Source organism: Rhizobium sp. P1_B8 (assembly GCF_056406515.1).
Window position 1 is genome coordinate 1 of sequence record NZ_JBFTZZ010000016.1, and the last position, 112,654, is coordinate 112,654.

General features: G+C 61.1%; 105 protein-coding genes and 1 pseudogene (1 of these 106 cut by a window edge). 64 read left to right on the top strand and 42 right to left on the bottom strand.

Annotated elements, in window-relative coordinates:
* Window positions 1–227: 227 nt before the first annotated feature.
* Together AC1D2N_RS19390 and AC1D2N_RS19395 are read right to left on the bottom strand one after the other, a co-directional pair.
* A complete protein-coding gene (locus AC1D2N_RS19390) occupies window positions 228–1,049 on the bottom strand; it encodes an SDR family oxidoreductase (protein WP_130653103.1) in 822 nt (273 codons plus the stop codon).
* A gap of 92 nt (window positions 1,050–1,141) precedes the next feature.
* Entirely contained in the window at window positions 1,142–2,329 is a 1,188-nt protein-coding gene (locus AC1D2N_RS19395; protein WP_130653102.1) for a phytanoyl-CoA dioxygenase family protein, read from the bottom strand.
* A 95-nt stretch (window positions 2,330–2,424) separates the two neighbouring features.
* Between AC1D2N_RS19395 and AC1D2N_RS19400 the strand changes: the two genes are divergently transcribed.
* Window positions 2,425–3,450: a LacI family DNA-binding transcriptional regulator gene (locus AC1D2N_RS19400; protein ID WP_130653101.1), complete on the top strand. Its 1,026-nt coding sequence runs from the start codon at window positions 2,425–2,427 to the stop codon at window positions 3,448–3,450.
* 63 nt (window positions 3,451–3,513) lie between these two features.
* The gene (locus tag AC1D2N_RS19405) at window positions 3,514–4,731 is read left to right on the top strand and encodes an adenylate/guanylate cyclase domain-containing protein (protein WP_018447041.1); all 1,218 of its coding nucleotides are present in this window, start codon (window positions 3,514–3,516) and stop codon (window positions 4,729–4,731) included.
* Between the two features lie 16 nt (window positions 4,732–4,747).
* Here the strand turns inward: AC1D2N_RS19405 and AC1D2N_RS19410 are convergent, their stop codons facing one another.
* The 4 genes from AC1D2N_RS19410 to AC1D2N_RS19425 form a co-directional block, all read right to left on the bottom strand.
* Window positions 4,748–5,527 (bottom strand): SDR family oxidoreductase, encoded by a 780-nt coding sequence (locus tag AC1D2N_RS19410; protein ID WP_130653100.1) that lies wholly within the window; start codon window positions 5,525–5,527, stop codon window positions 4,748–4,750.
* A gap of 82 nt (window positions 5,528–5,609) precedes the next feature.
* Window positions 5,610–6,005 (bottom strand): DoxX family protein, encoded by a 396-nt coding sequence (locus AC1D2N_RS19415; RefSeq protein ID WP_130653099.1) that lies wholly within the window; start codon window positions 6,003–6,005, stop codon window positions 5,610–5,612.
* A 153-nt stretch (window positions 6,006–6,158) separates the two neighbouring features.
* Window positions 6,159–7,307 carry a galactonate dehydratase gene (gene dgoD / locus AC1D2N_RS19420; protein WP_130653098.1) on the bottom strand — a complete coding sequence of 383 codons (1,149 nt, stop codon included), beginning with the start codon at window positions 7,305–7,307 and terminating at the stop codon, window positions 6,159–6,161.
* Between the two features lie 66 nt (window positions 7,308–7,373).
* Entirely contained in the window at window positions 7,374–8,129 is a 756-nt protein-coding gene (locus AC1D2N_RS19425) for a FadR/GntR family transcriptional regulator (protein WP_003543153.1), read from the bottom strand.
* A gap of 213 nt (window positions 8,130–8,342) precedes the next feature.
* Here AC1D2N_RS19425 and AC1D2N_RS19430 point away from each other — a divergent pair, with 213 nt between their 5' ends.
* The 10 genes from AC1D2N_RS19430 (at window position 8,343) to AC1D2N_RS19475 (ending at window position 21,592) form a co-directional block, all read left to right on the top strand.
* Window positions 8,343–9,326: an arabinose ABC transporter substrate-binding protein gene (locus tag AC1D2N_RS19430; protein ID WP_130653097.1), complete on the top strand. Its 984-nt coding sequence runs from the start codon at window positions 8,343–8,345 to the stop codon at window positions 9,324–9,326.
* Window positions 9,327–9,395: 69 nt separating this feature from the next.
* A complete protein-coding gene (gene araG / locus AC1D2N_RS19435; protein ID WP_130653096.1) occupies window positions 9,396–10,901 on the top strand; it encodes an L-arabinose ABC transporter ATP-binding protein AraG in 1,506 nt (501 codons plus the stop codon).
* Between the two features lie 121 nt (window positions 10,902–11,022).
* Complete coding sequence (gene araH / locus AC1D2N_RS19440) at window positions 11,023–11,973, top strand: L-arabinose ABC transporter permease AraH (RefSeq protein WP_018243671.1); 951 nt, start codon at window positions 11,023–11,025, stop codon at window positions 11,971–11,973.
* Complete coding sequence (locus tag AC1D2N_RS19445; RefSeq protein ID WP_130653094.1) at window positions 11,970–12,857, top strand: aldose 1-epimerase; 888 nt, start codon at window positions 11,970–11,972, stop codon at window positions 12,855–12,857. Before araH ends, AC1D2N_RS19445 begins: the two co-directional genes overlap by 4 nt.
* Window positions 12,858–12,860: 3 nt before the next feature.
* Window positions 12,861–13,640, top strand: a complete 780-nt coding sequence (locus tag AC1D2N_RS19450; RefSeq protein ID WP_018243669.1) for an SDR family oxidoreductase — start codon at window positions 12,861–12,863, stop codon at window positions 13,638–13,640.
* Between the two features lie 147 nt (window positions 13,641–13,787).
* Window positions 13,788–14,219 (top strand): OsmC family protein, encoded by a 432-nt coding sequence (locus tag AC1D2N_RS19455; protein WP_017967997.1) that lies wholly within the window; start codon window positions 13,788–13,790, stop codon window positions 14,217–14,219.
* Window positions 14,220–14,476: 257 nt separating this feature from the next.
* Window positions 14,477–15,085 (top strand): TetR/AcrR family transcriptional regulator, encoded by a 609-nt coding sequence (locus AC1D2N_RS19460; RefSeq protein ID WP_018243668.1) that lies wholly within the window; start codon window positions 14,477–14,479, stop codon window positions 15,083–15,085.
* Between the two features lie 49 nt (window positions 15,086–15,134).
* Complete coding sequence (locus tag AC1D2N_RS19465) at window positions 15,135–16,274, top strand: efflux RND transporter periplasmic adaptor subunit (RefSeq protein WP_130653093.1); 1,140 nt, start codon at window positions 15,135–15,137, stop codon at window positions 16,272–16,274.
* Window positions 16,275–16,300: 26 nt separating this feature from the next.
* Window positions 16,301–19,447 carry an efflux RND transporter permease subunit gene (locus tag AC1D2N_RS19470; RefSeq protein ID WP_130717952.1) on the top strand — a complete coding sequence of 1,049 codons (3,147 nt, stop codon included), beginning with the start codon at window positions 16,301–16,303 and terminating at the stop codon, window positions 19,445–19,447.
* Between the two features lie 234 nt (window positions 19,448–19,681).
* Window positions 19,682–21,592 carry a beta-N-acetylhexosaminidase gene (locus tag AC1D2N_RS19475; protein ID WP_130759056.1) on the top strand — a complete coding sequence of 637 codons (1,911 nt, stop codon included), beginning with the start codon at window positions 19,682–19,684 and terminating at the stop codon, window positions 21,590–21,592.
* A 51-nt stretch (window positions 21,593–21,643) separates the two neighbouring features.
* On the opposite strand, the gene AC1D2N_RS19480 is transcribed toward AC1D2N_RS19475, so the two are convergent.
* Entirely contained in the window at window positions 21,644–22,555 is a 912-nt protein-coding gene (locus tag AC1D2N_RS19480; RefSeq protein WP_130759055.1) for an ROK family protein, read from the bottom strand.
* Between the two features lie 393 nt (window positions 22,556–22,948).
* On the opposite strand from AC1D2N_RS19480, the gene AC1D2N_RS19485 reads away from it, so the two are divergent.
* The 9 genes from AC1D2N_RS19485 (at window position 22,949) to AC1D2N_RS19525 (ending at window position 32,885) form a co-directional block, all read left to right on the top strand.
* Entirely contained in the window at window positions 22,949–23,527 is a 579-nt protein-coding gene (locus AC1D2N_RS19485) for an exopolysaccharide biosynthesis protein (protein WP_026230768.1), read from the top strand.
* A 151-nt stretch (window positions 23,528–23,678) separates the two neighbouring features.
* Window positions 23,679–24,632, top strand: a complete 954-nt coding sequence (locus tag AC1D2N_RS19490; RefSeq protein WP_018072680.1) for a sugar-binding transcriptional regulator — start codon at window positions 23,679–23,681, stop codon at window positions 24,630–24,632.
* Window positions 24,633–24,778: 146 nt separating this feature from the next.
* Window positions 24,779–26,089, top strand: coding sequence for an ABC transporter substrate-binding protein (locus AC1D2N_RS19495; RefSeq protein WP_477981798.1), 1,311 nt, complete (start codon window positions 24,779–24,781; stop codon window positions 26,087–26,089).
* A 138-nt stretch (window positions 26,090–26,227) separates the two neighbouring features.
* Window positions 26,228–27,100 (top strand): carbohydrate ABC transporter permease, encoded by an 873-nt coding sequence (locus AC1D2N_RS19500; RefSeq protein WP_018243661.1) that lies wholly within the window; start codon window positions 26,228–26,230, stop codon window positions 27,098–27,100.
* 1 nt (window position 27,101) lies between these two features.
* Entirely contained in the window at window positions 27,102–27,932 is an 831-nt protein-coding gene (locus tag AC1D2N_RS19505) for a carbohydrate ABC transporter permease (RefSeq protein ID WP_018072683.1), read from the top strand.
* Between the two features lie 18 nt (window positions 27,933–27,950).
* On the top strand, window positions 27,951–28,949 hold the full coding sequence (locus AC1D2N_RS19510; RefSeq protein ID WP_018445985.1) for an ABC transporter ATP-binding protein: 999 nt from the start codon (window positions 27,951–27,953) through the stop codon (window positions 28,947–28,949).
* 84 nt (window positions 28,950–29,033) lie between these two features.
* Window positions 29,034–30,515, top strand: coding sequence for a mannitol dehydrogenase family protein (locus tag AC1D2N_RS19515; protein WP_130759053.1), 1,482 nt, complete (start codon window positions 29,034–29,036; stop codon window positions 30,513–30,515).
* Between the two features lie 97 nt (window positions 30,516–30,612).
* Entirely contained in the window at window positions 30,613–31,302 is a 690-nt protein-coding gene (locus AC1D2N_RS19520; protein WP_018243658.1) for an HAD family hydrolase, read from the top strand.
* On the top strand, window positions 31,302–32,885 hold the full coding sequence (locus AC1D2N_RS19525) for an FGGY-family carbohydrate kinase (RefSeq protein ID WP_018445987.1): 1,584 nt from the start codon (window positions 31,302–31,304) through the stop codon (window positions 32,883–32,885). The genes AC1D2N_RS19520 and AC1D2N_RS19525 overlap by 1 nt, the downstream gene beginning before the upstream one ends.
* A 27-nt stretch (window positions 32,886–32,912) precedes the next feature.
* Here AC1D2N_RS19525 and AC1D2N_RS19530 read toward each other — a convergent pair whose 3' ends face one another.
* Window positions 32,913–33,767, bottom strand: a complete 855-nt coding sequence (locus tag AC1D2N_RS19530) for a MurR/RpiR family transcriptional regulator (RefSeq protein WP_018243656.1) — start codon at window positions 33,765–33,767, stop codon at window positions 32,913–32,915.
* A gap of 237 nt (window positions 33,768–34,004) precedes the next feature.
* On the opposite strand from AC1D2N_RS19530, the gene AC1D2N_RS19535 reads away from it, so the two are divergent.
* Complete coding sequence (locus AC1D2N_RS19535) at window positions 34,005–34,718, top strand: sulfate transporter family protein (protein ID WP_130759052.1); 714 nt, start codon at window positions 34,005–34,007, stop codon at window positions 34,716–34,718.
* Window positions 34,719–34,991: 273 nt separating this feature from the next.
* On the opposite strand, the gene AC1D2N_RS19540 is transcribed toward AC1D2N_RS19535, so the two are convergent.
* Window positions 34,992–35,417 (bottom strand): VOC family protein, encoded by a 426-nt coding sequence (locus AC1D2N_RS19540; protein WP_130759051.1) that lies wholly within the window; start codon window positions 35,415–35,417, stop codon window positions 34,992–34,994.
* Between the two features lie 83 nt (window positions 35,418–35,500).
* Between AC1D2N_RS19540 and AC1D2N_RS19545 the strand changes: the two genes are divergently transcribed.
* The gene (locus AC1D2N_RS19545; protein WP_130759050.1) at window positions 35,501–36,079 is read left to right on the top strand and encodes a TetR/AcrR family transcriptional regulator; all 579 of its coding nucleotides are present in this window, start codon (window positions 35,501–35,503) and stop codon (window positions 36,077–36,079) included.
* Here AC1D2N_RS19545 and nth read toward each other — a convergent pair.
* Window positions 36,044–36,850, bottom strand: a complete 807-nt coding sequence (gene nth / locus AC1D2N_RS19550; RefSeq protein WP_197728322.1) for an endonuclease III — start codon at window positions 36,848–36,850, stop codon at window positions 36,044–36,046. The two genes, AC1D2N_RS19545 and nth, sit on opposite strands and share 36 nt — an antisense overlap.
* On the opposite strand from nth, the gene AC1D2N_RS19555 reads away from it, so the two are divergent.
* The gene (locus tag AC1D2N_RS19555; RefSeq protein ID WP_018243651.1) at window positions 36,849–37,346 is read left to right on the top strand and encodes a DUF2244 domain-containing protein; all 498 of its coding nucleotides are present in this window, start codon (window positions 36,849–36,851) and stop codon (window positions 37,344–37,346) included. The two genes, nth and AC1D2N_RS19555, sit on opposite strands and share 2 nt — an antisense overlap.
* A 179-nt stretch (window positions 37,347–37,525) precedes the next feature.
* Window positions 37,526–38,398: a methylated-DNA--[protein]-cysteine S-methyltransferase gene (locus AC1D2N_RS19560; RefSeq protein WP_028733924.1), complete on the top strand. Its 873-nt coding sequence runs from the start codon at window positions 37,526–37,528 to the stop codon at window positions 38,396–38,398.
* 35 nt (window positions 38,399–38,433) lie between these two features.
* On the opposite strand, the gene AC1D2N_RS19565 is transcribed toward AC1D2N_RS19560, so the two are convergent.
* Window positions 38,434–39,459 carry a sugar-binding transcriptional regulator gene (locus AC1D2N_RS19565; protein ID WP_065278088.1) on the bottom strand — a complete coding sequence of 342 codons (1,026 nt, stop codon included), beginning with the start codon at window positions 39,457–39,459 and terminating at the stop codon, window positions 38,434–38,436.
* 405 nt (window positions 39,460–39,864) lie between these two features.
* Between AC1D2N_RS19565 and tal the strand changes: the two genes are divergently transcribed.
* Both tal and AC1D2N_RS19575 read left to right on the top strand, forming a co-directional pair.
* Window positions 39,865–40,830 carry a transaldolase gene (tal, locus tag AC1D2N_RS19570; RefSeq protein WP_018445996.1) on the top strand — a complete coding sequence of 322 codons (966 nt, stop codon included), beginning with the start codon at window positions 39,865–39,867 and terminating at the stop codon, window positions 40,828–40,830.
* Window positions 40,831–40,923: 93 nt separating this feature from the next.
* Window positions 40,924–41,592: a DUF1345 domain-containing protein gene (locus AC1D2N_RS19575; RefSeq protein ID WP_018445997.1), complete on the top strand. Its 669-nt coding sequence runs from the start codon at window positions 40,924–40,926 to the stop codon at window positions 41,590–41,592.
* A 53-nt stretch (window positions 41,593–41,645) separates the two neighbouring features.
* On the opposite strand, the gene AC1D2N_RS19580 is transcribed toward AC1D2N_RS19575, so the two are convergent.
* Both AC1D2N_RS19580 and AC1D2N_RS19585 read right to left on the bottom strand, forming a co-directional pair.
* On the bottom strand, window positions 41,646–42,446 hold the full coding sequence (locus tag AC1D2N_RS19580; RefSeq protein WP_130759048.1) for an anti-sigma factor family protein: 801 nt from the start codon (window positions 42,444–42,446) through the stop codon (window positions 41,646–41,648).
* Window positions 42,443–43,198: a sigma-70 family RNA polymerase sigma factor gene (locus tag AC1D2N_RS19585; RefSeq protein ID WP_130759047.1), complete on the bottom strand. Its 756-nt coding sequence runs from the start codon at window positions 43,196–43,198 to the stop codon at window positions 42,443–42,445. Before AC1D2N_RS19585 ends, AC1D2N_RS19580 begins: the two co-directional genes overlap by 4 nt.
* A 300-nt stretch (window positions 43,199–43,498) precedes the next feature.
* On the opposite strand from AC1D2N_RS19585, the gene AC1D2N_RS19590 reads away from it, so the two are divergent.
* The 8 genes from AC1D2N_RS19590 to AC1D2N_RS19625 all read left to right on the top strand — a co-directional run bounded on the left by AC1D2N_RS19590 (window position 43,499) and on the right by AC1D2N_RS19625 (window position 49,724).
* Entirely contained in the window at window positions 43,499–44,473 is a 975-nt protein-coding gene (locus AC1D2N_RS19590) for an MBL fold metallo-hydrolase (RefSeq protein WP_130759046.1), read from the top strand.
* 20 nt (window positions 44,474–44,493) lie between these two features.
* The gene (locus AC1D2N_RS19595; protein WP_018243643.1) at window positions 44,494–44,958 is read left to right on the top strand and encodes a tetratricopeptide repeat protein; all 465 of its coding nucleotides are present in this window, start codon (window positions 44,494–44,496) and stop codon (window positions 44,956–44,958) included.
* A 57-nt stretch (window positions 44,959–45,015) separates the two neighbouring features.
* Window positions 45,016–45,465: a DoxX family protein gene (locus AC1D2N_RS19600; RefSeq protein WP_166480776.1), complete on the top strand. Its 450-nt coding sequence runs from the start codon at window positions 45,016–45,018 to the stop codon at window positions 45,463–45,465.
* Between the two features lie 123 nt (window positions 45,466–45,588).
* Entirely contained in the window at window positions 45,589–46,080 is a 492-nt protein-coding gene (locus AC1D2N_RS19605) for a hypothetical protein (protein WP_130759044.1), read from the top strand.
* A gap of 194 nt (window positions 46,081–46,274) precedes the next feature.
* The gene (locus tag AC1D2N_RS19610) at window positions 46,275–46,553 is read left to right on the top strand and encodes a hypothetical protein (protein WP_018243640.1); all 279 of its coding nucleotides are present in this window, start codon (window positions 46,275–46,277) and stop codon (window positions 46,551–46,553) included.
* A gap of 231 nt (window positions 46,554–46,784) precedes the next feature.
* Window positions 46,785–47,525 carry a response regulator gene (locus AC1D2N_RS19615; protein WP_130759043.1) on the top strand — a complete coding sequence of 247 codons (741 nt, stop codon included), beginning with the start codon at window positions 46,785–46,787 and terminating at the stop codon, window positions 47,523–47,525.
* Complete coding sequence (locus AC1D2N_RS19620; protein WP_130759042.1) at window positions 47,522–48,898, top strand: sensor histidine kinase; 1,377 nt, start codon at window positions 47,522–47,524, stop codon at window positions 48,896–48,898. Before AC1D2N_RS19615 ends, AC1D2N_RS19620 begins: the two co-directional genes overlap by 4 nt.
* 166 nt (window positions 48,899–49,064) lie before the next feature.
* Entirely contained in the window at window positions 49,065–49,724 is a 660-nt protein-coding gene (locus AC1D2N_RS19625; RefSeq protein WP_081295729.1) for a DUF3313 domain-containing protein, read from the top strand.
* A 129-nt stretch (window positions 49,725–49,853) separates the two neighbouring features.
* On the opposite strand, the gene AC1D2N_RS19630 is transcribed toward AC1D2N_RS19625, so the two are convergent.
* From AC1D2N_RS19630 to AC1D2N_RS19660, 7 genes are all read right to left on the bottom strand, one after another.
* On the bottom strand, window positions 49,854–50,027 hold the full coding sequence (locus AC1D2N_RS19630; protein ID WP_003552965.1) for a DUF1328 domain-containing protein: 174 nt from the start codon (window positions 50,025–50,027) through the stop codon (window positions 49,854–49,856).
* Window positions 50,028–50,177: 150 nt separating this feature from the next.
* Window positions 50,178–51,605 (bottom strand): gamma-aminobutyraldehyde dehydrogenase, encoded by a 1,428-nt coding sequence (locus AC1D2N_RS19635; protein ID WP_018446006.1) that lies wholly within the window; start codon window positions 51,603–51,605, stop codon window positions 50,178–50,180.
* A gap of 13 nt (window positions 51,606–51,618) precedes the next feature.
* Window positions 51,619–52,431, bottom strand: coding sequence for an ABC transporter permease (locus tag AC1D2N_RS19640; RefSeq protein ID WP_018446007.1), 813 nt, complete (start codon window positions 52,429–52,431; stop codon window positions 51,619–51,621).
* Window positions 52,421–53,383, bottom strand: a complete 963-nt coding sequence (locus tag AC1D2N_RS19645) for an ABC transporter permease (RefSeq protein WP_018446008.1) — start codon at window positions 53,381–53,383, stop codon at window positions 52,421–52,423. The genes AC1D2N_RS19640 and AC1D2N_RS19645 overlap by 11 nt, the downstream gene beginning before the upstream one ends.
* The gene (locus AC1D2N_RS19650) at window positions 53,380–54,366 is read right to left on the bottom strand and encodes an ABC transporter ATP-binding protein (protein WP_018446009.1); all 987 of its coding nucleotides are present in this window, start codon (window positions 54,364–54,366) and stop codon (window positions 53,380–53,382) included. Before AC1D2N_RS19650 ends, AC1D2N_RS19645 begins: the two co-directional genes overlap by 4 nt.
* Before the next feature lie 232 nt (window positions 54,367–54,598).
* Complete coding sequence (locus tag AC1D2N_RS19655; protein WP_018446010.1) at window positions 54,599–55,759, bottom strand: ABC transporter substrate-binding protein; 1,161 nt, start codon at window positions 55,757–55,759, stop codon at window positions 54,599–54,601.
* Between the two features lie 117 nt (window positions 55,760–55,876).
* The gene (locus AC1D2N_RS19660; RefSeq protein ID WP_018446011.1) at window positions 55,877–56,785 is read right to left on the bottom strand and encodes a LysR family transcriptional regulator; all 909 of its coding nucleotides are present in this window, start codon (window positions 56,783–56,785) and stop codon (window positions 55,877–55,879) included.
* Between the two features lie 179 nt (window positions 56,786–56,964).
* Between AC1D2N_RS19660 and AC1D2N_RS19665 the strand changes: the two genes are divergently transcribed.
* Window positions 56,965–57,714, top strand: a complete 750-nt coding sequence (locus AC1D2N_RS19665; protein ID WP_018243631.1) for a hypothetical protein — start codon at window positions 56,965–56,967, stop codon at window positions 57,712–57,714.
* Window positions 57,715–57,882: 168 nt separating this feature from the next.
* On the opposite strand, the gene lysS is transcribed toward AC1D2N_RS19665, so the two are convergent.
* The 5 genes from lysS to AC1D2N_RS19690 form a co-directional block, all read right to left on the bottom strand.
* Window positions 57,883–59,379 carry a lysine--tRNA ligase gene (lysS, locus tag AC1D2N_RS19670; RefSeq protein WP_018446013.1) on the bottom strand — a complete coding sequence of 499 codons (1,497 nt, stop codon included), beginning with the start codon at window positions 59,377–59,379 and terminating at the stop codon, window positions 57,883–57,885.
* Between the two features lie 22 nt (window positions 59,380–59,401).
* On the bottom strand, window positions 59,402–60,868 hold the full coding sequence (gene gltX / locus AC1D2N_RS19675; RefSeq protein WP_130759041.1) for a glutamate--tRNA ligase: 1,467 nt from the start codon (window positions 60,866–60,868) through the stop codon (window positions 59,402–59,404).
* Window positions 60,869–61,113: 245 nt separating this feature from the next.
* Window positions 61,114–61,863 (bottom strand): TerC family protein, encoded by a 750-nt coding sequence (locus AC1D2N_RS19680; RefSeq protein ID WP_130759040.1) that lies wholly within the window; start codon window positions 61,861–61,863, stop codon window positions 61,114–61,116.
* A gap of 215 nt (window positions 61,864–62,078) precedes the next feature.
* A complete protein-coding gene (locus AC1D2N_RS19685; protein WP_018446016.1) occupies window positions 62,079–62,918 on the bottom strand; it encodes an AraC family transcriptional regulator in 840 nt (279 codons plus the stop codon).
* A gap of 204 nt (window positions 62,919–63,122) precedes the next feature.
* A complete protein-coding gene (locus tag AC1D2N_RS19690; RefSeq protein WP_018446017.1) occupies window positions 63,123–63,803 on the bottom strand; it encodes a TetR/AcrR family transcriptional regulator in 681 nt (226 codons plus the stop codon).
* A 151-nt stretch (window positions 63,804–63,954) separates the two neighbouring features.
* Between AC1D2N_RS19690 and AC1D2N_RS19695 the strand changes: the two genes are divergently transcribed.
* The 5 genes from AC1D2N_RS19695 to xylA all read left to right on the top strand — a co-directional run bounded on the left by AC1D2N_RS19695 (window position 63,955) and on the right by xylA (window position 71,074).
* Entirely contained in the window at window positions 63,955–65,172 is a 1,218-nt protein-coding gene (locus tag AC1D2N_RS19695; protein WP_130759039.1) for an HlyD family secretion protein, read from the top strand.
* A 129-nt stretch (window positions 65,173–65,301) separates the two neighbouring features.
* Entirely contained in the window at window positions 65,302–66,900 is a 1,599-nt protein-coding gene (locus tag AC1D2N_RS19700) for a DHA2 family efflux MFS transporter permease subunit (protein WP_130759038.1), read from the top strand.
* 207 nt (window positions 66,901–67,107) lie between these two features.
* Window positions 67,108–68,133, top strand: coding sequence for a LacI family DNA-binding transcriptional regulator (locus AC1D2N_RS19705; RefSeq protein ID WP_018446020.1), 1,026 nt, complete (start codon window positions 67,108–67,110; stop codon window positions 68,131–68,133).
* Window positions 68,134–68,154: 21 nt separating this feature from the next.
* A complete protein-coding gene (gene xylB / locus AC1D2N_RS19710; RefSeq protein WP_130717904.1) occupies window positions 68,155–69,609 on the top strand; it encodes a xylulokinase in 1,455 nt (484 codons plus the stop codon).
* Between the two features lie 154 nt (window positions 69,610–69,763).
* Window positions 69,764–71,074 carry a xylose isomerase gene (gene xylA / locus AC1D2N_RS19715; RefSeq protein WP_028733941.1) on the top strand — a complete coding sequence of 437 codons (1,311 nt, stop codon included), beginning with the start codon at window positions 69,764–69,766 and terminating at the stop codon, window positions 71,072–71,074.
* A gap of 27 nt (window positions 71,075–71,101) precedes the next feature.
* On the opposite strand, the gene AC1D2N_RS19720 is transcribed toward xylA, so the two are convergent.
* Entirely contained in the window at window positions 71,102–72,133 is a 1,032-nt protein-coding gene (locus AC1D2N_RS19720) for a LacI family DNA-binding transcriptional regulator (RefSeq protein ID WP_130759037.1), read from the bottom strand.
* 170 nt (window positions 72,134–72,303) lie between these two features.
* Between AC1D2N_RS19720 and AC1D2N_RS19725 the strand changes: the two genes are divergently transcribed.
* The 5 genes from AC1D2N_RS19725 to AC1D2N_RS19745 all read left to right on the top strand — a co-directional run bounded on the left by AC1D2N_RS19725 (window position 72,304) and on the right by AC1D2N_RS19745 (window position 78,677).
* On the top strand, window positions 72,304–73,830 hold the full coding sequence (locus AC1D2N_RS19725; RefSeq protein WP_018446022.1) for a sugar ABC transporter ATP-binding protein: 1,527 nt from the start codon (window positions 72,304–72,306) through the stop codon (window positions 73,828–73,830).
* Window positions 73,831–73,908: 78 nt separating this feature from the next.
* Entirely contained in the window at window positions 73,909–74,913 is a 1,005-nt protein-coding gene (locus AC1D2N_RS19730) for an ABC transporter permease (RefSeq protein WP_130759036.1), read from the top strand.
* A gap of 100 nt (window positions 74,914–75,013) precedes the next feature.
* Complete coding sequence (locus tag AC1D2N_RS19735; RefSeq protein WP_018072728.1) at window positions 75,014–75,961, top strand: substrate-binding domain-containing protein; 948 nt, start codon at window positions 75,014–75,016, stop codon at window positions 75,959–75,961.
* A gap of 252 nt (window positions 75,962–76,213) precedes the next feature.
* Entirely contained in the window at window positions 76,214–77,266 is a 1,053-nt protein-coding gene (locus AC1D2N_RS19740) for a sugar phosphate isomerase/epimerase family protein (RefSeq protein WP_012759029.1), read from the top strand.
* Window positions 77,267–77,489: 223 nt separating this feature from the next.
* Complete coding sequence (locus AC1D2N_RS19745) at window positions 77,490–78,677, top strand: Gfo/Idh/MocA family protein (protein WP_018243617.1); 1,188 nt, start codon at window positions 77,490–77,492, stop codon at window positions 78,675–78,677.
* A 76-nt stretch (window positions 78,678–78,753) separates the two neighbouring features.
* Here the strand turns inward: AC1D2N_RS19745 and AC1D2N_RS19750 are convergent, their stop codons facing one another.
* A complete protein-coding gene (locus tag AC1D2N_RS19750; RefSeq protein ID WP_018243616.1) occupies window positions 78,754–79,158 on the bottom strand; it encodes a DoxX family protein in 405 nt (134 codons plus the stop codon).
* 246 nt (window positions 79,159–79,404) lie between these two features.
* On the opposite strand from AC1D2N_RS19750, the gene AC1D2N_RS19755 reads away from it, so the two are divergent.
* Entirely contained in the window at window positions 79,405–80,778 is a 1,374-nt protein-coding gene (locus AC1D2N_RS19755) for a GH1 family beta-glucosidase (RefSeq protein WP_130759035.1), read from the top strand.
* A 113-nt stretch (window positions 80,779–80,891) separates the two neighbouring features.
* Window positions 80,892–83,105: a putative bifunctional diguanylate cyclase/phosphodiesterase gene (locus tag AC1D2N_RS19760; RefSeq protein ID WP_130759034.1), complete on the top strand. Its 2,214-nt coding sequence runs from the start codon at window positions 80,892–80,894 to the stop codon at window positions 83,103–83,105.
* Window positions 83,106–83,156: 51 nt separating this feature from the next.
* Here the strand turns inward: AC1D2N_RS19760 and trhO are convergent, their stop codons facing one another.
* From trhO to AC1D2N_RS19780, 4 genes are all read right to left on the bottom strand, one after another.
* The gene (gene trhO / locus AC1D2N_RS19765) at window positions 83,157–84,086 is read right to left on the bottom strand and encodes an oxygen-dependent tRNA uridine(34) hydroxylase TrhO (protein ID WP_026188529.1); all 930 of its coding nucleotides are present in this window, start codon (window positions 84,084–84,086) and stop codon (window positions 83,157–83,159) included.
* A gap of 71 nt (window positions 84,087–84,157) precedes the next feature.
* A complete protein-coding gene (locus tag AC1D2N_RS19770) occupies window positions 84,158–84,631 on the bottom strand; it encodes a VOC family protein (protein WP_477981816.1) in 474 nt (157 codons plus the stop codon).
* A 138-nt stretch (window positions 84,632–84,769) separates the two neighbouring features.
* Window positions 84,770–85,678, bottom strand: coding sequence for a CHAD domain-containing protein (locus AC1D2N_RS19775; protein WP_130653067.1), 909 nt, complete (start codon window positions 85,676–85,678; stop codon window positions 84,770–84,772).
* Complete coding sequence (locus AC1D2N_RS19780; RefSeq protein ID WP_018243610.1) at window positions 85,656–86,144, bottom strand: CYTH domain-containing protein; 489 nt, start codon at window positions 86,142–86,144, stop codon at window positions 85,656–85,658. The genes AC1D2N_RS19775 and AC1D2N_RS19780 overlap by 23 nt, the downstream gene beginning before the upstream one ends.
* Before the next feature lie 154 nt (window positions 86,145–86,298).
* On the opposite strand from AC1D2N_RS19780, the gene AC1D2N_RS19785 reads away from it, so the two are divergent.
* The 4 genes from AC1D2N_RS19785 (at window position 86,299) to AC1D2N_RS19800 (ending at window position 88,813) form a co-directional block, all read left to right on the top strand.
* The gene (locus tag AC1D2N_RS19785; RefSeq protein WP_018243609.1) at window positions 86,299–86,937 is read left to right on the top strand and encodes a 2-dehydro-3-deoxy-phosphogluconate aldolase; all 639 of its coding nucleotides are present in this window, start codon (window positions 86,299–86,301) and stop codon (window positions 86,935–86,937) included.
* A 112-nt stretch (window positions 86,938–87,049) separates the two neighbouring features.
* Complete coding sequence (locus AC1D2N_RS19790) at window positions 87,050–87,769, top strand: tellurite resistance TerB family protein (protein WP_130759032.1); 720 nt, start codon at window positions 87,050–87,052, stop codon at window positions 87,767–87,769.
* A gap of 145 nt (window positions 87,770–87,914) precedes the next feature.
* On the top strand, window positions 87,915–88,610 hold the full coding sequence (locus tag AC1D2N_RS19795; RefSeq protein WP_130759031.1) for a GNAT family N-acetyltransferase: 696 nt from the start codon (window positions 87,915–87,917) through the stop codon (window positions 88,608–88,610).
* Window positions 88,607–88,813, top strand: coding sequence for a hypothetical protein (locus AC1D2N_RS19800; RefSeq protein WP_130653064.1), 207 nt, complete (start codon window positions 88,607–88,609; stop codon window positions 88,811–88,813). Before AC1D2N_RS19795 ends, AC1D2N_RS19800 begins: the two co-directional genes overlap by 4 nt.
* Window positions 88,814–88,872: 59 nt before the next feature.
* Here the strand turns inward: AC1D2N_RS19800 and AC1D2N_RS19805 are convergent, their stop codons facing one another.
* The 3 genes from AC1D2N_RS19805 to AC1D2N_RS19815 form a co-directional block, all read right to left on the bottom strand.
* Window positions 88,873–89,949: a nickel/cobalt transporter gene (locus AC1D2N_RS19805; protein WP_018243605.1), complete on the bottom strand. Its 1,077-nt coding sequence runs from the start codon at window positions 89,947–89,949 to the stop codon at window positions 88,873–88,875.
* Entirely contained in the window at window positions 89,943–90,584 is a 642-nt protein-coding gene (locus tag AC1D2N_RS19810; protein WP_018446031.1) for a DUF1007 family protein, read from the bottom strand. The genes AC1D2N_RS19805 and AC1D2N_RS19810 overlap by 7 nt, the downstream gene beginning before the upstream one ends.
* A 242-nt stretch (window positions 90,585–90,826) precedes the next feature.
* The gene (locus tag AC1D2N_RS19815; RefSeq protein WP_018446032.1) at window positions 90,827–91,720 is read right to left on the bottom strand and encodes a LysR family transcriptional regulator; all 894 of its coding nucleotides are present in this window, start codon (window positions 91,718–91,720) and stop codon (window positions 90,827–90,829) included.
* A 527-nt stretch (window positions 91,721–92,247) separates the two neighbouring features.
* Here AC1D2N_RS19815 and odc2 point away from each other — a divergent pair.
* From odc2 to AC1D2N_RS19835, 4 genes are all read left to right on the top strand, one after another.
* Entirely contained in the window at window positions 92,248–93,381 is a 1,134-nt protein-coding gene (gene odc2, locus AC1D2N_RS19820; protein ID WP_018517632.1) for an ornithine/lysine decarboxylase, read from the top strand.
* A gap of 94 nt (window positions 93,382–93,475) precedes the next feature.
* Complete coding sequence (locus tag AC1D2N_RS19825) at window positions 93,476–94,066, top strand: GNAT family N-acetyltransferase (RefSeq protein ID WP_130759029.1); 591 nt, start codon at window positions 93,476–93,478, stop codon at window positions 94,064–94,066.
* Window positions 94,067–94,294: 228 nt separating this feature from the next.
* A complete protein-coding gene (locus AC1D2N_RS19830) occupies window positions 94,295–95,323 on the top strand; it encodes a serine hydrolase domain-containing protein (protein WP_165403386.1) in 1,029 nt (342 codons plus the stop codon).
* A gap of 163 nt (window positions 95,324–95,486) precedes the next feature.
* A complete protein-coding gene (locus AC1D2N_RS19835; protein WP_130759027.1) occupies window positions 95,487–96,644 on the top strand; it encodes a GGDEF domain-containing protein in 1,158 nt (385 codons plus the stop codon).
* Window positions 96,645–96,740: 96 nt separating this feature from the next.
* Here AC1D2N_RS19835 and cysE read toward each other — a convergent pair whose 3' ends face one another.
* The 5 genes and pseudogenes from cysE to AC1D2N_RS19860 form a co-directional block, all read right to left on the bottom strand.
* On the bottom strand, window positions 96,741–97,556 hold the full coding sequence (gene cysE, locus AC1D2N_RS19840) for a serine O-acetyltransferase (RefSeq protein ID WP_130759026.1): 816 nt from the start codon (window positions 97,554–97,556) through the stop codon (window positions 96,741–96,743).
* A gap of 96 nt (window positions 97,557–97,652) precedes the next feature.
* Window positions 97,653–98,149, bottom strand: a pseudogene (locus AC1D2N_RS19845) (N-acetyltransferase family protein).
* A 15-nt stretch (window positions 98,150–98,164) separates the two neighbouring features.
* The gene (locus AC1D2N_RS19850) at window positions 98,165–99,154 is read right to left on the bottom strand and encodes a WD40 repeat domain-containing protein (protein WP_130759025.1); all 990 of its coding nucleotides are present in this window, start codon (window positions 99,152–99,154) and stop codon (window positions 98,165–98,167) included.
* Entirely contained in the window at window positions 99,154–100,266 is a 1,113-nt protein-coding gene (locus tag AC1D2N_RS19855; RefSeq protein ID WP_446970990.1) for a CobW family GTP-binding protein, read from the bottom strand. Before AC1D2N_RS19855 ends, AC1D2N_RS19850 begins: the two co-directional genes overlap by 1 nt.
* A 148-nt stretch (window positions 100,267–100,414) precedes the next feature.
* The gene (locus tag AC1D2N_RS19860; RefSeq protein ID WP_028733957.1) at window positions 100,415–101,203 is read right to left on the bottom strand and encodes a creatininase family protein; all 789 of its coding nucleotides are present in this window, start codon (window positions 101,201–101,203) and stop codon (window positions 100,415–100,417) included.
* 85 nt (window positions 101,204–101,288) lie between these two features.
* Between AC1D2N_RS19860 and AC1D2N_RS19865 the strand changes: the two genes are divergently transcribed.
* The 3 genes from AC1D2N_RS19865 to AC1D2N_RS19875 all read left to right on the top strand — a co-directional run bounded on the left by AC1D2N_RS19865 (window position 101,289) and on the right by AC1D2N_RS19875 (window position 103,927).
* On the top strand, window positions 101,289–101,801 hold the full coding sequence (locus AC1D2N_RS19865; protein ID WP_028733958.1) for a MarR family winged helix-turn-helix transcriptional regulator: 513 nt from the start codon (window positions 101,289–101,291) through the stop codon (window positions 101,799–101,801).
* A 117-nt stretch (window positions 101,802–101,918) separates the two neighbouring features.
* Window positions 101,919–102,941: a LacI family DNA-binding transcriptional regulator gene (locus AC1D2N_RS19870; protein ID WP_003542973.1), complete on the top strand. Its 1,023-nt coding sequence runs from the start codon at window positions 101,919–101,921 to the stop codon at window positions 102,939–102,941.
* A 29-nt stretch (window positions 102,942–102,970) separates the two neighbouring features.
* Window positions 102,971–103,927 carry a 2-hydroxyacid dehydrogenase gene (locus AC1D2N_RS19875; RefSeq protein ID WP_028733959.1) on the top strand — a complete coding sequence of 319 codons (957 nt, stop codon included), beginning with the start codon at window positions 102,971–102,973 and terminating at the stop codon, window positions 103,925–103,927.
* 69 nt (window positions 103,928–103,996) lie between these two features.
* Here the strand turns inward: AC1D2N_RS19875 and AC1D2N_RS19880 are convergent, their stop codons facing one another.
* Window positions 103,997–104,776 carry a gamma-glutamyl-gamma-aminobutyrate hydrolase family protein gene (locus AC1D2N_RS19880; protein WP_018243591.1) on the bottom strand — a complete coding sequence of 260 codons (780 nt, stop codon included), beginning with the start codon at window positions 104,774–104,776 and terminating at the stop codon, window positions 103,997–103,999.
* Window positions 104,777–105,069: 293 nt separating this feature from the next.
* On the opposite strand from AC1D2N_RS19880, the gene AC1D2N_RS19885 reads away from it, so the two are divergent.
* Complete coding sequence (locus AC1D2N_RS19885) at window positions 105,070–106,176, top strand: TRAP transporter substrate-binding protein (RefSeq protein ID WP_018243590.1); 1,107 nt, start codon at window positions 105,070–105,072, stop codon at window positions 106,174–106,176.
* A gap of 84 nt (window positions 106,177–106,260) precedes the next feature.
* Here the strand turns inward: AC1D2N_RS19885 and AC1D2N_RS19890 are convergent, their stop codons facing one another.
* Window positions 106,261–107,754, bottom strand: coding sequence for a TRAP transporter large permease (locus AC1D2N_RS19890; RefSeq protein WP_477981822.1), 1,494 nt, complete (start codon window positions 107,752–107,754; stop codon window positions 106,261–106,263).
* A gap of 21 nt (window positions 107,755–107,775) precedes the next feature.
* Window positions 107,776–108,315: a TRAP transporter small permease subunit gene (locus AC1D2N_RS19895; RefSeq protein ID WP_018446042.1), complete on the bottom strand. Its 540-nt coding sequence runs from the start codon at window positions 108,313–108,315 to the stop codon at window positions 107,776–107,778.
* 328 nt (window positions 108,316–108,643) lie between these two features.
* Between AC1D2N_RS19895 and AC1D2N_RS19900 the strand changes: the two genes are divergently transcribed.
* From AC1D2N_RS19900 to AC1D2N_RS19915, 4 genes are all read left to right on the top strand, one after another.
* The gene (locus tag AC1D2N_RS19900; RefSeq protein WP_026230607.1) at window positions 108,644–110,947 is read left to right on the top strand and encodes a putative bifunctional diguanylate cyclase/phosphodiesterase; all 2,304 of its coding nucleotides are present in this window, start codon (window positions 108,644–108,646) and stop codon (window positions 110,945–110,947) included.
* Window positions 110,948–111,089: 142 nt separating this feature from the next.
* Window positions 111,090–111,842: an N-acyl amino acid synthase FeeM domain-containing protein gene (locus AC1D2N_RS19905; protein ID WP_003542957.1), complete on the top strand. Its 753-nt coding sequence runs from the start codon at window positions 111,090–111,092 to the stop codon at window positions 111,840–111,842.
* A 244-nt stretch (window positions 111,843–112,086) separates the two neighbouring features.
* Complete coding sequence (locus tag AC1D2N_RS19910) at window positions 112,087–112,311, top strand: aa3-type cytochrome c oxidase subunit IV (protein ID WP_018243586.1); 225 nt, start codon at window positions 112,087–112,089, stop codon at window positions 112,309–112,311.
* Between the two features lie 152 nt (window positions 112,312–112,463).
* Window positions 112,464–112,654 carry the start of a Re/Si-specific NAD(P)(+) transhydrogenase subunit alpha gene (locus tag AC1D2N_RS19915; protein WP_130759022.1) on the top strand. Its footprint extends 958 nt past the window's final position, so only the first 191 of its 1,149 coding nucleotides appear in the window; its start codon is at window positions 112,464–112,466; the stop codon falls past the right edge of the window.

Genomic DNA, 112,654 nt, shown 5'->3' on the forward strand with positions numbered 1-112,654 from the left:
CGGAGTCGGATGGTCGACCGGCCGGCGCGCGTCGTAGCCCGGCTCTACGGCCAAGCCGGCCGGTCGATCAGCCGGCCCGTTTCAGCCAACCCGAAGGGCCGGGCATCTTTCCGCCAGGATCAAAGGCGATCGGCTCGGACGTACCTTGGAGTATGCCCGTCGCCAATCGCCTTTGCCCTGACGAAAACCTGCTCCGGCAGAATGCTGCAAGCTGACCAGGAAAGGCTCTAGAGGGCCGCGACCGGATGCGGCGAGCCGTCATAAGCGCCCCAGATCGACTGGTCGAAGCAGATGACTGAGCCGGTCATCAGGCCGGATTCGGAAGACGAGAGGTAAGCGCAGGCGCGCGCCACCTCGTGCGGATCGACGAGGCGGCCGAAGGGTTGGCTTGCCGCCGCCTTCTCCAGCCAGTCGGCAGGTGCGCCGTGATATTCGCGCTGGATCCGGTCTTCGCCTTCGGAGGCCATCCAGCCGATGTTCAGACCGTTGACGCGGATGCGGTTGCGCAGGAGCGCATAGGCAGTGTTCTTCGTCAGCGTTTCCAGCGCGCCCTTGGAGGCGCAATAGGCGGCGATGAAGGGCTGGCCTGCTTTGGCCGACATCGAGCCGATATTGACGATCGTGCCCTCGATCTTTTCACGGCGCATGACCTTCACAGCTTCCTGCATCAGGAAAAACGGCGCGCGCACATTGACGGCGAACATGGCGTCGAAGAGCTCGGGGCTGGTGTCGAGGATAGTGCCGCGATCGGTGATGGCGGCGGCATTGACCAGCGCATCGACACGGCCGAAGGTCTCGTCACAGGCGCGCACGACATGCTGTGCATCCTCGACCTTGCTGAGGTCGGCTTTGACGTAGACGATCCGGGCGCCGGTCGCGGCCGAAATCTCCGCCGCCTTTGCCTTGCCCTTGGCTTCGTTGCGGCCGCAGATGACGATGCCTTCGGCGCCGCGTTCGGCGAAGAGACGGGCGATGGTCGCGCCCAATCCTTGCGTGCCGCCGGTGACGATGGCGATCTTGCCGTTGAGGCGGCCGTGGTCTGTGCTCATGTGGTTCTTCCATTGTGATGATGTGCGAATAGCCTCCCGCGTGTGCGGGAGGCTTTTATCTCAGTGCGGATGCAAGAGGCTCGAGCTCCAAATCAGCTCAACTTTCTGTGCGCCTGCTCGGCGAGTGCTGCCGTAAAGACTTCATCGCTCCAGCCTTCCTTCAGCGCCTCATGCATCAGCTGCGCCTGTGTCTTCGGCGCCAGTCCGCCAAGCGGCGGGTCGCGGTCGAGATTGGTCGGGAAGGAGTAGCCCTCGGCGCAGGCGGCGACGGCGTTGGCGATTTCGTCAGGCGAGAGTCTGCCCTGCAAAGTCTTCAACGCGGGAAACAGCCTGGCGCTCATCCGCTCGCGATTGACTGTTTCCATTGCCCGGCCGAAGGCGGAGGAGACTTGCAGGAGGTTGGCGACGCGCTTGATGTCGGCCGAGCGGTTGGTGCCGGCGGCATGGAAGAGGGCGGGATTGAAGAAGACGACGTCGCCTTTTTCGAGTGGCAGCTGGACATGGTTCCTCTCGAAATAATCCCGGAACTCCTGCCGCTTCAGCGCGAGATAGCCCGGCACATAGGTCTGGCTGTACGGCAGGAAGAGTGTCGGACCGCTTTCGAGCGGCATGTCGCAATGGGCGACCGCACCCTGTAGCGTCAGCACCGGCGAGAGCCGGTGTACATGCGCCGGGAACTGTTCGATCACCTTTGAGGACTGAAAGCCGAGATGGTAATCGCGGTGCGCCGACTGCGCCGCACCACCCGGATTGACGCGGTTGACCTGCGCCGTCATCTGGTAGCTCGGACCGAGCCAGGCTTCGCTGGCCAGCGCGATTATGGTGTTGCCGTAATATTCGGCGAAATTTGCCGGATCGGCGAGACAATGTTTTTCCAGCGAATTCCAGATGCGGTCGTTGGCGCCGGGCTTGGCGAAGTGATCGCCGCCGCCGCTCGCGGTGCGGTGCTGTTCCTCGATGATCGCGTCGAAGATCGTGCTGGCGCGGTCGATGACGGCGGTGTCTTCGTAAGCATGCTTGAACACGACGACACCAGGACCCTCGCCGAAAGCTTCGCAGATTTCGGCCAACACGGCGCGTCGGCCTTCTGCCGTTGCGGCCGCTGCCATCACCTTGCGGCTGTTATAGATCAGCACGTTTTTTTCGACCGCAGACGCCGAGGGGTAATCGGCAAGTACAATCGCCTTTTCCGCAAGGCTGCGGAAATCATCGAGATCGCAGGCCTCTTCGCTCAGCCAGACGCGGTCGGCGCGCAGTTTCTGCTGGTTGTCGGTTTTCATAGCGGGCTCCTCCCTCTTTCCGATGGGGGCACTATACGCCGCAGTGCGCGGTGATATAGATCAGAAATCCATCAAAAAACCATCAGGCCAATCGCATGGCACATCTCTTTCTCGTCAAGGACATCGCCTTCCAGGCCGGACTCAGCACCGCCACCGTCGACCGGGTGCTGAACGGCAGACCGGGCGTGCGCCGGCAGACTGAAATGCGGGTGAAGGCGGCGATCGCGGAGCTGGAGAAACAGCAGGCCGGGGCGATCGGCAGCGGCCGCGTGCTGGCGATCGATATCGTCATGGAGACGCCGCAGCGTTTCAGCGACGCGGTGCGCGCCGCCTTCGAGGCGGAGATGGCGACCTTCCTGCCCGGCGTCTTCCGCTGCAGGTTCCATTTCGCCGAGGTGATGAGGCCGGCCGAACTGGTGCAGCTTCTCGACCGCATCCGGCTGCGCGGCACGCACGGCATCGTGCTGAAGGCGCCTGACGTCGCCGAGGTGGCTGCCGCTGTGGCGCGGGCGGATGCCGCCGGCATTCCCGTGGTGACGCTGGTGACCGACTTGCCGAATTCGGCCCGCATCGCCTATGCCGGCGCCGACAACCGGGCGGCAGGAGAGACGGCCGCCTATCTGATCGGTGAATTTCTCGGGACTGATGGCGGCAAGGTGCTGGTAACGCTGTCGAGCGGACGGTTCCGCGGCGAGGAGGAGCGCGAAATCGGCTTCCGCCGGGTCATCCGCGCTCGTTATCCCGCCATCGGCATCACCGAAATCAGCGAGGGGCACGGCACCGATGCCGCGACGGGAACGCTTGCCGCGGCAGCGCTTGCGGCCGACCCCGCCATCAACGCCGTCTATTCGATCGGCGGCGGCAACCGGGCGGTGCTTACGGCCTTCGACGCGGCCAAACGTCCCGTCCGCGTTTTCGTTGCCCATGATCTCGATGCGGACAACCGCGCCTTGCTTGCGGCGCGCCGGATCGGCTTCGTGCTGCACCACGATCTCAGGACTGATGCGCGCTCGGCCTTCAGGGCGATCATGAGCCGCGCGACTGCATTGCCGCGAACGGTTCCGCCCTCGCTTTCATCAGTCGAGATCGTCACGCCTTACAATATGCCTGCGGGCGACTGAGCCAATTGGCTTTCCTTCCATGCCGAATTCGGGCTACAGATTTGGCACGGGTGAAGGTGGAACATGGATTACAGCGACGTCAGCACGATTGCAGCCTGGATCACGGAGCAGGGACTGAAGGGCGCTTCGGAAGCCGAGCTGATGACCGGCTTCTGCTCGGCTTGCCGGGATGCCGGCCTGCCGCTCGACCGCGGTCTGGCGCTGATGGATACGCTGCATCCGGTGCATGAGGGCCGAGCCTTCCGATGGGACAGCGTCGAGGAGATCCAGACCGAGTTCGAATATGGTCCGACGATCTCGGGGGAAGCGGCGTCGAACTGGCAGCGTTCGGCCTTCTATCATCTTTGGTCTCGCAACGAGCGGGAGATCCGCCGGCGTCTCGGTTTCGGCGATCCGATCGATTTCTCTATGCTCGATACGATCGCTGAAGCCGGCCACACGGATTTCGTGGCGATGATGCATCGTTTTTCCGAGGCTGGCACGATCGGCGAGATGGATTGCTTCTTCTCGCATTTCGCGACGAAACATCCTGAGGGCTTTTCCGATCACGACCTCGCCATCCTGCGCAAGCTGGTGCCGGTGTTGGGGCTGGCGATCAAATGCATCGCGCTTGGACGTATCGCCCGCACCATCGCCGAGGTCTATCTCGGCGAGGACGCCGCGCGCCAGGTGATGGAAGGCAAGATCAGCCGCGGCAAATCGGAGCGGATTTCCGCGGCACTCTGGTTTTCCGATCTGCTGAACTACACCAAGATCTCCGACAGCGTGCCGCCGGAGGAGATCATCCCGCTGCTCAACGACTATAGCGAGGCGGTGATCACAGCGGTCCACGAGTCCGGCGGCAACGTGCTGAAGCTGATCGGCGACGGTGTGCTCGCCATCTTTAAGGGCGAGGTGCCGGCGGAGACGTGTCGTGCGGCGCTGAGCGCCGAATCGTTGCTGCGGGAAAAGCTCACCACGCTGAATGCCGCGCGTGCGGCCGACGGCCGGGCGACGACCGACGTCTATATCGGCCTGCATATCGGCGATGTCTTCTACGGCAACATCGGCAGCCAGGACCGGTTGGACTTCACCGTCATCGGACCCGCCGTCAACGAGGTCAGCCGCATCGCCTCGATGTGTCGTTCCGTCGATCTCAACCTGTTGATCTCCTCCGATTTCGCCGCGGCGATACCGGAGCAGCAGCGTACCGCACTCGCCTGCGTCGGACGCTATGCGTTGCGCGGCGTGCAGCGCGCGCAGGAACTGTATACTCTCGACAGCGCCCGGCTGAACAGCTGAGTTCCTGACTGCAAGGCTATCGCAACAGGCCCTGGCCGCCGTCGATCCAGATCGGCGTACCGGTGATGTGTCGAGCGCGGTCGGATGCAAGGAAGAGGATTGTTTCGGCGACGTCCTCGCTCTTGCCTGCCTTGCCGCCGGCAATCGGGATATCCCCCTGCGGCCAGATGACGGGAACCTCCGTCTCTTCGCGATGACGATTGTCGGTATTGGCCCTGATATTGGTCTCGATCTCGCCGGGGCAGACGGCATTGACGCGGATGCCATGTCGACCGAGTTCGAGGGCGAGCTGCTGGACCATGGCGACCTGGCCCGCCTTGGTTGCGGTGTAGGCGGTGGCGCCCGGCGTGGTGAAGGTGCGGGTGCCGTTGATCGAGGAGACGACGATGATCGAACCGCCGTGGCGCTTCAGATGCGGAACCGTCAGATGCAGGGTCAGATAGGTGCCGCGCAGATTGACGGCGATCGTCTTGTCCCATTCTTCCGGTTTCAGATCGTCGATAGGCGCCCAGACACCGTTGATCCCCGCATTGGCGACAACGATGGCGAGGCCGTCGAAGGTGTTGGTCAGTTGCTCCACGGCGCCCCGCATTTGAGCTTCGTCGCTGGTATCTGCCGTCAACGCGATCGACTGGCCGCCGGCGGCCTTTATCTCGGCGCAGGTCTTTTCGACCTCTTCGGCGGTGCGGCTCAACGCTGCGACCCTTGCTCCCTCGGCAGCAAGCCGTAAGGCGGCCGCCTTGCCGATGCCCGAACCGGCGCCTGTCACCAATGCGATTTTTCCCTTCAGCTCCATGGGCGGGCTCTCCTTGCCGTTTTGCCGACATGCCAACTCTTCGGCGCGGCAGTTGGTTCCGGAAGGAGGCGGGTCGTCGCAGTTATCTTAGAAGCGTTTGCTTCAACGCCCATTTCTCCGGCCCGTGGACCGCCGCAAAGAGCAGTCCGGCGAGGAAGGTAAAGTGATCGATGAAGAAACCGAACTCGGCCTGGTTCTGCTGCCAATGGGATGGGCCGTGGAAGGCGAAAGCGAGGAAGATCACATAGATGCCTGCGAGCAGGCTGGCCTCGGTGAAGAAGGCTCCTAATATAAATGCGAGCGCCAGTGCGATCTCGAAGAAGGCGGCGATCCAGGTAAGGAACGTCGCCATCGGAAAGCCGGCGGCGGTGATATAGCCTGCCGTCGCGCCGATATCGGCGAACTTGAAGCCGGCCGCCATGAAAAAGATGAAACTGAAGATGATGCGGGCGACGATGATTGCAATTGCTCTGGCCATTCTGAAATCTCCTCTTTGAGCTTCCACTATGACGGACAGGACACGTGATATCCTACACGGGGAATGAAAAAGGGCCGCTTGCGCGACCCTGTCACTTTGAATTGCGCATAATCCTTTCCGAAAGTCGGTTCCGATTTTCGGGGCTATGCGCTCTCACCATTCGGCAAAGCTGCCGTCGGCATGCCGCCAGATCGGGTTGCGCCAGCGGTGACCTTCCTTGGCGCGCTCGATGACATAGGCCTCGTCGACCTGGATGCCAAGACCCGGACCCTGCGGGATCGAGACGAAACCATCGGCATAGTGGAACACCTCCTTGTTGGAGATGTAGTCGAGGATGTCGTTGCCCTTGTTGTAGTGGATGCCGAGGCTCTGTTCCTGGATGAAGGCGTTATAGCTGACGGCATCGACCTGCAGGCAGGCGGCGAGCGCGATCGGGCCCAGCGGGCAATGCGGCGCCAGCGCCACGTCATAGGCTTCGGCCATCGCCGCGATCTTGCGGCATTCGGTGATGCCGCCGGCATGGGAGAGATCCGGCTGGATGATGTCGACATAGCCGTCGGACAGAACCTGCTTGAAGTCCCAGCGCGAAAAGAGCCGTTCACCGAGCGCGATCGGCGTCGAGGTATGGTTGACGATATCGCGCAGCGCTTCCTTGTTTTCGGAAAGCACCGGCTCTTCGATGAACATCAGCTTGTAAGGGTCGAGCTCCCTCGCGAGAACCTTCGCCATCGGCTTGTGCACGCGGCCGTGGAAATCGACGCCGATGCCGATATGTGGGCCGATCGCCTCGCGGATGGCGGCGATGGTCTCGACCGCCTTCTCCACCTTTTCGTTGGTGTCGACGATCTGCATTTCCTCGCAGCCATTGAGCTTGATCGCCTTGAAGCCACGGGCAACCACCTCCTTGGCATTGTTGGCGACATCCGAAGGACGGTCGCCGCCAATCCAGGAATAGACCTTGATACGGTCGCGGAGCTGGCCACCGAGCAGGGAGTGGATCGGCTGGCCGAGCGCTTTGCCCTTGATGTCCCACAGCGCCTGGTCGATGCCCGAGATCGCGCTCATGTGGACGGCGCCGCCGCGATAGAAGCCGCCGCGATACATCACGGTCCAGTGGTCTTCGATGAGGAAAGGATCCTTGCCGATCAGGTAGTCTTCCAGCTCATGGACGGCGGCCTGAACGGTGAGCGCACGGCCTTCGACGACCGGTTCGCCCCAGCCAATGATGCCCTCGTCGGTCTCGACCTTCAAAAACAACCAGCGCGGGGGAACGATATAGGTGGTGAGTTTGGTGATCTTCATCGCTGTTCTTTCAGTCTCTTCCCGGGTTTGCGATCGACGGCGCGTTCGCAGATTTGTGGTGATCCGTCATTTCGTTCTGCCGATCGCTTTTTCGGCGGCGGCTAGATCGCGCACCGCAAGATCGAGCATGCGGTTGGCGCATTCACGGGCTCCCGCCTTGTCGCGCATGCGCAGGGCCTCGACCAACTGACCGTGAACGAGCACCGCATCCTCGCGATTCTCGACGCCGATATTGGAGGCATGCAGCGCATATTTCAGCGCCGCGTGAATGGCGCTCGACAGGCGGCGGAAGACCTGATTGTGGCTGGCGGTGAGCAGCACCGTGTGGAACATGACGTCGGCATCGGTGAAGCTTTCCGGGTCGCGGGCGCTGTCGCGCATCTGCCGCCAGGCATTGTCGAGATCGGCGATCTCCTGGGCGCTGGCGCGCTCGGCGGCATATTCGGCGGCTGCCGGCTCGATGGTGCGGCGGGCTTCGAGAATGCAGCCGAGCAGGTCGAAGTCCTTGATATAGGGACCCATCCATTCAAGCACGTCAGCGTCGAGGATATTCCAGTCGTCCTTATCGCAGACGGTGGTTCCGATGCGTGGCTTGCCACGGACAAGGCCTTTGGATTCCAGCACTTTCAGCGATTCGCGAATGACGGTGCGGCTGACGCCGTAGAGCTCGCAGAGATCGTTTTCGCGGGGCAGCGGCGAGCCCGCGGGATAGCGGTCCGCACAGATATCCTGAGCGATCGCCGCCGTGACGTTGCGGCGTACGCGCGGGCGGCGCTCGATGCGGCGGCTTTCGGCCCCGCTCTGTCGCTCGATTGTTTCCAACTCACCTCTCCGCTCTGTCTCGCGTGCTAGGCAATCGAACCTGATTATCCGAATTCGATCCGCTTTGCGACGCTTCCTCCCGGCATCTCGTCAATAATCCTATTATTCCAATCATCATACATTGGCAATTGACTGGTATGATGATTTGTCATAATTCATTGGACGTTGCCTGGGAGGCAGCTGCTCGGTTTTTGAGAGTTTAGGGAGAGAGACATGCGCTTGTTCAAAGCAGCCATTCTGGCTGGCACTTTCGCCATTCTGGCAGCCGGCTCGGCATTTTCCGCGGACGTCAAGATAGGGTTCATCGTCAAGCAGCCTGAGGAGCCGTGGTTCCAGGACGAATGGAAATTCGCCGACCAGGCCGCCAAGGAAAAAGGCTTCACCGTCGTCAAGATCGGCGCCGAAGACGGCGAGAAGGTCCAATCGGCGATCGACAATCTCGGCGCTCAGGGTGCGCAGGGCTTCATCATCTGCACGCCCGACGTCAAGCTCGGCCCCGGCATCGTCGCCAAGGCCGAAGCCAACCAGCTGAAGCTGATGACGGTCGACGACCGCCTCGTCAGCGCCGACGGCAAGCCGCTGGAAGACGTGCCGCATATGGGCATTTCAGCCACCAAGATTGGCGAGACCGTCGGCCAGGCAATCGTCGACGAAATCAAGAAGCGCGGTTGGGAGATGAAGAATGTCGGCGCCGTGCGGGTTTCCTATGACCAGCTGCCCACCGCCGTTGACCGCGTCGAAGGTGCGATCTCGGTGCTGAAGTCCGCCGGTTTCCCGGCCGAAAACATCTATGATGCGCCACAGGCGAAGACGGATACGGAAGCGGCGCTCAACGCGGCGACCACCGTTCTCAACAAGAATGCCGACGTGAAATACTGGGTCGCCTTCGGCCTCAACGACGAAGCCGTCCTCGGCGCCGTCCGTGCGTCCGAATCGGTCGGCATTCCGGCCGCCAACGTCATCGGTGTCGGCATCGGCGGTGCGGAATCGGCGATCAATGAATTCAAGAAGCCGGCGGCAACGGGCTTCTTCGGCACCGTCATCATCTCGCCGAAGCGTCACGGCTACGAGACGGCGCTCAACATGTACGACTGGATCGCCAACGACAAGGAGCCGGCAAAGCTGACGCTGACCTCGGGTTCCCTGGCGCTGCGCGACGATTACGAAAAGGTCCGCAAGGATCTTGGCATCGAGTGATCGTCCTTCCAAGATGATATCGTCCGGCGGTCGCCCAGCGTGCCGCCGGTCTTTCTCGACGGAGCGATGATGGCTTTCCTCGAATTCAGCAATATCTCCAAGGGTTATCCCGGCGTGCAGGCGCTGGCGAATGTTTCCTTCACGGTCGAGAAAGGCGCCGTCCACGGCCTGATGGGCGAAAACGGTGCCGGCAAATCGACGCTGATCCGCGTACTGTCAGGCGATCAGGCCGCCGATGGCGGCAACATCCTCATCGACGGCGAGGAGCAGAAATACGGCTCCGTCCGCGACGCCTTCCATGCCGGCGTCATCGTCATCCATCAGGAACTGCAACTCGTTCCGGAGTTGACGGTCGCCGAAAATCTCTGGCTCGGACGCTTTCCGGCCAAGGGCGGCGTCATCCATTCGAAGGCGCTGATCGAGACGGTGCGGTCGAAACTCGAGGAGATCGGCATCGATGTCGATCCGTCGGCCAAGGTCGCCTCGCTTTCGATCGGTGCGCGGCAGATGGTCGAGATCGCCAAGGCCGTCATGCTCGATGCGCGGGTGATTGCGCTCGACGAGCCGACCTCCTCGCTTTCCTCCCGCGAAAGCGAAATCCTGTTTTCGCTCATCGACAGGCTGAAGGCGAAGGGAACGGTCATTCTCTACGTCTCGCATCGCCTCGACGAGATCTTCCGCCTCTGCGATAGCCTGACGGTGCTGCGCGACGGCAAACTTGCCGCCCACCATCCTCAGATCGCCGAAACCACGCGCGAGCAGATCATCTCGGAAATGGTCGGACGCGAGATCAGCAATGTCTGGGGATGGCGCGAACGCGCGCTCGGCGACGTACGGTTGGAGGCCAAGGGCCTGTCGGGGCCAAGGCTGCGTCATCCGATCAGCTTTTCCGTCCGCCAGGGCGAAATTCTCGGTTTCTTCGGCCTGATCGGCGCCGGCCGCAGCGAGATGGCGCGGCTGCTTTACGGCGCCGACACCAGACATCAGGGCCAGGTCACGATCGACGGCGTAGCCGTTGCGCCGAACAATCCGAAAGCGGCGATCAATGCCGGCATGGTGCTTTGCCCCGAGGACCGCAAGTTCGACGGCATCGTCCAAGGGCGATCGATCGAGGAGAATATCGCGATCTCGTCGCGCCGGCATTTTTCGCCTTTCGGCATTCTGAGCCCGAGACAAGAGGCGGCGCTGGCGGATCGGTTCATCGCCAAGCTTCGGGTGCGGACGCCCTCGCGCAAGCAGGACATCATCAACCTCTCGGGCGGCAACCAGCAGAAGGTCATTCTCGGCCGCTGGTTGTCCGAGCAGGGCATCAAGGTCCTGGTCATCGACGAGCCGACACGCGGCATCGATGTCGGGGCGAAATCGGAAATCTACGAAATCCTCTACGAGCTTGCGGCCGGCGGCATGGCGATCGTGGTGATATCAAGCGAGTTGCCTGAAGTCATGGGCATTTCCGATCGCATCATGGTGATGTGCCAGGGCAGGGTGGCGGCCAATGTCACCCGCCAGGATTTCGACGAGCGCAACATCCTAACGTCAGCACTTCCCGACAAGAACGCCGCAGGCACCATTTAGAGCGGTTCAGCTTTTCATGGAAACGCAGAACCGCTCTAACTTTTTGTTTTTACGCAATTCCGGACGGAAAACCGCTTCGCACTTTTCCTGAACTTGCTCTAGGACCAGGAATATACGGACGATGAATTCGTTGAAAAAAATCCTTCTCGGCGAACAGGGGCTGGTGGTGATCTTCGCTGCCGCCTTCGTGATCGTCTCGCTCTTCGTTCCGAACTTCCTGACCGAGCGAAACATGCTGGGGCTGCTGCAATCGGTCGTCACGATCGGCATCGTCGCCTGTACGATGATGTTCTGCCTGGCATCCCGCGATTTCGACCTTTCGGTCGGATCGATCGTCGCCTTCTCCGGCATGATCGCGGTGATGGTCTCGAATGCGACAGGCTCCATTCCCGTCGGGCTGCTCGCCGCCCTGCTTTGCGGCGCCGTCGTCGGCCTCGTCAATGGTATCGTCATTGCGCGTTTTCGGGTCAATGCACTGATCACCACGCTTGCGACAATGCAGATCGTGCGCGGGCTGGCGCTGATCGCGTCCGATGGCCGCGCCGTCGGCATCAACGATCCCGATTTCTACCAGCTTGCTCTGTCGCGCTTCCTGACCGTGCCGACGCCGATCTGGATCATGCTGATCCTTTTCATCCTCTTCGGGTTCGTGCTCAACCGCACCGTCTTCGGCAAGAACACGCTGGCGATCGGTGGCAATCCGGAAGCCTCGCGGCTTGCCGGCGTCAACGTCGTCAACATGCGCATCTGGATCTTTGCGCTGCAGGGGCTCGTCTGCGGCATTGCCGGCATCCTGCTTGCCTCGCGCATCACTTCCGGCCAGCCGAATGCGGCGACAGGGCTTGAGCTTTCGGTGATTTCGGCCTGCGTTCTCGGCGGTGTTTCGCTGGCCGGCGGCCGAGCGGCGATGAGCGGTGTCATCGTCGGCGTGCTGATCATGGGCATTGCCGAAAACGTCATGAACCTCTTGAATATCCAGGCGTTCTATCAGTATGTCGTACGCGGGCTGATCCTGCTGATCGCAGTGCTGCTCGACAATTTGAGGTCTTCGGCTGCGGGGCGACGTGGATGAACCAAGGACGAGCCGGGGACGACATCGAACTGAGGCAAGGCGATCTCTCCGTCCGGGTCAGCCGTCGGGGTGCCGCCGTCACCGCCGCGACTTATCGCGGCATGCCCTTTCTCGTGGCGGCCGGCGGGCCGGAGGGAGCGATGGCGAATTTCGCGATGGTGCCGTTCGGCAATCGCGTGGAAGGCAACACCATGTCCTTTGCCGGACGCGACTATGGCTTCCAACCGAATGCTTCCGATCCGCTCTATCTCCACGGTGACGGCTGGCTCAGCCTCTGGCAGCTTGAAGACGCCAGCGCGGAGCATGCGCAGTTCTGCTTTTCCCGCAGCGCCGACAGGGTTTCACCTTATGCCTATTTTACGCGGCAAGAGATCCGTCTCGCCGGCGATGCACTGGTGCTGAGGCTTTCCGTGGAAAACCGCGGCGATACGGCTCTTCCCTTCGGGCTCGGTCAACATCCCTTCTTCGCGCGCACGCCAAAGACACGACTGGCGATTGCTGCCGATCGCTATTGGAGCGAGCGGCCGGACCATCTGCCAGAGATGCCCGGCCCTGTGCCTGGTTATTTCGATTTCAGATCTGAGACGCTTTTACCGCAGAGATGGATGAACAATGCCTTCGAGGGTTGGAATGGGCGGGCTGTTATCACCTGGCCGGAACTTGGAATCCGGGCGGCGTTGGAAGCCGACGGTGCGCTCGATCGCTTCATGCTGTATATGCCGGTCAACCGGAGCGATTTCTTCTGCCTCGAGCCGATGAGCCATCTGCCGAACGGGCATCACCTTCCTGATTTCGGTGGGCTCACGCCGCTTGCGCCAGGTGAGGCGCTTGCCGGCACAGTGACGATCCTGATGTCGACGCTGCCGGTTCAACCGAAGGGGTGATAGATGAGCAGCCGTCTGCAGGGCAAGAACATCCTGATAACCGGTGCTGCGCAGGGTATCGGCCTTGCGATGGCGAAGGCTTTCATGCGGGAGGATGCCGCCGTCTTTCTCGTCGATCGCGATGGGGCGCTGCTGGCGCAGGCGGCGAAAGAGCTCCAGCGCAGCGGCGGCCGGCTCGGTTATCTGCCGGCCGATATTACCGATGCCGGAACGATCACGACGTTGGTGGCTCAGGCGAATGAAGAGATCGGACAGCTGAACGCGCTCGTCAACAATGCCGGGGTCAATGTCTTTGCCGAACCGCTCGCGACGACGGACGAGGAATGGAACCGCTGCTTCGACATCAATCTGAAGGGCGCATGGAACTGCTGCAAGGCGGTGCTGCCGGGCCTCATCGAACAGGGTGGCGGCGTCATCCTCAACATCGCCTCAACGCATGCCTTCACGATCATCCCGCACACATTTCCCTATCCGCTGGCAAAACACGCGCTGCTCGGGATGACAAAATCCCTGGGGCTCGAATATGCGGCCCGCAATATCCGGGTGAACGCGCTGGCGCCGGGCTATGTCTCGACGCAGAAGGTGATCGATTACTGGAACAGCTTTCCCGATCCGGAGGCGGCAAGGGCCGAGACGATGAAACTGCATCCCGGCGGGCGCATCGCGACGCCGGAGGAGATTGCCATGGCGGCCGTGTTCATGATCTCAGACGAGTGCCCGTTCATCAATGCCACCTGCCTGACGATCGACGGCGGCCTCAGCGTGCTGCAGCATCCCGCTTGAAGGGCTTCGATCCCGCTATTTTTACAAGCCTGTCGTCTTCTCGGGATAGAGCATTATATTGCCCATCGGGAAGGCTATCTGATCTCCCGCAGGCACGGAGCGGCCCCTGCCGCTTTCTGAAAGCACAATCGAAAACAGGAGGACGGCATGCAGATCAATCGTACGGCTTCGGCTCATTGGACCGGTGGCCTCAAGGACGGAAAAGGCCTGATCTCGACGCAGAGCGGCGCCCTGAAGGATTATCCCTACGGCTTTGCGAGCCGCTTCGAAGGCGTCGCCGGCACCAACCCGGAAGAACTGATCGGTGCCGCCCATGCCGGCTGCTTCACCATGGCGCTGTCGTTGATCCTCGGTGAAGCCGGCTTTACCGCCGAGCATATGGAAACCTCTGCCAAAGTAACGCTCGAAAGCGTCGAGGGCGGCTTTGCTATCACCGCCATTCATCTTTCGCTCTCCGGCCGTATTCCCGGTGCCGATGAGGCGACCTTCACCGAACTCGCCAACAAGGCAAAGGCCGGCTGCCCGGTTTCCAAGGCGCTTGCCTCGGTTCCGATCACACTCGACGTCAAGATCGTCTGATTTCCCTGCTGCCGGCGATGAGGTGCCGCGCGCGTTCGCGTCGCGGCACTTCTCAATTGCGTTCGATGCCCATCGTTCAGCCGCTCCAAATCCTCACATCCAATGAATTCGTGGTGCGCCGACCGGCGCTAGCCGCTCGAACGAACACAGCCGACCCGAACCTGTACTGCGCTCCGGGATGTTGACAAGTGACGCCTGATATTTTACGACTGACGAAATTCAAAATTCGTCAGTCGTTATTCGAGGCATCGAAAGTCATGGACGAGATCGCGGAAAACACGCTCGACATCACCCGGCAGGAGAATGTCACACGCATTCTCGACGCGGCCGAACGGCTGTTTCGGCACTATGGCTACAGCAAGACGACGGTGGCCGACATTGCCCGCGATCTCGGCATGTCGCCCGCCAATATTTATCGTTTCTTCGCCTCCAAGGTGGAAATCCACCAGGCGCTCTGCGGGCGCATGCTCGCCACCGCTTATCAAATCGCCTACGACATCCGCCATCAGCCTATCAGCGCCAGCGAGCGGCTGCGCCGCTATGTCGAGACCCAGCATCAGTTGACGCTCGATCTGATGCTCGACGAGATGAAGGTGCACGAGATGATCATCGTCGCGATCGAGCGCGACTGGCATGTCATCGAAAAGCATATCGACCGTGTTCATGATCTCATTGCCGAAATCATCGCCGAAGGCATTGCAGCCGGGGAATTCGCCGAGCAGGACCCGGTCGTTGCCTCGCGCTGCTTCGGTGCGGCGACGATCAATCTCTGCCATCCGCAGATGGTGGCGCAATGTCTTGCCAAAACGAACCGCGCAAGCGTCGACGAACTGATCGACTACGTGATCAGGGCGCTGAAGAAATAATGGACGGCAGCCGCCGTCGGAACCCCGAAACGATCCAGGAGTGCGGAAGATGTTTTCGCTCAAGACCCTCAGCCATCGCATGCCGTCCGTCGCCAGTCTCGTGCTCGTCGGCGCCATCGGCATCGGCGTTTCCGCGTGCTCGGAAGAGAAGGCTGAGGTCAAGGAAGTCATCCGGCCGGTGAAGGTCGTCGAGATCGCCAAGGCCGGCGACACCCGCAAGCTCGACTATTCCGGCTCGGTCAAGGCGCGTACGGAGATGAACCTCGGCTTTCGCGTTGCTGGCAAGATCACCGAACGCCTCGTCGATATCGGCGACAAGGTGAAACCGGGCGACGTGCTCGCTCGGATGGACTCCACCGATTACCAGCTGGCGGTCAAGACGGCGGAAGCCAATCTCGCAGCCGCTGAAAAAGGCGTCGAAACCGCCGATCTCGTGAACAAGCGCAATCAGCAGCTCTTCGACAAGAATGTTTCGCCGAAATCCCAGCTCGAGCAAGCCTCGCTCAGTTACGATCAGGCCGTTTCAAGCCGCGATGCCGCCGTCTCGGCACTCGATCAGGCGAAGAACCAGGTGAGTTATGCGGAGCTGAAGGCCGACCACAACGGGATTGTCACGACGATCAATGCCGATGTCGGCCAAGTCGTTGCGTCGGGCACTCCCGTCGTCGCCGTTGCCGTCGACGGCGAAAAGGAAGTGCAGATCGCCGTTCCGGAAAATGACATTGCGGAATTCAAGCCGGGCAAAACGGTCAAGGCAAGCTTCTGGGCCGACGACAGGCTGGTGCTCGACGGCAAGGTGCGGGAGGTTTCCGGAAGCGCCGACCAGCAGTCGCGCACCTTTGCGGTCCGGGTGAGCCTGCCGAACGATCCGCGCGTTTTGCTCGGCATGACGGCGACGATCGAGGCCGATGTCAGCAACAGCAACAGCTATGTCTCGATCCCGCTCAGTGCCCTGGCTGAAAAGGACGGCAAGCAGATGGTCTGGACCGTCGACCGCGACACGGCGACCGTGCATGGCCGCGACATCAAGGTCGCCGATTTCACCGGCGACGGCGTGCATGTGACCGAGGGTCTCGATACCGGCGATCTCGTCGTTTCGGCCGGCACGCAGTTCATGAGCGAAAACCTGAAGGTGAAGGTGCCGGACCAGCAGTCGGCCCTGGCTGCCACCGACCAGACCGTTCGCTGAACGCGCCATAAAGAGAGAACAGGACCATGGACGCCACCACCACCGAAAAGCGGCCCTTCAATCTGTCGCGCTGGGCGATCGGACATCCAAGCATCGCCCGCTTCCTCTTCGGGCTGATCATCATCACCGGCGTGCTCGGGCTGATGCGCATGGGCCAGCGCGAGGATCCCGAATTCACCTTCCGCGTCATGGTGGTTCAGGCGATCTGGCCGGGTGCTTCCATCCAGGAAATGGAAGATCAGGTCGTCAACAAGATCGAGCGCAAGCTGCAGGAAACGCCGCATATCGACTGGGTCAAGTCCTATACGCGGGCAGGCAGTGCGATCATCACATTGCAGGTCAAGGGCGACACGAATTCGCAAGAAGTGGCGGATGCCTTCTACCAGGTGCGCAAGAAGGTCGGCGACATCTCCAGCGAGCTGCCGCAGGGCCTGCTTGGCCCCTATTTCAACGACGAGTTCGGCGATACGTTCATCACGCTGCATTCGATCAGCGGCGACGGCTATTCCTATCCGGAACTGAAGAAATTCGCGATCCAGGCGCGCGACATGCTGCTGACGACGCCGGGCGTCGAAAAGGCCGTCATCATCGGCGACCAGCCTGAGAAGATCTATATCGACGTCTCGTCGAAGGCGCTCGCCGAGCGCGGCCTGACGATCCTCGATCTACAGAACGCCATCAAGGGCCAGAATAATGTTGATCCGGCCGGCTCGGTCGATACCGGCCTGCGCTCGGTGCGCATATCGGTCGAAGGCGACGTGAAGAAGGCGGCCGATATCCGCGAGTTGCGCCTTCGCGCCGGCGGCCAGGTCACGCGCCTCGGCGATATCGCCACCGTCAGTTCCGGGCTCGAAGATCCCTACCAGCGCAAGTACCGTTTCAACGGCCACGACAGCGTTCAGGTCGGCGTCGTGATGGCCAAGGGCTTTAACGTAACCGATGTCGGCAAGGGCGTGGAAGCGACCTATCAGCGTTTCGAAGAGGCGCTGCCCTACGGCGTCGCCGTCGATCAGATCGCCAACCAGCCGGACGTGGTGACCGATGCGGTCAGCGAATTCATGCATGCACTCGGCGAAGCTCTCATCATCGTGCTCGTCGTCTCGTTTGTGTCGATCGGCTGGCGATCGGGCCTCGTCATCGCCATTGCCATTCCGCTCGTGCTGGCGGCCACCTTTGCGCTGATGTACGAACTCGGCATCGACCTGCAGCGCATCTCGCTCGGCGCACTGATCATCGCGCTCGGCCTGCTTGTCGACGATGCAATGATCGTCGTCGAGATGATGGAGCGAAAGCTGGAGGAGGGGCTCGTCAAGATCGACGCGGCAAGCTTCGCTTATTCTTCAACCGCCTTCCCGATGCTGACCGGCACGCTGATCACCACGGCCGGCTTCATTCCGGTCGGCTTCGCCGCCTCGACGGCCGGCGAATATGTGCGCTCGCTGTTCTACGTCGTCGGCATCGCGCTTGTCACCTCGTGGTTCGTCGCGGTCTACTTCACGCCGTGGCTCGGCTATATGATCCTCAAGCAGCGCCATCACGCCGGCGAGCATCGCGACGCCTTCGACACCGGCTTCTATCGCCGGCTGCGCGGCACGGTCAGCTGGGCGGTGCGCCACCGCGTCATCGTGCTGCTGCTGACGCTCGGCACCTTCGTCACCAGCCTCTGGGCCTTCCAGTTCATTCCGCAGAATTTCTTCCCGCAATCCTCGCGGCCGGAAATCCTCGTCGATCTCTGGCTGCCCGAGGGCACCAGCATCAAGGAAGTCGAGGTGCAGGCAAAGGCGCTCGAAGCCAAGATGATGGATGATCCCGACAAGCGGTTCATTGCCACCTATATCGGCGAAGGCGCGCCGCGCTTCTTCCTGCCGCTCGACCAGCAGCTGCGCAATCCGAACTTCGCCCAGCTGCTCGTCATGGCCAATGACGAACCGGCGCGCGAGCGGCTGATCGTCAAGCTGCGGACGATCCTTGCGGAAGACTTCCCCGATATTCGCGGCAAGGTCGACCGCCTCTTCCTCGGTCCGCCGACCGGCTGGCCGGTGCAGATGCGCGTCATGGGGCCCGACCGCCAGGAAGTCAGGGAGATCGCCAACCAGGTAAAGGCGCGCTTCCAGGCCAATCCAATGCTCGGCGCCATCCATGACGACTGGCTGGAAGAGGTGCCGGCGATGAAGCTGGTGATCGACCAGGATCGCGCCCGGGCACTTGGCGTCTCCTCGCAGCGTGTCCGTCAGATGCTGCAGACCGCCATGTCAGGGGCTGCGCTCGACGATTTCCGCGACGGCGAGGAGACGGTTTCGATCGTCGCCCGCGAGCCGGATGCCAGCCGTTCGCTGCTGTCGGCGGTCAACTCGGTCTATGTCCCGACGGATTTCGGCGGCTTCGTGCCGGTCTCGCAGGTTGCCAAGGTCGTGCCCGTCATGGAGCAGGGCATCGAATGGCGGCGCGACAGGCTGCCGACGATCACCGTGCGCGCCACGTTGCCTGACGATGTGCAGCCGAACGACGTGGTGATGAAGATGTATGCCGACATGAAGGACCTGCGCGACAGCCTGCCAGCCGGCTACAAGGTCGAGATCCAGGGCGGCGCCGAGGATGCAGCGGAAAGCCAGATGTCGATCGCCGCCAAGGCGCCGATCATGCTCGCCGTCATCATCGTGCTGCTGATGGTGCAGCTGCAGCATTTCGGCAAGGCGATGCTGGTGCTCGCCACCGGACCGCTTGGAATCATCGGTGCGGCGGCCGCATTGCTGATCAGCGGCGCGCCCTTCGGCTTCGTGGCGATCCTCGGCGTCATCGCGCTGCTCGGTATCATCATGCGCAATTCGATCATCCTGGTCGACCAGATCGACCAGGATATCAAGGCCGGCATGCACCGGCAGGAGGCGATCGTCGGCGCGGCCGTGCGCCGTTTCCGGCCGATCATGCTGACGGCCCTGACCGCCGTGCTGGCGCTGATCCCGATCTCGCGCGGTGTCTTCTGGGGTCCGCTCGCCTACGCGATGATGGGCGGCATTCTGGTTGCGACCGTGCTTACCATTCTGGTTCTGCCCGCCGGTTACGCCCTTTTCTTCGGCCGAGAGCCGAAGGCAAAGGACGAGCCAGGCCGGCATGCCGACGCCATCCAGGAAGAGGCGGATGACAGACATCCGCCGGCGTTGGCAGCTGAGTGAGGACGGCGCGGCGAAGGCCGCGCCGTTTTCCTCTTCGGCCGTCGATTCCCATCAAAACAGGCCGCTGCTGAACCCGCGGGGCCCATCAGGCAGCCTTTGAACGGTTCTCATCGCTGCTCGCCCGCCCTGAGCCTGCGCGCCGATTCCATTGCCGCCCCGAAAAAGCTAAGCTGGGAATCATGCCGGGAGCCCAGTCGCGATCCCGGTCACTCATCGACAGGGCAAGGTACGATCATGGCCGATTACCATTTGGAAGCAAGCTGGAGCCCGATCGAAGGCAGCTTTGGGCGCCTGACCTTCACGCTGTTCAATCTTTCGGCCGAGCCACTGTCGACATTCTTGCTCGCCTATACATCAGAGACGCGGGTTGCCGACAAACATGTCTGCGATGGCGGCAGCCTCAAGCGGCGGATCGCGCATTTCCATGAATTCCTGCCGCCCGAAGACCTGAGCGTGCCGCCCGGCGGGCGCTGGCGGTTCACCGTCGAGGGGCTGACCAGGGAGCCGAAACATAGGACGGCCGGCGTCAAATCGGCCTATCTGACACTCGGTGACGGGCGCCACGTTCCTGTCGGTTTCGGCGATCTCATGCTCGAAGGCCGAGATGGCGGCGTGGCCTTGCCGCTTCTGCCGCCGGGCCGGGCCGAGGAACCTTACTCGCTGCTGCCCTGGCCGCTGGCGCTCGGGCTGAAGGCGGGAGAGCTGCCGGTTATCCTTTATCCGGCCGAGCGGATGCGGCCCGATGCGGTCAAGGCGCTCTCGCTGGTTCTCGCGCTCTATCAGCGGCTCTATCCGGCCGACAATGTGCCGTTTTCCCTCAGTGCCGTCGAAGGCGGGCGGGCCATTCGTTTCGTCACCGAATCGTCGATCGCCGCCTTTGCCTACGAATTGCGTTTTACGGCACATGAGATCGTGCTTTCGAGTGCGGATGTCGCCGGGCGGCATTACGGGCTGATCAGCCTGGTGCAACTGCTGCACGGCGCCCGCGCCGATCCCGAGCGCTTCAAATTCCCCAATTTCGGCACGATCGCCGACCAGCCGCGTTATGACTGGCGCGGCTGCCATCTCGATGTGTCCAGGCAGTTCTATCCGGTGGCGGACGTCATGCGGCTGATGGATATTCTCGCCTGGAACAAGCTCAACATCTTCCATTGGCACCTGACGGATGACGAAGCGTGGCGGCTGGAGATCAAGGCCTATCCCGCGCTGACGGAGATCGGCGCCCGGCGCGGGCCGGATGAAGTGCTCGTGCCGCAGCTCGGCGACGGGGCGCAAACGCGCTCCGGCCACTACACGCAGGAGGACGCCAGACGGATCGTTGCGCATGCAGCCTCGCTGCATATCGAGGTAGTGCCGGAAATCGATATTCCGGGCCACAGCATGGCGACGCTGTTCTCGCTGCCCGAACTCGTCGACGGGCAGGAGGCGCCGGACAGTTACCGCTCGGTGCAGGGTTATCCGAACAACGCGCTCAATCCGGCGGTGCAATTCACCTATAAATTTCTCGGCAAGGTGTTCGACGAGATGGTGGCGCTGTTCCCCGGCGAATATCTTCATATCGGCGGCGACGAGGTGGCGCATGGCTCCTGGCTGTCCTCGCCGCTCTGCAAGGCACTGATGGAGCGGGAGAAACTTGCCGGCACCGCCGAGCTGCAATCCTATTTCCTGAAACGTATCAAAGCCATGCTGTCGGAACGCGGCAGGAAACTTGCCGGCTGGAACGAGGTCTCGCATGGCGGCGGCGTCGACCGCGACGGCACGCTGCTGATGGCCTGGGAAAAGCCCGCCGTCGGCATCGAGCTGGCACAGGAAGGCTACGACGTGGTGATGACGCCAGGGCAGGCCTATTATCTCGACATGGCGCAGGCTGAGGCCTGGGCCGAGCCCGGCGCCGCCTGGGCGGGCTACGCGCCGCCGGAACACACCTATGCTTACGAGGCCGAGGGCGAGTTGCCGGAGGCGCTGCAGGATAAGATGCGCGGCATCCAGGCCTGCATCTGGACCGAGAACTTCATCTCGCGCGCCTATTTCAACCGGCTGGTTTTTCCGCGTCTCCCGGCGGTCGCCGAGGCTGCCTGGACGCCTTCTGTGCGTAAGGACTGGGATCGCTTCGCCGCGATCGTGCGGATGTGGCCGGTGCTTTAAGGAATCGCAATTCCGGATGGAAAATCGCTTCGCACTTTTCGTGGAATTGCTTCAGGCCGTCTCGGCCTTCAGCCCCAAAAGCGCTGCGCCGATCAGGCCGGGTTCGATGCGGCATTCGCTGCGCACCACCAGTGGGCGATCGAACTTGCGCAGGATGCGGGCGCGCACGGCGTGGTCGAGTTCGGCAAGCAGCGGCTCGACATTGGAAAGCCCGCCGCCGACCGGTACGATGGTCGCGCCGGTGATGTTGATCGTCAGCGCCAAGGGCGAGGCGACGAGATCGACATAGACGTCGATCGTCCGTGTCGCCCTCTCCTCTCCACGGCGCCACTGAGCGATGATCTCCTCGCTGGCAAGGTCGAGATCGTGCAGCGTCTTGTGCAGTCGCTCCAGGCCGCGGGCGCCGCCGACAGTGTCGACGCAGCCCTGCTGGCCGCAGCCGCAGGCATAGGCGGGAATGGCCACAGGCGGATTGCCGGCCGCGGATGCGATGATCGGCCCGTGGCCCCATTCGCCGGCAAAGCCGCCGGCCTCGTTGACGAGGCGCCCGTCGGCAACCAGGCCGCCACCGACGCCGGTGCCGAGGATAGCGCCGAAGACGATGCGGTGGCCGCGGCCGGCGCCGAGACCGGCTTCGGCAATAGCGAAACAGTCGGCATCGTTGGCGATCAGCACAGGCAGGCCGAGTTCGGCTTCGAGATCGGCCGCGAGCGTGCGGTCGTGGATACAGGGAATGTTGGCGCAGATCAGGCGCTGCGTATCGGGATCGACAACGCCGGCGATGGAGAGGGCGATGCCGTTCGGCTGTTCGCCGGTTTCGGCGATGATGTCGCGCAGGGTCTCGACGAAAGCGGCAAAATCATCCCTGGGTGTCGGGCGGCGGCCGAGGGGAACGATGTCTGTCTCGGAACGAGCGATGCCACCCTTGATGGCGGTGCCACCGATGTCGAATGAAATGATCATTGCCACTCTGCCGTTTCTCTGGTCTCCCAGCGTCTGCTTGCATTGTTGGCGGGGAATTTCAAGCGCTCATTCGGCGGGGTGTCGCCGGCTTTAGGGCGTGCCGTGTGCCATCCCCTCTGTTCTGCAGGACATCTCTCCCGCAGGTCGAATAGGCGGACGGTACTCCGTCTTCCATTCCGTCATGGCAAGACGTTGGAGAAATCTGGTGATCCCCAGCCCATCGGCTCCGATCGCAACGGTAATTTCTAACCCCGCAAGTCATTCAATTGGCATATTGCATCGCCAGAATCCGGCCCTACACTTTCATAAACTGTCGGACCCACGACAATCGATACGAGAGAAAACAGTACCATCCGAAGACCACGTCCCAAAGGCCGCCGCCTCTCATCCATTTTGCGGCAGATGGCCGCCGACCACAGCCGCGAACGGATCTCGATCGGCGATCTATTCGACACGATGGGTGACAGGGCGATCAGCGCGTTGATGCTGATCTTCGCGCTTCCGAACGCCTTTCCTACTCCGCCGGGCACCTCGGCCGTGCTCGGGGCGCCATTGATCTTCCTGGCAGCGCAACTGACCTTCGGGCTGAAACCCTGGCTACCGAAGGTGATTGCCAACCGTTCGATGCGCCGGGAGGATTTCGAGACCATTGTCGGCCGCATCCACCGCTGGCTCGCCTGGGCCGAACGCATGCTGAAACCGCGGCTGGCGATCTTCGCCGAACCGCCGGCGGAATATCTGGCCGGGGCGGCATGCCTGCTGCTGTCGATCGTGCTGTTGCTGCCGGTCCCGCTCGGCAATATTCTGCCGGCGATCACGATCTCGGTCTTCGCTTTCGGCATATTGGGCCGTGACGGTCTTTTCGCGCTCATCGGCTTCGTGATGACGGCAGTGTCGCTCGTTATTGCCGGCGGGGTGATTTACGGTCTCGTGAAGGCAGCGATCTATCTCGTCCTGCGATGGCTTGCCTAAGCGGGGGTTTGCCCGAGTGAAGGCGGTTATTTGGCTGGGCTCCCTGCAACAGGCTCGACATTTGCCGGAATTTTGTTTTGATCTGGCGCGATACAGACTCAAATCATGTTCGGCGACGGCGCGCCGGCTCACTTTGCGCGGTAGGCATTAGATGGTAAAAAGATCCGAGACCCCTGCACGGCTCGACGATGCGGCGCGTGCCGGCTGGCTCTACTACGTCGCCGGGCGCACGCAGGACGAAATCGCCGCTGCGATGGGCATCTCGCGGCAATCGGCGCAGCGGCTGGTGTCGCTGGCGGTCGCCGAGCGCCTGATCAAGGTGCGGCTCGATCATCCGATCGCAGCCTGCCTGGAGCTCGGAAGTCAGCTGCGCCGTAAATTCGGGCTGAAACATGTGGAGGTGGTGCCGAGCGATCCCGCGTCGTCGTCGACGACGGTCGGTATCGCCGAGGCAGCGGCGGCCGAGATCGAGCGGTGGCTGAAACGGCCGGAGCCCATCGTACTCGCCATCGGTACCGGCCGCACCTTGAAGGCGGCGGTCGACCAGCTTCCGGCGATCGAATGTCCCAATCACCGCATCGTTTCGCTGACCGGCAATATCGCACCGGACGGATCGGCGGCCTATTACAACGTCATCTTCAGCATGGCCGATGCGGTGAAGGCACGACACTATCCGATGCCGCTGCCGGTGCTCGTCACCTCGGCGGAGGAGCGCGAGTTGCTGCATGGCCAACAGCTGGTGCGCTCGACGCTTAATATGAGCGCCCAGGCCGATGTCACCTTCGTCGGCATCGGCGAGCTCGGCATCGATGGGCCGCTCTGCGTCGACGGTTTTCTCGAGAAGGACGAGATGATGGAGCTGATGCGGGGGGGCGCTGTCGGCGAAATCTGCGGTTGGATCTTTGATGTCGATGGCAGGTTGATCGACAACCCGATCAACGAGCGCGTCGCGTCCGCGCCGATCCCATCCCGCGATGCATCGATGGTCATTGGGCTGGCCAAGGGCAAGCGCAAGTTCAAGGCGATCAGGGCCGCCGTTGTCGGCCATCAAATCAACGCTCTGATCACCGACGAAGAGACTGCTGAGTTTTTGCTCAAGAACTGAGCAAAAAATATTATATTTAAATCAATGGGATGACTATTGCCTTCGGCACTGCAGCAACGATTGCCGATTGACATTCTTTGTTGTTTGTTGAGTAATTGCCCATGAGCGAAGCGAATGCTCACACCCCATCTTCTGGGAGGAAGATTATGACATTGAGAACTTTTCTGCTGGGCGCCTGCTCAGCACTGGCGTTTGCCGGCATGGCTTCGGCCGAAACGCTGACGATCGCGACCGTGAACAACGGCGACATGATCCGGATGCAGAAGCTGACGGATGACTTCAAGGCGAAGAATCCCGGCATCGACCTTGAATGGGTAACCCTCGAAGAAAACGTGCTGCGCCAGAAGGTCACGACCGACATCGCGACCAAGGGCGGCCAGTACGACGTTCTGACGATCGGCACCTATGAAGTTCCGATCTGGGCAAAACAGGACTGGTTGCTGCCGCTCGACAATCTCGGCGCCAACTACGACGTCGACGACCTGCTGCCGGCAATCCGCAGCGGCCTGACTGTAGACGGCAAGCTCTATGCTGCGCCGTTCTATGGTGAAAGCTCGATGGTCATGTACCGCAAGGACCTGTTCGACGCTGCCGGCCTGAAGATGCCCGACGCGCCGACCTGGGACTTCGTCGCCGACGCTGCCCGCAAGATCACCAACAAGGACAAGGAAATCTACGGCATCTGCCTGCGCGGCAAGGCCGGCTGGGGCGAGAACATGGCCTTCCTGACGGCCATGTCCAATTCCTTCGGCGCACGCTGGTTTGACGAGAAGTGGAAGCCGCAGTTCGATCAGCCGGAATGGAAGGACACGCTCGACTTCTACGTCAAGCTGATGAAGGATGCCGGCCCTCCGGGCGCCTCCTCCAACGGCTTCAACGAGAACCTGGCGCTGTTCCAGACCGGCAAGTGCGGCATGTGGATCGACGCAACGGTTGCCGCTTCCTTCGTCGCCGATCCGAAGCAGTCGCAGGTCGCCGACAAGGTCGGCTTCGCGCTCGCCCCGGACAAGGGCCTCGGCAAGCGCGGCAACTGGCTCTGGGCCTGGAGCCTGGCCATCCCGGCAGGTACCCAGAAGGCCGAAGCTGCTGAGAAGTTCGTCGCCTGGGCAACCAGCAAGGAATACAGCAACCTCGTCGCCGAGAAGGAAGGCTGGCTGAACGCACCTCCGGGCACCCGCAAATCGCTCTATGCGAATGCGGACTACCAGAAAGCGGCTTCGTTCGCCAAGATGACGCTCGACTCGATCAACTCGGCCGATCCGACCAAGCCGACCGTCAAGCCGGTCCCCTATGTCGGCGTCCAGTTCGTGGCGATCCCGGAATTCCAGGGCATCGGCACGGCAGTGGGCCAGCAGTTCTCCGCAGCTCTTGCCGGCCAGCTTTCGGTCGACCAGGCCCTGCAGAGCGCCCAGCAGCTGGCAACCCGCGAAATGACCAAAGCCGGCTACATTAAATAAAACCTCCTGAGCAAGAGGCGGATCCTTGACAATCCGCCCCTCTGGGTCGCCGATTGCCCGAACTGCATCGGCGGCCTCTTTTTTCAACCAAAGCTGCCTTGCGGCCGCTCCCCGCTTCCGTCCAGATCGGTGATTGCCATGGCAACGTTACATACCCGCTCCGCCGCGCGCCTGATGATTGCGCCCTCCGTGCTGCTGCTGTTTGCGTGGATGATCGTCCCGCTTGTGATGACGATCTATTTCTCGCTGCTGAACTACAATCTGCTCAGCCCCGGCATGGAGAGCTTCGTCGGCTTTCTGAACTACGAATACTTCCTGTCCGACCCGGCCTTCTTTGCGGCGCTGATCAATACGTTGTTGCTCGTCGCCGGTGTGTTGCTGATCACCGTCATCGGCGGCATCGCCTTTGCGCTGCTGCTCGACCAGCCGATGTACGGCCAGGGCATCGTGCGCATTCTGGTGATCGCGCCGTTCTTCGTCATGCCGACGGTGGCAGCACTGGTCTGGAAGAATATGTTCATGAACCCGGTCAACGGCCTGTTCGCGCATCTTGCCAAGGCGCTCGGCCTGCAGCCGATCGACTGGCTGGCGAACGCGCCGCTGTTTTCCGTCATTCTGATCGTCGCCTGGCAGTGGCTGCCCTTTGCTACCCTCATCATGCTGACCGCGCTGCAGTCGCTCGACGAGGAGCAGAAGGAAGCCTCCGAAATGGACGGCGCCGGGCCGATCTCGAAGTTCATCTACATCATCCTGCCGCATATGGCGCGTGCCATCACCGTGGTGATCCTGATCCAGACGATCTTCCTGCTTTCGGTCTTTGCCGAAATCCTCGTCACCACCAATGGCGGGCCGGGCACCGACAGCACCAACCTTACCTATCTCGTCTATGCCCAGGCGCTGCTGCAGTTCGATATCGGCGGGGCATCGGCCGGCGGTATCGTGGCTGTTATCCTCGCCAATATCGTCGCGATCTTCCTCGTGCGCCTCGTCGGCAAGAATCTGGAGGCTTGAGATGGCCAGAAAAGTCACAACGCAGCGCAAGCTCATCGTCACCGCGATCGCCTGGACGCTCGGCATCCTGATCTTCTTCCCGATTCTCTGGACGTTTCTGACCAGCTTCAAATCGGAAGCCGACGCCATCGCCTCGCCGCCGCAATTCCTGTTCTTCCACTGGACGACGGAAAACTACGCCGAGGTGCAGAGCCGGTCGAACTATCTCAGCCACTTCATGAACTCGGTGATCATCTCCTTCGGCTCGACGCTGATCGGCCTGATCATCGCTATTCCCGCCGCCTGGGCGATGGCGTTTTCGCCGACCAAGCGGACCAAGGACGTGCTGATGTGGATGCTGTCGACCAAGATGATGCCACCTGTGGGCGCGCTGATCCCGATCTACCTGCTGTTTCGCAATTCGGGTCTGCTCGACACGCGCACCGGCCTCGTCATCGTGCTGACGCTGATCAACCTGCCGATCATCGTCTGGATGCTCTATACCTACTTCAAGGAAATCCCCGGCGAGATCCTCGAAGCGGCGCGCATGGATGGGGCGTCGCTGATGAAGGAGATCGTCTACGTGCTGACGCCGATGGCGGTGCCCGGCATTGCCTCGACGCTGCTTTTGAACATCATCCTTGCCTGGAACGAGGCGTTCTGGACGCTCAACCTCACCGCCTCGAAGGCGGCGCCGCTGACGGCCTTCATCGCCTCCTATTCCAGCCCCGAGGGCCTGTTTTACGCCAAGCTGTCGGCGGCATCGACGATGGCGATCGCGCCGATCCTGATCCTTGGCTGGTTCAGCCAGAAACAACTCGTCCGCGGCCTGACCTTCGGCGCTGTGAAATAACATAAAAGGGAGAGAAACATGGGCAGCATTACCCTTCAGAAGGTTTCCAAGGTCTTCGGCGAAGCCAAGGTCATCCCTTCGATCGATCTCGACATCAAGGACGGCGAGTTCGTCGTCTTCGTCGGCCCGTCGGGCTGCGGCAAGTCCACGCTGCTCCGGCTGATCGCCGGGCTCGAGGATGTCTCCGGCGGTAAGATCGTCATCGACGGCAGGGACGCCACCGAAAAGGCGCCGTCTGAGCGCGGCCTTGCCATGGTGTTCCAGTCCTATGCGCTTTATCCGCATATGAGCGTGCGCAACAACATCGCCTTCCCGCTGAAGATGGCTGGCGTCGACAAGGCGGAGATCGACCGCAAGGTGAGCGATGCCGCCCGGGTGCTGAACCTCACCGATTATCTCGAACGCAAGCCGCGTCAGCTGTCCGGCGGCCAGCGCCAGCGCGTGGCGATCGGTCGCGCCATCGTGCGCCAGCCTTCGGCCTTCCTGTTCGACGAACCGCTGTCGAACCTCGATGCGGCGCTGCGTGTCAACATGCGCCTCGAAATCAGCGAGTTGCACCAGCAGCTGAAGACGACGATGGTCTATGTCACCCACGACCAGGTCGAGGCGATGACCATGGCCGACAAGATCGTCGTCTTGAACAGGGGCAATATCGAGCAGGTCGGCTCGCCGCTCGAACTCTACAGCCGCCCCCGCAACCTCTTCGTCGCCGGCTTCATCGGATCGCCGAAGATGAACTTCATCACAGGCCAACACGCCGCCGCGCTGAATGCACATACCATCGGCGTCCGGCCCGAACATGTGCTGTTGTCGATGGAGAGCGGCGATTGGAAGGGCAGGGTCGTGGTCGCCGAACATCTCGGTTCCGACACCTTCCTGCATATTGATGCCGATGGCATCGGCATGGTGACGGCGCGCGGTAGCGGCGACTTCCCGGCCAAAGCGGGAGACACGGTCTTCCTGACGCCGGACCGTTCGCGTATTCACAAATTCAACGAGGGCGGCCTTGCCATCTGAGGCAGGCGGCCGGGCTGGGGGCAGGCATGCGAGCCGGACGATGGCGCCCGGCCGTTTCCGGTAGACCTTCAAGAGGACTGAAACATGACGTGCAAATTATCGCTGGCAACACTTTCGGATGTGGCGCGCACTGCCGCCATCCCTGGATATGACAGGGCATCGCTGAAAGCCGGCATCGTGCACTTCGGCGTCGGCAATTTCCACCGTGCCCACCAGGCGATCTATCTCGACGATCTCTTCAACGCCGGCACGGATCACGACTGGGCGATCGTCGGTGCCGGTGTACTGCCGTCGGATGCCGCCATGCGCGAAAAGCTCGCGGCGCAGGATTTCCTGACGACAGTGGTCGAACAGGACAACAACAAGACGGCGGCGCGCGTCACGGCACCGATGATTGACATTCTGCCGGTCGGCGATGCCGCTGCGATCATCGCCAAGCTTGCCGATCCCGACATCCGCATCGTCTCGATGACGATCACCGAGGGCGGCTATTTCATCGACGCATCAGGCACATTCAATCCGACCCATCCGGCGATCGCCGCCGACGGACAAAATCCCCACGCGCCGAAGACAGTGTTCGGCCTGATCGTCGCCGGCCTGAAAGCGCGCAAGGACAGGGGCATCGGTCCCTTCACCGTCATGTCCTGCGACAACATTCCCCATAATGGCGTCGTCACCGCCAATGCCGTCGTCGGCACGGCGGCACTTTCGGACCCTGCCTTTGCCGACTGGATCCGGGCGAATGTCGCCTTCCCGAACGGCATGGTCGACCGCATCACGCCGGCGACCAGCCAGCGCGAGGTCGATTTCCTCCGGGACAATTTCCAGATCGAGGACAGTTGGCCGGTCTATTGCGAGGAATTCAAGCAATGGGTGCTCGAGGATAAGTTCACGGCTGGCCGGCCGGCGCTGGAAAAGGTCGGCGTCACCTTCGTCCCCGATGTCACGCCCTACGAGCACATGAAGATCCGCATCCTCAACGGCGGGCATGCCGCGATCGCCTATCCGGCGGCGTTGATGGACATTCATTTCGTTCATGATTCCATGGAAGACCCGCTGATCCGCGCCTTCCTTGCCAAGCTCGAGAAAGACGAGATCATCCCGATCGTGCCGCCGGTGCCGAACACGTCGCTGACGGATTATTTCGCCCTGATCGAACATCGCCTGCTCAATCCGAAGATTGCGGATACCATTCCGCGGCTGGCGCAGGACGGCTCCAACCGCCAGCCGAAATTCATCCTGCCGTCGACGCTCGACAATCTGCGTCAGGGCAGGGACGTCGTCGGCCTGGCGCTGGTTTCAGCTCTCTGGTGCCGCTATTTCGCCGGCAAGTCCGACAGCGGCAAGGATATCGTCTTCAACGATGCGAGCGCAGAGCGCCTGCATGCGGCGGCGCTGAAAGCCAAGGACGACCCGTCGGCCTTCCTCGTCTTCGACGATATTTTCGGCGAAGTGGCGAAATCCGAACTTTTCCGCAAGCGTTTCGCTTATGCTCTCAAAACCCTGTGGGAAAAGGGCACGCGGGAGACGCTGCAGCTCTATCTCGACGGCAAGCTCGCAGTGTAAGGAATCCGGATGGCGGTATCTGCTGCCGCCATTCGTCCGGCCTTGCGAGTGACGCGGGACGGTAACGCGTCCGAATTGAACTCAGGTTGGGTCTTCCATGGCTGATGCTGAAACACGGCTGGTCATCTTCGATTGCGATGGCGTACTCGTTGACAGCGAGCCGATCTCGATCAGCGTGCTCGTCGGGGCGATGAACGATCTCGGCGTCTCGATCACCGAGGACCAGGCTTATGAGCGTTTTCTCGGCCGCAGCCTGTCTACTCTCATCGATACGCTGGAAACCGAATTCAACGTTCATGCCGGCGAGGAATTCCTCGAGCGTATCCGCACCGATCTCTACGCCCGTTTTCGCACGGAACTGAAGCCGATCGAGGGTATCGCCGCGACGATCGACGGGCTTGGCCTTCCCTGTTGCGTTGCCTCGTCGAGCCAGATGGAGCGAATCCGGCTGTCGCTGTCGGTGACCGGACTTCTCGACAAACTGCCCGACATCTTCAGCGCGACGATGGTCAAGCGCGGCAAACCGGCGCCTGATCTCTTCCTGCATGCGGCGCGTGAAATGCAGGTCGAGCCTGCTCATTGCCTTGTCGTTGAAGACAGCCCGGCCGGCGTTGCCGCCGCCAAGGCGGCAGGCATGACGGTCTTCGCCTTCACCGGCGGATCACACGCCAACTTCGCCGGATACCGTGCCGAACTCGACCGCCTTTCGCCGGAAGTGGTGTTTGACGCCATGCCGGATTTGATACACCTTGTCCGCAACCATAAGCTGGACGGGACCAAGACTTGATGCGTGATCATGTGGTTGCGGTAGATATCGGCACGGGCAGTGCGCGCGCCGGCGTCTTCGATGCACGTGGCCGACTGCTCGCCAAGGCGGAGCATCCGATCGTGATGAACCGGCCGCGCGAAAACCATGCCGAGCACGATTCCGAAGATATCTGGTCGGCCGCCTGCATGGCAGTGCGCAGGGCGATGGAGCAATCCGGCATCGCCGCCGCCTCGGTCGGAGCGATCGGCTTCGACGCCACCTGTTCGCTCGTCGTCCGTGACGTCGAGGGCCGGCAGCTCAGCGTTTCCACAGGCGGGGAGAGGCGTTTCGACACGATCGTCTGGCTCGACCATCGGGCGCTGAAGGAAGCCGATTTCTGCACGGCGACGCAGCATAGAGTGCTCGAACATTCCGGCCACGTGATGTCGCCGGAAATGGAGATGCCGAAGCTGATGTGGCTGAAGAAGAAGCTGCCCGCCACATGGGAAAAGGCCGGCTACTTCTTCGATCTCGCCGATTTCATGACATGGAAATCGACCGGATCGCCCGCCCGCTCGCGCTGCACGCTGACGGCGAAATGGAACTATCTCGCCCATCTCGAAAAGGGCTGGCAGCAGGATTTCCTGGAACGGATCGGCCTTGAGGACCTTCAGGCGCGCGGCCACCTGCCGGATGAGACCACGCCTGTCGGAGACAACGTCGGCCGGCTGACGCAGGAAGCGGCGGAAGCGCTGGGGCTGACGACGGACTGCCATGTCGCTGCCGGGATGATCGACGCCTATGCCGGCGCACTCGGCGCGCTCGGCGGCTACGCCGCCGATCCTGTCAAACGCGAGCACCAGCTGGCGCTGATTGCCGGCACGTCGAGCTGCATCGTTACCTTCTCGCGGGAACGTAAGCCGAGCCATGGCATGTGGGGTCCCTATTACGAGGCTGTCTTCCCGCAGTCCTGGCTGGTGGAGGCCGGGCAATCGGCGACCGGCGCGTTGCTCGACCACATCGTGCGCATGCATGCGGCCGGTGGCGAGCCGACGGCAGCGCTGCATCAGAAGATCGTCGCGCGTATCGCGGAATTGCGGGCTGAGGAGGGCGATGACTTCGGTGCGCGGATCTTCGTGCTGCCGGATTTCCATGGCAACCGTTCGCCGCTCGCCGATCCGCACGCCGTCGGCGTCGTCAGCGGGCTGACCCTTGATACGTCCTTCGACGGGCTCTGCGCGCTCTATTGGCGGTCTGCGGTGGGGATTGCGCTCGGCATCCGCCATATCCTGGAAATGATGAAGGAATACGGCTACATGCCCGATACGCTGCATATTGCCGGCGGGCATGTGAAGAACCCGGTGCTGATGGAGCTTTATAGCGATGCGACTGGCTGCAAGGTCGTGGTGCCGAGGATGAACGAGGCGGTGCTGCTCGGCACCGCGATCGCAGCATCCGTCGCCTGCGGCTTGTACAAGGATCTGGCGGCGGCCGGCGAGGCGATGTATCCGGGCGGCGACGAACGGCTTCCCGACAAGGCCAAGCAGGCGCTTTACGACCGCGACTACCGCCGTCTTCTCGCCATGCACCGGCACCGCGCCGAACTGGAAACGATGCAATAGACGCCGCCTATGCACTGGCCTTTTAAATTAGTGGTTTGCCGTCTCGCCGAGGACTGTCGCGAATTCCATCATGCGGCGGCGGCGAAGCGCAGCCTCTTCTCCGACTTGGAGGATGACGGATTCCGACAGGCAATCGAGCAGCGCGATCAGCGGCGGAAGATTATCGAGATCGGGGGCGCGAGCGGGCGGCAAGGGCAGCATGACGTTCGACTGGTCCGCCATCCAGTCCGCTTGCTGCGGCGAAATGAGCACCACCTTATAACCGTAGCGCCGCGCCGTTCTGGCAAGCAGCCGTGCCTTGGCGAAGCGGCGGCAATCGATGATGACAAGCAGCGCGTCGTCGACCGCCAGCCGGGCGAAGAGTTCCGCAAAACGGTTGTCGGCGGCGTCGAGGGTGCGCACGCCGTCGCGGGCTTGCGTCAGCCGCTGACAGAAATGATTGGCCAGGCTTGAGAGCCGCGCATGCGTGGCGATCGACACTTCGCGGGCAGTGCTGATCAAGCCGACGGCCTCCGACCAGTGCGCCTGCGCCGTCAGATGATAGATATGATGGAGGGCCTGAATCTGTTCGGCGACCAGCACGGCGAGCGGTTTACCCTCCGCGGCGTCCGCATGCAGCTCGCTCATAGCGCTCTGCAATTGCGCCGGCGATGTCGTCACGGTCTCGCGAATCTCCACCTTGACGCTGTCCAGTCCCTGATAGCCGAGCGCGCGCAGAAAGCGCCCGACGGTCATCGGCGAAAGATCCAGCCTGTCGGCGACGGACGCAGCCGTCTCGAACGGCAGGTCGTTCAGGTGCTCGGTGAAATATTTCGCGATACGGCGTTCGGCCGGCGTGCCGGTTTTTGCGTATTGCCTGAGTTTGTGCACAAAGTCTTCCACATCAGCCTCCCCCGTCTTCCCTCAGAGGCGTTCCGGGGGTGCGCTGTTGCGCGCCCTTGTCTTTGCAACTATTCTCGGAAGCTGCTTCTCAGGCCCATGCGTATTTTAGATGCCTTACAATATTATATTAGCATTCAGTTTTCGACAAGTTTTCTATTACAGAATGCAATTTTATTCTCTCTTGTCGATGGCCTCCACCTTTCCTACATCTTCGGCGCAACCGGAGACGCCTGAGACATGATTCTTGACGCCGCTCGACTTTCGCTCGCCAATTTATTCGCATCGGAAACACGTTCTGTCTTCTGGAAGGTGCTCGGCCTGACGATTCTCGTGCTCGTCGGCCTCTGGTTCGCTTTGCGCGGGGCCTTCATGGCCTTGCTCTTTCCCTGGCTCACGGGCTTCTTTCCCGAGATGCCGGATTGGGCGGGGTGGCTCGCTTTCCTCTTCGCGATCCTTGCCGGTATCGGCCTTGCGCTGATGCTGGCGTTGCTGCTGTCGCCGGTGACGGCGCTGATCGCCGGCCTGTTTCTCGACGATGTCGCCGATGTCATCGAAAAGCGCGACTATCCCAAGGACGCGCCGGGCACCGCCATGCCGCTCGGTCCGGCGATGGCAAGCTCGATCAAGTTCCTCGGCGTGGTGATCCTCGGCAATATCGTGGCATTGTTGTTGCTGTTTATCCCCGGCGTCAATCTGGTCGCGTTCTTTCTGGTGAATGGCTATCTGCTCGGACGGGAGTTCTTCGAATTCGCCGCTATGCGCTCCCGTTCGCCTGATGCGGCACGGCTCTTCCGCGCCAAGCATGCCTCCACCGTCTTTCTCGGCGGGCTGGTGATCGCCCTCTTTCTGGCGATCCCGATCGTCAATCTTCTGACACCGCTTTTTGCCGCCGGCATGATGGTGCATCTGCACAAACTGGTTTCCGCACGGGATACCGGTTTGCGGACCTAGAGCCTTTCCGGGTTAGATTGAAGCATTCTGTTGGCTCAAACGGAGTCGGATGGTCGGCCGGCCGGCGCGCGTCGTAGCCCAGCTCTACGGCCAAGCCGGCCGGTCGATCAGCCGGCCCGTTTCAGCCAACCCGAAGGGCCGGGCATCTTTCCGTCAGGACAGAGGCGATCGGCTCGGACGTACCAAGAGGTATGCCCATCGCCAATCGCCTTTGCCCTGACGAAAACTTGCTCCGGAAGAATGCTTCAATCTAACCCGGAAAGGCTCTAAGGCTCAACCAAGCAGGGCGGAGACGTCGTACATCGCCGCAAATTCAGCGCTCGGCGGGATCGGCTTGATGATGTCGATCAGCACACCGTTCGGATCGGCAGTGATGAAGTGCCGCTGGCCGAAATCCTCGTCGCGGATTTCTCTCAGAATTGGCAGGCCGGCGCTCCGGCAGGCTGCATAGATTGCATCGACATCGGCGACCTCGAAATTGAGGAGCAGGCCAGACACCTTGCCGCGGGCTATAGTCGGGATGGTCTCGTGCCTGCCGTCAAGGATGGCAAGCGTGATGTGCTCATTCTCTGCCGATTGCAGGTGAACGTACCAGTCGCTCTCGAACAGAGCTTTGAAGCCGAAATGCGTGCAATAGAAGCTGGCGGTGCCGGTAACGTCGTCGGTCATGATGACAGGATAATAGCTCGTCGATTTCATCTCTTTTTCCTCCTTTGCATTTACATGCAATCTGTATGTTTTTTGCTATTAACATACATGCAGTTTGTATGTAAAGAGAGCGTATGAGTCGCAGCAATCGCGAGAGATCGGAACAGACGAGACAGGCGCTGATCGACGCCGGTCGGCGTCTCTTCATCGAGAAAGGTTATGCCGAAACCGCGACGCCGGAGATCGTGGCGGCGGCGGGAGTGACGCGTGGCGCGCTCTATCATCATTTTGAAGACAAGAGGGCGCTTTTTCGCGCGGTTATCGAATGCGAGGCGAAAGCGGTGGGCGAGGCGATCGAGGCGCGCTCGGCGTCTTACGACGCGCCGCGTGCCACGCTGATCGCCGGTGCCTCGGCCTATTTCGATGCGATGAGGGCGGAAGGGCGCACGCGGCTGCTGCTGATCGAGGCACCTGCCGTTCTCGGCTTGTCGGCGACCGCGGCGATCGATGCAGAGAATTCGGAAGCGACGCTGCGGGCAGGGCTTGCAGCCATGCTTCCGGAGGCCGGCGCTATGCTCGAACCGCTGACGTCGCTGCTATCGGCGGCCTTCGATCGCGCGGCGATCGCGATCGAGGCGGGCGCTGAGAGGCGGCATTACGAACAGGCAATCGCTGTTCTACTCGACGGCCTCGCCGATCACCTGCGGCGGTAGCTCGGCCAGCGGCGCCGGCACATCCCAACTCTTCTCCGCCGATTTGCAGAGATCGGCGATGATACAGCGCTCGCATTCAGGCCGGCGCGCCTTGCAGGTGTAGCGGCCATGCAGGATCAGCCAGTGATGGGCGTGATAGAGGTAATGCTTCGGGATCACCTTCATCAGCCGCGCCTCGACCTCGTCTGGCGTCTTACCGGGGGCAAGCCTGATGCGATTGGCGATGCGGAAGATGTGCGTATCGACGGCCATCGTCGCCTGGCCGAAGGCCATGGAAAGCACGACATTGGCGGTCTTGCGGCCGACGCCCGGCAATCTTACCAGTTCGTCGCGCGTCTCCGGCACCCTGCCGCCGAATTGGTCGACCAGCATCTGTGAGAGCGCGATAACGTTTTTCGCCTTGTTGCGGAAGAGGCCGATCGTCCTGATGTAATCGCGCAGCCGCTCCTCGCCGAGATCGAGCATCTTTTCCGGCGTATCGGCAACCTTGAAGAGCGCGCGCGTCGCCTTATTGACGCCGACATCGGTCGCTTGCGCCGAAAGCGCGACGGCGACGACGAGCGTGAAGGGGTTGGTGTGCTCGAGCTCGCCCCTCGGTTCCGGCCGCTGCACCGAGAAGCGACGGAAGATTTCCTCTCGCTCGGCCAGTGAATAGGCGGTGCGCACCGCTGCCGCCGATTTGCGGCTGACGATCACTTTCGTATCCTGAGGCGTCTTGGTAACGGATTTGAGTTTCGGATTTGCCATGGAAACTCTATACTCAGCAGCCATGATGGAAAGCAACGCCGACAGCTCCAACGAGCAGCCTGTTTTCGCTGCCGAGCTCTTTCCCCACCGGTCACTTGGCCGCCGGGGCTTCAAGGTGCTGCTTGCCCTGTCCGGTGCGGTCTGCTTCCTCTACGGCATGTTCTTCATCGCGACAGGCGCCTGGCCGATAGGCTTCTTCTTCGGACTGGATTTCGTGCTTCTCTACGGCGCCTTCTGGCTGAATTACCGCTCCGGAAAAGCGCGCGAACAGGTGACGGTGTCGCGTATGGACGTGTCGGTGCGCAAGTTTACGCCATCGGGACGGATGGTAGAGCATCATTTCAATCCGTTCTGGGCACGCTTCCTCGTTCGCCGGCACCAGGAGATCGGCATTCTTTCCATGCATATCTTCGGTGAGGGCCGGCGCACGGATATCGGCTCCTTCCTCAATCCCGACGATCGCGAAAGCTTCGCCAAGGCCTTCAAGGGAGCACTGGCGACGGTCAAGCAGCGGATCTGAGCTAGAGCGGTTCAGCTTTTCACGGAAGCGCAGAACCGCTCTAGCTTTTGCTTTTACGCAATTCCGGACGGAAAACCGCTTCGCACTTTTCCTGGAATTGCTCTATCCAGCGGCTACGCAAGAATCGGGTGGTTTGCTCACCCCCTATTGACTATCTCCTTGTGACAAGGAGAAAGACGATGAATATGATTGCCAACCTGCAGACAGACATCACGCCTGACGGCCCTGATTATGACATTGTCCGTCGGGTAATCGAACTCATCACCGAGGATTACCGCGACCAGCCTTCGCTGGAGGCGATCGCGGCACGGCTCAACCAGTCGCCGACCCAGCTGCAGAAGACCTTCACCCGGTGGGCCGGCCTGTCGCCCAAGGGCTTCCTGCAGGCGGTGACGCTCGACCACGCCAAGCGATTGCTGCGTGGGGAAGACATGCCGTTGCTCGAGACCTCGATTGAGGTCGGTCTCTCCGGGCCGAGCCGCCTGCACGACCTCTTCGTCACGCATGAGGCGATGTCGCCCGGAGAATGGAAGGCGAAGGGCGGTGGTCTCACCATCCGCTACGGCTTCCACATCTGCCCCTTCGGCGTGGCGTTGATCATGGTGACCGACCGCGGCCTTGCCGGCCTTGCCTTCAGCGATTCCGGCGACGAGCGGGCCTGCCTCGAGGATATGACTTGCCGCTGGCCGAATGCCGAATATGTCGAAGACCTGCAGGCGACGGTTCCCTATGCCGCCCGCATCTTCGAGCCCGGCAAATGGTCCTCGGACCAGCCGCTGCGTGTCGTGTTGATCGGCACGGACTTCCAGGTGCGCGTCTGGCAGAGCCTGTTGAAAATCCCGTTCGGCAAGGCGGTCACCTATTCCGATATCGCCAACGATATCGGCCGGCCGACGGCGCAACGCGCCGTTGGTGCGGCGGTCGGGGCAAACCCGATCTCCTTCGTGGTGCCCTGCCATCGGGCGCTCGGCAAGAATGGCGCGCTGACGGGCTACCATTGGGGCCTCACCCGCAAACGGGCGATGCTCGGCTGGGAATCGGCGCACGCCTGAGCGGGTTTCCTGGGCAGAGGCGGGTCGTTCGCCGCTTATCGCTCCGGCAGTTCTCCCTGCTGGGGAGAAGTGGCAGACGGTGATGTCTCGGCCAGTTCCAGCAATGCCCGGGCAGCACTTTCGTCGGTGATCAGCGTGTTGCAGCCGATGCGCTTGATCGTCGCACGGATTGCCACGGCCCGATGGGCGCCGCCGGAGGAGAGCACGATGTGCTTGGCCTCCTTCAGCGTGTCGAGATCGACGGACATGACGCGCCGATTGATCGAATGGTCAACCGAATTGCCGTCCTTGTCGAGGAAGTTGAACATCGTGTCGCAGACGCAGCCGGCATCGATCAATTGCTGCAACTCGGCCTTTGATATCCAGCCCTCCGACAGCGAGGTCGAATGCGGGCCGATATCGCCGCAGCTGACGATCGCCAGATCGAGGTTCTCGGCAAGGCGATAGATCGTGTCCAGCCCGCATTTCTCGATCAGATTCCGCTTGGTCTCGATGGAATCGACGAGAAGCGGCGCCAGGAACATGTAGCATTCGGCGCCGAGCTGGTTTGCCAGCCGCCATGTGTAATCGATCGGGTTCGTCTGGTGCACGGCGACGATGCCGCCGAGCAGCGAGACGACCTTGCAATTGGCGCGGCGCGGCGGCCGGAAGCTCGACAGCGAGGCGGTCATGGTGCGGCCCCAGCCGACGCCGATGGTATAGTCGTCGGGGATGGCTTCGGAGAGGAACTGGCCAAGCGCCAGGCCGACATTTTTAGCCAGCGAATTGACGTCACCATTGACCGGCGCGGGGACGACAATCGCCTCGTCGAGGCCATAGGCACGCTCCAGCTTCACCGAAAGTTCAACGCAGTCCCCGATCGAATCGTTGATCCAGATCTGGACTTCGCTGCGCTTCATCGCCTCGTCGAGCAGGCGGATCACCGTCGTGCGGCTGATGCCGAGCTGTTCGGCGACGTCCTTCTGGGTCAGGCCCTCGTTGTAATAGAGCCATGCCGCCCTTAGCCGCAGCGAGGATGCCTCCGAATAGGCCGTGTGCGTGCCGCGTTTGAGCTTGACCACATCTCCTCCGCACGATTTCCTGCCCTAGATCCCTCATGGGATGAAAGGCCTTAGCGACGCTTTTGTTGCCGGGGATAATGACGGGTGTGACACTTATGTCAATTGAAATGCACAAATGTCCTTGACTTTTCGTTAGGCGAATGGCGATAGTCCGGGTGACACACGTCGTTCTTGTCCGTCCGAGGAGGACATAGTGCGGGCATGCCGAAAGTCACGACCGGCCTTCCAGCCGCAAGCGGCATCGCTTGCGTTCGGGAACACGGCTACCGTCCTTCACGTTTGTGAATCATCCGTGACGGATGCGCGCATTTTCGCCTGCAGCATGCAAACAACCTGTCGGTAGATCACCTTTGCCCGGCGGAACTCGCGCCGGTCGCAGCCCAAGTTCAACAAGGATTATTGACCATGACATCCAAGCTTGACCAACTCCGCGAGATTACCACCGTTGTCGCCGATACCGGCGACATCGAAGCCGTCGCACGCCTGAAGCCTGTGGATTGCACGACGAACCCGAGCATCGTGCTCAAGGCTCTCGGCACGCCGATGTTTGCTGACGCCATCAAGGAAGCCGTCGCCTGGGGCAAGAAACAGGGCGGCAATCCCGAAGCCGTTTCATCAGCCGTCGCCGATCGTCTCGCCATCTCCGTCGGCGCAGCCCTGGTGAAGCTCGTACCAGGCCGCGTCTCGACCGAAGTCGACGCCGATCTTTCCTTCGATACCGAGGCTTCGCTTGCCAAGGCGCGCGCAATCATCGCCGCCTACAAGGATCGCGGCATCGGCCAGGACCGCATCCTCATCAAGCTCGCTTCCACCTGGGAAGGCATCCGCGCCGCGGAAGTCCTGCAGAAGGAGGGCATTGACTGCAACCTGACGCTTCTTTTCAGCAAGGCCCAGGCGATCGCTTGCGCCGACGCCAAAGTGTTCCTGATCTCGCCCTTCGTCGGCCGCATCCTCGACTGGTACAAGAAGTCGACCGGCAAGGACTACACTGCCGAGGAAGATCCGGGCGTCATCTCCGTCCGTGAAATCTACAACTACTACAAGGCGAACGACATCAAGACGATCGTCATGGGCGCCTCCTTCCGCAGCGCCGGCGAAATCGAAGCCCTTGCCGGCTGCGACCGCCTGACCATCAGCCCGAACCTGCTCGACGAGCTGGCCAAGGATGAAGGCAAGCTGGAGCGCAAGCTCTCGCCGGACAGCCGCAAGCCGGATCCGAAGGTCTCGGTCGACGAGAAGACCTTCCGCTGGATGATGAACGAAGATGCGATGGCGACGGAAAAACTCGCCGAAGGCATCCGCGCCTTCGCCAAGGATCTGGGAACGCTGCGCACCATGGTGCAGAAGGAACTGCAGCTCGCCGCCGCCTGATAAGGCGCGGCATGCATTCGGAGGCGCGGCTGCCGGCTGGCAGGCGCGCCTTTTTCGTGGTGTTATCAAGCGCATATGCTGTCGGAGACCGATATGGCGGATGAGGAACGAGCAAATTCGCTGGCGGCATTTGCCTACAAGCATGCGAGCTTCATCATCGCCGCCCTTGCCGGACTGGTGGTCTTCCTGCTTCTGACGTCGCGCGAAGTCAGCGCCGGCAACATCCTGTTCGGCTGGAATGTCAGCGCTGGCGTTTTTGTCGCTCTCAGCTGGCGCAAGATGCTGCGGGCGACGGTCGAAAGCATCCGGAAACGCTCCGCGGATCTCGACTTCTCCGACACCGTCCTCTTGGCTCTTTCGATCGGTGCGGCACTTGCCAGCATCGCCGGCATCGGCTTGGAGCTCCACTCGATCAAGGAGGCGGCACCTGACGTCGCGCTGGCGCGGGCAGGTGCCGCGGTTCTGACGATCCTGATCTCCTGGATCTTCCTGCATACGCTCTTCACCATCCACTATGCCCATTATTTCTATGGCGGGGCGGACGAGGAGGGCGGGCTCAAGTTTCCCGACGGGATTGAAGAGCCCGGTTACTGGGATTTCCTCTATTTCTCCTTCACCATCGGCGTTGCCGCACAAACGGCGGATGTCGCGGTCAGTTCGACCAGCATGCGCAAGCTGACGCTGTTGCATGCCGTGCTATCGTTTCTGTTCAATACGACGATCCTGGCGCTGGCGATCAATGTCGGGGCGAGCCTGCTTTAGACATCAAAAAGCAGAACACGATGCCATGCGAAAACCGCTCACACTTTTAGGCATCATGCTCTCGCCGCCGCCCTGAAGAAGGACTCGAACTCGGCCAGGTCGCCGGCGGCGACATCCGAAATCGCCCAGAACACGAGCCCGCCATCCGACCATTGCGTCATGTTGTAGCCGTCATGCACCGTCGTCGTCTGCGCGGCCGATGCCGCCGGCCAGATGAACAGGTTGATGACATGGCCATGGCGCCGGTAGACGAGGGCCGCAACGGCGCGATCGCCGATATAGTCGACACGTCCGCCGACCAGCGGAAAGCCATCCTTGGCGAGATCGCTGACCGGCGGCGAAAAATCGATCTTGCCGTTGAACCAAGGTTTTACTGTATGCTGATCCGAGGTTAGCACGTCGGTCAGATGATCGGCCATCATCGACCTGACATGGCTTGCCATGATCTGGTCCTGCAAAAGCACGGTCTGCGACGGCGCGTTGACAAATAGGATGGCGCTTGCCGCCAGGACGGCAAGCGAAGGCACGAAGCTCCATTGCCGAATGAAATCCAAGGCACGGCGCCAGACAGGCGCCTGGCGCGGCGGGGACAGGCTGGACGCCGCCGCTGCCTGTTCGAATGACAACATCGACAGGACCTGCGAACGCAGTGCCTCCGGCGGTCGCCACTTGACGCCATCCTGATCGATGATCTCTCCCACGGCACGGACGCTTTCCATCTCCGCGCTGCAATGCGCGCAGGTGGCAAGATGATCCTCGAATTGCGCTGCATGGGCGGAATCCAGCTGGCCATCGACAAAGCCGTGCAGCATGACGCGCCATTCCGGGCAGCTTTTCCGTTGGGCTTCACTCATCCTGCGGTCTCGCTCTTGTTGCATGCATCCCAGGCTTCGCCAAAGTCACGCCGCGCCCTGGCAAGTCGCGACATGACAGTGCCAATCGGCGCATCGATGATCTCGGCGATCTGCCGGTAGGAGAGATCCTCAAGCTCGCGCAAGACAAGAATTTCCCGCATCGCCTCCGGCAGCCGGCTGATAACAGCGCGCACGCGCTGCTGCTCGCTTCGCCGGATCGTTTCAGTCTCCGGCGAATCCTCCCCCGAGGCGATCTGGTACTCGCCACCCTCATCAGGGTCAGCGTAGCCGTCATTGCCCATAGGCTGCTCGAACCGCGCCTTGCGGCGATCCTGCTGGCGCCAGACATGGCAGCAGTTCCTCACGATGGCAAAGAGCCACGCGCGCGGATCGCCGCCACGATAGGTTTCGAAATTGCGGTAGGCGCGCAAGAACGCTTCCTGCACAATATCCTGTGCGGCATCTGCGTCGCGGCTGAGGAAGCGGGCAAAATTATAGGCCGCATCAAGATGCGGAACGATCATGTCCTGAAAGCGCTGCATGAACTCGTGCTGCATGGTCGCATCCGCCGTCGAAGCGATCGGATCGCTGCTCGATTTTTCCGAGACCATGAGGTGCAATAGGCGGCCCACGCCGCCGAGAAACTCCGCTAGCGTTGATGGCCGAATGCGGGTTCTTGACGCGTGCCGGGCCAACAGCAGCGTCCAATCGGTCGATCCGACGGGACAGGTGATCTGAGCGTTTGTCATCATCCTCCCTGCCTCAACAGCAGCCGAATTTAGGCGTGAGACCGGCAGGCATGCAATGCGGTCCCTTGCCGTCTAGACCGATCGGCACGCGGTTTTATTCCACGCCGGCGCCGATTTTTCTGCACGCAGCGGGATACCGGTCGCGCGCGATAGAAATTACGTTTGTTTTTCAATCACTTGAAGAAATAGCGCTGGAGATCGGGAATAAGCGTTCCTTGCCGGCGATCTAGTTCGTCAGCGAGGACATATGAGCAATAGCCGTCTTCGCCACCAGAAATGCCATCAACAAGAGGAGGCATATTCATGTTTACCATGTCACGTCGCGCCGTCCTGGGGTCGGCTGCTGCGGCTGCTGCATTCGGGCTGTCGTCGAAGCTTGAATTCGTCATGCCGGCATTTGCTGCAACACCGCTGGAGCCGACGGTCGGCTTCTATAAATACAAGGTCGGCGATATCGAGATCACGGCAATCTACGACGGCATCTGGAGAAAGCCGCATGACCCGGCCTTCATCAAGAATGCCTCGATCGAGGACACCAAGGAGGCGCTATCGAAAGCCGGGCTTACCACCGAGTTCATGCCGATCCCGCTGACTGTCGTGGTCCTGAAGCTCGGTAACCGCCTGATCATGATGGATGCCGGCTCGGGCGTCGGCCAGTGGCAGGAAAATGCCACCCATCTGCCGGCGAACATGGCCGCGGCGGGGATTGACTACAAGAAGATCGATACGATCATGATCTCGCATTTCCATCCCGACCATGTCTGGGGACTGATGGAAAAGGGCACCAACAATCCCGTCTTCCCGAATGCCGAACTCATCGTCAATGCCGACGAATACAATTGGTGGACCGCGCCCGGCCGCGTCGAAAAGCTCGCCGAAGGCCGCAAGCCGGCAGGCAAGCGCATCGCCGAGGTCTTTCCGAAGTGGAAGAACTGGAAGCTCGTCGCCGATGGCGCCGAAGTCGCACCCGGCGTGCAGCTTGTCGCCGCGCCCGGTCACACGCCCGGCCATTCGACCTATCTTGTCGCCTCCGGCAGCAAGCAACTGCTCGTCTCGGCCGATATCATGTATGTGCCGGCGCTGCTCGCACCCCATCCTGAATGGCAGGGCAGCTACGACCAGGATGGGCCGACGGCCATCGACACGCGCCGCCGTCTTATCGACCGCATCATTGCCGACAATATCGCGATTTGCGGCTCACATTTCCCATTCCCTGGCTCCGGCACCTTTGTCAAGGACGGAAGCGCCTATGGCTTCACGCCGACAATCCAGGCCTGAAAGGCCGAAAGGAGATCACCATGACGAAATATGCAATTCTCGGATACATCTGGCTTTGCGCTATATCCGCAGGCTTCTCCGCGGTGACGGCGCTTCCCGCCTTTGCCGTCGACAACATGCAATCGACAGACGCTCCCGACCTGACCTCGGTGCGGGCCAAGATCGATGCCAAGGACTATGCTGGTGCGTTGGCAGAGCTTCGCGGCCTTGCAGAAGACAACCAGCAGGCGGATGTCTATAATCTGATGGGATATACGCTGCGCAAGACGGGCGACTACAGAACGTCGCTGACCTACTACACCAAGGCGCTAGAGCTGCAGCCAGATCACAGGGCAGCGCGTGAATATCTCGGCGAACTCTATGTCGAGACGGGCGAGATGGCGAAGGCGGAGGAGCAGGTGTCATCGCTGAAGCAACTTTGTCCGAGCGGCTGCGAGGAACTCGAAGACCTGCAAGAGGTCATCGCGGCCAAGGGCGGCAATTGACCCGCATATGAACGCAAGAACAGGCGGGAGAGCCGCCTGCTCTTCTAACTGGAGGGTATGATGGAAAACGCGTCAAGCCGGCCCCGACTGGCTGATCTTATTCTTCTCCTGGGCAGGCTTCTGCTGTCACTGATCTTCCTGCACGAAGGTTGGTCACTCGCGGCAGATGTCACCGCGACCATCGACACTTTCGCGAAACTGGGGCTGTCGGCACCGGTCGCGCTTGCTACCATTGCCCTTCAGATCGGCGCCGGCCTTTCCGTTGCGACAGGGCTCCTCAGCCGGCTTGGCGCACTGGCGCTGGCGCTCTTCTGCCTGGCTACCGCCTTGCTCTTTCACACGAATTTTGAGAGCCAGAACGAGCTGCTGCATTTCGAGAAGGACCTGGCGATTGCCGGCGGTATGTTCGTCCTGGTAGTTTCGGGTGCGGGATCGATATCGATCGACAAGCTGCTGAGAACGCAGACAAACAGAATGCCTCCTTGGCTCAGGACGGTGTTGTCGTGAATGCGCACCGAAATCCGAAGGCCTGATGAATTTCACGAGCCCTCAGTGGCGCAATAAAACCGAATAAAACCGAACAAACAGAAGCGTCGATGCGGGCTACACTTTTGGCGACAAGTCAGGAGTGTGCCAGTGATGTCTTCCGCGCAAAACAATCAGCAAAAGCCAATTCTCGTCTTTCTCGCAAAAGACGCTGCCTGCGACATCGTCTCGAAATTGAATGAGAACGGATATGTCGCGGCGGCTGTGTCCTCGGTGCCGGAACTGTTCGACGCCTTGCGTTCGGACCGATATTTCCTGGCTGTAACGATGCGATCGGATATCGATATGGTCCGCAACATCAAGCCGATACCGGTCATCAATCTGGAGGTGTTTTTCCATACTATCCAGTCGACGACAAAGTCCGTTCACTCCTCGAAGGAGTTCGACAGCGACGCATTTCTAAGAAGGATCGCGGCCCTCACGGAGTCAAGGACAGGCAGGGTTAGTGCAGTCCGAAGAGATCCGGCCGCAAACGAGACAGTGATTGCAAGCACGGCGAAGGCATCCCGGTGGCGGGCCGCCACATCTCTTCTGTTAAGTCGCCGCGCCGCGCCCAGCGCAGAACGAGCCGATTAGACGTGGGCGCATTCTCATCGCCGACAGACCGGTCTTCGCTCGATTCAGATCCCGATGACCCGGCGCGCGCGCTCTGGCCGGCCACGCTGGGCCACGTTGCCGACGGATCCTATGGGCATCTTTCTACCGGGTTTCGCCGGCTTGAAAGCGTCATTCCGAAACCAGAACTTCTGACTTGGTGCGGGTGTCTTCTCATGTTTCAGTTGCTCGGGGCAGCGTCAGCGAGCGGATATATCATCACGGCACTGTTCGTGCTCGTGGCGATCGGTCGTCTCGCCAGAAACGTTCTCCATAAGCTCACCGCACGGCTTCCGAAGCGCTCAGCGTTGAAGCATTACACGACGGCGATCGTCTCTCTGGTGTTCTTTTGCCTGCTGGTCGTTCGGATGTGTTTCATCGCCACCGTCATCATCGATAGCGCAATCCGAGGTGACCATGTGGAAGTCAGTGGCGACCCCGAAAGGCAGTTTTGACGGCGGACTCCGGGTCAGAAATCACGCAACATATCTCAACATTATCGAATATAGCATTGCACGATACTTGATATCCTAAAGGCGAAGCCGTGTCGGTGCGGCGACAGATCGCGTGGTGTCTGATGTCCGGGAGATTAACCACTGCGGTTGACAGTGGCCGAGGCCGCCTGATGTAGACACGGTGAAACGTGGTAATTTCGCGCCGAGAGACATCTCCCGGCAAGAGAACGAATGACGATGGCATATGAAATGGCGGTTCCCAATCAGGCTCATATCCTCATCGTCGAAGACGATCCCGCAATCGCAGATATGCTGGTGGACCTAGTTCGAACCAGCGGCTTCGAGGCCTCGTCGGTGGAGAGCGGCGCGGCTATGGATCGAATGATGGCGCAACAGCAATTCGATCTCATCGTCCTCGATGCGATGTTGCCGGGCGAGGACGGCTTCAGCATCTGCAGGCGGCTTCGTGCGTCGTGCTCGGTGCCAATCCTGATGCTGACGGCACTCCAGGAGGATATCGACCGCATTCTCGGCCTGGAGCTCGGAGCCGATGACTATGTCACGAAACCATTCAACTCCCGCGAGCTGCTGGCCCGGATCAAGAGTATTCTCCGCAGAGCGTCATATGCTCATCATCAGGAGGAAGCACTTGGACCGATGATGTTCTCGGGATGGCGCATCGATCCAAAAAGCCGTCAACTCCACGACGCCGATGGAGCGCAGGTTTCCATGACAACCGCGGAGTTCGATATCCTCCTGGCCTTCTGCTGCAATCCCAACAAGGTTTTGACTCGCGAACAGCTCTTGTCGATGACACATGCCGGATCAGCGGGGCCGGTCGAGCGCAGCATCGACGCCCACATCAGCCGGGTCAGGCAAAAGATAGAGCCAAATCTGAAAGATCCGTCGTTCATAAAGACGGTGCGGCTGGGCGGTTATCTTTTCGCATCCAAGGTAGAGCGTCTCTCTTGAGAAATTTCCGGCGGGCTTCGATCCAAAGCCAGATCCTCATATTGGCGACCTTCCTTGTCGTGCTCGTTTCCGTGGTGGCGACCGCCATGGAGCCCTATATCTACGGCCGTCATGATCGCGGCTTTCAAAACGGCCTGTTTGCTGCCAGAGCGGCGATGGTCGCGGAGCAATTTGCCCAGGCAAATTCAGCGCAAGACGAAGTCGCCGTTCTCACGAGAGCAGCAGCGCTCGGCGTTGGGGTCGAAAAATTGTCGCTAGACCGGCCGCTCGCCGGCAAACAGCAGATGGTATCTCCAGGCGAGCTGGTGGCGCGTATCAACACAATGCTCGCCGACAATATTTTCGCGGCATTTCATCGCTTCGCCATCGGTCAATCACACCCTGATGTCCTGACTGTCGGAATTGATGATAAGCGCGCCCTTGTCTTTCAACTGCCAGTTTTTCCCAGCTATGTGTGGTTTGTTCCAGCCGCGGCGAGCGGATTTTTAAAAATCGTCATCCCATTGGTGCTGCTCGCATATTTCAGCAGCCGGCTCATCACCGAACCTCTGAGGCACTTTGCCGCCGCTGCAAAACGAGCGAGCATGGAGGGCAGCTGGGAAAAGCCTTTCGAGCCGGACGGCGCATCCGAGATTCGAAGTCTGGCGGAATCGCTGAACGTTATGAGCGATCGAATCCAGAGCATGGCAGAGGATCGAACAAGAATGCTGAGTGGCGTGGGTCATGATCTCAGGACACCGCTGACGAGATTGCGGATGCGTGCCGAGCGTTCCGGCGAGCCCGAGCTTCGCAGCCTGATGCTGACCGATATCGCCACCTTGAGTTTCATGATCGACGAGTGCTTGGCCTATTTCAAAGACGCATCCACTGCGGAGGCTGATCGAAAGGTCGATATCTCAAGCCTGCTGCAGACGATTGCGACAGACTTCTCCGACATGGGCATCGATGTGATCTTCACCGGTCCGCGGCGACTGGCGTTTATCTGCAAACCTCAGGCCCTTACTCGGGCAATTACCAATCTGGTCGACAATGCGTCTCGTTATGCAAAGCAAGTCGAAATCGATCTGCGAGAGAGCGACGATGGCGGGATCAAAATATCGGTGGGCGACAACGGCCCTGGTTTGACCGATGAGGCCAAGGCGAAAGTTCTGGAGCCGTTCTTCAAAGTGGATAAATCCCGCCAGATCAGTGCCAAAGGCGGTTCTGGGCTTGGGCTCGGCCTTCCGATCGCCAAAGGGATTGTCACCAAAGCGCACAATGGACAATTGACGTTGTTGGACAGGAAGCCAACCGGCTTGGTCGTCGTGATCGATCTTCCCGCCCCTCAGGGGATCCAGCCCGGAGGCTCGCCGTCGATCCCTTCATCACATTGACTTACTGCCCGTCGTGGCGTCGTCACGCGTCGCGCTGCCTTCGCAGCAAAAGATGGCTCGCGAACATTTCCGCATATCATAGCAAACACAGCAACATTCGAATTCCATAAAACCGGTGCCAGCAGATCCCATGCCATTCGGCATTTCCAAAGCTGGAGCCAAATCATTGATAAAAAATCTGAAAATCGGCGTTGCAGTGATGCTCGCCTGTTCGAGCGTTGCCGCATGTACGACCCCTGACCCCACGGTTTATTCCGGACTTGCTTCGGCATCACAGCTCCAGCCGAACACTGAGGATAAAACCGGCCGCGTGCCGTATCGCTATCGGACGAAAGTCAACTGGAGCCAATACAACCGGATCATCGTCGATCCCGTTACCGTCTATAGCGGTCCTGACAGTCAGTTTGGCAAGCTTGCGGAAAAAGACAGGATCTTCCTGGCCAATTACATGCAGGCTCAATTCACCGAAAAATTGAAGACGCGCTTTGCGATTGTCAGCACACCCGCTCCGGCAACGCTCAGATTGCATCTGACACTGACGGGGGCGAAGGCGACGACCGCGGTACTCGGAACGGTCACCCGCATCGATGTTGCAGGCGGATTGTACAACACCGTTCAGGCCGCTCGCGGCCGAGAAGGTTCGATGACCGGTTCGGTGAATTATGCCGTGGAGGTCTATGATGCTGCGAGCAATCGTCTCCTGTCTTCCTATGTCACCAAGCAATATCCCAATGCAATGAATATCGGCGCAAGCTTCACGGCGATGGACGCCTCCATGGTGGGCGTCCGCAAAGGTGCCGATGCTCTGCTTGCCGAGTTGAAATAGGCGACAGGAGCAAAAGACCTAGCCGTGTTCCATGCACGGCCGAACTAGCCGAGACGTTCGACAACAGAGAGGAAGGGCCGCATGCAGAAGTGGTGCGGCCCCGATGTCTTCAAACGGCTCTGCAACCGATCAGAGGATCGCCTGACCGGCCATCAGCGCAAGGACAAGGAAGATCAGGAAGATCACAAGCGCGATGCCGAAAAGAACGCGGGCGATCGTCGCGGTAGCTGCGGAGACGCCCGAGAAACCGAAGAAGCCGGCGATGATCGAAATCACGAAAAATATCAGAGCCCATTTCAGCATGACATCATCCTTTGCGTTTGCCTGGGAAAGACGCAGCAACCGGGAAAATGTTCCAGATCGCTTGAATGGAATGGCGATCTCTGTGAAGCACCTCCCGGTGCTACTGATGGGCATTGCGTCGAATTTCGTACCCTTGCTTTTCCCGCCGGTTCAGCCGTGATTGATCATCACGTGGCGTACGGCGGTGTAGTCCTCCAGTGCGTAGACCGACATGTCCTTGCCGTAGCCCGACTGTTTGAGGCCGCCATGCGGCATCTCGTTGACCAGCATGAAATGCGTGTTGATCCAGGTGCAGCCATATTGCAGGCGGGCGGCGGTTTTCATGCCGCGGCCGATATCCTTGGTCCAGACGGAGGAGGCCAGGCCGTAATCGCTGTCGTTTGCCCAGGCAACGGCATCATCGGCATCGGAGAAGCGGGTGACCGAGACGACCGGGCCGAAGACCTCGCGGCGGACGATTTCGTCGTCCTGCAGGGCGCCTGCAATGACGGTCGGCGTGAAGAAGAAGCCCTTGTCGCCGGAGACCTTGCCGCCGGCAGTGATCTCCATGTGCTTGTGCTCGGAAGCACGGGCGACGAAGCTCTCGACGCGGTCGCGCTGGCGCCTGGAGATCAGCGGGCCGATCTCGTTTTCGGTATCGTCGATCTGGTTGAAGCGGATGCTCGAGACGGCCGAGGAGAGGTCGGCGACGAAATTGTCGTAGACCTTGGCATCGGCATAGATGCGGCAGGCGGCCGTGCAATCCTGGCCAGCATTGTAATAGCCGAAGGTGCGGATGCCTGCGACAACGGCATCGATATCGGCATCGTCGAAGACGATGACCGGGGCCTTGCCGCCGAGTTCCAGATGGGTGCGCTTGACTGTCTTGGCGGCGGCCTGCAGCACCTTCTTGCCGGTTGCGACATCGCCGGTGATTGAGATCATGCCGATTTTGGCATGATTGATCAGGGCGTTGCCGACACTTTCGCCACGGCCGAGAATGACGTTGACGACGCCTTCGGGAAGGATTTCGGAGAGCAGCTTGGCCATCTTCAGCGCCGTCAGCGGCGTCTGCTCCGAAGGCTTGAAGACGACGGTATTGCCGCCGGCGATGGCCGGCGCCAGCTTCCAGGCCATCATCATCAGCGGATAGTTCCACGGCGCGATCGAGCCGACGATGCCGATCGGATCTCGGCGGATCATCGAGGTGTGGCCGGGCAGATATTCGCCGGCCGCCGGTGCGTGCAGGTTGCGCACGGCGCCGGCGAAGAAGCGATAACAATCGACGATCGCCGGGATTTCGTCGTTCAGCACGGCATTGATCGGCTTGCCGCAGTTCAAAGCCTCCAGTGTGGCGAAGCCGACGGCATCCTTCTCGATCGCGTCGGCGATCTTCAGCAGGTAGCCGGAACGCTCGCCAGGCGTCGTCTGCGACCAGCTTGTGAAGGCTTTTTCGGCGGCATCGACGGCGGCGTCGACCTGGGAGAGCGAGGCTTCCGGAAGGTCGATCACTGTCTCGCCCGTCTTCGGGTTCAGGATGTGCTCTTCCGTCTCCGTGCCTCTTTCGAAGCGGGAACCGATCAGCATTTGGATATCCATGATGTTCTCCCTGTTATTTGCCAGCGCCGGCGATCTGGTCGCCATCGCGGGTGAGGTAATAGGCTGCCAGGATTGGCAGGAAGGTGACGAGCACCACGACCATGGCGACCACATTGGTGACAGGGCGCTGGCGCGGGCGGATGAGTTCTTCGAGCATCCAGATCGGCAAGGTCGATTGCTGGCCGCCGGTGAAGGTGGTGACGATGACCTCGTCGAAAGACAGGGCGAAGGCAAGCATGCCGCCGGCAAGAAGAGCGGTGCCGATATTCGGCAGGATGACATGACGGAAGGTCTGGAAGCCGTCGGCGCCGAGATCCATCGAGGCCTCGATCAGCGAGCCGGATGTGCGCCGGAAGCGAGCGACCGCATTGTTGTAGACGACGACCACGCAGAAGGTGGCGTGGCCGAGCACGATGGTCCAGACCGAAAACGGGATGTCGAACAGGCTGAAGGCGGAGCGCAGGGCAATGCCGGTGATGATGCCGGGAAGGGCGATCGGCAGGATGACCAGCAGCGAGATCGCCTCGCGGCCGAAGAACTTCGTCTGGCTGACGGCTGCAGCGCAGAGCGTGCCGAGCACCAGCGCGATCGCGGTGGCGATGACGGCGACCTGCACGGAAAGGCCAAGCGCCGACCAGACGTCCGGCCGGTTCCAGGCGACGGCAAACCATTGCAGCGTCAGCCCGGGCGGCGGCCACTGATAGCTCTTCTCCTCGGTCGTGAAGGCATAGACGAAGATAAGCAGGATCGGCAGGTGCAGGAAGAGCAATCCGACGGCTGCGGCGATCTTCAAGGGCAGTGGCGATGTCCTGTGGTCAGAGCGCATCGAAAGCCCCCAATTTCCTGGCGAGCGACAGATAAAGCGCCATGATGACGATCGGCACGACGGAGAAGGCGGCGGCGAGCGGCACATTGCCGGCCGTTCCCTGCTGGGCATAGACCGCCTGGCCGATGAAGAGCCTGGACGAGCCGATGATCTGCGGGATGATGTAATCGCCCAATGTCAGCGAGAAGGTGAAGATCGAACCAGCGACGATGCCGGGGAGCGCTAACGGCAGGAGCACGGTGCGGAAGGTCTGGCGCGGCGTGGCGCCGAGATCCGCCGAGGCCTCGATCAGGTTGCCGGGCACCCGCTCGAGGGCCGCCTGCGTCGGCAGGATCATATAGGGGAGCCAGATATAGACGAAGACGATGAAGGTGCCGAGGTAGCTGACCGACAGTGAGTTTCCGCCGATGACGGGCAGGTTCAGGATGGCATCAAGCAGCCAGGAGAGATGGAGCTTTTCGAAGATCCAGGTGAGGATGCCCTCCTTGGCGAGGATTAGTTTCCAGGCGTAGATCTTGACGAGATAGCTCGACCAGAGCGGCAGCATGACGCCGAGATAGAAGAGCGCCTTCCATTTGCCTTGCGCATAACGCGCCGCATAATAGGCGATCGGGAAGCCGATCAGGGCGGCGGCGGCGGTGACCAGCGCCGACATCACCAGGGTGCGGATGATGATGTCGAAATTCGCAGGATTCAGCAGTTGCGCATAGGTCGAGAGGGTGAATTCAGTATTCACCAGCCCGGAGAAATCGTCGATCGAGAAGAAGCTCTGCAGAAGCAGGGCGATCAATGAGCCGATATAGATGATGCCGAGCCAGAGCAGCGGCGGCGTCAGCATCAGGAAGAGCAAGAGCTTCGGGTGCCGCCAGAAGGCATCCGACAGTTGGCCGAAGAAACCGCCACGCCCCGGAAGGATCGAAGTCTTGCCGCCTGTGATGGTGAGCGCCGTCATGCCGCATCATCCATGTAGTGGATATCGGCCGGTTGCCAGGCGAGGCGGATACCGGCGCCGAGATCCGGCACTGGCACGCCGGCCGGCAGCATGACATGCAGCCGGCTGCCCTTGAGGTCGACGCTGAGACGCGTCGCCGCGCCGAGGAAGCTTGCATTTTCGACTTTCGCCTCGACGCCATCGCTTGCCAGCCGGATCGCCTCGGGGCGGAGGCTCGCCCAGCGTTTCTCGCCGCCAAGCAAGGCCATCAAATCAGGTGCGATGACGTTCGACGAGCCGACGAAATCGGCGACGAAGCGGGTCCTCGGGCAGCGGTAGATATCCTGCGGCGTGCCTTGCTGGACGATGTTACCATCGTTGAAGACGGCGACGCGGTCGGCCATGGACAGCGCCTCGCCCTGATCGTGGGTGACGAAGACGAAGGTGATGCCGAGCGCGCGCTGCAGGCTCTTCAATTCTTCCTGCATCTGCTCGCGCAGCTTCAGGTCGAGCGCGCCGAGCGGCTCGTCAAGCAGAAGCACCTTCGGCTTGTTGACGAGCGCGCGGGCGAGCGCCACGCGCTGCCGCTGGCCGCCGGACAACTGACCGGGGCGGCGGGCGCCGTAGCCCGGCAGCTTGACGAGTTCGAGGGCATCGCCTGCCGCCTTCATCCGCTCCGCCTTGCCGACGCCCTTGACCATCAGCCCATAGGCAACATTGTCGAGGATGTTGAGATGCGGAAAGAGCGCATAGTCCTGGAACACGGTGTTGACGTTGCGGCGATAGGGTGGAACGCCGTCTGCCGTCTCGCCGAAGATCTGGATATGGCCCGCGGTCGGCTGCTCGAAGCCGGCGATCAATCTCAGGCACGTCGTCTTGCCGGAGCCGGATGGCCCGAGCATGGCGAAGAATTCGCCGGGCGCGATCTCGAGATCGACGCCGTCGACGGCGCGAACCTGGCCGAAATGGCGCGATACCTGTTGGAAACGGACGGCGGATGTCATGAGGGCTCCGGGTCTTGGGATGCACTGAACGGGTGAGATTCTTGCAGACGCAAAAACTCCTCCCCAACCCCTCCCCAGAAGGGGGAGGGACTTAACCTTCAGCACCCTCCGGATACAACCTTACTGCTGCATACAGCAGGGACGAGGCGGCGCCGCTGAAGCCCCTCCCCCTTGTGGGGAGGGGTTGGGAAGGGGTCTTACGCTACAACAGTCCCCTCAGTGAGAACGCAAGTTACCGTCCGCCGATCACGCCAATATAATCCGACACCCAGCGATGATAGGGCACGCATTCGCCCTGCGTCGTGCATTTGGCGACCGGGGTTTTCCAGAACTTGATCTTGTCGAAGTGATCGAAGCCGTTGGTGGCGCAGCCGCTATCCCCCATCAGTTCATTGCCCTTGCAGGCCGCAGGAACGGAGGGCACGGCGCCGAACCAGGCGGCGGCGTCGCCCTGGACCTTGGCCTTCAGCGAATGTTCCATCCACATATAGGCACAGTTCGGATGTTCGCTGTCGGCATGCAGCATGGTGGTGTCTGCCCAGCCGGTGACGCCTTCATCCGGGAAAGCAGAAGCAATCTTCTGCTTGTCGGCCTGCAGCAGGTTCACCTGGAAAGGCCAGGAGCCGGAGGCGACGACGCCTTCGTTCTTGAAGTCGTCGATCTGGATCATCGCGTCGTGCCAGTAGCGGGAGACGAGCTTGCGTTGGCCGCGCAACAGGTCGAGGGCGGCCTTGTACTGGTCCTCGTTCAGCTCGTATGGGTCCTTGATGCCGAGATCCGGCTTGTGGGCCATCAGGTAGATGGCGGCATCGGCGATGTAGATCGCGCCGTCATAGGCCTGGACGCGGCCCTTGTTGGACTTGCCGTCGGGCAGTGTCTGCTCCTCGAAGACGACGTTCCAGCTGGTCGGCGCCTTGTCCTTGAAGGCATCGGTATTGTACATCAGCACATTCGGTCCCCAGAGATAGGGCACGCCGTAATGCACGCCACCGACCGTATACCACGGTCCGTTCTGCAGGCGCTCGTCGACGGTCTTGAAGCTCGGGATCAGATCGGTGTTGATCGGCTGGACACGCTTGCCGGCGATGAGACGGAGCGAGGCGTCGCCCGATGCCGTGACAAGATCGAAGCCCCCTTCGTTCATCAGCGACACCATTTCATCCGAAGTGGCGGCGGTCTTGACGGAAACCTTGCAGCCGGTCTCCTTTTCGAAATCGGTGACCCAGTCGTAGTTCTTGTCGGTTTCGCCGCGTTCGATATAGCCGGCCCAGGCGACAATGCTGACCGCGCCTTCGCCCTTGCCCAAGGCCTTCAGCGGTTCGGCGGCGATCACCTGCGTCGCGAAGCTCAGGCAGGTGAGCGCCGCCGTGCAGGATTTCAACAGATTCGTCATCATCCGTCTCCCGGTTTGCCACTTTCTGTGGCGGTTTGTTCCCGGATGAAAAGGTGACGCGAAAAAGCCGCTTTCGCAAATTCATTTATCAGAAAGACGGTATCGGAAATTCCGATATCAGCGGATGCGGCCGGATCTTAAGGTTTCGGCGATACCGACGAAGTCGCGCGCCGCCTGCGGCAGGCTGGAGCCCTTGCGCCAGACCATGCCGACCTGGACGACCGGCAGCGAACCGGAGACGTCGCGGCTCTCGATGCGGTCGCCTTCCAGCGACCATGGACGGTACACGAGATCGGGAAGCAGGGCCACGCCGGCGCCTGTTGCAACCAGGCTGCGCACCGCCTCCACCGAACGGGTGCGGAAGGCGACATGCGGGCGGGCGCCGAGTGCTGAGAGCAGCTTGCCGGTATTCTCCTCGATTTCGTCGACCGTCAGCATGATCAGCGGTTCGCGGGCGATGTCGGCGACTGAGATGATGTCAGCCGATACCAAGGGATGGCCCATCGGCAGCCATAGTCGATAGGGCGAGGTTTCCAAGATCTCCGCCTGCAGCGCCATGCGGTCGCGCAAGTTTGATATCACCATGACGGCGACATCAAGTTCGCCGCCGACCAGGAGATGTTCGAGGTAACCACCATTGTCCTCGATGGCGCTGACCTCGATGCCCGGACAGGCGCGCCGATATCGCGCCAGCAGGTCGGAGAGGACGTAGCCGGCGACGAGCGAAGTGACGCCGATGTTCAGCGTGCCGGAGAGGGCGCTTTGCTGGCCGGAAAAGCTGGTCCTTGCATCGGAGACGGAGGCCAGGATCTTCGTCGCATGACGCAGGAACTGGTGGCCGTTATGGGTGATCGTCAGGCCGCGCGGATGGCGCTCGAAGAGTTCGACGCCGAGGTCGGTTTCGAGCTCCTTTAGTGCTTCCGTCACCGAGGATTGCGAGATCGAAAGGTTCTGTGCGGCTCGCGTCACCGAACCCTGTTCGGCGACGGCGACGAAATATTGAACCTGGCGAAGCGTGAAGGCCATGGGCGTTTAGAGCATGGCGGAATAGGCCGTGGCAAGCGACCCAAAAAAGCGGACCTTTTTTGGTGTTTTCTCAAAATGGCGCAGGCTTCACACGCCCACTTAAACTTTCGGAAACGTCATTTCTTTAGCGTTCTCAACACTTGTCCTGCGTTGGAGTTTCAGATGGCGGAGCAGTTGGCGTGAAGGCCTTACTGCGCATCTTCCGGCCTTCCCGGAAATTGGCAATCATCATCGGTGGAGTCGCTCTTCTGGCGGGCGTTTCCGGCGGTGCGGCGGTCTATGTCGGCAAGGACAGGCTGATCGGTGCAACTGGTGGTGGCTACGGGCTCGAATGCAGCGACGTCAACCTGGTGACGATCCGGAAGCAGGACCACGTCTGGGTGCGCAAATACATCAAAACCGAACCGACCGACGGGATGACGCGTGTCAAGACCGCGCTTCGTGTCGCCCAGGCCGTTTATGCCGCGCAGAAGCCGGATCTGGTCCAGGTGGTGGTGCTCGACGAGAACGGCCCGACCTTGCGTGCGGATATTCGCGGCCGGGCGATCGGCGCCGATGTCGTCTATATCCCGCATCCCGACAAGACCGTTCCCGGCCTCGACGACAAGTCCTATACGGCGCGCTACTACGACGGCAAGGCCAGTGAAAACGGGCTGTTCTTCGGCGAGCGGATTGAGATGCCACTCGACGAGATCGCCATGATCAGCGCTGGTTTCAAGGACCCCGAGGATTGCGTCGACCCGGTCGCGGTTGGCTCGACGAAGAACGGGGAAAAGGGCAAGGAAAAGAAGCCGGCAGGCGGCGCACATGGCGCAGCACCGGCAGCCGAAAGCGAAGCGGCGCCTGCCGAGAACGCGGGTGCCGATGTGGTGGCGGAAGCGCCGGCCGAAGAGCCGCCGGCGGAAACTGCACCATCTCAGGCCCATTGAACGAACAGCATGAAAAAAGCGGAGCGCCGGCTACAGCGCCGCGCGTCTTTTCGGACGCGCAAAGGACGCTGTAGCACTTTGAGTTGCTGCATAATTTGTCCTTAAATCGATCCCGATTTAAGGAATTATGCAGTTGCACCCCGCTTCGATTTTTTGCTTTTCTTCCGGTCAGTCGGCTTTGCTGCGGCGGGCCGGGAAGAGGATGACGTCGCGGATCGACGGCGCGTTGGTCAGAAGCATGATGAGACGGTCGACGCCGATGCCGAGGCCACCTGCCGGTGGCATGCCCTGGTCGATGGCGTCGAGGAACTCCTCGTCCAGCTGCTTTTCCTTTTCGCCGCGGGCATGCGCCTGTTCGAGCTGCTCGACCATGCGGCGGCGCTGCTCTTCGGGATCGTTGAGCTCCGAGAAGGCGTTGCCCAGTTCCCAGGCGTTGCAATAGGTCTCGAAGCGCTCGACCAGGCGCGGCTCGCCTGGCACTTCCTTGGCGAAGGGCGAAATGTCCTTCGGGAAATGCGTGACATGCGACGGCTGGATCAGGGTGGATTCGACCTTTTCCTCGAAGATGAAGGCGAGGCATTCGCCCCAGGTCCAATCTTTCTCGACCGCAAAACCGGCAGCCTTGGCGGCAGCGCGCGCCTCTTCATCGGTCTTGATGGCGAGGAAGTCGATGCCGGTCGCTTCCTTGACGGCATCGGGCATCGGCACGCGCTTGAACGGACCCTTGAAGGACATGGTCTTGTCGCCGAAGGGGAATTCCGTCGCGCCGTGGATGGAGAGCGCTAAGCTCTCGAACAACCGCTCGACGAGGTCCATGATGTCCTCGTAATCGGCATAGGCCCAGTAACACTCCATCATGGTGAATTCGGGATTGTGCCGGGTGGAGACGCCTTCGTTGCGGAAGTTCCGGTTGATCTCGAAGACCTTGTCGGTCAGCCCCGACACCAGCGTGCGCTTGAGGAACAGTTCCGGCGCGATGCGCAGGTACATGTCGAGTTTCAGCGTGTTGTGATGGGTCTTGAACGGCTCGGCGGTGGCGCCGCCATAGACCGAATGCAGCATCGGCGTCTCGACTTCCATGAAGCCGTCATTTTCCATGAAGCGGCGGATGCCAGAGAGGATCTTCGAGCGCTGCTGGAAGCGGAGCTTCGAATCCTCGTTGGTCATGATGTCGAGATGGCGCTTGCGATAACGCAGCTCGATGTCGGAGAGACCGTGCCACTTCTCGGGCATCGGCAGCAGCGACTTCGTCAGCATGGTGATCGTCTGCGCGTTGATTGTCAGCTCGCCACGCTTGGTGCGGCGCACGATGCCGGTGACGCCGATGATGTCGCCGATGTCGATCATCGGCAGCAGGGCGCGGGCTTCCTCGCCGGTGACATCCTTGTGCGAGAAGATCTGGATCTTGCCGGAGGCGTCATGGAGATCCATGAACATGCCGGAGTTGCGCGAGGAATAGACGCGGCCGGCGACGGTGACGATATCCTGCGTCTCGGTGTCCGGCTCCAGGCTCTCGTATTTCGCGGTAAGCTCGGCATTGCCCATCGTGCGGTGAAAATGCGCCGGATAGACCTCGCCGACCTGCTCGCGCAGCAGCTTCAGCTTCTGGGCGCGCACTTCCGTCGCGTCGGAGGAAAGGGTGTTTTCGGTCTTGTTGTCAGCCATTGTCGAAATCCTCTGACTGTTCTTACTTCGAGCCGACGAGGGCGGCGACCGCCTGCGAGGCGAGCTTCAGACGCTGACGCACGACGGACCGGCCGAGGATCGCCATGGAATCGAAAAGCGGCAGGGAACGCGATGAGCCGGATACGGCGACGAAGAGCGGCGAGACCACGACCTTCAGCTTCTTGCCCATGCGGTCGGCGATCGCGCGCAGCTCCGCCTCGATCGTCTCGACGTTCCATTCCAGGATCTTTTCGAGATCCGGCTGAACGGTGTTGAGGATCTCGAGGATCTCCTCCGGCGGTGACTTGATCTTGGCGAAGTCGGAAGGCTGCAGACCGAGATCGGACTTCAGCAGGAAGCCGGCGAGATCGGGCAGTTCGCCGAGCTTGGAAATGCGCGTCTGCGACAGGCGCAGACCTTCCTTCAGACGGTCGTTTTCCATCGCCCAGGTCAGCACACGCGCCTGGAACTCCTCTTCGGACAGCTTCTCGCGGATCCAGCGGCCGTTGAGCCAATCGAGCTTTTGAATGTCAAAGATCGCACCGGCCTTGGAGAGGTTTTCCGGGTCAAACTTTTCGGAGAGCTCGTCCATCGTCAGGAGCTCTTCGCCCTCGGCGATCTGGACGAAGAACAGACCGAGGAAGTTCATCAACGCTTCGGGAATGTAGCCAAGCGCGGAATAATAGGAGATCGAGGTCGGGTTCTTGCGCTTCGACAGCTTCGACTTGTCGGCATTGCGCATCAGCGACAAGTGCATGAAGACCGGCTGGTCCCAGTCGAAATAGCGATAGAGAAGGATGTGCTTCGGCACGGAGGCCAGCCATTCTTCGCCGCGTGCGACGTGAGTGATCTTCATCAGATGGTCGTCGATGACGTTGGCCATATGATAGGTCGGCATGCCGTCGGCCTTGATGAGGACCTGCATGTCGACCGAATCCCACGGAATGGAGACATCGCCGTAGACGCCGTCCGTGAAGTCGCAGGAGCCTTCGGCCGGAATCTTCATGCGGATGACGGTCGTCTCGCCGGCGGCCATGCGTGAGGTGACTTCCTCGGCCGTGAGGTTGAGGCAGAGACCATCGTACTTCGGCGGCTTGCCGGCGGCGCGCTGGGTTTCGCGCATCTGCTCCAGCCGCGCGGGTGTGCAGAAGCAGCGGAAGGCATGGCCCTTGTCCAGCAATTCCTTCCCGTAAGGCTGGTACATTTCCTTGCGGTCGGACTGGCGATAGGGGCCGTAAGGACCGCCGATATCAGGGCCTTCCTTCCATTCCAGCCCGCACCATTTCAGTGCGTCCAACACCTTCGTTTCGAATTCCGGGGTCGAGCGCGTCGCATCGGTATCCTCGATACGCAGGATGAACTCGCCGCCGTGCTTCTTGGCGAAAAGGTAGTTGAAGAGAGCGATGTAAGCGGTGCCGACATGCGGCTCGCCGGTCGGCGAGGGAGCGATGCGAACGCGGACGCCGGTAGCTGTCCCGGAAACTGTCATTGTGTGTGCCCGTCAATGATGCCGGACGGCTTTCATGGGGAAAGCGACGTTCGGCCGGAAGGATGCAGATATCTTCATCGGCAAACCGGCCGGAAAAGGGCATGCGCCCGCACTATCCGCCGATCGTCCGTTCGGCTGGCCTTAGGCCATATTCAACCGGGCGCGTCAAGAAAAACCACGCCTGCAAAGGCCTGATGGTGGTGCGTGAGGGCGCGTCGGTTCCGCCGCGCCCTCGTGCCCAAGCCTCAATGCGCGGCGTCGCGTTTTCGCTTGCGGGCGTTGCGTGCGATCATGTTCAGCACCTCGACCAGCGCCGAGAAGGCCATGGCGGCATAGACGTAGCCCTTCGGCACATGGAAGCCCATGCCTTCGGCGATCAGTGTCGTGCCGATCATCAGCAGGAAGGCGAGCGCCAGCATGACGATCGTCGGGTTCCTCTCGATGAAGTTGGCAAGCGGGGTTGCGGCAACCAGCATGGCGGTGACGGCGGCGATGACGGCGACCACCATGATCGGCAGATGCGGCGTCATGCCGACGGCGGTGATGATGCTGTCGACGGAGAAGACGAGGTCGAGCAACAGGATCTGGCCGATGGCCGATGCAAAGCCTGTCGTGGTCGACTTGGCGATGAAATCCTCTTCATGGTCCACGGGGTCGACGCTGTGGTGAATTTCCTTGGTGGCCTTCCAGACGAGGAACAGACCGCCGGCAATCAGGATCAGATCCTTCCAGGAGAAGCCGTGGCCGAAGGCTTCAAACAGCGGTTCGGTCAGCTGCACGATCCAGGCGATGGTGCCGAGCAGGACGAGACGCATGACGAGCGCAAGACCGATGCCGATCTTGCGGGCCTTCTCGCGGTGTTCGGGCGGCAGTTTGTTGGTGAGAATGGAAATGAAGATCAGGTTGTCGATCCCGAGAACGACTTCCATCACCACCAGCGTGATGAGCGCCACCCAGGCGGCCGGATCCTGAATGAGCGTCATGATTTCCTGCATCAGCGTATATCCCTTTCGCGTCACATGCGTGAATGACGCTCGCAATGTAATGTTGCCGGCCTGCCAAGCAAGCGCAGCAAGGGGTATACGAAACCGATGTGACTTTTATTCCCTAGAACAGGATTTAAGGCCGGGTCGGCCTTAAATTTGAATCCTGTTCTAAATTAAAGAGTTGGAGCATGACGTCGTCCGAAAACCGCTCGCACTTTTCGGCATCATGCTCTGATCGGCAACCAGATTTCGGTGACGCCCATGCCCGTATAGGGGTCGAAGCGCTCGTCATAGCGTTCGAACATGTCGGGTGTCTCGCCGTGCTCCAGGCCCGAGGTCGGCCACCATGCGCCAAAAATCCGGTTCATCGTCGCCGGAATGCCGGAGACGTGGCCGCGATGGGCAAAGACGACGTAGCGCTGGCCTGGAAGCTTGAGCGTTGCAAAATCTCCCGGCAGATCGTCGGCATCGGAGATTTCGACCGCGGCCATATAGCGGAATTTCTCCGCTTCGCCGTCGATATGCGTGCAGATGCCGTAGGCGACATTGCCTTTCTGACCGGAGATATGACCGAAATGGGCATTGAACTTCTGCCAGAGAGAGGGAATGGCGGCGTTGCCGCCATAGGGGTAAATCTCCTGCAAGCCGGCAAACAGCATCGGTTGGAGGGTTTCGAAGCGGGGCGGTTCGAGGTCGTTGAGGTGGGCAGGGTCCATTCTGATCGGCTCCAGCAAGACAAGGTTACGGGCGTGCCCCTGTCTGCGCACCGCATCCGGCGTCATGCCGAACTGGTCGCGGAAGGCACGGGTGAAGGCCTCGTGCGAGCCGTAGCCCGCGCAAAGCGCAACCTCGAGAATGGTGGATGAACCGCCGACCAGTGTGGGCACGGCGCGGCTGAGGCGCCGCCCTCTTATATAGCCGCTGATCGAGTGACCGGTGACGAGCCCGAAGACGCGCGACAGATGGTAGCGCGACAATCCGGCTGCTTCCGATATCTCTTCCAGCGATATATCGCTTTCGAAATGGCTCTCGATGAACCAGATCGCCCGTCCGACGGCGCTCATCCTCATTCTCCTACAGCGCCGCGCGTCTTTTTGAGAGGCGCAAAGGACGCTGTAACACTTTGAAGTGCTGCATAATTCCTTAAATCGATTCCGATTTAAGGAATTATGCAGTGTTGCAGCTTCTTCCTTAAAGAAAAGCCGGCAGCCGGATTTGATCGCTATTGCGGGATTTTGGCCGATGGAGTGCAGCGGTCTAGGGTGTGGTCAGGCGGTCTCGTGCCGGCGCACGCCATAGGCGGCCATGAAGACCCGGATGGCGCCGCGGATGACGCGCTCGATTTCGTCACGCGGCGGCGGCTCTTCCATGCTTCCAAACAGGCGGAGTTTGAAGAAACTACCGCTGGCGAGATCGAGAAACTGGCCGGCGGCGAGATCAATGTCGTCGATCTCCAGCCTGCCTTCGGCGATGTGCCGTTCCAGGAAGTCGCGCATGATGGTGCGCAGGTTTACCGGGCCCTTGAAGAAGCGTTGACAGAGCACCGGCATGCGGTCGCGAACGCCGAGAACGGTGCGCATCGCGTTGATGACCTTCTCATCGGTCATGTGGGTGACGAAGCTTATCCCGAATTCGTACAGGCCGGCTTCGGGATCGTCATGTTCGGCAAGTGCCGTGCGCACGGCCGCCACGAAGGCGGCGCGCTCGGTCTCGATCATCGCCGAAAACAGCTCTTCCTTGTTGGTGAAATAAACGTAGAGCGTTCCCTTGGAGACTCCGGCCTCGCGCGTCACGTCATTCATGCTGGCGGCGTCGAAACCCATCTTCATGAAGACGCGCTTGGCGCCGGCGAGAATCTGTTGGCGCTTGGCCGGATCTTCGCCTGCGGCAAATCGGCCTCCGGCAGCGGGAGGGCTGAATACAGCGGCGTGGTCGAGTTTCAGCGTCATGTCCTCTTAACCGTGTTTACGGTTTCGCATTTTCTTTAAAGAAATCGAACCGATTGGTTCTATACATCTTGATATGACGATAAAACAGGTTTAAGTCAACTGAACCGAACCGTTCAGTTCGATTATTTACTCCAAGATCGGTAAAGTGGTTATGTCGAGCAACCAGAAGAGCAACGTCGCGCGTATCGTCAGCGAAAACGCCGGGACCGAAGAGGTAAAGGCCGAGGTTGCGGCCGTTGCAGAAGCTCCGACGGCGGAAGCCCGCGAAGTACCTTCCGCTCCCGCGCAGTCGGCGCCGGCTTCGGTCGCCGCCGCACCTGCGGCAGCAAAGAAGCGCCGCAGCCCGGTGCTGCCGATCGTCGTGCTCGCCCTTCTCGCAGGCGGCGGCTGGTATGGTTACGAATGGTGGACGAACGGCCGCTTCATGGTGTCGACCGACGACGCCTATATCGAAGGCGATATCGCAACGATTTCGCCGAAGGTCACGGGCTACGTCGCGAAGGTGAACGTTGTCGCCAACCAGGAAGTCAAAGCGGGCGACGTGCTTGCCACGCTTGATAACGGCGACTATCAGAACGCCCTCGACTTGGCCCAGGCCCAGATCGTCACCGAAAAGCTTTCGCTGCAGCGTATCGACGCGCAGATCGAAGGCGCGAATGCGAGCCTCGTGCAGGCGCAGGCGCAGAAGGTGGCACTCGAAGCGGCCGTTCGCGGTGCCGAGATCACTCAGAAGCGCCAGAGCGACCTTCAGGCGAAGTCGGTCGGCACCGCCGCCGATCTCGACAACGCCAATATCGCCCTCGACCAGGCCAAGGCCAATCTTGCCGGCGGCGACGCCAACATCACCGCTGCACAGGCCAACATCACCATCCTCCAGGCCCAGCGCAAGGAAGCGGAAGGCTCGGTCCGTTCGCTGGAAATCTCGCGCGACAAGGCCGTCCGCGACCTTTCCTTCACCGTGCTCAAGGCGCCTTATGACGGCATTGTCGGCAATCGCTCCGTCCAGGAAGGCGACCTCGTCTCTCCCGGCCAGCGCCTGATGGCACTCGTTCCAGTGCGCCAGCTCTACATCGACGCCAATTTCAAGGAAACGCAGATCCAGCATCTGGTGCCGGGTTCGAAGGTCAACGTCCAGGTCGATGCCTATAGCGATCATCCTGTTGTCGGCACCGTCGAATCGATCTCACCGGCCTCCGGCTCGGTGTTTTCGATGCTGCCGCCCGAAAACGCCACGGGCAATTTCACCAAGGTGATCCAGCGGGTGCCAGTGCGCATCTCGCTGCCGCAGGATGCGCTCGACAGCGGGCGTCTGCGCGCGGGCCTGAGCGTCGTCGTCGACGTCGACACCCGTACGGCGCCGAGCAAGTAAGCCTTTAGAGCAATTCCTGCAAAAGTGTGCAGGCGGTTTTGCACCCGGAATTGCGTGAAAACAAAGAGATAGAGCAATTCCGTAATTCGAAGAAAAACGGAATTGGTCTGGAAAGGCGGAGGTGGTCTGATGGCCGGGAGCGCGACAGCAACAGCGGGGACGATTCCGGCAGCGCCTGCTCATGCCGACGAGCGCATGGACCCGAAGAAGCTCATCGCCTTCTTCGCGATGGTGCTCGGCATGTTCATGTCGATCCTCGACATCCAGATCGTTTCGGCCTCGCTTGCGGAGATCCAGGCTGGCCTTTCGGCCGGCAGCGACGAGATCGGCTGGGTGCAGACGTCCTATCTGATCGCGGAAGTGATCATGATCCCGTTGTCTGGCACGTTGGCGCGCATCATCTCGACGCGTTATCTCTTCGCGATCTCGGCCGCCGGCTTCACCATGGCGAGCGCGCTGGCGGCGACGGCGACGAATATCGACCAGATGATCGTCTATCGGGTCATCCAGGGCTTCATCGGCGGCGGCATGATCCCGTCGGTCTTCGCGGCCGCCTTCACCATCTTCCCGCCGTCGAAGCGTAGCATCGTCTCGCCGATCATCGGCCTGATCGCGACGCTGGCGCCGACTATCGGCCCGACGGTCGGCGGTTATCTCAGCCATGCCTTTTCCTGGCATTGGCTGTTCCTCGTCAATATCGTTCCCGGCATCATCGTCACGATCGTCACCTGGAACTTCATCGATTTCGACAAGCAGGAACTGTCGCTCTTCAAGAAGTTCGACTGGTGGGGGCTGATCTCGATGGGCGTGTTCCTCGGCGCGCTGGAATATGTGCTCGAAGAGGGCAATTCGAACGATTGGTTCAACGACAGTTCCATCACCATCGCAGCGGTTGCCTCCGGCGTTGCAGCCATCGTCTTCTTCTATCGCGCCTTCACGGTGGATTTTCCCGTCGTCGACCTGAAGGCTTTCGCGAACCGGAATTTTTCCTTCGGCTCGGTGTTTTCTTTCGTCATGGGCATCGGCCTCTATGGCCTCACCTATATCTATCCGGTCTATCTCGGGCGCATCCGTGGATATGACTCATTGATGATCGGCGAGACGATGTTCGTCTCCGGACTTGCGATGTTCTTCACCGCGCCGATCGCCGGCCGGCTGTCGACCAAGATGGACCTGCGCCTGATGATGGTGATCGGCTTCGTCAGTTTCGCTGCCGGCACTTTCATCATGATGCATCTGACGGCGGATTGGGATTTCTACGAACTGTTCATCCCGCAGATCCTGCGTGGCTTCGGGCTGATGATGTGCATGGTGCCGATCAACAACATCGCGCTCGGCACGATGCCGCCCTCGCGCATGCGCGGCGCGTCCGGCCTGTTCAATCTGACCAGAAACCTCGGCGGCGCCGTCGGCCTTGCCGTCATCAACACCGTGCTCACCAACCGGCAGGACGTGCATTATGAGCGGCTGCGGGAGAATATGGATTGGGGCAATCCGGCGGCGATCGACCAGATGAACAACATGGCCGCCAATTTCAACACCTATGGCATGGATGGCGCCTCGGTCGCGATCAAGCAGATGGTCGGGCTTGCCACCAAGCAGGCGATCATCCTCTCCTTCAGCGACGTGTTCCTGATCCTGACCGCACTCTTCCTCGCGATGATCCTCGGTGTTGCGATGATCAAGAAACCCGCGCCGCAAGGCGGGGGAGGCGGTGGCGGCCACTGACCTCCGGCCTGCCGCCCCTTGAAAAGGCCCTCTTCGGAGGGCCTTTTTGTTTGCCGTTTCTGGCCTCCGTGCCATCAGCCAGATAAGCGTTGGCCGGATCGGTGCGAAGCGGACCGCAATACCGGAAAACGAAGCGGAAATTGGCCTATTCGATTTTTTGATTTACGTACATCAAAAATGGCGCTAATGGTCTCGTCAGGAGGAATGATGAGGCCAACCGTTCACGATATCGCCGCTGCCGCCGGTGTCAGTCTCGCGACTGTCGACCGGGTTCTCAATCAGCGCCCCGGTGTGCGCCACGTCACGCGGGAAAAGGTCGAGACCGCGATCCGCGAGCTCGGTTATGTCAGAGACGTCGCCGCCGCCAATCTTGCCAAGGGGCGCACCTATCCGCTGGTCTTCATCCTGCCGGCCAGCGACAATTCCTTCATGTACGGGCTCAATGCCGAAATCCGGCAGGCCGCTCTCCGCTCGCCGGCCGAGCGTACCGATATCCGCACTATCGAGGTGCCGGCCTTCGATCCGGCCGCCCTCGTCTCCGTGCTCGAAGGGCTTTCCCAGGAAAAACCTTGTGGCATCGCACTGGTCGCGACCGATGCGCCTGAGGTGCGCGCCGCTGTCGACCGGCTGGTGCGCGAGCGCTTTCCCATCGTTACCCTGGTTTCCGATCTCACGGGCTCGCTGCGCCATCACTATGCCGGCGTCGACAATATCGCGGCCGGCCGTACAGCCGCCCGACTGCTCGGGCGATTTCTTGGGCGGCGAAAGGGCGAGATCGCTGTGCTCGCCGGCTCCATGCTGGTGCGCGACCATCGCGAGCGGCTGGAGGGTTTTAGCGCAGTCATGGCCGAGGAGTTTCCTGATCTGGCGATCCTGCCGGTTCTCGAAGGCCGCGACGACCCCGAGGTCGCCCATATGCTCGTTGCTGACGCGCTTTCGAGGAATGCCGGGATCATCGGCGTCTACAGCCTCGGCGCCGGCAATCGCGGCCTTATCCGGGCGCTGAAGGAGAAGGCCGTCGACCGCATACTGACCGTGATTGCCCACGAGCTGACCGCCCATACGCGGGCGGCACTCATCGACAACACGATCGATGCGATCCTCAACCAGGATGCCGGCCATGAGGTGCGCAGCGCAATCCGCGTGCTGAAAGCCAAGGCGGACGGGCTTGCCGTCATCGAAGCGCAGGAGCGCATCCGCCTCGACATATTCCTGAAAGACAATCTGCCGTAACGGCAAAGGGAGAAATACCACATGTATCTGGGTCTCGATCTCGGAACCTCCGGCGTCAAGGCGATGCTGATCGACGGTGATCAGAAGATCGTCGGCTCGGCCAATGGTTCGCTCGACGTCTCGCGTCCGCATTCCGGCTGGTCGGAGCAAGAGCCGGCCCACTGGGTGCGCGCCACGGAGGAGGCCGTCGCCGGCCTCAAGGCAAAACATCCTAGGGAGTTAGCTGCGGTCAAGGGCATCGGCCTTTCCGGCCAGATGCACGGCGCAACGCTCATCGATGCCTCCGACAAGGTCCTGCGCCCCTGCATCCTCTGGAACGACACCCGCAGCTACGTCGAGGCCGCGGCACTCGATGCCGATCCGCGCTTTCGCGCGCTCACCGGCAACATCGTTTTCCCCGGCTTCACGGCGCCGAAGCTCGCCTGGGTCGCAAAACATGAGCCCGATGTCTTCGGCAAGATCGCCAAGGTGCTCTTGCCGAAGGACTACCTGCGTCTTTGGCTGACTGGCGAATATATCTCGGAAATGTCGGATTCGGCCGGCACTTCCTGGCTCGACACCGGCAAACGCGCCTGGTCCTCCGAACTGCTCGCCGCCACCAAGCTTTCCGAGGAGCAGATGCCGGCGCTTGTCGAAGGCACCGAGCAGGCCGGCAAGCTCCGGTCCGAACTGGCGGCGCAATGGGGTATATCAGGTGATGTCGTCGTTGCCGGTGGTGCCGGCGACAATGCGGCTTCGGCCTGCGGCATGGGCACGGTCAGCGATGGCGCCGCCTTTGTCTCGCTCGGCACATCAGGCGTACTTTTTGCCGCGAACGGCTCGTATCTGCCGAAGCCGGAAAGCGCCGTGCATGCCTTCTGCCACGCGCTGCCGAACACCTGGCACCAGATGGGCGTCATCCTGTCGGCGACCGATGCACTGAACTGGCATTCCGGTGTGACCGGCAGATCGGCCGCCGATCTTACCGGCGAGGTCGGCGACACGCTGAAGGCGCCTACCGGTGTCACCTTCCTGCCTTATCTCTCCGGCGAGCGCACACCGCACAATGATGCCGTCATCCGCGGCGCCTTCATCGGCCTCGAACACGAAAGCAGCCGTATCGTTCTGACCCAGGCAGTGCTCGAAGGTGTCGCCTTCGCCATTCGCGACAATCTCGAAGCGCTGCGCTCGGCCGGCACCGGCATATCCCGGGTCACGGCAATCGGCGGCGGTTCGCGCTCGCGTTACTGGCTGGCGTCGATCGCGACCGCGCTCGGCGTTCCGGTCGACCTGCCGGCCGACGGCGATTTCGGCGCGGCCTTCGGCGCAGCCCGCCTCGGCCTGATCGCAGCAACGGGGGCAGATCCCATTGCCGTCTGCACGCCGCCGGTAACAGCCGGAACGATCGAGCCGGTGTCGGCACTGAGCGGCGCTTATGAGGATGCTTACAAGCGCTACCGCGCGCTCTACCCGGCGATCAAGTCGCTGGCGCATTGATATTTGGGCAGCCGCCGATCCGCCTGCCTGCACCCTCTCCCCAAGGGGAGGAGAGACCAGCAGCGGCGCCTCTTTCCCTCTCGCCAGCGGGGAGAGGGTAGGGTGAGGGGGCCCCACGGAACAACAGACAAGAGTGAACCCAAGGAGAACCAACATGAGCACCGGATTTTTCGGCGATATCCAGAAAGTAAAATACGAAGGCCCGGACAGCACCAATCCGCTGGCCTTCCGCTACTACCAGCCGGACGAGATCGTCATGGGCAAGCGCATGGAAGACCATCTGCGCTTTGCGGTGGCCTATTGGCACACCTTCACCTGGCCGGGCGGCGACCCGTTCGGTGGCCAGACCTTCCTGCGTCCGTGGTTCGAGGACACGATGAAGGCCGCCAAGCTCAAGGCCGACGTCGCCTTCGAATTCTTCTCGCTGCTCGGCTCGCCCTACTACTGCTTCCATGACGCCGACGTGCGTCCTGAGGGCAAGAACTTCGCCGAAAACACCAAGAACCTCAACGAGATCGTCGATTATTTCGCCGAGAAGCAGGCCGCAACCGGCACCAAGCTGCTCTGGGGCACGGCGAACCTCTTCTCCCACCGCCGCTATATGTCGGGCGCTGCGACCAATCCGGATCCTGACGTCTTTGCTTTCGCAGCTGCGACGGTAAAGACCTGCATCGATGCCACGCAGAAGCTCGGCGGCGAAAACTACGTGCTCTGGGGCGGCCGCGAAGGTTACGAGACGCTGCTCAACACCGATATCGGCCGCGAGCTCGACCAGCTCGGCCGCTTCCTCAACCTCGTGGTCGAATACAAGCACAAGATCGGCTACAAGGGCACGATCCTGATCGAGCCGAAGCCGCAGGAGCCGACCAAGCACCAGTATGATTACGACGTCGCGACCGTCTATGGCTTCCTCAAGAAGCACGGCCTTGAAAACGAGGTGAAGCTCAATATCGAGCAGGGCCACGCGATCCTTGCCGGCCACTCCTTCGAGCACGAGCTGGCGCTTGCCAATGCACTCGGCATCTTCGGCTCGATCGACATGAACCGCAACGACTACCAGTCCGGCTGGGATACCGACCAGTTCCCGAACAATGTTCCGGAAATGGCGCTCGCCTATTACCATGTTCTGGCAGGTGGCGGATTCAAGACCGGCGGCACCAACTTCGACTCGAAGCTTCGCCGTCAGTCTCTCGACCCGGCGGATCTGCTGATCGGCCATATCGGCGGCATGGATTGCTGCGCCCGCGGCCTGAAGGCCGCCGCCAAGATGATCGAGGACAAGGCTCTGTCGCAGCCGCTCGCCGATCGTTATGCCGGCTGGGAATCCGCCGAGGCGCAGAAGCTCTTCCGCGGCGAGTATTCGCTGGATGAGATCACCCACTATGTCGAAAGCCACGACGTGAACCCGCAGCCGAGATCCGGCAAGCAGGAACTGCTGGAGAACGTCGTCAACCGTTACGTTTGATGAAGCGCGCCGGCGGTCATCGACCGCCTACCGTTTCGACCGGTTGCGCGATGGGGCTGAGACGGAGTTTCGAACCACCAGATCCGGCCGCAGCAGGATTTCCGTTTCGGTCGGCCGGCCATCGGACAGGAGTTCGAGCAGCAGCGCCATCGCCTGCTTGCCGATTGCCGTTCTCGGCTGGCGGATCGTGGTCAGCGGCGGCGATATGAAGACCGCCTGCGGCACGTCGTCGAAACCGGTCACCGAGAAATCCCGCGGAATATCGTAGCCTCGCGCGCCGAGCCCGATCATGACGCCGATCGCCGTCTGGTCGTTGACGCACATGAAGGCGGTCGGAAGCGTGTCGCGCATGAAAAGCTGTTCGACCGCATGCCGCCCGCTTTCGATCGTGCCGTCACCTTCGAGCACGATCCTGGTGTCGGGCGGGATGCCGGCGGCGTCGAGACCGGCATCGTAACCCATGCGGCGCCTGGTATAGGCAAGCCGGGTGCGCGAATCGCCGATGAAGGCGATCTTGTGGTGCCCTTCGGCCAGCAGCAGGTCCACGGCTTTCCGAGCGCCCTCGGTATCGTCGACGCCCACATAGGGAATGCCGCCGTTGAAGACGGGCTCGAAAACACCGACGCTCGGCGGCAGCCGTGCGGTCATCGTCTGATGCCCGAACGGCAGGATACCGGTGAAGAGGATCAATCCGGCCGCCTGGTTGGAATTGAAGAATTTCAGATATTCCAGACCGCGCTGGGCATCGTTCTGCGTGTGGCCGATCAGGATGCCGTAGCCGTGCGCGCGCGCTTCGTTCTCCAGCCCGACGAGAATGTTGGAGAAATTGGGATCGCCGATATCGGGCGCCACGACAAGGATCATGTTGGAGCGGCCGAGCCTCAGGCTGCGCGCCATGGCATTGGTGGTATAGCCGGTGATGGCGATCGCCTGGTTGACCTTGAGGCGCGTGGAGTTGGCGACCTTCTCCGGCATGTGGATTGCCCGGGAAACCGTCGCGATAGAGACCTCGGCGATCCGGGCGACGTCTTCGATGGTTGCGGGCGTGGAATTCGACACTGAGCTCTGCCTTGGGCTGTCTTCGCCGCGACACTACACAGACTTGTCGAGAGGTCAAAGGCAGGCTTCAACTGATCTGTGTAAATCAACGATGTAAACCTTTACACGATGTATGTAAAGGTTTACATAAGGCTTCAGAGCGGACGGGGAGCCGCTTTGGGGAGGATCAGATGACCGTGGAGATCGCCGACACCGCACCCGTGGTGCTGTCCGCCAGGCGCATATGCAAATCCTTCAGTGGAGTGCAGGTCCTCTTCAGCGTGAACTTCGATCTCCGCGCCGGCGAAATCCATGCGCTCATGGGTGAAAATGGCGCTGGCAAATCCACGCTTGTCAAGGTTTTGTCCGGTTTCGAACAGCCGAGTTCCGGCGAGATCCTGCTCGACGGCAAGCCCGTCGTCCTGCCGCCCAATGGCGCCGCCGAGGCGCTCGGCATCGTCATCATTCACCAGGAATTCAACCTTGCCGAACATCTGACCGTGACGGAAAGCCTCTTTCTCGGGCGCGAAGTCACGCGTTTCGGCATGCTCGACCGCAAATATATGCGGTCGGAGACACGCAAGGTTCTCGACGTGCTCGGTTCGCATGTCGATGAGAATGCGCTGATCAGCACGCTTTCCATCGCCGACAAGCAGATGGTCGAAATCGCCAAGGCGATCAGCCGCGATGCGCGGGTGGTGTTCATGGACGAGCCGACCGCGGTGCTGTCGCGGGAAGAGACCAATATGCTGTTCAAGCAGGTTCGCAAGCTTCGCGACCAGGGTACCAGCTTCGTCTTCGTGTCCCACAAGCTCGACGAGGTGATGGAATTGACCGACCGCGTCACGGTGCTGCGCGACGGCCAGTGGATCAAGACTTCGGCGACGTCCATTCTGGACGGGGAATCGATCGCACAGCTTATGGTTGGCCGCGAACTCTCCAGCCTCTATCCCGCCAAGGTCGAGCCTGATGTCGACGAGGAGATTGTCCTCAGCGTCGCCTCGGTGTCGACGGGCTATGTAAAGGATGCGAGCTTCGAGGTGCGCAAGGGCGAGATCATCGGTTTTTCCGGCATGATCGGCTCGGGCCGCACCGAACTGATGGAAGCGATCGCCGGATTGCGGACCCGTCTCGAGGGCGAGGTGGTCATCAAGGGGGAAACTGTTCCCTCCGGTGACGTGCATGCCGCCAATCGCTGCGGGCTCGCCTACATGACCAAGGATCGCAAGTCGAAAGGCCTGCTGCTGCGCTCCGGCATGGTGACCAATCTGACACTGCAATCGCTCGGAAGGCACGCTCGTCACGGCTATCTGAGCCCGGGCAGCGAAGCGGCCGCGATGGCAAAGGCCAAGCGCCGCTTCGATATCAGGGTTCGCGACGGTAATATCGTCGCCGGCCGGATGTCGGGGGGGAACCAGCAGAAGCTGCTGCTGGCCAAGGTCATGGAGACCGAGCCTCAGATCATCATCATCGACGAGCCGACGCGCGGCATCGATGTCGGCACCAAACAGCAGATCTATCATTTCATCTCGGCGCTCGCCCGGGACGGCCGGTCGATCATCGTCGTGTCCTCGGAGATGCCGGAGGTCATCGGCCTCTGCACGAGAGTGGCGGTGATGCGCGAAGGGCGTATCGTCGGCGTGCTCGAAGGAGACGAGATTTCCGAGCAGGAGATCATGCGTTACGCCGCCGGGCTCAAGAAGAAGGCGGCCGCCTGAAGGCTGAAGCAGGGCTTTGCCGATCAGGAGGACACATAAGATGCCCAGAAAATATGGGACGGGAGGTTGGTTTTGGAAATGAGTGTCAACGAGGAGACCAGGGAAATCCGGCGCCGATCCTGGCGGGATGTCGACCTGCGTGCGGTCGCCCCCTTCGTCGCCCTGGCGCTGCTACTGATCGTCGGAGCCCTGGTCAATCCGAATTTCATCGGCATTACCAACCTTGCCAATGTCGCGACGCGCAGCGCTTTCATCGCCATCATCGCGGTCGGTGCGACCTTCGTGATATCAGCAGGGGATCTCGATCTGTCTGTCGGCTCGATGGTGGCCTTCGTCGCCAGCCTGATGATCCTGCTGATGAATTCGGGCGCCATCGAAAACCCGGCTTTGATGCTGACGGCCGCCGCCGTCTTCACCATCGTCGCCGGCGCGCTCTGCGGTCTGGCAAACGGCCTGATCACGACGGTCGGCAGGATCGAGCCCTTCATCGCGACGCTCGGCACGATGGGCATCTATCGCGGCCTGACGACATGGCTGTCGCAGGGTGGCGCGATCACGCTTCGCTCGGCCGATATCCAGACGCTCTATCGCCCTGCTTATTTCGGCAATGTCGCCGGCATACCGGTGCCGATCGTGGTGATCCTGGCAGTGACGGCGGTTGCGGCCTTCATCCTCTATCGCACCCGCTACGGGCGCCACGTCGTCGCTGTGGGATCAAACAGCGATGTCGCCCGCTATTCAGGTATCGCGGTCAATCGCGTCAGGACGATCGCCTTCGTCATCCAGGGACTGTGCGTCGCCATCGCCGTGCTGCTCTATGTTCCCCGTCTCGGCTCGACGTCGGCGACGACGGGCATCCTGTGGGAGTTGCAGGCGATCACGGCCGTCGTCGTCGGCGGCACGGCGCTCAAGGGCGGCGCGGGCAGGGTCTGGGGCACGATCTGCGGCGCCTTCATTCTCGAACTGGTCGGCAACATCATGTTGCTTTCGAATTTCATCAGCGAATATCTGATCGGCGCCATCCAGGGTGCGATCATCATCATCGCCATGTTCGTCCAGCGCTCGCTGGTGCGCAAATCATGAATTGACCGGGCTTGCAATTGGCCGGGGTTACAATTGATCGGGCTTACAGGGCGTCCGGTCCCGATATGGAAAAGTCCCTGAATTATTGGGAGGAAATAGCATGCGTAAATTGATGTTGGGCCTGGCGGTTGCGGCGGTGACCTTCGCCGGCGCCGCTCACGCCCAGGACAAGAAATTCACGATCGGCGTGTCCATTCCGGCCGCCGACCACGGCTGGACGTCGGGCGTGGTATTCCATGCCGAACGCGTTGCCAAGCTGCTGATGGCCGAACATCCCGGTCTCAACGTCATCGTCAAGACCTCGCCGGACGCCGCAAGCCAGGCCAACGCCGTGCAGGATCTCGATACGCAGGGCATCGACGCCCTCGTCATCCTGCCGTCGGATCCGGATCCGCTCGTCAACGCCATCAAGGAAGTCAAGGGCAAGGGCAAGTTCGTCGCCCTCGTCGACCGTGCGCCGAGCAACAACGACAATTCCGTGCGCGATCTCTATGTCGCCGGCAACAACCCAGCTCTCGGCGAAGTCGCCGGCAAGTACATCAAGGACACCACGCCGGATGCCGAAGTGGTCATCATCCGCGGTCTGCCGATCCCGATCGACCAGCAGCGCCAGGACGGCTTTGACAAGGGCATTGCCGGCTCGAACGTCAAGGTTCTTGACCGCCAGTACGGCAACTGGAACCGCGACGATGCCTTCAAGGTCATGCAGGACTACCTGACCAAGTACCAGAAGATCGACGTCGTATGGTGCCAGGACGACGACATGGCCGTCGGCGTTCTGCAGGCGATCGAGCAGGCCAAGCGCACCGACATCAAGTATGTCGTCGCCGGTGCCGGCTCAAAGGACATGGTCAAGAAGGTCATGGATGGCGACAAGCTGATCCCGGTCGACGTTCTCTATCCGCCGGCAATGGTCGGTACGGCGATGGAGCTGACGGCGGCGGCACTTTACGACCAGGTCCCGGTTCACGGCAGCTACATCCTCGACGCGACGCTCGTCACCAAGGACAATGCCAAGGACTTCTACTTCCCGGACTCTCCGTTCTGATCCATTCATTGGAGATGTGCGCCCATTCGAAAGGATGGGCGCATTTTTTATGCTTTCCATAGAGCGGGTGGCCGAAAATGCTGCACGTACCTCTTGCCCGCCAAAGCCCATCATGATTAGCTCGCCGCCATATCGCATCTGGCTTCGCGCCAAATCACGAGCCAAGGGCGAGGAGGCGCCTTGCTCCCGCCAAATTGCGTGCTACAACACTTTCAGAAACGTTTACGGTCGATATTCAGGGAGGAATCTGACATGAAGACGATCAAAGGCCCCGGCCTTTTCCTTGGCCAGTTCGCGGGCGATACTGCTCCTTTCAACTCGTGGGACGCGATCACCAAATGGGCGGCCGACATCGGTTACAAGGGCGTCCAGGTGCCGACCTGGGCCAGCCAATTGATCGATCTGAAGAAGGCTGCCACGTCCAAGGATTATTGCGACGAATTCGCCGGCAAGGCGCGCGAAAACGGCATCGAGATCACCGAACTCTCCACTCATCTGCAAGGACAGCTCGTCGCCGTTCACCCGGCCTATGACGAAGCCTTCGACGGGTTTGCTGCACCGGAGGTGCGGGGCAATCCGAAGGCGCGTCAGGAATGGGCTGTCGAGCAGGTCAAGATGGCACTGACGGCGTCCAAAAACCTCGGGCTCAAGGCGCATGCGACCTTCTCCGGCGCGCTTGCCTGGCCCTTCATCTATCCCTGGCCGCAGCGTCCTGCCGGTCTGGTCGAGACCGCCTTCGACGAACTCGCCCGCCGCTGGACGCCGATCCTCAACCATGCGGACGAGAACGGTATTGATGTCTGCTACGAGATCCACCCGGGCGAAGACCTCCATGACGGCATCACCTTCGAGATGTTCCTGGAGCGGGTGAAGAACCATCCGCGCGCCAACATGCTCTACGATCCCTCGCACTACGTCCTGCAGTGCCTCGATTATCTCGACAACATCGACATCTACAAAGACCGCATCAAGATGTTCCACGTCAAGGATGCTGAGTTCAATCCGACCGGACGTCAGGGCGTCTACGGTGGCTATCAGGGCTGGGTCGAACGCGCCGGCCGGTTCCGTTCGCTCGGCGACGGCCAGGTCGATTTCGGCGCGGTGTTCTCGAAGATGACGGCGAATAATTTCGACGGCTGGGCCGTGGTCGAATGGGAATGCGCGCTGAAGCATCCGGAGGACGGTGCCCGCGAAGGCGCCGAATTCGTTGCCGCCCATATCATCCGCGTCACCGAAAAAGCCTTCGACGATTTCGCCGGCAGCGGCACGGATCAGGCGGCGAACCGGCGGATGCTGGGGCTCTAAGCTTCTATTCCCTTCTCCCGAGTGGGGAGAAGATGCCCGTAAGGGCAGATGAGGGGGATGAGGAGCGATAGCGACGAATGCCTTGAGCGACAAGCGAAAGGCATATCTGTCGCCGGGCCCCCTCATCCGGCCCTCCGGGCCACCGACCGGGGCTGAGCCACGGGGCTCAACCCGTCCTTCGAACCCCCGAGGGGAGAAGGGAAGAAAAATTCAGGAGGAATCAATGGCAATCGAAGCATCATCCGAACAGACACGTGAGCCGCGCATCCGGCTCGGCATGGTGGGCGGCGGCGCGGGCGCGTTTATCGGCGCGGTGCACCGTATCGCGGCACGTATCGACGATCAGTACGATCTCATCGCCGGCGCGCTGTCGGCTTCGCCCGAAAAGGCGATCGCATCCGGCCGCGACCTCGGCCTCGATCCGTCGCGGACCTATTCCAGCTATCGCGAGATGGCGATCCGCGAAGCGAAGCTGAAGAATGGCATCGAGGCGGTGGCGATCGTCACGCCGAACCATGTTCACTACGATGCGGCCAAGGAATTCCTGAAGCGCGGCATTCATGTCATCTGCGACAAGCCGCTGACATCCAACCTTGCCGATGCGAAGAAGCTGAAGAAGATCGCCGACGAGAGCGGCGCGCTCTTCGTGCTGACGCATAATTACACCGGCTATCCGATGGTCCGCCAGGCGCGGGAGATGATTGCGAATGGCGAACTCGGCGACATCCGCGTCGTCCAGGCCGAATATCCGCAGGACTGGCTGACGGAAGCAGTCGAGCAAACCGGCCAGAAACAGGCCGCCTGGCGCACCGATCCGGCGCAGTCCGGCGTCGGCGGCTCGACCGGCGATATCGGCACGCATGCCTACAATCTCGCCGCTTTCATCACTGGCCTGGAGCTCGACAGCCTTGCCGCCGATCTCGACAGTTTCGTTCCGGGTCGCCGGCTGGACGATAATGCGCATGTCATGCTGCGCTTCAAGGCGAAGGGCTCGGAGAAGCCGGCCAAGGGCATGCTCTGGTGCAGCCAGGTTGCGCCCGGCCATGAAAACGGTCTGATGGTGCGTGTCTACGGCACCAAGGGCGGGCTGGAATGGACCCAGAAGGACCCGAATTACTTGTGGTACACGCCTTTCGGCGAGCCGAAGCGGCTGATCACTCGGGGCGGCGCCGGCTCAGGCGCTGCTGCCGGCCGTGTCACGCGCGTGCCATCAGGGCATCCGGAAGGTTATCTCGAAGCCTTTGCGACGATCTATACGGAAGCCGCGCATGCGATCAACGCCCGCAAGAAGGGCAAGGCCGTCGACAAGGCGGTGGTCTATCCCACAGTCGATGACGGCGTGAAGGGTGTGGCCTTCGTCGAAGCCTGTGTCGCGTCTTCGAAGAAGAACGGCGCCTGGATCAAGGTCTGAATTTACCGATCCGCGTGGCCCAATGAAAAACGCCGAGGCGATCTCAAGTCGCCTCGGCGTTTTATTTTATTTTCGGTCAGGCAGCAGCGGTGCGGCCACGCTTCAGTAGGTTATCGACGCTCAAGGGTCCGGCGCCTGCCGCCACCAGATAAAGAAACACGAAGCAGAACAGGATCGCCGCGACGCCGCCGTTCTGTGCGGGGTAGATGCCCTTCGAGGCATGCCCGATGAAATAGGCAAAGGCCATCAGGCCGGAGAGCACGAAGGCTGCGATACGGGTCTGGAATCCCACCAGGACCAGAAAGCCGAGGGTGAGTTCGAGCAGCCCGGCAATCCAGGAGAGCGAGCCCGCGGGCGGCACACTTGCCGCAGCCGGAAAATGCAGGATCTTCTGTGTTCCGTAGCTGAAAAGTACAAGTGACGAGACAATGCGCAACAGGCTCAGCAGATGAGGCTGCAGCGAATGGACCGAAGAGAGCATTGGATCCCTTTCATATTTGTGATGCCATTTCCCGTGTAAGGATCGCGGTCTCAACGGCCAAATCACGACTGCTGACATTGCCGTTATGAGAGCGGCAGCGCGGTGAGGGAGCGGCGGCTGCAACGGCGTTGCAGCTGTTCTGTTTTTCCTCCTGCAACGTTGCAGTTTTTCTTCCGGCCAGCCTGTACTTTGCCTTCAGGCTTGGCTAAATCCGGCGCAAACGGCTCAACCTGAGAGGATTTACAGATGATCGATCCGAAGAAACTCGCGGAGCGCTTTCCCGGCGACTTCACTTTCGGCGTTGCCACCGCTGCCTTCCAGATCGAAGGCGCCAGCAAAGCCGATGGCCGCAAGCCATCCATCTGGGATGCTTTCTGCAATATGCCCGGCCGCGTCCATAATCGCGATAACGGCGACGTTGCCTGCGATCACTATAACAGGCTGGAACAGGACCTCGATCTCATCAAGGAAATGGGTGTCGAAGCCTATCGGTTCTCGATTGCCTGGCCGCGCATTATCCCCGAAGGCACGGGTCCGGTGAACGAGGCCGGCCTCGATTTCTACGATCGGCTGGTCGACGGCTGCAAGGCGCGCGGCATCAAGACCTTCGCGACGCTCTACCACTGGGATCTGCCTCTGTTGCTCGCCGGCGAGGGCGGCTGGACGGCGCGCTCGACCGCCTATGCGTTTCAGCGCTATGCCAAGACGGTGATGAACCGCCTTGGCGATCGCCTCGACCGGGTCGCGACCTTCAACGAACCCTGGTGCATCGTCTGGCTCAGCCATCTCTATGGCATCCATGCTCCGGGCGAGCGCAACATGCAGGCCGCCCTTCACGCCATGCACTACATGAACCTTGCCCACGGTCTCGGCGTCGAGGCGATCCGCTCGGAAGCCCCAAATGTGCCCGTCGGGCTTGTGCTCAACGCCGCCTCGATCATCCCCGGCTCCGACAGCCCGGCCGATCTTGCCGCCGGCGAGCGTGCGCATCAGTTCCACAACGGCGCCTTCTTCGATCCCGTCTTCAAGGGCGAGTATCCGAAGGAATTCGTCGAGGCGCTCGGCGACCGCATGCCTGTCATCGAAGATGGCGACTTGAAGCTTATCAGCCAGAAACTCGACTGGTGGGGCCTGAACTACTACAAGCCCGAGCGGGTCACTGATGATGCCGAACGCAAAGGCGATTTCCCCTGGACGGTGGAAGCGCCGCCGGCAAGCGACGTCAAGACCGATATTGGCTGGGAAATCTATGCGCCGGGCCTGAGGCTCTCGGTCGAGGACCTCTACCGTCGCTATGAACTGCCGGAATGCTACATCACCGAGAACGGCGCCTGCGACAACACCGATGTCATCGGCGGCGAGGTCGACGACACGATGCGCCGCGACTATGTCAGCGATCACCTCGAAATCGTTGCCGGCCTCATCAAGGGCGGCTATCCCCTACGCGGCTATTTCGCCTGGAGCCTGATGGACAATTTCGAATGGGCGGAAGGCTACCGCATGCGCTTCGGTCTGGTCCATGTCGATTATGAGACCCAGGTGCGTACGGTAAAAAAGAGCGGCAAATGGTATCGCGAACTCGCGGCCAAATTCCCGAAGGGCAATCATAAGCCGGGTTAGGGGGTGCGTCCTCAGGCGGGGCACAAAAATAGCTCGTCAGATACCTGCAACAGCCGGTTGCTTAAACGTTTTTGAACCCTTGGCTGGCAAAGTCCGACGGTCAGGGAGTCGTAATGCAGACAGCCGGAAAGTCGCAGAGCAAAGGATCGGGAGTAAGCCGTCACATCACCGTCACCGGCGTGCTTTTCTCCTTCGCGGTCATCGTCGCGGTCGTCACCATCATGGTGCTGACGGCGCTCGAACGCGTGGCTGAAAATGCCAATCTCCTCGATGACGAGCGCTCGCGCGAAACGACGGTCGGCGCGCTGAAGACCTTCGAGGATCAGCTCGGCGCGACGCTCGACGATTACGCCGCCTGGGACGACGCCGCCGTCAACGTCTATGCGCCGGACGGCATGGCCTGGACGGTGAGCAATTACGGCGAGATGTCGGTCAACAGCTCGCTGTTCGACATGGCGATCGTCATCGATGGTGAGAAGAAGGCGATCATGGCCTATCGCGACGGCAAGCCGATGGAGGAGCCGCTCACGGATTTCTTCGCGCCGTCCCTCTGGAGCCTGCTCGACACGGTAAAGGCGGCCGGTCCGGCCGATCGTCCCCAGGCGATCGGTTTCGTCACCACCAAACGGGGCATTGCCGCCGTCGGCGTGGCATTGGTTCGGAAAAAGTCCGGTGCGCTTGATGTGCCCGCCGGCCAGCACCGCTACCTCGTTTTCGCCCGCCATCTCGATGACGACAGGGTGGCCGCTCTCGGCCAGACCTATGTCATCGGCGGGCTGAGGCTGGCGCCGCCGAGCTTTGCGGCCGACTATCGCGTACCGATCGTCGATCCGACGGGCGCAACGCTCGGCAAGCTCGTCTGGATCTCGCGTTCACCCGGCGATATCGCCTATGCACAGGTGCGGCCGATGGTCATCCAGGCGCTCGGCCTCGTCGGATTGTTTTTCGCAGTACTGCTGGCTATCGGCTGGCTTGCCGGCCGCCGCCTGAAGGCGGAGGAAGGCAGCGCCCGCGAGGAGGCGCTGCGCGACAGGCTGAGCGGCCTTTCCAATCGCGACGGTCTCGGGCTCGCCGTCGATCGTTTTGTCGTCGAGGCACGCCAGACCAAGCGCAATGTGCTGCTCCTCTATCTCGACCTCGATGGCTTCAAGGAAGTCAATGACAGCTATGGCCACGGCACCGGTGACCAGTTGATCCGCGCGGTCGCGGCCGGGCTCGACGTGCTCATTCCGCAAGGTGCGGTGCTTGCCCGTATTGGCGGCGATGAATTTGCGATCGCCTTTCTCTCCGACAGCGAGAATGCCGCCGCCCTGCAGCTTGCCGAGCAGATCCTCGATTTTCTCGTCGAGCCATTGGAGATCGGTCGCCGTGTCGTCGTGGTTGGGGCAAGCATTGGTATCGCCATGTCGCCTTTCGGGGCGATTGGGCGTGAGGAGCTGGTGCGCCGTTCCGACCTTGCCATGTACAAGGCGAAGGAGGCCGGCCGCGCGCGCATGACGCTCTACGACCCGTCGATGGACGCCGATCGAGAGCAGCGCAATGCGCTGGAGCTCGATCTGCGGATCGCCATCGAAAGCGGCGACCTGACGCTTGCCTACCAGCCGCTGATCGATGCGGCGACGCATGCCATGACCGGCGTCGAGGCGCTGGTGCGCTGGAACCGTCCGGGCTATGGCCCTGTGTCGCCCGAGCTGTTCATCCCGATCGCCGAGACCAGCGGCCTCATCGAATCACTTGGCCTGTTCGTGCTGCGCAAAGCCTGTGAGACAGCCAAGCAATGGCCGGACCTCAACGTCTCGGTCAACGTTTCGCCCGGCCAGTTCCGCAATCCCGCCTTTACCGACTATGTGCGCTACGTGCTGAAGCAGACGGAGATCGAGGCCGGTCGTATCACGCTCGAGATCACCGAAGGCTACATGATCCAGAATCCGCAGCGCACCCGCCAGTCGATCGAACGGTTGAAGGGGCTGGGGGTTAAGGTGGCGCTCGACGATTTTGGCTCCGGCTTCTCCTCGATCGGTTATCTCAGGCAGTTCGGCTTCGACCGCATCAAGATCGACCGCTCGCTGGTCATGGGTGTCAACGAGGACAAACGCCAGCGCGAGATGCTGCAGGCGACGGTAGCGCTTGCCCGCTCGCTCGACATTCCGGTGACGGCCGAAGGCATCGAGACCGAGGAGCAGGCGATAGCCATGCGCCTGTTCGGCTGCGACTGCCTGCAGGGCTATTGGTTCGGAAAGCCTGTGACATCAGACCTTATCACCGAGATGCTGAACGAGCGGCGTGCAGCGGAGCCGGAAGCTCGGCGCCGCATCAGCGCTGTCTGACTGGTGGGCCTAATCCTCAGACAGCAAGGCTGTTCCAACCGGAATCCCGGCTTAGCTGCCGAAATGTCGCTGGCCGCGCTTTTTCGCGAGGGCGATCTGGTGCTGCCGCTGACGGTAACGCAGCCGGTCTTCCTCCGTGCGCTTATGATAGCAGTGGCTGCAGGAAACGCCTTCCTCGTAGAGCGGTGAGGTGATTTCTTCTGCGGTGATCGGGTTGCGGCAGGCGTGGCACAGCCTGTGTTCGCCTTCCTTCAGACCGTGCTCGACGGAGACGCGCTCGTCGAAGACGAAGCAGGCGCCATCCCAGAGGCTTTCCTCCTGCGGCACTTCCTCCAGATATTTCAGGATGCCGCCCTTCAGATGATAGACCTCGTCGAAGCCCTCAGCCTTCATGAAAGCGGTGGCCTTCTCGCAACGTATGCCGCCGGTGCAGTACATGGCGACCTTCGGCTTGTTGTGCAGGCCGGGATTGTTGCGCACCCAATCGGGAAATTCACGGAAGGTCTTGGTCTTCGGGTCGAGCGCGCCGCGAAAAGTGCCGATTGCCGTCTCGTAATCGTTGCGGGTGTCGATGACGATCGTATCGGGATCGGAGATCAGCGCATTCCAGTCCTTGGCCGCCACGTAGGTTCCGACCACTTTGTTGGGGTCGATGTCCTCGACGCCCATGGTGACGATTTCCTTCTTCAGCTTCACCTTCATGCGCAGGAAGGGCATTTTCGAGGCGCGGCTTTCCTTGTGCTCCAGGCCCGAAAATTCCGGCTGGGCGCGCAGGAAGGCGAGCGCGGCTTGAATGCCGGCATCCGGGCCCGCGATCGTGCCGTTAATGCCTTCATGCGCCAGAAGCAGCGTTCCCCTGACGCCATTCTCCTCGCAAAGCGTCTGCAGCGGTGCCTGCAGGCTGGCAAAGCGCGGCACGGAAACGAAATGGTAAAGTGCGGCCACGAGGAACGGGCTGGTGTGTGTCAGGCTGTCGGTCATGGGCCGGAAATACAGAAAATCAGCGGGCGGCGCAATTGCCTTCGCCGGTGGCGGCCTTGACAGGTAATCGATTATCCCTGCGCCTGCCATTCGGAAAACGGCCGCACGCCGAAGCTCCGGTCGGGGTCGGCGTCGAGAACGCTGATGAACTCGATTGAGTGCCCGTCCGGATCCTTGAAATAGATCGACAGCGCCGGCATCCAGCCGAGAACCACCGGCTCCGTTACCGGTTCACCGGTAAAGCCGAGAGGTTCCACGCCCTTTGCCCTGAGAATGTCAGGCGCCTGCAGCACGCCATCGGCGGTCATGTGGAAGGCGATGTGCAGCCGCATCTTCAGCGGCCCGGTTCCGGTTTCCCAAAGGCCGAGCATACCGGTCTTCCTGTCGTCCACCCAGAGGAAAGTGACTTTGCGCTCCTCGAACGACGCTGCGAGTTCGAGCCCGACGACATCGCGGTATTCCGTGGAGGTCTTGAGATCGGCAACGGTCAGATGTGTTTCGTAGRGCCCGAGTACCTTCGGCATCGCGGCATTTTCGGCGGTCATTTTTTCCTCGCGGATCAGGTCTCTGCTTGTTTGACCACCGTAGGCTAGGACCTCAAGATTGGTTGAGGTCAACAGGGTTCTTTGTGATATTGCAGGAAATGCAGAGCAACGCGCAGGCACTTCCAGTTTCGCTGTCTCTCAACTCCCGGCCATCAGCCAGAGAAGCTCGATGCGCTGGGCTTCCTCGTCGGCATCATCGGCGAAGACGGCTTCGGCTTTGATCAGCGCTTGCCGCCGGTCTTCCTGCTGGCGGAAGATGATGATGTCGAGCAGATGCGTCAGGTCGTCATTGCGAGTGAAGAGCTGCGGTTCTGCCTCGACCAGTTCGGAGAGTACGGTGAGATCATGGATGTGGCCGAGATCCTCGACGAGTTCGCTGGCCGCATCGCGCTTGGCCTTCATCGCGCCCGGCCAGATGTCGCGCAAAAGGGCATGGTAGAGCCGATAGTCGTAGGTGCGTTTGCGCAGATCGTGGAAATCGTCGGCCGATGCCTCGCCGTGACAGGCTGTAAGCGCGGTCTTGGCCTTCAGCGCGATGCGGCGCCAGCTCTTCGCCAGCATGCGTGCATTTTTGCGGTGGCCGCCATCAAAGGAGACGGCGTCCAAGGCGGCGATCGCCTCCTTCAGAACGTCGGAGGTTTCCGCGAGCCGCTGTTCCAAGCCGCTTTCGGCTTCCGCCATCCAATCACGGCGGCCTTCGAGGATGGTGACGATGCGGCCGAGCGCCTCGCTCTCCTCGTTCCCGCGGGCTGCATGCTGCAGATATTGGGCGGTGCCGATGAGGGCGGTAGCGTCGCGGATCGCCGAAAGCGAGTTTGCGGCATCGCGCAGCCTCGCATTTTCTTGGGCTTGGAAATCCGGAATTTCGCGGGCCACGAGGCGGTAGAGCGAGCGTAGTCGCTTCAGGTTCTTGCGGAAGGAATGGATCGCCTCATGCGCGCCGTCCGGGCGCTTCCTGAGGACAGTGATGGCGTGTTCCAGCTGCTTGGTAGCGACGCTACGGAACGCTTCGGTGAAATCGGCGTCAGGCCGAATGCGATAGGCCATGCCTGTCGTGCCCGTATTCTGTGGCAAGGGCCTGGTTGGAATAGCGGAAGTCCCCGGTTACTTCGCGGCCGAGCCAAGCGGGCAGGGCCGGATCGTCGGTTTCCGCCGTCATCTCCACCTCGGCGATCACCAGTCCGCGATGCTCGCCGGTAAAGACGTCGACTTCCCAGACGAAACCCTCATGCGGAACGCGGTAGCGCGTCTTCTCGATGACGACGCCGATCGCGTTCAGCAGCAACTCTTCGGCATCGGCGATTGGGATATCGTATTCGAATTCGTCACGAGTGATGGTGCTGCGGCCGATCTTGATCGTCAATCTCGCCTTCCTGCCGTCGAGGATGCGCACCCGCACGGAACGGTCGTCCATCGAGGCGATGTAACCCTGCCTGAGGACAGACTTCGTCTCGACGGCGGAACGCCATCCATCGCTGCGTACAAGAAACTTCCGCTCGATTTCTTTCGCCATGCCGGTGAACCTTTTGTGACGATTGCGGCACGGTAGCCCACTTTCCAGGCATTTCATACCCTTCTTGTGATGCGGTCCGGTTTTATCTCGACAAGGTTCCGCGGGGGCGTTATTCGGGATGCAAATTCAATCGTTTCAAGGAAGTCGCACGACCATGGGCGAGAAAACAGAGAAGCTCCTTTCCATCCTGAAACTCCAGCCTGTCGTTCCGGTATTGATCGTCGACGATGCGAAGTCAGCGGTGCCGCTCGCCCGCGCGCTCGTCGCGGGCGGGCTGAAGGCGATCGAGATCACCATGCGCACGCCGGCGGCACTCGAAGCCGTGCGCGCCGTCGCTGCCGAGGTCGAGGGCGCCGAAGTCGGCGCCGGGACGATCCTGAATGTCGCCCATTGGGAAGCCGCCGTCGCCGCCGGTTCGAAGTTCATCGTCAGCCCCGGCACGACGCAAGAGCTGCTCGATGCCGCCGCCGATTCCGACGTGCCGCTGCTTCCGGGGGCCGCGACCGCCAGCGAAGTCATGGCGCTGCGGGAAGAAGGCTACCAGGTATTGAAGTTCTTCCCGGCGGAGCAGGCCGGTGGCGCCGCTTATCTCAAGGCGCTGTCCTCGCCGCTTGCAGGCACGTTGTTCTGCCCGACCGGCGGCATTTCGCTGAAGAACGCCCATGATTATCTCTCGCTGCCGAACGTCATCTGCGTCGGCGGCTCCTGGGTGGCGCCGAAGGAACTGGTTGCAGCTGGCGACTGGGCTGGCATTACCAAGCTCGCGGCAGAGGCGGCAGCGCTGAAGGCCTGAGTTTTGGCAGGGGGCGGGCGAACCTCACGGCTCAATCCCGCTCCCCCTATTTGTATTTCAGCCGTCGCAAACCTATGTTCTCCTCCAGTTTCAAACAGGGAGACGACGAGGAATGTTCGACGCAAAGAAGCTTCTCGACCAGTTCTTGGGTTCACAGATGCCGGGTCTTGGCGGTTCCGTCCGCGACAGGGCCGGCGACGCCGTGCAGACGGCAAAGAACAATCCGCTGGCGACTGGCGCCATTGCCGCCGTACTTCTCGGCACCAAGACCGGCCGCGGTATTGCCGGCAATGCACTGGCGATCGGCGGTCTTGCCGCCATTGCCGGTCTCGGCTACCAGGCCTACAAGAATTACCAGGCGGGGCAGGCGCCGGCAGCCCCCTCGGATGCGCCGTCGGCAAACAACCCGGTTCTCCTGCCGCCGCCTGCCGAGTCCGGTTTCGGGCCGGCGTCGCCTGCCGGCAGCAACGAATTCGTGCTGGTGCTGATCCGGGCGATGATCGCCGCCGCCAAGGCCGACGGCCATATCGACGATGCCGAACGCGTCCTCATCATGGACAAGGTCAAGGCCGCGGACGTCAGCGGCGAGGCTGCGGCCTTCATCGAGCAGGAACTCGCTTCGCCGACGGATATCGATGCGCTCGTTGCTGCCGCGACGACGGAAGAACAGCGTGTCGAGCTTTACACCGCCTCGCGGCTCACCATCGACCCGGATTCGCGCGCCGAGCGCGGTTATCTCGATCTGCTTGCCGGCCGCCTCGGACTTGCTGACCAGCTGGTCGACCATATCGAGGCAACGGTGTCCTCCGCCAAGGTGACCTTGTCACAGTGACATCTAAAGCATGTCGCGCAAAAGTGTGCAGCGGTTTTGCGACAACGACATGCGTTGAAATAAGGGCCTAAAGCGCAACGCGCTTTAGGCCGGTTGCCTTTGTCGGGCGGCTGGCCTATCCACTCTTCCGAAAAGGGGAGTGGACATGCGCGATCTTGCAAATTTCAAGGGCTGCCCGGCGCCGAAGCCGGTCACGCTGAAGGGCCATTTCGTCACCGTCGAGCCTTATCGGCGCGCCGAACATCTTGAGGCGCTGTGGGATGGGCTTGGCGGCATGGGCATCAATCCGCTGCTTCTCTATTTCGCGCAGGACGACTTCTCCGGTATCGACGATTTCGCCAGCTGGCTGGAAACCGTCAACACCAAGTCCGGCTGGATCACCCATATCTTCCGCGACAATGCCACCGGCAAGATTGTGGGCATGGCGAATTACATGCGCGCCGACCCGGCAAACGGCGTCGTCGAGATCGGCGGGGTGGCACATGGGCCTGAGATGAAGCGGTCGCCGCTTTCGACCGAGGCGCATTATCTGATGGCCAAGCATGTCTTCGAGGATCTCGGCTACCGCCGCTACGAATGGAAATGCGACAATAAGAATGAGGCGAGCAAGACGACGGCCGCCCGTTACGGCTTCAGCTTCGAAGGCGTCTTCCGCCAGCACATGATCTCCAAGCATCGCAACCGCGACACCGCATGGTTCTCGATGATCGACAGTGAATGGCCGCTGATCAACGATGCCTTCGAAGCCTGGCTTTCGCCTGAGAATTTCGATGCCGAGGGCAACCAGATCCGCCGCCTGCAGGACATCCGCGCCGATCTTGAAAAGGAAAGGCTGGTATGAGCCCGGAAAGCCGCTCGCAGGCGACCGCCGCTGGCATCATCCTGCTTGGCGCCGCCCTCGTCATCTATTTCCTGCCGACCATCGTGCTGTGGATCGGCAATTTCTCGCCGACGCTGGCGATCGTCGTCGGCATCTGCCTGATCATGGCGTTTTTCGCAGTTTTCTGGCTGCGGGCGCGCTACCAGCGCAGCCGGGGGAAATAAGTCTACAGCATTGCGCTATTCCGGACGCAAAACCGCTGCGCAGTTTTGCTGGAATTGCTCTAGCCCTGCAGCGAGGCCCCGAGCAGCAGGGCGCCCATCAGCATGACGAGCACGGCGCCGAGGATTTCGATGGCGTTGCCGATCCAGATCGAGGCGGTCGAGCCGCGTCCGGAGAGGCGGACGGCCGCACTCTTGGCGGTGACGGCAAGTGTGGCAAGCAGGGAAACGGTGATCGCCGTGCCGAGCGACATGGCGGCGACCGAAAGCACGCCGCCGAGATAGAGCCCGTTGAGCAGCGAGAAGGTCATGACCAGCAATGCGCCGGAGCAGGGGCGCAGACCGACGGCCACGATCGCCGACCAGGCCTCGCGGGCGCTGAACCTGTCGCCGGCGAGCAGGGACGGATCAGGCACATGGGCATTGCCGCAGGTCTCACAGACCATGCCGGGAACGAAGGTGTGGCCGGCTTCCACAGCCTGCGCCTTGCCGTTGAAGGCATAGGCCTGGCGTTCGGCGGCATTGTCCTTCCAGTCGAGCATCATGCTGACCGGACCGGCCGGCGTCGCCATCAGCCGGCGGCGCGGCATATTGCCCACCAGCGACCGCAGTTTGCGGAACAGCAGCCAGCCGCCGAAGAGGATGACCATGACGAAGCTTGAGATCTCCATCGCGTGGGTCGCCGCCGTCAACGTAATGCCGGTGCCGCGCAGCACCAGCCAGGCGCCTCCGACCAGCGCCACCGCCATCACGCCCTGGACGAAGGCCGAAATGAAGGAAATCACCACGCCGCGCTTCAGCTCCACCTCGTTGGCGATCATGTAGGAGGAGATGACCGCCTTGCCGTGGCCCGGGCCGGCGGCATGGAAGACGCCATAGGCGAAAGAGAGGCCGATCAGCGATGCCAGCTGCCAGGGGTCTTGGCGCATCGCCTTCAAGGCACCGGTCAGCGCCCGGTAGAAGGCTTGCTGCTCGTAATTGACGTAGAGAAATAGTGGCGCAAACGGCCCGCCAGTCGGCTGGAAGCTCGGCTCCGCCGTGCCGATGCCAAGCGGCGATTGCGCATGAGCGAGGCTTGCAGCCGTTACCAGCGCAAGGGTCGCAGCGGAAAGGATGAGGGGCAGGCGTTTCGTCAGCATGTGACCTCCAGCCGGGTGGCGAAGAGTTTGGACATGTTGGTGCCGGTGGGATCGTTGAAGAAGGCGTCCGTCAGCGACTGTTTGTTTTGCGAGATCACCTCGTCGGCATCCGGCCGCACCACCTGATGTTTGCAGGCCTTGAAGCCGTCTCCGACGATCGCAAGCTCGTTGTCTGTCGGAAAATCGATCGAGGTGTAGAGCGTCGGATCGTAGACGCCGAAAGTGAGCCTGCCCTTCAGCGGCATCTTTTCCACCGGCTTTACCGCGAAGAACATCAGCAGCTGGCCATCCTTGTAGTCGACATGGATGATGTCGGGCTTCTGGACGGTGATGTTTTTCCCGTTGATCGTCAGGTTCATGTAGTAGTCGTAATCAGCAAGCGACTTCTTGACCGTGTTGCCGACGTCGGTCAGCTCGTTCGGCTCCAGCTTCAGGTCGGTGTTCTTGTCGAAATCCATGACCACGGAGGACGAAAAGACCTCGTCGAAGCGCCAGACGTTGCGCAGTTCCTCGACACTGCCGTCCTTGCCGGCCACGACTTCGAGACGCGCCTCCACGAAGATGTGCGGATGAGCAAAGGCGGCGGTCGGCGCCAGCGAAAGAAGCGCGGCGATCAGTATCTTCGAATGTCTCATCTATCTCGCTGCCCTGTTCGCTGCCCCTGACTTCTTGCCAGAAATTGGGACGGAATTGGGACCGGGCTCGGCATCGGTTTCGCGGGGCCTGATGTTGATGCAGGGCGGAATGTCGCATCGCTTCGCAAGGGCACTGCGCTAAAGCATGTCGCGATCTTTCAGATTCGCTTGCCACGCTTTGCATCTTTGGTTCTTCGCATGTCTTTAGCGCAAAACCGCTGCACACTTTTGCGCGACATGCTCTAGGGATGCTTCTTGAACCAGTTGTGCAGGTAGTCGACGAAGATCCTTACCTTGGCCGGCAGGTAGCGCCGGTGTGGATAGACGGCATAAATGCCGCGGTCGGTCGGGATGTAATCGTTGAACAGCGTGACCAGTTCGCCGCTCTCGATCGGCTTGCGGGCGATGAAATCCGGGATGAAGGCTATGCCGATGCCGGCGAGTGCTGCGCGTAATGTTGCATGCGGACTGTTGACCTCTATCGGTCCGGATACGGCGACGGCGAACGAGGTGTTGTCGGGATTGTGGAAGCGGATGCTCGCCTGGGTGCGCGCATTGGTATCGACGATGAAAGGGACGTTGGAAAGGTCCGTCGGATGCTCGAGGTTGGGATGACGCTCGAGAAACTCGGGGGTGGCGCAGATATGGATGCGGAAATCCGAGATCTTGCGGGCGATCATGCCGGAATCTTCGAGCTTGGTGATGCGGATCGCCACGTCGAAGCTTTCCTCGATCAGATCGACGAACCGGTCATCGGCGGCGATCTCCAGCGAAAGGTCTGGATTCTCCTTGGCGAAATCGATCAGCGACTGGCCGACATCGGCATCAACGAAGGTGCGCGGCACGGAAATGCGTAGCCGTCCTTTGAGCTGTGCATTGTTCTCACGCACGAGATCGGCGAGGTTGTCGATCTCCTTTAAGATATCGGAGGCGGTGCGGTAATAGGTATGGCCGGCTTCGGTCATGGAGAATTGCCGGGTGGTGCGGTTGAGGAGCAGGGCGCCGAGCTCATCCTCCAGTTCGCGCACATATTTGGAGAGCAGCGCCTTTGAGCGGCCGGTGCGTCGTGCCGCGGCGGAGAAGCCTTCGGCCTCGACGACATCGATGAAGGCACGTATGCGGGTCAAGGTATCCATGGCACCCCTCAGGCTGTTTCGGAATGTTGAACAAATTGGCTCGTCTTGTTCAATTATTTTTTTAGCCCGAGATCAAAAAATCGCTTGATTATGAAGGCGAATATTCTTATTTCCCACTCAGCCCAAAGTCGCACGTGCCCATGGGTGTCCGCCGAACCCTCGAATTGGTGAGGAAATCGGTAAGGTACCTGGAATTAACCCCTCCAGTCGCTATTCCGGCCAACCGGAAAATGCGAGGACGCCTGAAGCAACGACGGTGCGGGCCTTTTTGTTCTCTCCCTGCTTTCCATCAGCGGGGGTTACTGAAGAGGCACACCATCATTGCCGGAAGTGCGGTTGGGACTCTCCCTCCAATCCATGGCAGACAAAGCCGAACTTACACCGCACCGCGGCGTTGGTTCACCATCCGCGCATCGAGCGCTTGCTATGGTTCCGGGGTCTCCACCGGCTGGTTCCAATGCGAGCTATCGTATGCCCTTTGTCCTCCGGTTCATGCCGGAGCTCTGGAATTGGAAGAGGGAATCGATATGACCACCCAGCGCATCCGCGACTTTCTCGCAACCCGACGTCCCGATGGTCCCTGCCTCGTGGTTGACCTCGACGTCGTTCGCGACAATTTCCACGCCTTCCGTCACGCTATGCCGGACAGCGCCATCTATTACGCCGTCAAGGCCAACCCGGCTCCGGAAGTGCTGAAGCTGCTCGCAGGCCTCGGCTCCAATTTCGATTGCGCATCCGTTGCCGAAATCGAAATGGCGCTTGAAGCCGGTGCGACCGCCGCCCGTATCTCCTACGGCAACACGATCAAGAAGGAACGTGACGTTGCCCGCGCGCATGCGCTCGGCGTCAGCCTCTTTGCGGTCGACAGCCACGAGGAAGTCGAGAAGATCTCGCGCGCCGCTCCCGGCGCCCGTGTCTTCTGCCGCGTGCTCACGGATGGTGAAGGCGCTGAATGGCCGCTGTCGCGCAAGTTCGGCTGCGTCCCGCAGATGGCTGTCGACGTTCTCGTCTACGCCCATCAGCTTGGCCTGCAGTCCTATGGCGTCTCGTTCCATGTCGGTTCGCAGATGACCAAGGTCGATGCCTGGGATTCGGCACTCGCCGATGCCAAGCGCGTCTTTGTATCGCTTGCCAAGCAGGGCATCCACCTGCAGATGGTCAACATGGGCGGCGGCTTCCCGACCAAGTACCTGCGTGACGTTCCGTCCGCAGAAGCTTACGGCAAGTCGATCTACCAGGCGCTGCGCACGCATTTCGGCAACCAGATCCCGCAGACGATCATCGAGCCGGGCCGCGGCATGGTCGGCAATGCCGGTGTGATCAAGGCGGAAGTCGTGCTGATTTCGAAGAAGTCGGACAATGACGATGCCCGTTGGGTATTCCTCGACATCGGCAAATTCGGCGGTCTCGCCGAGACGATGGACGAAGCCATCCGCTATCCGATCCGCACGGATCACGACGGCGACGAGATGGAGCCCTGCGTCATCGCCGGCCCGACCTGCGATTCGGCCGACGTGCTCTACGAGAAGAACCTCTATCCGCTGCCGATCTCCCTTTCGATCGGCGACGAGGTCCTGATCGAAGGCACCGGCGCCTATACGACGACCTATTCGGCGGTCGCTTTCAACGGTTTCGACCCGCTGAAGGCCTACATCATCTAAGGTCGTTTCCGTCGGCCCCGTAACCAATCGGGGCGGCAACTTCACAATTTTCTTTCATCGCCGCTGATAACGGTATTGGGTACGGGAGGCCAAGATGGCCGCTGTTCTTGATTCTGTCCGCGCATTCTTTGCGCCTACCACTTTCGCCATCGACGCCGAAAATCCCTCGGATGTCGTTGCTCGTGAAAACTTGCTCGACCGCGTCATGGGCCCGGATCGCCGCAAAAAGTCGTCGGAGAAGATCCGCCGCAACCGCGTTCCGGCCGAGGGCCTTGCGCTGGTGGCGCGCGATCGCGACGGCCATGTCATTGGCTCGGTGCGCCTCTGGAACATCGAGGCCGGCGTCAATGACGAAGGCACGCCGATCAATGCGCTGCTGCTTGGACCGCTCGCCGTTGCGCCCCATCACGGCGGCAAGGGCATCGGCTCGGCGCTGATGCGCGCAGCGATCCTCGAAGCGAAGAAGCGCGGGCATGGCGCCGTCCTGCTCGTCGGCGATGCTGCCTATTACGAGCGTTTCGGCTTCTTTGCCGAGAGGGCTCGCCATCTTGTCATGCCGGGTCCGTTCGAACGTTCGCGCTTTCTTGCGCTCGAACTCACGGAAGGCTGGCTTGACGGCGCGGTCGGCATGATCGTCCCTTCGGGACGCATGCTAGCCAGCGCGCCGGTTCGCCGCGCAGCTTGAGCTGTGCCGATCGGCCGGTCGGGGTTGGGAATCTTTCCCTCCTGGCCGGCAATGTCCGCGCCGCTTGACCATGGAGGCAGGCGGGCCTGTCGTGGGTGCGGCGCGGATTGTCTTTTGACGGGTGCGCGGCTGTGGTCAGCTGGGTAAGCGTCGCACGCGAAAACACAATCGCGTGAAAAGTGGCGCCGGCACGCGAACAAATCGCTGCGATATCCTATCTTGCGCCGCATGATCCGCCTTCTCTCCCTTCTGCTTCTTTTCTGCCTGCCGCTTGCCGCAACGAGGCCGGCGGCTGCCCAGAGCACTGCTTCCGGCGTCAGCGGGCTTGGTCCGCGTCTCGACCACGCGGCGAGCGACCCCGCGATGAGGCCTCTCAAGACGGTGATCGTCGCTCGCGACGGACGCGTGCTCGGCGAACGCGGGTTCCATGGTCATTCGCCCTCGGAATCGACCAATATCAAATCCGCTTCGAAATCGATCATCTCGGCGTTGGTCGGTATCGCCATCGATAAAGGCCTGCTGAAGGGGCCGGATCAGAAGATCGCGCCGATCCTGAAGGCCGATCTCCCGGTAACGCCAGACCCGCGCATCAACGACATCACCATCGGCAATCTCCTCTCCATGCAGGCTGGGCTCGATCGCATGTCGGGGCCGAACTATGGCCGCTGGGTCTCTTCGCGCAACTGGGTGCGCTTTGCGCTCTCGCAGCCTTTCATCGATCAACCCGGTGGCGAGATGCTCTATTCCACCGCATCCACCCATCTGCTGTCGGCCATTCTCACCAAGGTCGGGGGGCAGTCGACGCTGGCGCTGGCGCACGAATGGCTGGGTCCTGTCGAAGGCTTCCGCATTCGCGCATGGGAACGCGATCCGCAGGGCATCTATCTCGGCGGCAACCAGATGGCGATGAGCGCCCGGTCGCTGCTTGCCTTCGGCGAACTTTACCGCAACGGCGGCAAGACCGCCGACGGCCGCCAGATCGTCCCTGCCGACTGGATCTCGCAATCGTGGCAGCAGCGCACAAACTCGCGCTTCTCGGGCGATGAATATGGCTATGGCTGGTTCACGCGGCAGATCGGCGGCGAGCAGGTGCATTTCGCCTGGGGTTATGGCGGGCAGATGCTCTATATCGTGCCGTCGCTCGATCTCACCGTCGTCATGACCTCGGAAGAGAGCGGTCCATCTGCCCGAAACGGCTACAGGGACTTGCTGCACGATCTGTTGGCGGACATTATCGGCGCGGTGCGGGCTGCCTGACGACGGTGCCGCGCGTCTCTGCAGACGCACAAAGGACGCTGTAACGCTTGAATTGCTGCATTATGCCGCAGGAAAACCTCGCGATCGTTAAATTCTTAGCGAAGCGCCCAATCAAACCGCAAAACGCTTCCTGTAAATTCCGCAAGAATTTCGGGAAAGCGCCATGCTGCTGGATCTCAGGACAATCTATTTCATTGTTGCCGTGAGTTGTTTCGTGCTGGGCATCCTCCAGCTTGCTGCCTACGCGACCGGCCGCTTCGAGAGGTGGCCGCTTTGGTGGGGTTTGAGCAACCTTCTTGTCGGCGTCGGGTCCTTCCTCGTCGCGTTGCGCAATCTCGTTCCCTACTCCGTCTCGATCGACGGCGGCAATATCGTCACCATCGCCGGCTACATGCTGATGTTCTTTGCCGTGCGGGTGTTTTCGGGGCGGGCGCTCGACCAACGCACTTTCTGGCTTGCCATCTTGCTCGTCAGCGTTCCTGTCGTCCTCATCGTCAGCGATCCATCGGCAGTCTCGGCGAGGCTCCTCTACGTCTCCGTCATCTGCTGCCTCTGCGATCTTGCCGTCGCAAGAGAGGCAATCAGCATTGTCCGGCGCGAGAAGCTGTATTCGGCAGCCCTGCTTGTCGGCCTCTATATTTGCACGGCGGCGATCTTTGCGATTCGCAGCATTCTCGCGGCGGCCGGTGAGATCGGTGGGCCGGATCCTTTCGGCGGTAGTGCAATTCACAGCTGGATGGCGGTATCGGCGGTCGCGTTCATCATGCTTCGCAGCATGGCGATGGTGCTGATGGCTGCCGAGCGCAGCCGAAATCAGCTGACGGAACTCGCTCACCACGATCCGCTGACCGGCGCCCTCAATCGCGGTGGCCTTGCCCAACATCTGCCGGCTCTCGGTTCCCAGCCGGTATCGTTGCTGATCATCGATATCGACCATTTCAAGCAACTGAACGACAGGCATGGCCATGCCGCCGGCGACGATATTCTGCGGCTTTTCGCCGGTGTTTCGAGGGGCATCATGCGCTCCGACGACCTGCTTGCCCGTCAAGGTGGGGATGAATTCCTGGCGGTGCTGAAAAATGTTTCCCGGCAGGATGCGGTGGTTATTGCCGAACGCATCCGTCTCGCTTTCGCCGCCGCCGTCCTGCAGCGACCGGATCTGGCGATCTTTCCGACGCTGAGCATCGGCGTTGCCGCACGTGCGGAAAGCGGCGGAGATTTTGAACGGCTGGTGCAGAAGGCCGATGAGGCGCTCTATCGTTCGAAGCGCGAAGGCCGCAACCGGGTCGAAGTCTTCGGGGAAAATCAGCAGGCCGCGTAGGAACGGGGCGAATGTTCCTATCTCGGAGCGGCCCTATCTTTTTGCCTTTGCGCAATTCCGGATGCAAAACCGCTGCGCACTTTTGCTGGAATTGCTCTAGATATTCTGGTCCATCGTTTCGGCCGGGATCTCGTCCGCGCGGTGGACGCGCACGAGCGTTGCCGGCACGCCGGCGACGGTGCAATGCTCGGGGACCGGCTTCAGCACGACACTGCCGGCGGCGACTTTGCTGAAGGCGCCGATTTCGATATTGCCGAGGATCTTCGCGCCCGCGCCGATCATCACGCCGTGGCGGATCTTCGGGTGGCGGTCGCCGGTCTCCTTGCCGGTGCCGCCGAGCGTGACGTTCTGCAGGATGGACACTTCATCCTCGATGACAGCCGTTTCGCCGATGACGATGCCCGAACCGTGGTCGAGCATGATGGACGCGCCGATCCGTGCCGCCGGATGGATATCCGGGCCGAAGACCAGCGAAACGAGATTGGCGAGCCAACTGGCGATCTCCGGACGGCCGGAGACCCAGAGCGCATGGGCGATACGATGCGTCTGCAGCGCATGAAAGCCCTTGAGATTGAGAAGCGCGTGCAGAAATGTCGTGCAGGCCGGATCGCGTTCGCGCACGGCGATGAGATCGACCTCGACCTTCCGCATGATATCGCCATCAAGTGTGGACAGGATGAGATCGAACAGATCACCGGTTTCCACCTGCGCCACGGCGAGCCGCGCGGCCAGCACGCGGGCGATGATCTCATCGTTGCCAGCGGTGTCCGTTACCTGAGCGGCAAGCAACTGCTGCAATATCGGCTCGCGTGCGGCAAGCTCAACGGCCTCGGCGCGGATCACGGTCCAGACGGATGCGTCGCCCAAAGTCTGCGGTTGTTCGGTCAAACCGAGGCCGGTCGATTTCGACATTCCCGTTTCCTCCGTCAGCCACGGCAGCGCAAAGCGTTTCCCGCGCGTGGTTTATGTTTCGCCCGGGCCAGGCATTTGGCAAGCCCCGATTATAGTCTAGCCGTCCGACGGTTGCAGGTCAGGTGTCCGCTCCGGAAGCCGGCGCCAGTGATAGAGCACATCCGGCTCCCGTTCTTCGTTGTCGGCGCCATCGGTCTCCTCTTCGGCGGTAAAGCCGTGCTGTTGGTAGAACGCACGAGCGCCCGCATTGCGCTGGAACGTCCAGAGCCTGATCTCGTCCATCTCTTCCTTGGCGCGCCAAGAAGCAAGGAGCCAATGCCCATGCCCTGAAAGTCGGGAAGAACGTAAAGCTGCTCTATCCAGTTGTCGCCATAAGCGATGACACCGACGAGCCGGTTGCCCATGGCAGCGCCGAGGATCGAGCAATTCGGCAGCAGATGCATGCGCCAGTACTGCTCCTCTTCCTCGGGTGTATGCACATCCGGCAGCCAGGGCAGCCGCTGCCATAGGGCGACACGTCTGATTTCAGCTGCGGCTTGCATGTGGTCGGCCGTCAGCGCCACGATTTCGGGTTCCGTCAGGGCGTCGTCCATTACCGGCAGCGGGGCTCAGGCCGAAATATCGATGACGCCGCAGTCGCCGGCTTCGGAGCCGAAGGCGAGCAGCTTGCCGTTTTTGCTCCAGCTCATCGCCGTGATTGCGCCCTTGCCAGGTCGGCGCAGCAGCGCTTCCTTGCTGTCGGCGATGCGCACCGCCAAGATCATGCCGTCAACGAAGCCGATGGCGAGGATATCCTCGAGCGGATGGAACTTCACCGCGGTCGCCATGATATTGGCGCGAGTGCCGAGCTCCAGCGGCGCCTTGCCCATCGGCCCGTCCTTGCCCTGGAAGGGCCAGACGATTGCCGCAGGCGCGCCTGAAGACGCGAGCCACTTGCCCTTGACCGACCAGGAGAGCGATTTCACCTTGGAGGGGTAGCCGGTCATGCGCATGTGGCGGGCTTCGGTGCCGGGCTTGATGTCAAGCTTCCAGCCGTGCAGTGCGTTTTCCTGCATCGAGGTGACGAGGAAATTGCCATCAGGCGAGAAGGTGACGCCGGTATGCGCACCCTTCCATTCCAGATCGACCGGCTTGGCGTTCATGCCGATCCAGTGCAGCGACACGCCGTTGTAGCGCGCTGCCGCGATGCGCAGACCTTTCGGCGCAAAGGCAAGGCCCTCGACCGTGCGCTCCTCGGGGAATTCCTTGGTCGTGCCGTCGGCAAGGCGTACGAGCGAACTCTTGCCGTAGGAATAGGCAACGGCACCCTGCGGGCCGGCTGCGACCTGCGAAATCCACTTGCGGGGCGCGGTCGCGATTTCGCTGACGCTGCCGTCGGCGGCAATGCGCAGCACCTTACCGTCCTCGCCACCCGAGATCAGGCTCTCGCTGTAGGGATCACGAATGGCGGTGAGCATGCCCTGATGGGCTTCGGAAACCCTGTCGCCGCCATCCAGCCGGTGGAATGTACCGTTTGCGCTTGCGAAGAAGGGAACATCACCTAAAAATTCGACGGCCAGAACGTGGCCGTCGAGATCAAGCGGTGCAACTGTCGGCATCAGGCGGCTGCCCCGCAGGCCTTGAAGGAGGCTTCGAGCTTCTCGCGGTCGAGTTCGCGGCCGATGAAGACGAGACGGCTCTCGTGCTTTTCGCCTTCCTTCCACGGACGCTGGTGATCACCCTCGATGATCATGTGCACGCCCTGAACGACGTAACGCTCGGGATCGTCCTTGAAGGCGATGATGCCCTTGAGACGCAGAATATTCGGCCCCTGCGTCTGGGTGATCTTCTGGATCCAGGGGAAGAAGCGCTCCGGGTTCATCTCGCCGCCGCGCAGCGACACCGACTGCACCGTCACATCGTGAATCGCTGACATCGCGCCATGTTGATGGGCGCCATGGTGATGATGGTCGTGACCGTGGTCATCATGCTGATGACCGTGATGATCATGGTCATGATGCTGGTGGTCATGATCGCAATCGGGGCCGCAGACATGGTCGTCATGGCCCTGCTCGAGGAAATGCGGATCGTTTTCGAGCGCGCGTTCCAGGTTGAAGGCGCCCTGATCGAGCACGCGGGCGAGATCGACGCCGGAGCGGCTGGTCTTGTAGACGCGGGCAGCCGGGTTGATGGCGCGGACGATATCCTCGATCACATCAAGTTCTTCCGGGGTCACCAGGTCACTCTTGTTGATGATGACGACGTCGGCGAAGGCGATCTGGTCTTCGGCCTCGCGGCTGTCCTTCAGGCGCAGCGGCAGGTGCTTGGCATCGACGAGGGCGACGACGGCATCGAGCTCGGTCTTGGCGCGTACATCGTCATCCATGAAGAAGGTCTGGGCGACCGGCACCGGATCGGCAAGGCCCGTCGTTTCGACGATGATGCCATCGAAGCGGCCAGGACGGCGCATCAGGCCTTCGACGACGCGGATCAGGTCGCCGCGCACCGTGCAGCAGACGCAGCCATTGTTCATCTCATAGATTTCCTCGTCCGACTCGACGATCAGGTCGTTGTCGATGCCGATCTCGCCGAATTCGTTGACAATGACCGCATATTTCTTGCCGTGATTTTCGGAGAGAATGCGGTTGAGCAACGTCGTCTTGCCGGCGCCGAGATAACCGGTGAGCACGGTAACGGGAATAGGCTTCAGGGTGGAGATCGCGTCGGTCATGAGAACCTCTAGGATTAGGCGGGCGGCCGAGCGGCTTGGGATCGGCTGCTTGAACGGTTGGTCTCATATAATGGCTTGAGCGTGGCAGTTCAAAGGGTTTTATAATGTTATAAGATCACATCGTTTGCGCGGCGCAGACGAGCCATATTTACCGGAGCTCAGTGATGTCGAATGCATCGACATCACTGAGCAGTTCCACCAATCCTTTGACCGCATGCGCGATCAGCGCCTCACCCTTTTGCGCCGTCGCAGCCGCGGCGTTGCCTGCCACGCCTTCCGTGTTGAGATCCGACATCTTCCAGCCGAAGGCGTGCGGCCCGTAGGCGCGCAGATGCTTGAAGCGCCCGGCGAATTCCGTCTGTCGCGAGGGAAAGTCCGCCGCCTTCGCCATATCAACCTTGTCGGGATGAATCGCCAGCATCACCGAGGTCTCGATATCGCCGCCATGAATGCCGATCGCCTTTTCCTCCGACGTGATCACGCCATCCGGCACGCCGAAGCGGGTCCAGCTCGTTGCCACCGCCAGCATGGCAAAGCGGACCCGCGCCTCGGTGGCGACGACTGATATGACGGGCGAATTGCCGCCATGGGCATTCAGCATCACGAATTTACGGATGCCCTGCTTCGCCAGGCCTTCGGCGATGCCGAGCCAGCGGTTTACCGCTTCGTCGAAGGCAAGCGTCTTCGTTCCTTCAACGTCCATATGCTCTATGGAATAGCCGATGGCTTCGGCGGGCAGGAAGGTGACCGGCAGGCCGGCGGGCAGGGCTATCTTCAATCGCCCGGCAATTCCTTCGGCAATCAGCGTGTCGGTTTCGAAGGGCAGGTGAGGGCCGTGCTGTTCATGGGCGCCGAGCGGCAGCACGGCGATCAGGTTGCGCCCATCAGGGGCAAAGGCCGGGTTGCCGTCCTCGAAGCGCGGCGAAGGTGTCATCATCCGGTCGTTACCTCTTGTTTATGACGAGATCCTGCGCAATGTCATATCGCAGCGGCGTCGGGGCTTAAAGATCAAAGGGATGGCTATGGGAAAGAAGCGCAAGGACGGCAAAAAGAACAAGTCCAAGAAGAAGGACCAGACCGAGTATACGCTCGTCGATCTCTCCCCGGCTCTGACCCAGGCGGCGCGTTCCATGCGGACGGTGCTGTCGCGCAACCTGTTGGAAAGCGGCCTTTATGCCGGCCAGGATGGTGTCATTCTGTTGCTTGCCGAGAGCGATGGTATGACGGCCGGCGGCCTTGCCCAGAAGCTCGGCGTCAAGGCGCCGACGATGACGCGCACGATCGGCCGCATGGAGGCGCAGGGCTTTCTCGAGCGCAAGCCCGATGCCGAGGATGCACGCCTGACCAAGGTCTACCTCACCGACCTCGGCCGTGGCAGCGTACAGGGGATCGAGATGGCGGCTTCGGCCTGCGACATGCTGGCGACGCAGGAGTTCTCCGAGAAGGAAATTCGCAATCTTGTCCGATTGCTGAAGGCGATCGATGCCAATCTGCAAGCCGAAGCCATTCTTATCGAAGAACCGGACGAAGACTGAAATTTCCCCGTAAGACGAATTGCTTCCACCGATTAAATCTTTTAATTAAACATTTTAAGGGCCGCGCCGGTTTGACGGCGGGGTCTTGCTGCTTACGTGCTGCCTGGAGGAGGACACGTGGTCCAGAAGATCAAGCTTTCGACTATTGCCGAAACGCTCGGCATTTCAACGGCGACCGTATCGCTAGCCTTACGCGACAGTCCGCTCGTCGCCGGCAATACCCGGGAGAAGATCAAGGAGCAGGCGCGCGCGCTCGGCTATATCTACAATCGCCGTGCCGCCAGTCTTCGCACCTCGCGCTCCGGCATCATCGGCGTCGTCGTGCACGACATCATGAACCCCTTCTATGGGGAGATCCTGAAGGCGATCGAAAGCGAGCTCGACCGCAGCCGCCACACCTTCATCCTTTCCAACCATTACGACAATGTCGAGAAGCAGCGCACCTTCATCGAGACGCTCCTGCAGCTCGGCGGCGACGGCGTCATCATGTCGCCGGCGATCGGTACGCCGCCTGAGGACGTGCAACTGGCGGAAGACAACGGCATGCCGGCGATCCTCGTCGCTCGCTCGATGGAAGGGCAGGACCTGCCGACCTATCGCGGCGACGACAGCTATGGCATCTCGCTTGCCACCAACCACCTGATCGGCCTGGGTCATCGCTCGATCGCAATGATCGGCGGCACGGACCAGACATCCACCGGCCGCGATCGCTACCAGGGTTATGTCAACTCGCTGCGCAAGGCCGGCATCGAGGTCGATCCGAACTTGCGCATTCCCGGTCCGCGCTCGAAGCAGGGCGGTTTCGAGGCTGCAGTGCATTTCCTTTCGCTGCCGCAGAAGCCGACCGCAGCCGTCTGCTGGAACGATCTCGTGGCGATCGGCCTGATGAACGGCATTGCACGCGCCGGGCTAGTGCCGGGACGTGATATTTCCGTCACCGGTTATGACGATCTCGAGGAGGCCTCGATCGCCACCCCGGCGCTGACGACCGTCTGGAACGGTCAGGCCGAGGTCGGGCGCCTGGCAGCCCGGGCGCTGCTCGATCGCCTTGCCGGCAGCCATGAGCCTGATGGCATGCATCTGATCAAGCCGGAAATGCGCATTCGCCAGTCTACCAGTCCCCATCGGCCCCGCGCCTGAACCACGACCGCCATCCAAGAGGAAAAGCCATGTCCCGCATCGCCATTCTCGTTCCTGGGAAGATACACGAGCGTGTTCTTGAAAGGCTGAAGGATCGTTTTGAGATTATTGCCGTCGCACGCGAGGAGAAGCTTGCGCTGGACGGCGAGACCGCCGGCCGCATCCGCGGCGTCGCCGTTTCCGGCTCCTTCCCGGGCGCCTGGATGGAGCAGCTGCCGCATGCTGAAGTGATCGCCAATTTCGGTGTCGGTTATGACGGCGTCGACGTGAAACATGCTGCCGAGAAGGGCATCATCGTCACCAATACGCCTGATGTGCTGAACGACGAGGTCGCCGATACGGCGATCGGCCTACTGCTGAACACGGTTCGCGAACTGCCGCGGGCCGAAGCCTGGCTGCGTGCGGGCAACTGGAAGCCGGGCACGGCCTATCCGCTGTCGCGCTTCTCGCTCAAGGGCCGCCATGTCGGGCTTTATGGCCTTGGCCGCATCGGGCTCGAAATCGCCAAGCGGCTGGAGCCGTTCAAGGTGAAGATCAGTTATCACACACGTTCGCGCCATGCCGACGTGTCCTACGATTATCACCCGACGTTAAAGGGGCTGGCCGAAGCGGTGGATACGCTGATCGCCATCGTTCCGAAGACACCGCAGACTCACAAGACGATCGATGCGGATATTCTGGCAGCACTCGGCCCTAACGGCATTCTCGTCAATGTCGGCCGTGGCTGGACGGTGGACGAGGCGGCGCTGAGTGCCGCCCTTGCCTCCGGCGCGCTCGGGGCTGCCGGCCTCGACGTCTTCTATGAAGAGCCGACCGTACCGGCCGACCTGCTTGAACCGACCAATGCCGTGCTGCTGCCGCACGTCGCCTCCGCATCCGTGCCGACGCGCAATGCGATGGCCGATCTCGTCGCCGACAATCTCATCGCCTGGTTCGAGAAGGGTGCGGCTTTGACGCCGGTGCCGGAGACGCCGCAGAAGGCTTAGGCGCGGGTTGGTTCGGCGGACGATGCTTGCTGCCAAGCAACAGACATAACGCTTCGCGGGCGCCTGGAATCAGGCGATCGCCTGCGCGGAGATGACCGGCAGCTTGGCAGCGGCATAGGCGCGGACGGCGTCGCCGAAAGCGGCGAACAGCTGGTTCGAGGACTTGTCGGTTTCAGCCCAATATTCCGGATGCCATTGCACGCCGACGGCGAAAGCCTTGGCGTCGATAACGGAAACGGCCTCCACCGTGCCGTCCTCGGCGATCGCTTCCACCTGCAGGCGTGGGGCGGTTCTGGCGATTGCCTGGCGATGCAGGGAATTCACGCGGATCTCGCCCGGACCGAGAATGCCTGCGATGCAGGAACCTTCCTTGACGTGGACGGTCTGGCGAATGGCGTACATGCCGTCCCGGTCGACGCCTTCCGGCCGGCGATGGTCCCAGATTCCAGGCTGCTCCTGGATCTCGCTTGCCAGCGAGCCGCCGAGGGCGACATTCAGCTCCTGGATGCCGCGGCAGATGGCGAGCAGCGGGATGGCGCGGTCGATGGCGCGGCGGATGAGCGGCAGGCTGGTGGCGTCGCGGGCGGGGTCGAAGGGGCCGTCCTTGTCATTCGCCTCGGCACCGTAGAGGGAGGGATGAACATTGCTGGCCGAACCCGAGACCAGCAGGCCGTCGACGCGGTCGAGGATCGCGTCGGTATCGTAGCCCTCCTCGAAAGCGGGGATGATGAAAGCCATGACACCGGATGCGTTCAATGCGGCGCGCAGATATTGATGCTGCACGGCATGCCAGGTCGCGCCGTCGAAGCTGCGGATATCGGCAGGAATGGCAACGATCGGTTTCGTCATATCAGCCCCGGTCAAAATCTTTATTCTCGTCGTTTCTTCCGCCTGAACGGCCGTCAAGTCAACGCTTGGCTGTATCAGGCGGCCAAATTGCGACGGAAGCGGCGCTCTGCCTTTCCGGTTTACCGCTAAGCCGCTGATTCTGATGGATACGTGCGCGTTGCCTTATTGCCGTCTTGATGCCAAAGGCTAATAGACTAAAGCTTGAATCGCGGCTTGCGCCATGCTTAGCTTTGCCCTTGCTGCGGGTAGGGGTGAGATTGGCCGCGCAGTGTCATCTATATGGGAGGTTTTTGATGGATCGTCGTTCGTTTTTCAAGAAGGCGGGAACCGCCAGCGCCGGTGCGGTTGCCGCAACGGCATTGGCAGCGCCTGCGATCGCGCAGGAGAATCCGAAGATCGCGTGGCGCATGACGTCGTCGTTTCCGAAGAGCTTGGATACGATCTATGGCGGAGCCGAGGATATCGCCAAGCATGTTGCCGCCGCGACGGACGGCAATTTCACGATCCAGCCCTTCGCGGCCGGTGAAATCGTGCCCGGCCTGCAGGCCGTCGATGCCGTTGCCGCCGGTACGGTTGAGGCAGCCCACACCACTTCCTATTATTTTGTCGGCAAGGACCCGACCTATGCCATCGGAACGGCCATTCCGTTCGGGCTGAACAGCCGCCTGACCAATGCCTGGTACTATGAAGGCAACGGCAATAAGCTGATGAACGAATTTTATGCCACACAGGGCATGTATGCGCTGCCGGCAGGCAATACCGGTGCGCAGATGGGCGGCTGGTTCCGCAAGGAAATCAACACGCTCGATGACCTCAAGGGTGTCAAGATGCGTATTGCCGGTCTCGCCGGCCGCGTCATGGAGAAGGTCGGCGTCATCCCGCAGCAGATCGCCGGCGGCGACATCTATCCGGCGCTGGAAAAAGGCACGATCGATGCGGCGGAATTCGTCGGCCCTTACGACGACCTGAAGCTCGGCTTCCACAAGGTGGCGAAGTACTACTATTATCCCGGCTGGTGGGAAGGTGGCCCGACGGTGCATGGGTTCTTCAATCTCGAAAAATGGAGCAGCCTGCCCAAGCATTATCAGGCAGCGCTGACCGACGCCTGCGCTTTCGCCAACACCAACATGCTGGCGAAGTACGACACGAAGAACCCGACCGCGCTGAAGCAGCTGGTGGCGGAAGGCGCGACGCTGCGCCCGTTCAGTCAAGAGATCATGGAAGCCTGCTTCCAGGCGGCGACGGGCATCTACAGCGAAATCTCGGGCACGAACCAGTATTTCAAGAAGATCTACGACGACCAGACCGCCTTCAAGCGGGATGCCTATCTCTGGATGCAGCTGTCGGAATACACCTTTGACACGTTCATGATGATCCAGCAGCGGGCCGGGAAGCTTTAAGGCTTTCCGCCGGCAGGCTCGGCGCTTCAGACGAATGCGATGCCAGAACCCCGGATTTCCGTCCGGGGTTTTGTTTTTGCTGGACTATTTTGCCGGTGGCGGCGGTGCTCCCGGCAGGCCGTTCAGTGGCGGCAGGGTCAGGCCGGGGATCTGCGGTGAGCCATTGCCGCCGCCGCCCATCGGCGGCAGGCCGAGCTGGCCGCCGAAGCCCGGGACTTCGATCTTGATCGAGTTCGGGTCGACCTTCGGACCGTGATCCAGCCAATAGGTTACCGATTGCGGCCAGAAGATCACGATCGCCACCAGGATCAGCTGCATGCCGACCCAGGGGAGAGCACCCATGTAAATATCCGAGGTCTTGACGTCCTTGCTGGCGATGGAGCGCAGGTAGAAGAGCGCGAAGCCGAAGGGCGGGTGCATGAAGCTCGTCTGCATGTTGACGCAGATCAGGACGCCGAACCAGATCAGGTCGATGCCGAGACTGGAGGCGACCGGTGCGAGCATCGGGATGACGATGAAGGCGATCTCGAAGAAATCGAGGAAGAAGGCGAGCACGAAGATGAAGATGTTGACGAAGATCAGGAAGCCGACCGGGCCGCCGGGAATGCCCGACAGCATGTGCTCGATCCAGCGCGAGCCGTCCATGCCCTGGAAAACCAGGCTGAAACAGGTGGAGCCGATCAGGATCATCACCACCATGGAGGTGATGTGCGTGGTCGATGCCATTGCCTCGCGGATCAGCGGCCAGGTGAGGCGCCGGTTCATGGCGGCAAGCAGCATGGCGCCGACGACACCGAGCGCGCCTGCCTCTGTCGGCGTCGCAAGGCCCATGAAGATCGTGCCGAGCACCAGGAAAATCAGGACGATCGAGGGCACCATGCCCATCAGCACTTTCACGAGCAGCGCCCAGTTGAAGTCGCCGCGCACCTCCTTCGGCAGCGGCGGCATCGATTTCGGCCTGATGATCGACAACACCAGGATGAAGAGCACGAAGATCGTCACCTGCAGGATCGAGGGGCCGATCGCGCCGAGATACATGTCACCGACCGACCTGCCGAGCTGATCGGCAAGAACGACGAGCACCAGCGAGGGCGGGATCACCTGGGTGATCGTGCCCGAGGCGGCGATGACGCCGGTGGCAAGGCGCGGATTGTAGCCATAGCGCAGCATGATCGGCAGCGAGATCACCCCCATGGTGATGACGGAGGCGGCAACCGTTCCGGTGATCGCGCCCAGCACGGCGCCGACGAGGATAACGGCATAGGCGAGGCCGCCGGGAATGCCGCCGAAGAGTTTGCCGGTGCCTTCGAGCAGATCCTCGGCAAGCCCGCAGCGCTCCAGTATCGCGCCCATGAAGGTGAAGAAGGGGATGGCGARCAAGAGGTCGTTGGAAAGGATGCCGAAGAAGCGCAGCGGCAGAGCCTGCAGGAAGACTTCGCCGAAATGGCCGGTGACGATGCCGACGATGCCGAAAAACAGGCCGACGGCGGCGAGCGAAAAGGCGACCGGAAAGCCGTAGAGCATGAAGATGACCATGCCCAGGAACATGGCCGGCGGGATGATGCCGAAATCAAACAAGTCCGTTTCTCCCAGCCCGCGCTACTGCAGCGGTTTTTCGTATTTTGTATCGATGCTGATATGGCCGGTAACGGCTGCGATCCGCTTGATCAGTTCGGAAACCCCCTGAAGGGAAAGCAGCGCGAAGCCGGCGACGAGGATCAGCTTGACGGGCCATCGGATGAGCCCGCCGGCGTTGCCCGATATTTCTCCCTGCTGGTAGGACAGTGCGAAGAACGGCCAGCAGATCCAGGTGAGGAAGACGCATGCGGGAAGGAGGAAGAGGATGAGGCCGACGATGTCGATCCAGATCTTCGCCCTGTCGGAAACCGAACCATAGATCAGGTCGACGCGGACATGCTCGTTGTTGCGCAACGCATGCGAGGCGCCGAGCATGACGACGAAGGCGAAGAGATACCACTGGATCTCGAGCCAGCCGTTCGAACTGTAGTTGAAGGCATAGCGGACGATGGCGTTTCCGGCGCTGATCAGACAGCAGAACAGCACCATATATTCGGAAATTTTGCCTATGAACTGACTGATCGAATCGATCAGCCGGCTTGCTGCCAGAAGTACCGACATTCGCCTCCCCTGTTCTTGTCCTGCCGGTTTTCCGGCAGCTTTTCCCTCTTGCAATCGATGTAGACCACGGCCTTTGAAATTGGAAGGATAAATGCCTCGCGTTGGAGTATAGTCTTAGATGCACCGGCCCCGCGGTATGGCCATCAAATATTTCGACAACCCAGGCGTGGATAAATTATTTCAATAATCTCGCCAGTAGGCTGTATTAACGCGCGTAAGCTGTGCGGTTCATCCTATGGTTTTAGAAAATTTGACCAAATGTTTGATTCCATTGAAATCAATTTTTAAAGGGTTGGGCTTAGAATTCCCGCGCACAGGGAAAGTGTGGATGAAGCCAGATAACCCGAACAGGGTCCCTTTAGATGTGTATCTGTCGTTTGTGAGTTCCCTTTCCGGGAACCGCATGACGCTGCTTGCTGGCGTGATCGTGCATGTTGCGACCTGCCTTGCCGTTGCTGCCAAGACGCAGTCCTTCGTCTACATCCTGCTGTCGGTCGCCTTCCTCCTGGTCTTCTGCGTTCGCATGGTCGTCTTCCGGCAGTTCGATCGCGTCGACAAGGAGAGCCTGTCGCACGTCGGGATCGAGCGTTGGGAAAGGATCCTGGTTGCCGGTGCGGCCTGCACCACCGCGCTGCTTGGCATCGCCAGCGGATACGCCATCTTCGTGGTCCACGATTCCTTTGCGGAACTTGCCTGCATTGCCGTCACCATGGCGACCATGGTTTCCGTTGTCGGCCGCAATTACGGTTCGCGCCTGGCGGTCGACCTCCAGACCTTCTCCTGCTGTCTGCCGATGATCGTCTGCAGCCTGTTGGCGCTGGATTTCTATCGTGGCCTGCTGTCGATCTTCCTCATTCCGTTCTGGCTGACGACGCGGGCCATGGCGAACGGCGTGCGCGAGTTCCTCTATGAGAATGTCATCGCGCGCCGGGAAATCACCATCATCGCCGACCGCTTCGACACGGCGCTCAACAACATGCCGCATGGCCTGGTCATGGTCGATGCCGAAAACCGTATTCAGGTCGTCAATCGGAAGGCCTGCGAGCTTCTGAAGATCGGTGCGCCGGAGCGGTTGAAGGATCGCGAACTTGGCGCCGTGCTGCGCTACGGTGCGCGCTACAGCTTCATGGACGCCTCGCAGCCGGAGCTCATTCTGCGCCAGCTCACCCAGGTGGCCGAAGGTAACCTATCGCGGACGCTCATTCATTTCCCCGAGGGCCTGTCGCTCGAATTCTCCGCGAGCCGAAGGGCCGACGGCGGCGCCGTGCTGATCTTCGAGGACGTGTCCAGCCGGGTGAAGGCCGAGCAGAAGATCATGCACATGGTTCGCTTTGATGCGCTGACGGGCCTGCCGAACCGCGAATATTTCGGCCAGCTGGTGCAGGAGTATCTCGCCAAACATCAAAGGAAGTCCGGGCCGCTCGGCTTCATGGTCCTCGATATCGACGAATTCAAACATGTCAACGACATGCGCGGCCACGTTACGGGCGACCACCTGCTCTGCGCCATCGCCGCCCGCATCAAGCAGGCCTCCGGGAACGCCATCCTCGGCCGGTTGATGGGAGACCAGTTCATCCTGTTCTTCCCGCATGCCAAGGAACCGGCTTCGCTCGACGTCGAGATCCGCCGCGTGCACGCCGCAATCCAGGGCAATTACGCGGTCGACGAGCTGACCTTCCTGGTTTCGCTCAGCGCCGGCTACGCGATTCTCGAAAGTGCCGCGTTTGCGATGGATGAATGGAGCGTCAAGGCGGATCTGGCGCTGTTTGAAAGCAAGTCGCGCTTTAAGGGCGGCATATCAGGCTTCGAGCGGGAGATGGATGGCCGCTATATCGAGCAGCAGAAGCTGAAGGCGGATCTGCGCGATGCGGTCTCGGCGCAGGCGCTGCATCTCGCCTTCCAGCCGATGTTCCGGTCCGACGGCTCGCGGATCGAATGCGCCGAGGCGCTGGCGCGCTGGGTTCATCCGGAGAAGGGCTCGATTCCGCCCGACGTCTTCATCCGGCTCGCCGAGGATATGGGCATCATCTCCGACATCACCCGCTTCGTCCTGTTCAAGGCGTGCAGCGAATGCATGAACTGGCCGGAACATATCGCCGTCTCGGTCAATCTCTCGGCGCGGGATCTGCGCGATGCCGATATTCTTTCGGTGGTCGCCGAAGCACTTGCCCATTCCGGCCTCGACGCAGCGCGGCTGCATCTCGAAGTCACCGAAAGCTGCCTGATCGACGAGCCGGCGGCCGTGCGCGCCATCCTGGCGGAGCTCAGGGCCCGCGGCATCACCATCGCTATCGACGATTTCGGTACCGGCTTCTCCAGCCTCAGCTATCTCGACACGCTGCCGCTCGATATCGTCAAGATCGATCGCTCCTTCGTGCGCAACATCGTCGAGGATAACCGCCGCCTGAAGCTGCTGCGCGGCACGGTCCATCTCGCCCGCGAACTGGGCCTGAAGATCGTCATCGAAGGCGTCGAAACCGAGGAACAGCTCGCACTGCTCAACAAGCACCGCAGCGCCGATCTTGTTCAGGGCTACGTTTTCTCGCCGCCGGTGCCTTCCCAGAATATCCCGCTGTTGCAACACGGCATCGGCCGCCGCGTCGTACAACGCCGCCGCAGCAAGGTCGCCTGAGCGGTCTCAACGGACAGTTTTCCCCCTGAAGAGCGCGTTCCGCGTTAACCTTAACGATTTAAAAACGGCCGAAATTATCGGATTTCCTTGCCTAAATGTTGCTGGCGTATGATTAATGATCCGTTAACGAGCGGATCGAGAAATGTCAGAGACACTGTTCAAGCGTAGTGATTTCAGCACAAAAATTTTGGAAGTTTTGGATCATGTCGAGTATCGCCGCGTCGAAAGCAGCGAAGACATGGAGCAGGTAGAACGGTTGCGCTACAAGGCCTATAAGGCCCATGACGTGCTGGCGCTCGCCCCGAAAGGGCTGCTGGACGACAGCGATTTCGACAGCCACGCCTATATCTTCGGTCTGTATTATTATGGGGAACTGGTCAGTACGATCCGGGTTCATTATGTGACACCGGAACATCGTCTCAGTCAGTCCGGTGGCGCCTTTCCCGAGGCGATGGATGAACTTCTGGATGCGGGGCTGACCTTGATCGATCCGGCGCGTTTCGCAGCCGACCCCGAGCTCACCGCCGATCTGCCGTGGGTTCCCTATCTGACGCTGAGGCCCACCATCGTGGCGGCGGCGTATTTCCGTGCCGACCGCGTTCTTCAGTTCGTTCGGCCGCCGCATGCGGCCTTCTACAAGCGGGTCTTTTATGCCGATACGGTCGTGCCCGGCCGGCTGGCGAAAAATTACGGGATCGACATGACGCTGATGGCGACGAATGTGATCGAGGTCGGACGAAAGCTGCTGACGCGCTATCCCTTCTTCATCTCCAGCGCCAGCGAGCAGCGCATGATGTTTTCGCGTAATCCCAACGACACCTTGCCGCCGCTCACCATCATTCCGACGGCGCGTTTCGTGCCGCAAGGCGAACTCGGCACCGACCTGCCGCTGTAATTTGCCCTCGTCCCCGACGGCGAGAAGATCTTCGCCGGCGCAAATGAGGTGGACGACGGACGCAGGCGATATCGGCCGTCCTCAGGTCATATTCCGGGCCTCTGAAATGGCGGTTGCCACACGCGCCTGCGGCATTCTCATGCATTGCGCTTTCGCCTGTCATTGTGTAATCCCTGCACGTAGGGATTTCCCTCGCCTAGAGGGAAATTAGGCAGCGCAGAGGCATTTCAGGGAGACGATATTTATGGCCGAACATCATACCGGACCGGTCGAGACCGGCGCGCCGATGGATTACAAAGAACATGAAAAGACCTACGACATGTTCATCGCCGGCGCGAAATACGGCTCGATGCTTCTCATCGTCCTCCTGCTTGCGATGACCGCCGGTTTCTTCGGCGGCGCCGGCCTTCTCGGCGGCCTCTTCGTCTTCATCATTCTTCTCGCCGCCGGCATCTTCCTGTTCCGCTGACCGCGTGGATTCAGAGGGTCAGAGCGTCCTTTGTGCGTCCGAAACGCACGGCGCTCTGAGGGGAGGAGAGCTTCTCTGAAGCTTTGTGAATTAGATGCTTGGCCCGCGCAGGGGAGCCTGCGGCGGTCTGGCTGACCCGGAGGAGGGGGCAGTTGGGCAATATCGTTTTCGTTGCAAGGGAAATCACGGGCGAGGAGACACGTGTCGCCGCCTCCCCCGAGACCGTGAAGAAGATGAAGAGTTTCGGCTTCGACGTCATCGTCGAAGCCGGTGCTGGTGCAGCTTCACGCATTCCGGACGGAGAATTCGAGGCCGCGGGTGCCAGGATCGGCATTTTTGCGGA

What these genes read in the sequence shown, in the direction of transcription:
- AC1D2N_RS19390 (WP_130653103.1), bottom strand. Translation starts at nt 1,049, where the DNA reads ATGAGCACAGACCACGGCCGCCTCAACGGCAAGATCGCCATCGTCACC.
- AC1D2N_RS19395 (WP_130653102.1), bottom strand. Translation starts at nt 2,329, where the DNA reads ATGAAAACCGACAACCAGCAGAAACTGCGCGCCGACCGCGTCTGGCTG.
- AC1D2N_RS19400 (WP_130653101.1), top strand. Translation starts at nt 2,425, where the DNA reads ATGGCACATCTCTTTCTCGTCAAGGACATCGCCTTCCAGGCCGGACTC.
- AC1D2N_RS19405 (WP_018447041.1), top strand. Translation starts at nt 3,514, where the DNA reads ATGGATTACAGCGACGTCAGCACGATTGCAGCCTGGATCACGGAGCAG.
- AC1D2N_RS19410 (WP_130653100.1), bottom strand. Translation starts at nt 5,527, where the DNA reads ATGGAGCTGAAGGGAAAAATCGCATTGGTGACAGGCGCCGGTTCGGGC.
- AC1D2N_RS19415 (WP_130653099.1), bottom strand. Translation starts at nt 6,005, where the DNA reads ATGGCCAGAGCAATTGCAATCATCGTCGCCCGCATCATCTTCAGTTTC.
- dgoD (WP_130653098.1), bottom strand. Translation starts at nt 7,307, where the DNA reads ATGAAGATCACCAAACTCACCACCTATATCGTTCCCCCGCGCTGGTTG.
- AC1D2N_RS19430 (WP_130653097.1), top strand. Translation starts at nt 8,343, where the DNA reads ATGCGCTTGTTCAAAGCAGCCATTCTGGCTGGCACTTTCGCCATTCTG.
- araG (WP_130653096.1), top strand. Translation starts at nt 9,396, where the DNA reads ATGGCTTTCCTCGAATTCAGCAATATCTCCAAGGGTTATCCCGGCGTG.
- araH (WP_018243671.1), top strand. Translation starts at nt 11,023, where the DNA reads ATGAATTCGTTGAAAAAAATCCTTCTCGGCGAACAGGGGCTGGTGGTG.
- AC1D2N_RS19445 (WP_130653094.1), top strand. Translation starts at nt 11,970, where the DNA reads ATGAACCAAGGACGAGCCGGGGACGACATCGAACTGAGGCAAGGCGAT.
- AC1D2N_RS19450 (WP_018243669.1), top strand. Translation starts at nt 12,861, where the DNA reads ATGAGCAGCCGTCTGCAGGGCAAGAACATCCTGATAACCGGTGCTGCG.
- AC1D2N_RS19455 (WP_017967997.1), top strand. Translation starts at nt 13,788, where the DNA reads ATGCAGATCAATCGTACGGCTTCGGCTCATTGGACCGGTGGCCTCAAG.
- AC1D2N_RS19460 (WP_018243668.1), top strand. Translation starts at nt 14,477, where the DNA reads ATGGACGAGATCGCGGAAAACACGCTCGACATCACCCGGCAGGAGAAT.
- AC1D2N_RS19465 (WP_130653093.1), top strand. Translation starts at nt 15,135, where the DNA reads ATGTTTTCGCTCAAGACCCTCAGCCATCGCATGCCGTCCGTCGCCAGT.
- AC1D2N_RS19470 (WP_130717952.1), top strand. Translation starts at nt 16,301, where the DNA reads ATGGACGCCACCACCACCGAAAAGCGGCCCTTCAATCTGTCGCGCTGG.
- AC1D2N_RS19475 (WP_130759056.1), top strand. Translation starts at nt 19,682, where the DNA reads ATGGCCGATTACCATTTGGAAGCAAGCTGGAGCCCGATCGAAGGCAGC.
- AC1D2N_RS19480 (WP_130759055.1), bottom strand. Translation starts at nt 22,555, where the DNA reads ATGATCATTTCATTCGACATCGGTGGCACCGCCATCAAGGGTGGCATC.
- AC1D2N_RS19490 (WP_018072680.1), top strand. Translation starts at nt 23,679, where the DNA reads ATGGTAAAAAGATCCGAGACCCCTGCACGGCTCGACGATGCGGCGCGT.
- AC1D2N_RS19495 (WP_477981798.1), top strand. Translation starts at nt 24,779, where the DNA reads ATGACATTGAGAACTTTTCTGCTGGGCGCCTGCTCAGCACTGGCGTTT.
- AC1D2N_RS19500 (WP_018243661.1), top strand. Translation starts at nt 26,228, where the DNA reads ATGGCAACGTTACATACCCGCTCCGCCGCGCGCCTGATGATTGCGCCC.
- AC1D2N_RS19505 (WP_018072683.1), top strand. Translation starts at nt 27,102, where the DNA reads ATGGCCAGAAAAGTCACAACGCAGCGCAAGCTCATCGTCACCGCGATC.
- AC1D2N_RS19510 (WP_018445985.1), top strand. Translation starts at nt 27,951, where the DNA reads ATGGGCAGCATTACCCTTCAGAAGGTTTCCAAGGTCTTCGGCGAAGCC.
- AC1D2N_RS19515 (WP_130759053.1), top strand. Translation starts at nt 29,034, where the DNA reads ATGACGTGCAAATTATCGCTGGCAACACTTTCGGATGTGGCGCGCACT.
- AC1D2N_RS19520 (WP_018243658.1), top strand. Translation starts at nt 30,613, where the DNA reads ATGGCTGATGCTGAAACACGGCTGGTCATCTTCGATTGCGATGGCGTA.
- AC1D2N_RS19525 (WP_018445987.1), top strand. Translation starts at nt 31,302, where the DNA reads ATGCGTGATCATGTGGTTGCGGTAGATATCGGCACGGGCAGTGCGCGC.
- AC1D2N_RS19535 (WP_130759052.1), top strand. Translation starts at nt 34,005, where the DNA reads ATGATTCTTGACGCCGCTCGACTTTCGCTCGCCAATTTATTCGCATCG.
- AC1D2N_RS19540 (WP_130759051.1), bottom strand. Translation starts at nt 35,417, where the DNA reads ATGAAATCGACGAGCTATTATCCTGTCATCATGACCGACGACGTTACC.
- AC1D2N_RS19545 (WP_130759050.1), top strand. Translation starts at nt 35,501, where the DNA reads ATGAGTCGCAGCAATCGCGAGAGATCGGAACAGACGAGACAGGCGCTG.
- AC1D2N_RS19555 (WP_018243651.1), top strand. Translation starts at nt 36,849, where the DNA reads ATGATGGAAAGCAACGCCGACAGCTCCAACGAGCAGCCTGTTTTCGCT.
- nth (WP_197728322.1), bottom strand. Translation starts at nt 36,850, where the DNA reads ATGGCTGCTGAGTATAGAGTTTCCATGGCAAATCCGAAACTCAAATCC.
- AC1D2N_RS19560 (WP_028733924.1), top strand. Translation starts at nt 37,526, where the DNA reads ATGAATATGATTGCCAACCTGCAGACAGACATCACGCCTGACGGCCCT.
- tal (WP_018445996.1), top strand. Translation starts at nt 39,865, where the DNA reads ATGACATCCAAGCTTGACCAACTCCGCGAGATTACCACCGTTGTCGCC.
- AC1D2N_RS19575 (WP_018445997.1), top strand. Translation starts at nt 40,924, where the DNA reads ATGGCGGATGAGGAACGAGCAAATTCGCTGGCGGCATTTGCCTACAAG.
- AC1D2N_RS19580 (WP_130759048.1), bottom strand. Translation starts at nt 42,446, where the DNA reads ATGAGTGAAGCCCAACGGAAAAGCTGCCCGGAATGGCGCGTCATGCTG.
- AC1D2N_RS19585 (WP_130759047.1), bottom strand. Translation starts at nt 43,198, where the DNA reads ATGATGACAAACGCTCAGATCACCTGTCCCGTCGGATCGACCGATTGG.
- AC1D2N_RS19590 (WP_130759046.1), top strand. Translation starts at nt 43,499, where the DNA reads ATGTTTACCATGTCACGTCGCGCCGTCCTGGGGTCGGCTGCTGCGGCT.
- AC1D2N_RS19595 (WP_018243643.1), top strand. Translation starts at nt 44,494, where the DNA reads ATGACGAAATATGCAATTCTCGGATACATCTGGCTTTGCGCTATATCC.
- AC1D2N_RS19600 (WP_166480776.1), top strand. Translation starts at nt 45,016, where the DNA reads ATGATGGAAAACGCGTCAAGCCGGCCCCGACTGGCTGATCTTATTCTT.
- AC1D2N_RS19610 (WP_018243640.1), top strand. Translation starts at nt 46,275, where the DNA reads ATGTTTCAGTTGCTCGGGGCAGCGTCAGCGAGCGGATATATCATCACG.
- AC1D2N_RS19615 (WP_130759043.1), top strand. Translation starts at nt 46,785, where the DNA reads ATGACGATGGCATATGAAATGGCGGTTCCCAATCAGGCTCATATCCTC.
- AC1D2N_RS19630 (WP_003552965.1), bottom strand. Translation starts at nt 50,027, where the DNA reads ATGCTGAAATGGGCTCTGATATTTTTCGTGATTTCGATCATCGCCGGC.
- AC1D2N_RS19635 (WP_018446006.1), bottom strand. Translation starts at nt 51,605, where the DNA reads ATGGATATCCAAATGCTGATCGGTTCCCGCTTCGAAAGAGGCACGGAG.
- AC1D2N_RS19640 (WP_018446007.1), bottom strand. Translation starts at nt 52,431, where the DNA reads ATGCGCTCTGACCACAGGACATCGCCACTGCCCTTGAAGATCGCCGCA.
- AC1D2N_RS19645 (WP_018446008.1), bottom strand. Translation starts at nt 53,383, where the DNA reads ATGACGGCGCTCACCATCACAGGCGGCAAGACTTCGATCCTTCCGGGG.
- AC1D2N_RS19650 (WP_018446009.1), bottom strand. Translation starts at nt 54,366, where the DNA reads ATGACATCCGCCGTCCGTTTCCAACAGGTATCGCGCCATTTCGGCCAG.
- AC1D2N_RS19655 (WP_018446010.1), bottom strand. Translation starts at nt 55,759, where the DNA reads ATGACGAATCTGTTGAAATCCTGCACGGCGGCGCTCACCTGCCTGAGC.
- AC1D2N_RS19660 (WP_018446011.1), bottom strand. Translation starts at nt 56,785, where the DNA reads ATGGCCTTCACGCTTCGCCAGGTTCAATATTTCGTCGCCGTCGCCGAA.
- lysS (WP_018446013.1), bottom strand. Translation starts at nt 59,379, where the DNA reads ATGGCTGACAACAAGACCGAAAACACCCTTTCCTCCGACGCGACGGAA.
- gltX (WP_130759041.1), bottom strand. Translation starts at nt 60,868, where the DNA reads ATGACAGTTTCCGGGACAGCTACCGGCGTCCGCGTTCGCATCGCTCCC.
- AC1D2N_RS19680 (WP_130759040.1), bottom strand. Translation starts at nt 61,863, where the DNA reads ATGCAGGAAATCATGACGCTCATTCAGGATCCGGCCGCCTGGGTGGCG.
- AC1D2N_RS19685 (WP_018446016.1), bottom strand. Translation starts at nt 62,918, where the DNA reads ATGAGCGCCGTCGGACGGGCGATCTGGTTCATCGAGAGCCATTTCGAA.
- AC1D2N_RS19690 (WP_018446017.1), bottom strand. Translation starts at nt 63,803, where the DNA reads ATGACGCTGAAACTCGACCACGCCGCTGTATTCAGCCCTCCCGCTGCC.
- AC1D2N_RS19695 (WP_130759039.1), top strand. Translation starts at nt 63,955, where the DNA reads ATGTCGAGCAACCAGAAGAGCAACGTCGCGCGTATCGTCAGCGAAAAC.
- AC1D2N_RS19700 (WP_130759038.1), top strand. Translation starts at nt 65,302, where the DNA reads ATGGCCGGGAGCGCGACAGCAACAGCGGGGACGATTCCGGCAGCGCCT.
- AC1D2N_RS19705 (WP_018446020.1), top strand. Translation starts at nt 67,108, where the DNA reads ATGAGGCCAACCGTTCACGATATCGCCGCTGCCGCCGGTGTCAGTCTC.
- xylB (WP_130717904.1), top strand. Translation starts at nt 68,155, where the DNA reads ATGTATCTGGGTCTCGATCTCGGAACCTCCGGCGTCAAGGCGATGCTG.
- xylA (WP_028733941.1), top strand. Translation starts at nt 69,764, where the DNA reads ATGAGCACCGGATTTTTCGGCGATATCCAGAAAGTAAAATACGAAGGC.
- AC1D2N_RS19725 (WP_018446022.1), top strand. Translation starts at nt 72,304, where the DNA reads ATGACCGTGGAGATCGCCGACACCGCACCCGTGGTGCTGTCCGCCAGG.
- AC1D2N_RS19730 (WP_130759036.1), top strand. Translation starts at nt 73,909, where the DNA reads ATGAGTGTCAACGAGGAGACCAGGGAAATCCGGCGCCGATCCTGGCGG.
- AC1D2N_RS19735 (WP_018072728.1), top strand. Translation starts at nt 75,014, where the DNA reads ATGCGTAAATTGATGTTGGGCCTGGCGGTTGCGGCGGTGACCTTCGCC.
- AC1D2N_RS19740 (WP_012759029.1), top strand. Translation starts at nt 76,214, where the DNA reads ATGAAGACGATCAAAGGCCCCGGCCTTTTCCTTGGCCAGTTCGCGGGC.
- AC1D2N_RS19745 (WP_018243617.1), top strand. Translation starts at nt 77,490, where the DNA reads ATGGCAATCGAAGCATCATCCGAACAGACACGTGAGCCGCGCATCCGG.
- AC1D2N_RS19750 (WP_018243616.1), bottom strand. Translation starts at nt 79,158, where the DNA reads ATGCTCTCTTCGGTCCATTCGCTGCAGCCTCATCTGCTGAGCCTGTTG.
- AC1D2N_RS19755 (WP_130759035.1), top strand. Translation starts at nt 79,405, where the DNA reads ATGATCGATCCGAAGAAACTCGCGGAGCGCTTTCCCGGCGACTTCACT.
- AC1D2N_RS19760 (WP_130759034.1), top strand. Translation starts at nt 80,892, where the DNA reads ATGCAGACAGCCGGAAAGTCGCAGAGCAAAGGATCGGGAGTAAGCCGT.
- trhO (WP_026188529.1), bottom strand. Translation starts at nt 84,086, where the DNA reads ATGACCGACAGCCTGACACACACCAGCCCGTTCCTCGTGGCCGCACTT.
- AC1D2N_RS19775 (WP_130653067.1), bottom strand. Translation starts at nt 85,678, where the DNA reads ATGGCCTATCGCATTCGGCCTGACGCCGATTTCACCGAAGCGTTCCGT.
- AC1D2N_RS19780 (WP_018243610.1), bottom strand. Translation starts at nt 86,144, where the DNA reads ATGGCGAAAGAAATCGAGCGGAAGTTTCTTGTACGCAGCGATGGATGG.
- AC1D2N_RS19785 (WP_018243609.1), top strand. Translation starts at nt 86,299, where the DNA reads ATGGGCGAGAAAACAGAGAAGCTCCTTTCCATCCTGAAACTCCAGCCT.
- AC1D2N_RS19790 (WP_130759032.1), top strand. Translation starts at nt 87,050, where the DNA reads ATGTTCGACGCAAAGAAGCTTCTCGACCAGTTCTTGGGTTCACAGATG.
- AC1D2N_RS19795 (WP_130759031.1), top strand. Translation starts at nt 87,915, where the DNA reads ATGCGCGATCTTGCAAATTTCAAGGGCTGCCCGGCGCCGAAGCCGGTC.
- AC1D2N_RS19800 (WP_130653064.1), top strand. Translation starts at nt 88,607, where the DNA reads ATGAGCCCGGAAAGCCGCTCGCAGGCGACCGCCGCTGGCATCATCCTG.
- AC1D2N_RS19805 (WP_018243605.1), bottom strand. Translation starts at nt 89,949, where the DNA reads ATGCTGACGAAACGCCTGCCCCTCATCCTTTCCGCTGCGACCCTTGCG.
- AC1D2N_RS19810 (WP_018446031.1), bottom strand. Translation starts at nt 90,584, where the DNA reads ATGAGACATTCGAAGATACTGATCGCCGCGCTTCTTTCGCTGGCGCCG.
- AC1D2N_RS19815 (WP_018446032.1), bottom strand. Translation starts at nt 91,720, where the DNA reads ATGGATACCTTGACCCGCATACGTGCCTTCATCGATGTCGTCGAGGCC.
- odc2 (WP_018517632.1), top strand. Translation starts at nt 92,248, where the DNA reads ATGACCACCCAGCGCATCCGCGACTTTCTCGCAACCCGACGTCCCGAT.
- AC1D2N_RS19825 (WP_130759029.1), top strand. Translation starts at nt 93,476, where the DNA reads ATGGCCGCTGTTCTTGATTCTGTCCGCGCATTCTTTGCGCCTACCACT.
- AC1D2N_RS19830 (WP_165403386.1), top strand. Translation starts at nt 94,295, where the DNA reads ATGATCCGCCTTCTCTCCCTTCTGCTTCTTTTCTGCCTGCCGCTTGCC.
- AC1D2N_RS19835 (WP_130759027.1), top strand. Translation starts at nt 95,487, where the DNA reads ATGCTGCTGGATCTCAGGACAATCTATTTCATTGTTGCCGTGAGTTGT.
- cysE (WP_130759026.1), bottom strand. Translation starts at nt 97,556, where the DNA reads ATGTCGAAATCGACCGGCCTCGGTTTGACCGAACAACCGCAGACTTTG.
- AC1D2N_RS19850 (WP_130759025.1), bottom strand. Translation starts at nt 99,154, where the DNA reads ATGCCGACAGTTGCACCGCTTGATCTCGACGGCCACGTTCTGGCCGTC.
- AC1D2N_RS19855 (WP_446970990.1), bottom strand. Translation starts at nt 100,266, where the DNA reads ATGACCGACGCGATCTCCACCCTGAAGCCTATTCCCGTTACCGTGCTC.
- AC1D2N_RS19860 (WP_028733957.1), bottom strand. Translation starts at nt 101,203, where the DNA reads ATGATGACACCTTCGCCGCGCTTCGAGGACGGCAACCCGGCCTTTGCC.
- AC1D2N_RS19865 (WP_028733958.1), top strand. Translation starts at nt 101,289, where the DNA reads ATGGGAAAGAAGCGCAAGGACGGCAAAAAGAACAAGTCCAAGAAGAAG.
- AC1D2N_RS19875 (WP_028733959.1), top strand. Translation starts at nt 102,971, where the DNA reads ATGTCCCGCATCGCCATTCTCGTTCCTGGGAAGATACACGAGCGTGTT.
- AC1D2N_RS19880 (WP_018243591.1), bottom strand. Translation starts at nt 104,776, where the DNA reads ATGACGAAACCGATCGTTGCCATTCCTGCCGATATCCGCAGCTTCGAC.
- AC1D2N_RS19885 (WP_018243590.1), top strand. Translation starts at nt 105,070, where the DNA reads ATGGATCGTCGTTCGTTTTTCAAGAAGGCGGGAACCGCCAGCGCCGGT.
- AC1D2N_RS19895 (WP_018446042.1), bottom strand. Translation starts at nt 108,315, where the DNA reads ATGTCGGTACTTCTGGCAGCAAGCCGGCTGATCGATTCGATCAGTCAG.
- AC1D2N_RS19900 (WP_026230607.1), top strand. Translation starts at nt 108,644, where the DNA reads ATGAAGCCAGATAACCCGAACAGGGTCCCTTTAGATGTGTATCTGTCG.
- AC1D2N_RS19905 (WP_003542957.1), top strand. Translation starts at nt 111,090, where the DNA reads ATGTCAGAGACACTGTTCAAGCGTAGTGATTTCAGCACAAAAATTTTG.
- AC1D2N_RS19910 (WP_018243586.1), top strand. Translation starts at nt 112,087, where the DNA reads ATGGCCGAACATCATACCGGACCGGTCGAGACCGGCGCGCCGATGGAT.